Genomic DNA, 110,621 nt, shown 5'->3' with positions numbered 1-110,621 from the left:
ATCGGCGACCTGTTCGTCTCCCGGGTGGGCACCGGCACCTGGCAGATCGTGCTGCTGGTGCTGGTCGCCATGTCCACGGCCGTCTTCCTCGACGGCGGACCGGTCATCACCATGCAGGCGGCCAGCTCCGCGGTGCTGGTGGCCACGCTGTATCCGCCCGGCCAGGGTGGCGCGTCCCTGCGCATGATCGACGCCCTGGTCGGCGGTCTGGTCGGCATCGTGGTGGTGGCGGCGATCCCGCTGCATCCGGTCCGGCGCGCCCGCGAGCAGGCGGCCGGAATCCTGGAGGTGATGGGCAAGGCCCTCACCGAATGCGCCGACGGACTGCTCGAGCACGATGCCGCGAAGATCAAGGAGGCGCTCGAGGCCGCTCGCGGCACCCAGGGCGCGATCGATTCCCTGCGCAACACCCTCGAGGGCAGCAAGGAGATCATTCGAATCTCCCCGCTGTACTGGAACTCTCGCAACCGCCTGCAACGCCTGCGCGAGGCCGCCGACCCGCTCGACAACGCCATCCGCAATACCCGTGTCCTGCTGCGCCGCGCCCTCACGTCGGTGCGCGACGACGAGGTGATCGATCCCCGGCTGATCGCCGAGGTCGAGAAGCTGGGTCAGGCCGTGGACGTGGTGCGGCGCATGATGCTCGCCGACCCGGACGAGAAACCCGATCCCGCCGAGGCCACCCGGGTGCTGCGTTCGGTCGGCAAGGGCGCCACCAAGGATCTGGTGAAGGGCGCGGGACTGTCCACACACGTGGTGTTCGCCCAATTGCGTTCCATAGTCGTCGATCTCATGCAGGTGTGCGGCATGCGCCGCCTCTCGGCCATGGCCCTGCTCCCGCCCACCGTGGCGAATCCCTATGTGACGCCGATCGATTGACGACTACCTGCGGGGCTCTCTGGCCCTGCTGCGGGTACCTGCTCTTGATCTTCGGGTAGTGCGCTACTCGCGTTCTGGTGCCCGCGCCGCTCTACCGTTCATTACAGGCCGGATTGACGAGGGGTAATCCGGTACCGGCTCGCAGCGACGGGTGGCAACGGTTTCAGGCGGGGAGGACCTGAACGCCCACGCCTGACCGCTGTCGCTGCGAATGGGGCCGCCCGATAACCGGGTCGTTCGGGCGGCCCACCCACCGGATCAGCGCCAGAAGCGGGTCAGGGTGCTGCCCGCCGACCACCACCAGCCGGGCAGTCCGGAGAGCTCGAACAGCGCGTTGATCCCGTCGAAGAACAGGCGGTTGAGCTCCGGGGTGAACAGCAGCGCGAACAGGATCAGGATGCCGAACGGCTTGATCTGATCCAGCGCCCGCCGGGTCTGATAGCTCAGCGACGGCTCCAGAATCCCGTAGCCGTCGGTGCCCGGGATCGGGATCAGGTTCAGCACGGTCGCCGTAATCTGCAGGAACGCAAGGTAACTGAGCCCGAACCAGAACGCCGGATGCGAGGTCGTGCTGCCCCACAGCCGCACGATCACCAGCAGCACCACCGCGCACAGCGCGTTCACCGCCGGACCCGCGCCGCTCAGCAGCCGCTGCGTGCGCGGACTGAAGTTGTGCGAGTGCACGTACACCGCGCCACCCGGCAGCGCGAACCCGCCGATCGCGATGAACAGCACTGGCAACCCGATCGACAGCAGTGGATGGCTGTACTTGAGCGGATTCAGCGTCAGATACCCGCGCATCTCCACTTCCCGGTCCCCGGCCCGCCACGCCACGAACGCGTGCGCGAACTCGTGCAGGCAGACCGTCACGATCCAGCCCGCGACCACCAGGATGAACACCCCGAACTGGGCCTGGCGCGAGAAGCGATCCGCGTCCCAGGCCAGTGCGCCGCCCACCGCCGTGATCACCACGACCAGCAGGAACACCGGACTGGGCCGGATCGCTCCGCCGGATGCCCGGCCTACCGCGCGCGGGTAATTCACCTGTTCACTCCCAACTGGTCGGCTCGAAGGTGCTGCCGATTCCCATTCTGGGGGTGAATCAGCGAACCAGCAGCCAAGGCTCGTGGTGTCGATAGAACGTGGAGCGCTTCACCAGCCGATCGGTGGTGATCCCGTCGCGGGTGACGATCGCGCCGTGCGTGCCCAACTGCATGGCGCGCCCCTCGACCCAGCGCTTCTTGCGCAGCCCGCGCTGCACGGTGGCGTGCAGGCCCGGCATCTCCAGCATGGGCGAAACATGCAGTGCGGCGACCTTTCCCGTGAACAGCCGGGTGTCGTCGACATAGGCCTCGCCCTCGAGCTTCGCGCCCGCCTCGCCGACGATGGTGGCGCGGCCGATGAGCACCTTGCCGGTGTCGTCGCGGATCAGCGGGGTCTCGGTGGCCTTGCCCTCGAGCGCGCGCTTGGCGGCGGCCGAGCCGGTGCCGGTCTCGTAGGCGCGGGAGCCGTAGGTGCGGTCGATGGGCACGTAGCCGATCTCGACGCCCAGGCGTTCGGTGCGCATCAGATGGGTGAGCACCGCGGCCAGTCCCGCGTCCTCACCGAGCACGATGAGCCGGGGCAGGCTGTCGGCGGCCATCACCGGGAGCAACTCGTCCAGTTGGCTGGTGTCCGGTATGGCCGAGGTCTGGGTGAGGGGTAGGGATGCCAGCGCGATGGGTACCGGCGCGCCGTCGCAGCGGAGAACATGGGTACTCAACTGCCGAACACCCTCCTCTGGCCTGCCAACACCTTGCCGCCTCGCTGCGTTCCGATGGACCCCCTGCCGGTCCCTCTCCCCGTGCCACCATAACCCTGTCTCATTTGCCGCGCTGTCCTCGCTGCGCATCCGTTATGGGCGGTTTCTCTGGACCCGGGCCTTGCACCAGGAGGTATAGGGCCGTCCAGTAAAGTGTGCCTACGGCCACCGCCTTCTGACGGCGGGTAGCTGCAGTACCCAGGTGCTGCGCGTCGAACCCGTAGGAGACACTCACATGCCGGCAATCGTGCTGATCGGCGCCCAGTGGGGCGACGAGGGCAAGGGCAAAGCGACTGATCTGCTCGGCGATCGGGTCCAGTGGGTAGTTCGATACCAGGGCGGCAACAACGCGGGACACACCGTGGTGCTGCCGAACGGTGAGAGCTTCGCCCTGCATCTGATCCCCTCCGGCATCCTCACACCCGATGTGACCAACGTCATCGGCAATGGCGTGGTGGTCGATCCGGGCGTGCTGCTCGCCGAACTCGCCGGTCTGGAAGAGCGCGGTGTGGACACCTCCCGCCTGCTGCTCTCGGCCGACGCGCACCTGATCATGCCGTACCACGTGGCCATCGATAAGGTCACCGAGCGCTTCCTCGGCAACAAGAAGATCGGCACCACCGGCCGCGGCATCGGCCCCTGCTACCAGGACAAGGTCGCCCGCGTCGGCGTCCGCGTGGCCGACGTGCTGGACGAGAAGATCCTCACCCAGAAGGTCGAGGCCGCACTGGAATTCAAGAACCAGGTGCTGGTGAAGATCTACAACCGCCGCGCGCTGGATCCGCAGCAGGTGGTGGACGAGGTGCTGGAGAAGGCCGAGGGCTTCAAGCACCGCATCGCCGATTCGCGGCTGCTGCTCAACCAGGCGCTGGAGCGCGACGAGATCGTGCTGCTGGAGGGTTCGCAGGGCACCCTGCTGGACGTCGACCACGGCACCTACCCGTACGTGACCTCCTCCAACCCGACCGCCGGTGGCGCGGCCGTGGGCGCGGGCGTCGGCCCGAACAAGATCACCACGGTGCTCGGCATCCTGAAGGCGTACACCACCCGCGTCGGCTCCGGCCCGTTCCCGACCGAACTCTTCGACGAGTCCGGCACCTACCTGGCCAAGACCGGCGGCGAGGTCGGCGTGACCACCGGCCGCGCGCGGCGTACCGGCTGGTTCGACGCCGTGATCGCCCGCTACGCCACCCGCGTCAACGGCATCACCGACTACTTCCTCACCAAGCTGGACGTCCTCTCCAGCCTGGACACCGTCCCGATCTGCGTGGCCTACGAGATCGACGGCGAGCGCGTCGAGCAGATGCCCACCACCCAGACCGAATTCCACCACGCCAAGCCGATCTACGAAGAGATGCCCGGCTGGTGGGAGGACATCTCGGGTGCCCGCACCTTCGAAGACCTCCCGGCCAACGCGCAGGCGTACGTCAAGCGCCTGGAAGAGCTGTCGGGCGCGCGGGTTTCGTGCATCGGCGTCGGCCCCGGCCGCGACCAGACCATCGTCCGCCACGACATCCTGGCGTGAAGTCTTAGGGCATAAGCCATTTCGCCCCCGTCGCATCCAAATGCGGCGGGGGCGAAGTCGTTGTCGGCTCAGTAGGTGATGAGCGGGGAGAGCGGGTCGGCGGCGTGCGGGGTCAGGGCCGTGTAGGCCGCCGCGAGCGACTTCACCGCGATGCGGATGTCATGCTCCTCGTGGGTGAAGGGGAGGCGGATGAAGCGTTCGAAGGCGCCCTGGACGCCGAAACGCGGTCCGGCGGCGAGGAGTACGCCGTGGTTGGGGGCCGTCGCGGCGAGGGCGGTGGAGACCGGGGTGGGGAGCTGGGCCCACAGGGACATGCCACCGGCGTTGGGGGTGACCTGCCAATCGGGGAGTTCCTCGGCGAGGGACTCCAGCAGGACGGCTCGGCGGGAGCGGAGCTGAGCCCTTCTGGCGGTGAGGATTTCGTCGGCATTGCGGAGCAGGTGGACGGTGGCCAGCTGATCCATGACGGGGGTGCCGAGGTCGACCGTCGAGCGGATCCCGAGCAGCTTGGTGATGAGGGCCTGATTGGCGCGCACCCAGCCGACCCGCAGGCCGCCCCAGAAGGACTTGGAGGCGGAACCGATGGTGACGATCTCCGAATTGCGGGCGAAAGCCGCCACGGGAGGCGGGGATTCGAGATCGGAGAGGTTCAGGTCGACCATGGATTCGTCGACGATGATCGTCATGCGGGTCTCGCGGGCGATGGCCGCCAGTTCGGCGCGTCCCTCGACGTCGAGCAGGTGGCCGGTGGGGTTGTTGAAGTCGGGGATCAGGTAGGCGGCACTGGCGGCGGTTTGCCGTGCGGCGCTGCGGATTCCGTCGAGGTCCCAGCCGTCCGGGCGCATGGGCACCGGCACCGGGCGGGCGCCGACGTCGCGGATGGCCTCGATGGCGTTCGGGTAGGTGGGGTGCTCGATGAGGACGCGTTCGGCGGGGGTGGTGAGCACATTGAGCAGCAGGCGCAGGCCGTGCTGCGCGCCGAGGGTGATCAGGATCTGGTCCGGTTCGGTGGGCAGGCCACGTTCGGTGTAGCGGCGGGCCAGTGCCTCGCGCAGCATGAGCACCCCGACGGGATCCATGCCGTGCGTGCCCAGGTAGGTCGGCAGTCCTTGCAGGGCAAAGGAATACGCGTCGGTCATCTGCGGCGGGGCGGACATGGCGGCGAAGGTCATATCGATGGTCGGCACGTCCGGCTGCGCCATGGTGGCGAGCAGGCTGCGGGCCGGCTTCGCGCCGTCGTGCACCACGGTCGGCGGCAGCGCCACGGTACTGCGGGAACCCTGGCGGCTGATCAGGTAGCCGTGCTCGCGCAGCAGCGTGTACGCCGAGGTGACGGTGGTGCGGCTGACCTCGAGGCTGGTGGCCAGATCCCGTTCGCTGGGCAATGCCACGCCCAGCGGCGCGCGGCCGTCGTGAATGAGCAGCCGAATGCTCTCGGCCAGTGCCACATACGCGGGCCGGGCCGAACGCTTGCCGTTCTCGGTGGCCCCCGATTCCTCGTTCCGCCACCGCCCAAGATCGCGCGTCAGGCTGGCCGCGCCGATAACTCGTGTCGCCATACAGTCCAGTATCGGGGCACTGGATATTTTCTACAAGTCCAGGGGAGGGCCAGTATTGGTTCATGGTCGCCCTGCTCGCCTCCCTCCTGATCGTCGCCGCCTTCGCCGTACTGATCTACCGGTACGCCCCCAAGTCCGACGAACGCTGGGGCGCGCTCCTGGAGCGCTACCGCCCCCACGCCCCCATGTCGGACTGGTCGGTCGCCGAATACGAAGCGTCCCGCCAATATTCGGACCTGACCGCCATCGCCTCCCTGCGCCCCGACGCCCACCCGCCGACCCCGCTCCGCCGCCTCCGTCGCACCACCCCCGCGGTAGCGGCCCTCTCCAACATTCCCTGCCGAGGAGAGTCGGTCCAGTTCTAATCAACTGGCCTGAATTCGGCTGTCTGTCGGTGCCACAGTGCACACTGGCCCTATGTCCGCCCCGGCTCGTCCCACGGCGTCGGCGGCGCTCTTCGACACCGCGATAGGCACCTGCGCCATCGCCTGGAGCGCCGTCGGCGTCCTACGCTTCGCCCTCCCCGACCGCACCCCGGCCACCACCCGCACCCACATCCTGCGCCGGCACCGCCTGGTCGATATCCACGAAGCGGAACCCACCCCCGAAATCGCCCAGGCCGTCAAATCGATCCAGGCCCATCTCACCGGTGACCTGAACGACCTCCGCTGGATCCCCGTAGACCTCAGCCCCCTCAACGATTTCGACCGAGCCGTCTACGAGGTAACCCGAGCCATCGACCCGGGCCACACCCTCAACTACGGTGCGGTGGCCAACCGCATCGGTGCCCCGGGCGGAGCCCAAGCAGTGGGACAGTCCTTGGGCCGCAACCCAATCCCCCTGATCATCCCCTGCCACCGCGTGCTCGCCGCCGACCACGCCCTCCACGGCTTCTCCGCCCCCGGTGGCCTGACCACCAAACAACACCTACTCGAAATCGAACGCACGCCCGGCTTCGGCGAACCAACCCTCTTCTGAAGGACTCGCGTTCCGGGCACCGTCAGCGCACGACCGAGTAACGCACGCAGGCGAATTCGCCGTTGTGGGCGACTTCCTCGGTCTTCAGTTCGAGGCGGCGCGGGAGCAGTGGTGCGCCCGCGCCCAGCGTGACCGGGGCGATGGAAACGATGATTTCGTCCAGCAATCCCTGATCCGCGAATTGCCCGACCAGCTCGCCGCCACCCATCAGCCAGAGGTCCTTGCCGTCGGCGGCCGCGGCCATCTCCTTGTGTACGACCGCCACCGAGTCCGAGGTCAATCGGACATCGCGGCCGTCGTCGAAGGCGGGAAACTCACGGTGGGTGAACACCCAGGTCGGTATGGCGTAGGGCCAGGGCTCGGTGGAATTCTCATTGACCCATTGATAAGTGCTGGCGCCCATGGCGATTGCGCCCGTACCGGCCGCGAACAGGTTCAATCCCAGCGGGCCGTCCCAGTCGACCTGCCGGGACAGCAACCAATCCAGCTTGTGGTCGGGCGTCGCCAGGAAGCCGTCCAGACTCATGGCGGTGTGGTAAACAGTCTTGAATGTCACGTCAGCCTCTCCGATGTAGCCATTCGATGAGATCGCCACCCCCGATTTCGGTTCCGGCGCTGGATAATTCGGTGCGCAGCCAATGCCGCACGAGATGTCTGCGATGAGTGGAGTAACTCAGGATGTGAGCGATCACGCTGCCGATGACAAAGCTCTGCGGCGGCTCGCACAACGCATCGATCAGCGTGTCATCCCACCCACCACGCCGAGTGATATCGCGAACCGTGTCCAGCCACCGAACCGCCACGCGCTCATGCCGTTCCACCAATTCCGGGAGGGCATCGTCCCCCGCCGTCGGAATGTCCTCCCCGTCGATGGCGGCCAGCCACACCTCCTTCGACTCGATGAGATGCGCGAGCACCGCGGCAATGGATTCCTCGGGCCCCCGAAACGACTCCACCACCAGCCCCGGCGACCGCACCTGCCGATATCGCGATTCGTCGAGTTCCGCTGCCATGTCGAGCAGTTCGCGGGTGTCATCGACATCGTGATGAACCATCAGCGTGGTGGGATCCAGCCCACCCGATCCTTTCGGCCCACCCGTCACCCACAGCGACATGGGCGGATGAAAGTGGATGCCATTGCTCGCGGGCAACCACGCCCGGCGCTCGCCGTCCGGAACCAGGCTCGGCGGATACCCGAAGGCACCGCTGAATGCCCGGCTGAACCCCTCCACCGACTCGTATCCGGCCCCGAACGCCACATCCGTCACCGACTTACCCGTCGACAACTCCCACGCCGCCCGCTCCAACAGCACCCGCCGCTTCAACGCCACCGGTGGCTCCCCGGTCCCGCGCGAGAACTGCCGAGCAAAATGAAACGACGAAACAAACGCATCCGCCGCCATCTCCCCAAGCGTGCTGTTGCCCTCGTCGAGCACCGCATCCAGCAGTTCGCGTAATCGATCCCGTCCGCTCTTGGCCACCCGACGAGTCTGCCAACCCACCCCCAAACCCCGCTTGACCGATCTTGCTCAGTTCCTTGGCCTTGGTGTTGAACGCGGGTGGCAGCGAAAACGCCCGCACCAAAGGAATTGGTGCGGGCGCCTTTTACGTCGGAATGGATACCGCTACGAGCCGGCTTTGACGATCGGGCCGTAGTAGATGAAGGGGGCCGCGGTGCCCTCGCAGAAGACCCAGGCATCGGCGCCCGGGGTCATGTGCAGGTAGAGGGGGCGGTCGGAGGCCAGCCCGGCGAGGGGGTCCGAGGTGACGAAGGGGGCCTGCAGGCTCCATGCGCCGCAGTTCCACCATTCGCCCGGGGCGAGATCCATCCGGATCACGCCGCCGGGCTCCGGAGTGGCGACGGGCACAGTCGCCGAGGCGGCCTGGGCGCCCAGCACACCGCACGCGGCGGTGGCTCCGGCGATCGCAGTAATGCGTAGTGCAGTCCTCATGAGATTCCTTGTCTTCGTGGTTCGTTGAGCTACAGAGCGCCGCCGAGGAAGCCGCCGATCGCGCCTCCGGTGACACCGCCGACAACGCCACCCGCGGCTGCGGCGGGGATGCCGATCGCGGCCGCCCCGGCGGCTGCACCGACGCCCGCACCGATGAGTGCGCCACCGGCGGCGCCGCCCGCGACGTCGATCGGGGCGAGCCAAGGCGCGACGGCGATGCCGCCGACCGCGCCGATCGCCGCGCCCGCGAGCGCACCGACTCCGGCGCCGACCACCGCGCCACCCGCGGCTCCAACAAGTGCGGCTGGAACACCCGCGCCGACCGCGCCGATGCCCGCGCCGATGGCGGCGCCGCCGAGCGTGCCTGCCGCGATCTTGTCGGAGCGGCTGGGGTTGACGCCGATGGCGTTGAGGCCGGTGGCGAGGCCTGCTTCGGTGTTGGCGGCCAAGGTGTTTGCGCCGTCGAGGAGGTCGTTGGGGACCTCGTCGGGGGCGGGGGTGGAGAAGTCGCCGATGCGGAGGGTGCGCGGGGGCGGGGCGATGGGGAGGACCGGGGTCACCGTGGTTGGGGCGTGGAGGGTTTGGAAGTCGAGGGCGGGGGCCGCCTCGTGGTTGGGGATGGGGCGGAAGTTGGCCGGGATGGGGTAGTCGGCCTGGGGCTGCGACTGAGGCTGGGGCTGAGGGCGATTCGGGACGGTGACGCCGGGCTGGGCCAGGGTCGGGCGGGGGGCGGGGCGGTCCTGGTCGCCGGCGGGGAGGGCCACGCCCGGCTGGGCGGTGCTGGGGCGCGGGGTGGGCAGGGCGTCGCCGGGGGTGGAGTCGGCCAGGCCGGGCTGCGGGTTGGACTGGGGCGCAGTGGGGTTGGCCGGGGACGGGGTGCCGTCGGGGTGCTTCACGGTGGACTGGGTCGAGGTGCCGTCGGCGACCTTGGCGGGGTGGTCGCTCGTATTCGAGCAGGCCACCGCCAGGACCAAGGGGATGGTGCCTACGACGATCGCACGTCGAGCCACGTTGCTCTTGAATTCACGATTCCGACGAGGCACGTCGAAACACCCACCTTCCGAACATATTTCGTTGCGCCGGTCCGGGGACCGAGCGTTGCTACCGGTAATTCGCATGGGCCTCCGGCCGGGCTTGCTCGCATCCCGAGTGCGTCTGCGTAGTAGCAGGTCAGCGCCTCGAAGAGGGGGTGCGAAGTTTGCCCGGCCGGAGGAAATCGATTGGGGGAGCGGTTAGAACGCGCCGCCGATGGCCGCGCCCGCGATGCCGCCGCCGACACCGCCGAGGACCGCCATCGGGATGCCGACGGCCGCCGCGCCCAGGGCCGCGCCGCCGACCGCGCCGACCGCGGCGCCCACGCCGAGGCCGATGAGCGCACCGCCGCCGATGACCGGGATGGCCTCGGGCGCGGCGATGGCGGCGCCGATGCCGCCGGAGGCGGCGCCCGCGGCGGCCGCGGTGGCCGCCACGATGCCGACGCCGATTCCGGCGCCGATGGCCGCGCCCACACCGGCGCCGATGATGCCGCCACCGATGCCGCCGCCCAGCGCGCCGGCCGCGGCGCCCGGAATGCCCAGCAGCGCGGCGCCGCCGACGGCCCCGGCGGCGGTCATGCCCGCGATCTTGTCGGAGCGCGACGGGTCGATGCCGACCGAATTCAGCGCGGTGGACAGGCCGGCCTCGGCGTCGGCGGAGAAGTTGTTGACCGGGTTCAGGATTTCGTCCGGCACCTCATCCGGGGCCGGGGTGTAGAAGTCGCCGACGCGCACGGTGCGTGGCGGGGGAGCGATGGGCGCGACCGGCTCGACCGGCTCGGGCGCGTGCAGCGACTGCCAGTCGATGGCGGGCGCGGGCGCGGTCTCGGCCGGAATCGGCCGGTGATTTTCCGGCACCACGTAGTCGACCTGCGGGGACGACTGCGGCGGAGCCGGTTTGACGGTGGTTCCGGGCTGGGCCGGGGACGAGCTGGTGCCCGGCTGCGCGGGGCCGGTCGTCACCCCCGGCTGCGGAACGGCCTGCGCGGCCGCGGCGCAGGCGATGGCCAGGGCCAGCGGCAGCACGCCGACGGCGGGACGGATGGCGTGCAGCAGCACGCCGGTATTCATTTCACGATGCCGACGAGCCACGCCGAAAACACCACCCTCATCAGATTTTCCCGACTTCCCCCCGTGTGACCCCCGATGGGCTCACACTTCGCCGGATGTTAACTGATTGAGAGCTTGTTGCTCTAGTCCCTGATTGCTGTTCCTATGCCTTGACGGTGAGTAGCGAGACATATCGCACAATTTGCAGGTAAAAGGGTTTTTACCTCTACCCGCAACGTCAATTCTCTGATTTGCCGGACGTTGTCCCGCCTCGCATGAGTTCGGCCAGCGCCTCACGATCGGTGACATCGAGCTTGATGCACGCCCGGTACAGATGCCCCTCCACGGTCCGCACCGACACGGTCAGCCGATCCGCGATCTGCCGGTTGGACAGCCCGGCCGCCACCAGATTCGCGATCTCGCGTTCGCGGGCGGTCAGTGGCAACGGCTGCGCGGACTGCCTCAGCGCGGGGGTCGAGGCCCCGCCGCACGCGGCTGCCAGCCGGTTCGCGGTGGCCGCAGATTCCAGCAGTCGCCGCCGATCCCCGGCGCGCTCGTGTGCGGAGGCCGCCTGCGCGGCCGCGTCGGCAGCCGAGAGCAAGGCCCCGATGCTCTCGAATTCCGCTGCGGCCTTGTCCAATCCGGGCCCGTCGTGGGCGGCGACCGCCACCGCGTGCCGGGCCTGAACCTGCACCAGCCGCCCGTCGATGCGGGCCGCCAGATCCGCGAGCCGCCCTGCCACGCTGTGATCGCCGAAGCGTGCGGCGGTATGCAGCGCCATGGCCTCGGTGGCGTGCTGATGGGTGCGCGCGGCCAGATCGGCGGCCGCGAGCGCGAGTCGGATTGCCGGTGTGGCGGTGCCCTCGGCGCCGGCCTGCAAGGCGCGCGCCAGTTCGAGCAGGGGTTGGTAGACGGCGCTGTGCCGTCCGCCCCGGAAGGACGCCGCCGCAATGGCTTCCGCCGCCTCGGTAGGACGTCCGAGCGCCGAATAAGCCTCTGCCAGGCGTAGTTGTGCGGGGAACATCCAAGCCGCCGCTCCCTCGGTGGTGAGGGCGGCCAGCGCCTGTTCGAGATTGTCGATGCCCTGCGGGAATTGCCCCTGGGCGACGTCGACGGTCCCCTGCAGAATCTTCGTCATGCCCCAGGCCAGATACTGGCCGGGCGAGGAGTAGCTGAAATTGCTTCCGGCGCAACGCCGTGCGGCCTCCAACTCGCCGGTGAAGGTGAGCGCCAGCACCTCCGCGTGCGTCAGCGTGAACCGGTTGAGCGCGTCGACGTGCTCCTCCACCTTGTGCCCGCGATCGGCGTACCGGAGCGCGGCCTCCCCGCGTCCCATCATCGCCAGGGCGAGCCCACCGCCGAAGGCCGCCCACCACACCGCCCACGGCGGGGCGTCGGAGTTCGCCATCACGGGTTCGGCGAGGGCGAAGGCGTCGTCCATCCGATTCTCGTTGACGGCCACCGCCGAGGCCAGGCCGTCGAGTGTCGCAATGACTTTCGGATTCTTCGCCCGCTGCCGCACGGTCTCGAGGACCTGGTCGGCCCGGTCGGCGTCACCCATGGACCACAGCAGGTTGGACACCCGGGTGCAGCCCCAGCGGGTAAGTTCCGCCTCGTTCAACTGGTCGGGATCGAAACCCGCCAGTGTGCGTTCGGCTTCTATCCGATGCCCCTGCCACAGCAGTGCCCGGGCCAGCAGGTCCGCGGCCTCGACGCCGCCGCGGCGTTCCACCGCCGCCCGCGCGAACCGTTCTCCCAGTTGGAGATTCGCCAGCGAGATGGCATCCGCCGCAGCGGCCAGGAACAGCTCCAGATCCGCCGATTTGTCACTGTCCAAGGCCAATTCGGCCAGGCGGATGCGCTCGGACGCGGAGTTGATGGGCCGGTCCTTGAGCGCCGAGTACAGCCGCCCGCGCAGCCGCCGCGCCGACGCGATGCCCAGCCGCCGCCGGATCACCTCACCGAACAGCGGATGGTTGTATCGCACCAGCAGCTGATGGCTGTTCTCGACAATCCTTATGAGCCCGCGGGTTTCGGCCGATTCCACAGCCTCCTCACCCGCGATCTCCGACAGCACATCCAGGTCGATGGGCTCGCAGAACGTCAGCAGTTCCAGCACCCGCAGCACGGACTCCGGCATCTGCTCGACCCGATCCTCCAGCAGCGCAGCCAATTCCGAGGTGACCGCCGCGCGCCCGCGCAACTGCCACACCCCGTTGACCTGCCGCAGTGTCCCCGCTTCGAGCGCGCCCTCGACCAGGTGCCGTAGGAAAAGCGCGTTGCCCCCGGATGATTCCCACATGAGGTTGGCGGTGAAGCCCTCGAGCTGCCCGCCCAGCATCGATTCCACCAATTCCACGCTCTGCCTTTGCGTGAACGGCTTCAGGTCGATGCGCAGCAGGTGCCCGTCCTTCCACAGCGAGGTCACCGCGTCGGGCACCTGCACCCCGCTGCGCACGGTGCACACGATGTGCGCGGCACGATCGATGGCCAGCTGCAGCAGCAGTGTCGCCGAGAGCTGGTCGAGCAGGTGCGCGTCGTCGACGCCGATGATGGTGTGCCCGTCGGCGAGCAGCGCCTCGCGCGCCGCGGCCATGAAGGTCACCGGATCGTGGGCGGTGTACACCCCCACCATGTGCGCGAAGACCCCGAGCGGAATGCTCCGGGCGGATTCGGTCCCCGCGACCCAGCGAATGTTTCCGCCGACGGCGGCGGTGGCCAGCCGCGCCAGCGTGGTTTTGCCGACCCCCGCGTCGCCGGTGAGCACCGCCCCGACGAAGTCGTCGCCGGTGAGCGCCGACCTGATCGATTCGAGTTCGCTCTCCCGTTCGACCATCGGCCAATTCCGAGCCATGGCTCAACTGTAGTGCGCCGCGGCTCCCGTAGCAGGGTTAACGAAAGGCCTGGAACCTGCGGCTTTTATTCGTTGACCAGCCGCAATCCGGGTTGGCGGGCCTGACGGCGGTCGACCAGCCAGACCATGACGGTCTGGTCGGCGGCCGGATCCAGGGTCTCGATCTCGACCTCGACCGTGCCGCGCAGCGGGTGCTGGATATTCAGCACGACGGTTCGGAAATCGGTGAGCCGGTGTTCGCGCCAGCGTTGCTCGAACTCCGGATAGTGGCCCAGCCGAATGATGACGGCCTGCACATTCGGATCGTCCGGGAAGCGCGTGACGGCCGCGCGCAGCGACGACGCGACCATATCGGCGGCCGCGTCCCAGTTCAGGAAGGCCTTCCGGGCACCCGGGTGGGCGAAGACGTAGAGCGCGAAGTTGTTGTGCGTCTCCTCGTCGAACAGGCCGAGGGGTTCGGCGAAGTCGCGGAAGGAGGGGTTGCCGGCCAGCAGGTTCTGCCAGCGGCCGAGCACGAAGGCAGGTGTCGGCTGCAGAGCGTCGATGACCGCCCTGATGGTCTCGGAGACCTGCTCTCGGGCCTGTCCGGAGGACGGGCAGGGCGCCTTCTGTTCCAGGCTCAGCGCCAGCTTGCCGAAGTGGTGCCGCTCGATCTCATTGAGCCGCAAGGCATCCGCGAGGGCGGCCAGCACGGCCATGGAGGGGTTGGTGTCGCGTCCCTGTTCGAGCCGGGCAAGATAGTCCGCGCTGACCCCGGCGAGCGCGGCGACTTCTTCGCGCCGCAGTCCGGGCGTGCGGCGCCGTCGGCCGGCGGGCAGGCCGACGTCTTCGGGCTGCAGCTGCGCGCGGCGCGCGATCAGGAACTCGGCGAACTCGGATCGTGACACCTCTCCATAGTGCCTGGTCCTGGTTTCGTTATCCGCGCCCTGCCAGTCCCCGGATAACCACGGCCTGGTTAAGCGGACCGCAGTCCACTTAATCTTCTGGCATGACGACTTCCGAGCAGACCCTCGCCCCCGGCGCCTGGACCCTCGACGCCAACCACTCCTCGGTCAGCTTCACCGTGAAGCACCTGGGGATCTCCAAGGTCCGCGGCCGCTTCAACCGCTTCGAGACCGGCTTCGTCGTGAACGACGCCGGCGAGGCGGCCATCGAGGCCACCATCTACTTCGACTCCTTCGACACCGGCAACGAGATGCGCGACGGTCACGTCCGCACCGCCGACATCCTCGATGTCGCCAACCGCCCGCACCTGACCTTCCGCGTCCCCGAGCCGGTCAAGCTGGCCGAGGAGTTCGAGGTCACCGGCGAGGCCACCATCGGCGGCATCACCAAGCCCGTCACCCTCGACGTCGAGTGGGGCGGCGTGCAGGTCTTCCCGCAGGACAACAAGGCGCACGCCGGCTTCTACGCCACCGGCACCATCAAGCGCAGCGACTTCGGTGTGGCCCCGGGCATGCCGAACGCCATGCTCAGCGACAAGATCGCCATCGAGCTGGACATCCAGCTCGTCGCCCCCGACGCCTGATAGCCGCCGGGGCGGTCCCGCCCTACGCATCGGAAAAGTCAACGCCCCCTGTGGAATCCACAGGGGGCGTTCGGCCGTTCAACGAAAAATCAGTCGGCCCAAACCGATTCGATCGGAGTGCCCTCGTTCGGGGGCGGGGTCGGCACACCCGACGGGGTGCGCGAGAAGCGCGGCGCGGGCGCGTGCTGCACGACGCCGTCGATCTCGATGAGCCCGGTGCGCGCCTGGATGTGCGGATTCTGTTCCGCCTCGGTGAAAGTCAGCACCGGCGTGGTGCAGGCGTCGGTGTGCTCGAACACCGCCCACCACTCGTCGCGCGTCTTGGTCTTGAACTTCTCGGTGAACAGCTTGCGCAGCTGGTCCTGGCCCGCCGGGTCGAGCTGGTGGGGCAGCCCCTCGGGCGAGATCTCCAGTCCGGCAAGCAGTTCCGCGTAGAACTGCGGCTCGATGCAGCCGACCGCCATGTACTTGCCGTCGGAGGTCTCGTAGGTGTCGTAGAAGGCCATGCCGGTGTCGAGCAGGTTGGTGCCGCGCTCGTCGGACCACAGGCCCATGCCCTTCATGCCCCAGATCATGTGCGAGAGGGCAAGCGCGCCATCGATCATGGCCGAGTCGATGACCTGGCCCTTGCCGGAGTTCTGGCGCTCAACCAGGGCGGCGAGAATGCCGAAGACCAGGAACATGGAGCCGCCGCCGAAGTCGCCCACCATGTTCAGCGGCGGGACCGGGCGCTCGCCCTTGCGGCCGATGGCGTTCAGCACGCCGGTCAGCGAGATGTAGTTGATGTCGTGCCCGGCGCGGTCGGCCAGCGGACCGTACTGGCCCCAGCCGGTCATGCGGCCGTAGACCAGGCGCGGATTGCGCTCCAGCGCGGCGTCCGGGCCCAGGCCCATGCGCTCGGTGACGCCCGGCCGGAAGCCCTCGATGAGCACATCGGCCTTTTCGATGAGCCCGAGCACCTTCTCGATATCGGCCGGATCCTTCAGATTGGCCTCGACGATGGTGCGGCCACGCCACTGCGGGCGCTCCATGAAGCCCGGGAACCCGCCCGGCCGCTGCACCCGCACCACGTCGGCGCCGAGATCGGCGAGCAGCAGTGCCGCGTGCGGACCGGGGCCGATGCCGGCCAGTTCGACTACTCGGATGCCCGCGAGCGGGCCCTGCTTGGCGGTGGATGGAGTGCTCACGCCCTACCTCGGTTCATCGTCGAATCCTGCGCACCGGCTCACAGAACCGGTGTTGACGCTATGACAATAACGCGGATTCAGCGATCGACGATCGGGAGGGGCAGGGTATCCGGAGGAGGCAGTTTCGGCAGTTCCGAGCGTGGGAGGCGCAGGGTGGGGAGCTCGCCCGAGGCCATGCGCGCGGTTTCGGGATCCTCCAGGGTGCGTTCCTTGGCGGGCAGCCCGTAGAAGGCGCGGGCATTGTCTTCCAGCACCTTGTGCAGATCGGAGCCGACCGAGTCGGCGATCAGCGAGATATCGGTGTCCCGGAACGGCCGCCCGGCCCGGGTGCCCGGCAGATCGGTGCCGAACATCAGGGCCTCGGGGTTCACGGTGTGGATCTTGCGCAGTGCCGCACCGACATTCATCGACACCCGCCCGAAGCCGGACGCCTTCACCTTGGCTCCCCGGTCGACCAGGTTGAGCAGGTAGGGCAGGCATTCGTCGGACATGCCCATGTGGTCGATGGACAGCTTGGGCAGCTTGGTGATGACCGGCTCCAGCGAGCCCAGCATGGACCCGTCGATATAGAGCTCCACATGCCATCCGGCCAGTTCGTAGGCCCGCAGCGCCAGCATGGTGAGCCCGACGATGTCCCCGCCCGCGCGCTTGAGGTTGAACCGGATGGCCCGCACCCCGGCGCGATTCAGATCGATGATCTGCGCGTCCGGGGCGTCCACGGGCAGCATGGTGACGCCCACCCAGCCCTCGCCCAGCGCGTCGAGGGCCGCCAGCAGGTAGCTCTGATCGGTGCCCTGGAAGGACCCGCTGACCACGGCACCACCGTCGATATCGAAGCGGGACATGCGCTCGCGATAGTCGGCGATGGTGTACGGGTCGGGCAGGTGGCCCTCGTTCTCGACCAGCGGGAACCGCGGATCGAAGATGTGGAGATGGGCATCGAACACGTGATCAGCATGCCTCAGAACGGTGACATGTGCGGACAACCTTGTCCGCCAGGCGGATTCGCGCTGGTCAGCGCACCTTGCCGAGCCTAGAGCACCTTGTCCGGCTCGGAGGCGGCCAGCATGTCCTCGCGCTCGACGACCTTGACCCGCTCGCGGCCCTGCGGCTCGCCGAGGGCGCGCTCGTGCGCGTCGAGGCGGTACCAGCCGGCCCAGGTGGTGAACGGGATGCCCTTGCCCTCGAGGAACTCGGTCACGGCCTCGGGCTCCGGCTTGGCGGCCGGGACGAAGTCCGCGGCGTCGTCGAGCAGGCAGGCGATGGTCTCGTTGGCGTCGCCCTTGGTGTGGCCGATGAGGCCGACCGGGCCGCGCTTGATCCAGCCGGTGACGTAGGTGGCGGGCTCGTAGCGGTCCTTGCCGTCGGCGTCCTCGTTCACCAGCACGCGACCGGCCTCGTTGGGCACGGTGCCGGCCTGGTCGTCGAAGGGCAGCGAGGGGATGTTCTGCGACAGGTAGCCGACCGCGCGGTACACGGTCTGGATGTCCCAGTCCTTGAATTCGCCGGTGCCCTTGCAGTTTCCGGTGCCGTCGAGCTGGGTGCGCTCGGTGCGCAGGCCCACGACCTTGCCGTTCTCGCCGAGGATCTCCGAGGGGTTCTCGAAGAAGTGCAGGAACAGCTTGTGCGGGCGGTCGCCGACATCGCGAATGGCCCACTGCTCCAACGTATTGCAGATCATGTCGACCTGCTTGGAGTGCCGGCGCGCGGCCTCGGAGCCCTCGTCGTAGTCGATGTCCTCGGGATCGACGATGACCTCGATGGTCGGCGAGTGGTCGAGTTCGCGCAGCTCGAGCGGCGTGAACTTGGCCTGCGCGGGACCGCGGCGGCCGAACACGTGCACCTCGAGGGCCTTGTTGGCCTTGAGACCGTCGTAGACGTTCGGCGGGATCTCGGTCGGCAGCAGTTCGTCACCGGTCTTGGCCAGCACGCGCGCCACGTCCAGGGCGACATTGCCGACGCCGAGGACGGCGACCTTCTCCGCGTCCAGCGGCCAGGTGCGCGGCACGTCCGGATGCCCGTCGTACCAGGACACGAAGTCGGCGGCGCCGTAGGAGCCGTCCAGGTCGATGCCCGGAACCTCCAGTGCGCGGTCGGCATTGGCTCCGGTGGAGAAGATGACCGCGTCGTAGAACTGGCGCAGGTCCTCGAGGGTGATGTCGGTGCCGTAGTCGATATTGCCGAGCAGGCGGACCGCGTCCTTGTCGAGGACCTTGTGCAGCGCGGTGATGATGCCCTTGATGCGCGGGTGGTCGGGCGCGACGCCGTAGCGGATGAGGCCGAAGGGCGCGGGCATGCGCTCGTACAGGTCGATGCTCACCCCGGTGAAACCGGCCGGGGTGTCGGACTTCATCAAGGCGTCGGCGGCGTAAATACCGGCCGGTCCTGCGCCCACGATCGCAATGCGTAGCGGGCGGGTCGCTGCACTCTGTTCGGTCATTCTTCCGCGCACCCTTTGGGTCGAAACTAACTTGCCGTCTGAACTTAGCCGTCGTTCTTAGCTTAGGCTAAGTTGACGCCCTGGCTTCGGCGACCTCCATTGGCCCCCGACGCTGCAGCGTTGCTGCGTTGTCCTGCTATTCCCGCACCGGGGCGGAAATTCTGCTGATTCTATCGATGGCGCACGGGACCCTCTGCGCGCGGGCGGTGAAACTGCCCGAATGCCAGGCATGATCTACCCATGAGCGACGCCGAGGAGACAGTGGAGCAGCAGACCCCGATCCCGATCGATCAGAACGAAACCCGGAGCATGTGGCCGTTCCTGGTCGCCGCCGGTGTCATCGCGGTGGTGATCCTGGGCATCGTGATAGCCACGCTGGTCTCCCCGGTTGAGAAGAATGTCACAGATCGCGATCGCCTGGCGTCCGCGGCGGTCGCCTTCGTGCAGTCCCGCAGCGATACCGGCAAATACGAACCGGCCTTGGCCTGCAAGGGATTCGACGAGAACAACTCGCCCTTGAAGATCGCGGCGGCGACCGGCGGGACCATCAGCTTCGACAAGCTGACCGACTCGGCCGTCGACGGCGACAACGCCACCGCGCAGGTCACCGTGAGCACTGGCGGCGCCCAGTCCACCTCGACCTGGCACTTCACCCGGGAGAATTCCCGCTGGTTGGTCTGCAATTCGTGACAAGGTCCGAAGTCGTGGCCGGGGTTTGACACGGCGGCTGTTTTTTCGGCACTCTCATCCCAGGTCATGAGTACCAGCGCCAAGCCCCGGCTGGCTGGTCGGCAACCCTCCTCCGCGGTGGGGTGCTCCGGGTGACGACCTGGCCACGCATCGAGCACGCGATGCGGCAAGTGCGGATTCACAGGAGGTACAGGTGAGCTACGCGGGTGACATCACGCCGAAGCAGGCGTGGGAACTGTTGCGCGACAATCCGGATGCGGTGCTGGTGGATGTCCGCACCGACGCGGAATGGCGATTCGTCGGGGTGCCCGACACCAGCGGCATCGGCCGGCCGACCGCATTGATCGAATGGGTCGACGCCACCGGCACGCCCAATGCCCGCTTCGTGGACCAGTTGAAGCAGGCCCTCGCGGATCGTCCGCAGGATTCGGACGCGCCGGTGCTGTTCATCTGCCGCTCCGGGCAGCGCTCGATCGGTGCGGCCACCGCCGCCACCACGGTCGGCATCACCCCGTCCTTCAACGTGGTCGACGGCTTCGAGGGTGCGCTGGACGGCCAAGGTCATCGCGGCAGCACCGGCTGGCGCGCCGACGGACTTCCGTGGAGGCAGTCATGATCACCGGTGGCTCTTTCGACAAGCCGCTGCCCGAGGGCGTCGGCCCGGCCACGCAGGCCGTGCGCGGCGGCACCCGCCGTTCCGGTTTCGACGAGACCTCCGAGGCGCTGTTCCTCAATTCGGGTTTCGTCTACGAGAGCGCCGAGGCCGCCGAGGCCTCGTTCACCGGCGATATCGAGCACTTCGTCTACTCCCGCTACGGCAACCCGACGGTCGCCATGTTCGAGGAGCGGCTGCGCCTGATCGACGGTGCGGAAGCCTGTTTCGCGACCGCGTCGGGCATGTCGGCGGTATTCACCGCGCTGGGCGCGCTGCTGTCCGCCGGTGACCGGCTGGTCGCGGCGCGCAGCCTGTTCGGCTCCTGCTTCGTGGTGGCCAACGAGATCCTGCCGCGCTGGGGCGTGGAGACCGTCTTCGTCGACGGCGAGGACCTGGACCAGTGGGAGCAGGCGCTGTCCGTCCCCACCCAGGCCGTCTTCTTCGAGACCCCCTCGAACCCCATGCAGACCCTCACCGATGTGCGCGCGGTCTCCGATCTGGCGCACGCGGCGGGCGCGAAGGTGGTGCTGGACAACGTCTTCGCCACCCCGCTGCTACAGCGCGGCTTCGATCTGGGCGCAGACATCACCGTCTACTCGGGCACCAAGCACATCGACGGCCAGGGCCGGGTGCTCGGCGGCGCGATCCTGGGACCGCAGGACTACATCGACGGCCCGGTGAAAAACCTCATGCGCCACACCGGTCCGGCCCTGAGCCCCTTCAATGCCTGGACCCTGCTCAAGGGCCTGGAGACCATGCCGCTGCGCCTGCGCCAGTCGGTCGACTCCGCCCTGAAGATCGCCCAGTTCCTGGAGACCCACCCGGCGGTGGCCTGGGTCAAGTACCCCTTCCTGTCCTCGCATCCGCAGTACGAGCTGGCCAAGCGCCAGATGTCCGGCGGCGGCACGGTGATCACCTTCGAACTGAAGGCCCCCGAGCACGAGGCCAAGAAGCGCGCCTTCGAGGTCCTGAACCGCCTGCGCATCATCGACATCTCCAACAACCTCGGTGACGCGAAGACGCTGATCACCCATCCGGCGACCACCACCCACCGGGCCATGGGGCCGGAAGGCCGTGCGGCCGTGGGTATTACGGACGGGGTCGTCCGAATCTCGATCGGTCTGGAAGACGTCGAGGATCTGCTCAACGACCTGGATCACGCGCTTAGCTAGACTAACGGTCATTGACAGTATGCTGTCATCTTTGACAGCATACTGTCATGTTGAAAACCGTTCATATGGCCGTGTACGACACCTTCTCCGATTGGGAGGTGGGTCATGCGACCGCACACATCAACCGTGAACTCTGGCATCGGGAACCCGGTGCCTGGCAGGTGAAAACGGTTGGCATCACCGCCGATCCGGTTACCTCGATGGGCGGCATGCGGGTCCTGCCCGATCTCGTGATCGACGATTTGAAGCCCGCTGACAGCGCCATGCTGATCCTCCCCGGACTCGGGACCGAGTTCGATCCGGAGTCTCCGATCGGCGTCTTCGCGCGCAAGGCTCGGGAGTTCCTGGCCGCCGGGGTCCCGGTCGCCGCCATCTGCGGTGCGACCTTCGGGCTGGCGAAGGAAGGGCTGCTCGACGATCGGCCGCACACCAGCAATGACCCGGGATACCTTGCCTACTCCGGCTATTCGGGCGCCGAGCACTATGTTGCGAAGACCGCGGTCACCGACGGTGATCTGATCACCGCCACCGGCACCCGCCCGGTCGACCTCGCCCGCGAGATCTTCGCCAGGCTGGAGATCTTCGAGCCGCACGTGCTGGAGTCCTGGTACAAGCTCTACGGAAACAACGATCCGGCGGGCTTCTACGAGCTGTACGAGTACGAGCAGCAGCAGGCGGCCGCCCGATGAGCCGGACCGGGCAGCAGCTCTTCGCCACCGCGGCGGTCACCTCGTTCAAGTTGAACGGCCAATTCCTCGCCATCGCCGAGGAATTGGCCAAGCCCGCCGGAATCACGGTCGCGTGGTGGCAGGTGCTGGGCGCGGTGCTGCACGAGCCGCTGCCGGTGGCGGGCATCGCGCGCGAGATGGGCATCACCCGGCAGAGCGTGCAGCGCGTCGCGGATCTGCTGGTGGACAAGGGATTCGCGGAGTACCGCCCGAATCCGGCGCATCGGCGGGCCAAGCTGGTCGCCATCACCGAGGCCGGTCACGACGCGGTCCGGCGCATCGATCCGCAGCACGCGGCCTACGCGAAACGCCTTACGGCACAACTGGGTAAGCAGCGGCTGGCCGAGATCGTGGACGCGCTGACCGACCTGTCGGCCGCCCTCGAAGCGCTCGAGGACCACGCGACGGACGCGGCCTGATCGAATCCCCGACCTACGGCGCGAACGGATCCTTGGTCTTGCCGACCAGTGCCGCGACCGACGGCAGGATGGTGGTCGGGCGGTACGGGAACTGCTCGACCAGGGCCGGGGTGGAGATGCCGGTGGTGACGAGGATGGTGCGCATGCCCGCCTCCAGGCCCGCGATGACGTCGGTGTCCATCCGGTCGCCGATCATGACGGTGGACTGCGAGTGCGCGCCGATGCGGCGCAGCGCCGAGCGCATCATCAGCGGATTGGGCTTGCCGACGTAGTAGGGCTCCTTGCCGGTGGCCCGGGTGATGAGGGCCGCGACCGAGCCGGTGGCCGGGAGGATGCCCTCGCGCGACGGGCCGGTGGCGTCCGGATTGGTGGCGATGAAGCGCGCCCCCGCCGCGACCAGGCGGATGGCGGTGGTGATGGCTTCGAAGGAGTACGTGCGGGTTTCGCCCAGGACCACGTAGTCCGGATCGGAATCGGTGAGGATGTAACCGATTTCGTGCAGTGCGGTGGTGAGACCGGACTCGCCGACCACGTACGCGGTGCCGCCCGGGCGCTGATCGTTGAGGAAGGTCGCGGTGGCCAGCGCCGAGGTCCAGATGGAATCGACCGGGATGTCGAGGCCGGTGTGCTTGAGCCGGGCCTGCAGATCGCGCGCGGTGTAGATCGAGTTGTTGGTGAGCACCAGGAACGGGATGTCGTTGTCGCGCAGTTCGGCGAGGAACTGGTCGGCCCCGGGCACCAGGTGGTTCTCGTGCACCAGGACGCCGTCCATGTCAGTCAGGTAGGAAAGGATCGGATCTGCGCTCGAGTTGGTCACGCGCACATTCTCCGCTATCCCGGACCCGAACGCTCATATATTCCTGCTCTTACCGACCACCCGACCAGTCCGATCCCTGGAATACCGTTCCCCGACCCGGGGTTCGACGTCTTGGGTGTGACCCCTGCCGCACCGCCTCCCGCCGCTGACTATGGTGCGAGGTAAGTCCGTTTGCGGCGCCCGGCGCCGCGGACGACCGGCGGGAGGTTGGCCCGCACAACCCAAGCGCAGCAAGGCGACAGGAGTGCCCAGGTGAAGGACCTCAAGCTCGGTTACAAGGCGTCCGCGGAACAGTTCGGCCCGCGCGAACTGGTGGAGCTCGCGGTGGAGGTGGAGGCGCACGGCCTCGACTCCGCCACCGTCTCCGACCATTTCCAGCCCTGGCGGCACAATGGCGGGCACGCCCCGTTCTCGCTGGCCTGGATGGCCGCGGTGGGCGAGCGCACCAAGCGCATCCAGCTCGGCACCTCGGTGCTGACCCCGACCTTCCGCTACAACCCGGCGGTCATCGCGCAGGCCTTCGCCACCATGGGCTGCCTGTACCCGGACCGGATCATGCTCGGCGTCGGCTCGGGCGAGGCGCTCAACGAGATCGCCACCGGCTACACCGGCGAATGGCCGGAGTTCAAGGAGCGTTTCGCGCGCCTGCGCGAATCCGTGGATCTCATGCGCGCGCTGTGGACCGGTGAGCGCGTCGACTTCGACGGCCAGTACTACAAGACCGTCGGGGCCTCGATCTACGACGTGCCCAAGGACGGCATCCCGGTCTACATCGCCGCGGGCGGCCCACTGGTGGCCCGCTACGCCGGTCGTGCCGGTGACGGCTTCATCTGTACCTCGGGCAAGGGCATGGACCTCTACACCGAGAAGCTGATGCCGGCCGTCGCGGAGGGCGCTGCCAAGGTCGGCCGCACCGTCGACGATATCGACCGGATGATCGAGATCAAGATCTCCTACGACACCGATCCCGTTCTGGCGCTGGAGAACACGCGCTTCTGGGCCCCGCTGTCGCTGACCGCCGAGCAGAAGCACTCCATCACCGACCCGATCGAGATGGAGGCCGCGGCCGACGCGCTGCCGATCGAGCAGATCGCCAAGCGCTGGATCGTGGCCAGCGATCCGGACCAGGCCGTCGAGCAGATCAAGCCGTACCTGGACGCGGGCCTCAACCACCTCGTGTTCCATGCACCGGGTCACGATCAGCGCCGCTTCCTGGACCTGTTCCAGCGCGATCTGGCGCCCCGGCTGCGCGCCCTCTGAAGGGTGTGACGCGCCTCGGAATGACGGGGTAAAACCGGCCCCGGAGCGGGACATATGTCATGTGATTGCAGTCTCCCGCGCCGGGGTCGAGGTGTCGAGGCGGCGGGAAACGGCCGGTCGAACGGGTCTTGACGGATTCATATCAAATGTGCATAACCAAACGCGCTTGACGTGTTGCCGGCCAGACGCGGAAATCGGCCAAAAACGGTCGGTAGTCTTCTGCTCATGGCTGCCTCACCGGTTTCCAGCGTCTACATCGCCTCCCCCGAGGGCGACACCGGCAAGTCGACGGTGGCACTCGGTGTCCTTCAAGCACTTGCCGCGACGACGCCCCGCGTCGGCGTGTTCCGCCCCATCACCCGGTCGGCGACCGGACGCGACTACATCCTCGAACTCCTGCTCGAGCACTCCACCTCCGATGTGGACTACGACCAGGCCATCGGTGTCACCTACGAACAGGTGCACGAGGACCCGGACGCCGCGATCAGCGAGATCGTGATGCGCTATCACGCCGTCGCCAAGCAGTGCGACGCCGTGCTCATCGTCGGCTCCGACTACACCGATGTCGCCAGCCCCAGCGAGCTGCGCTACAACGCCCGCATCGCGGTCAACCTCGGCGCGCCCGTGCTGCTGGTGGTGCGCGGAATCGGCCGCACCTCCGACGAATTGGGCCAGCTGGTCGAGCTGTGCCGCGGCGAGCTGGTGGCCGAGCACGCCAAGCTGGTCGCCGTCGTCGCCAACCGCTGCGAGCCCGATCAGATCGAGGCCGACGCCGAGGTGCTGAAAAAGGTTGCGGCCGTGCCGTCCTGGGCGCTGCCGGAGGTGCCGCTGCTGCAGGCCCCGACCATGGAGGAACTGCGCGACGCCATCGGCGGCGAAATGTACAGCGGCGACCCGGAACTCATGCAGCGCGAGGCCCTGGAGGTCATCGTCGGCGGCATGACCGCCGAGCACATTCTGGAGCGCCTGACCGACGGCGTCGCCGTCATCACCCCCGGCGACCGCTCCGATGTGCTGCTCGCCCTGGTGAACGCCCATGAGGCGGAAGGCTTCCCGTCGCTGGCGGGCATCATCATGAACGGCGGCATGCTGCCCGAGCCGTCCATCGCCCGGCTGATGGCGGGTCTCAAGCCCAAGCTGCCCATCCTGTCCACTGATCTGGGCACCTTCGAGACCGCCAAGGCCACCGCGCTCACTCGCGGCCGGGTCTCGCTGTCCAGCATCCGCAAGGTGGACACCGCGCTGGCTGTCATGGAGGAGCGGGTCGATCCGCGAGAGTTGCTGGCGCAGATCGAGGTTCCGATTCCGGACGTGGTCACCCCGCAGATGTTCGAGTACCAGCTCATCGAGCGGGCCCGCAACGACCGCAAGCGCATCGTGCTGCCCGAGGGCGACGACGACCGCATCCTGCGCGCCGCCGGCCGCGTCCTGCAGCGCAAGATCGCCGATCTCACCATCCTCGGCGAGGAGGCGGCCGTGCGCGGCCGCGCCGCCGAGCTGGGCGTGGACATCGACGCCGCCGAGGTGCTCGACCCCAAGACCTGTCCGCTGCGTGACGAATTCGCCGAGGAGTACGCCCGCCTGCGCGCCCACAAGGGCATGACGGTGGACCGCGCCCGCGAATTCATGAGCGACATCTCGTATTTCGGCACCATGATGGTGCATATGGGGGTCGCCGACGGCATGGTCTCCGGTGCGGCGCACACCACCGCGCACACCATCCGGCCGTCCTTCGAGATCATCAAGACCACGCCGGGCGTCTCCACGGTGTCCAGCGTCTTCCTCATGTGCCTCGCGGATCGTGTTCTCGTCTACGGCGACTGCGCCGTGGTCCCGGACCCGACCTCGGACCAGCTGGCCGATATCGCGGTCTCCTCCGCGCGCACCGCCGCCCAGTTCGGCATCGATCCGCGCGTGGCCATGCTCTCGTACTCCACCGGTGAATCCGGTTCCGGCGCGGATGTCGACAAGGTCCGCGCCGCGACCAAGCTGGTCCACGACCGTTCCCCGGAACTGTTGGTGGAGGGCCCGATTCAGTACGACGCCGCGATCGAACCCGCGGTGGCAAAGACCAAACTGCCGAACTCCGCCGTGGCGGGTCAGGCGACGGTCTTCATCTTCCCGGATCTCAATACGGGTAACAACACCTACAAAGCGGTGCAGCGCAGCGCCGGAGCGGTCGCCATCGGCCCCGTGCTCCAGGGTCTGCGCAAGCCGGTCAACGACCTCTCGCGCGGCGCGCTCGTCGCGGACATCGTCAACACCGTCGCCATCACCGCCATTCAAGCCCAACAGGAGGCGCAATGAAGGTACTGGTGATCAACTCCGGTTCCTCGTCCATCAAATATCAACTGCTGGAACCGGAATCGGCCGAGGTCGTCGCCTCCGGGGTGGTGCAGCGCATCGGTGAGGACGTCGCCTCCGACGTCGTGACCGTCGAGCACAAGTGCGGTGGCGAGACCTTCGAGTACAAGGGGCCGCTGGCCGATCACGCGGCGGGTCTGCACGTGGTGTTCGACCTGTTCAGCGCGTCGGGCCAGGATCTGGCGCACGCCGATCTGGGCGCGGTCGGGCACCGGGTGGTGCACGGCGGCGAGGTCTTCTACCAGCCCACGCTCATCGACGACGATGTGGTGAAGGCGATCATCGACCTGTCTTCGCTTGCGCCGCTGCACAATCCGCCGAACGTCATCGGCATCGAATCCGCGCGGGCGCTGCTGCCGGACGTGCCGCAGGTCGCGGTGTTCGACACCGCCTTCTTCCACAACCTGCCCGCCGCCGCCAAGACCTACGCCATCGACGCGGAAACCGCTGCTGCGCACGGTATTCGCAAGTACGGCTTCCACGGCACCTCGCACGACTATGTGTCGGGCCAGGTGGCGGAGTTCCTCGGCAAGGATCGCGCCGCGCTGAATCAGATCGTGCTGCACCTGGGCAACGGCGCGTCGGCTTCGGCCGTGCGGGCCGGGCAGGCGGTGGACACCACCATGGGCCTGACCCCGCTGGAGGGCCTGGTCATGGGCACCCGCTCCGGTGATCTGGATCCGGGCATCATCTTCCATCTCATCCGCACCGCGGGCATGAGCGTGGACGATGTCGACAATCTGCTCAACCGGCATTCCGGCATCAAGGGCATCTCCGGGGTCAACGACTTCCGCGAGCTGGGTCAGCTCATCGAAACCGGCCACCCCACCGCCAAATTGGCGTTCGACGTCTACATCCACCGGCTGCGCCGCTACATCGGCGCGTACCTGATCGACCTGGGCAAGGTGGACGCCATCACCTTCACCGCCGGTGTGGGCGAGAACGACGCCCACGTGCGCGCCGAGGCGCTGGCCGGGCTGGAGAACTACGGCATCCGCATCGACGAGGCGCGAAATGCCGAGCGGTCCCGAGTGGCCCGGCGCATTTCGACCGACGACTCGGCGATCTCGGTTCTGGTCGTGCCGACCAACGAAGAACTCGCGATTGCCCGTGCTGCCGCCAACCTGGTCGGATAAGGCAACTCTCGGGCTCTCAGGGGCTTCCCCTGAAACCCCTTCTTCACGAAATAATCACGATGTCTTTGGCATTGTGATCGATGGACCGAGGTTCCTCCCAGGTCCACCGGAACCCGTGTCGCACCACGCACAACTGCGGTAGGGATCGACCCTTCCCTCGCCGTTCCCGTGATCTCAGGCTGCCCCCGAGATCGCCGCAGGCGGCACGGGCCCTTTCCGGTCTCAGAACCAAGATTTCGCGCGTACGGCATTGGCCAGATCGATCAGCGCGTAGCGATGCGTGCGCGCGGGCGCCGAACGGGCCAGCCCGCGCAGACCCGTCTCGATGCCGCGCCGCAGATCCCGTTCGGTGAACGGTGACCCGAAGAGCTTGGCGCTGGCCGACTTCGGCCGCTTCCCGGCCTGCACCCAGCCCAGCGCGATGCCCAGGGTCAGAATCCGCAGCTGTGCCGCACGACCCTCACCGGGCGGCAGATTCTGCACCCGTGCCGCCGCCACCTGCAGCGTCGCTTCATCCAGATCCGCTGCGGGAGCACAGGTCAGCAGCATGAGAATGGCCGTCATGCGCGCCTCGGCGTAGTGCCGCGACGCGGGCGGCACCTGATCCAGCGCATGCACCGCCGCGGTGATGTTCCCGGCCGCCGCCAGCTGGCGCGCCAGCCCGAACGCGGCGCTCACTACGCCCCGATCGGTGCGCCACACGGTCGCGTAGTAGTTCTCGGCGTAGGCCCGCCACTCCTCCGGATCCGGCGAATCCCAATGCTGCAGAATCAGTTCCGCGGTGGCCGCCAGCGCCAGCTTGGGTGCGATCTCACCGGGCAGCGCCTCGAGCACCGCGTTGAAACGGGCGAACGCGAGCTCGTACTCCAGCTCCAGCAGCTCGGTCAGGCCCAGATACCAGTCGATGCGCCAGTCGGGCGCGGGCGGCTGCGGCTCGTCGCTGAGACGGTTCAACAGCATGCGCGCGGCGGCGGGCTCATCGAGATCCAGGTGCGCGCGGGCCTCGGCGAGGGTCACCTCGAGCTCGAAAGTCTCGGGCGCACCGCCCGGTTCGGCGGCGGCCCGCTGCCGCGCGTGGCGTAGCTCGTCGAGGGCGTGGCGCGGTTCGGGATGCGCCGCACCGGCCAGCAGCGGGGCCGACGGGTCACCGGGATCGATGATCGGCACCGGCAGCGCGGCCACCACATCGCCGGGCTGGAGCAGGGTGTCGCGGGCGATGCCGTCGATGATGCCGTCGGTCTGCGCGATCAGTTCGCCGGTGCCGAAACTGGTGCGCGGCGGGCTGAAAAGCGTTGACAGCTGCGGATGTTCATTGCCCGTCTCCACCGCCAGGATCTCGCGCAGCACGCCGGTGAGCTGGGTGCCCAGCAGTCGGGCCGAGGGGAAGCGCTGATCCGGATCGGGATGGGTGGCGCGCAGCAGCAGCCGGTACAGGAACTGGTGCCGGGCCAGGATCGGCTCGTCCTTGGGATCCGGGATGCCGTCCACATAGGCGCCCCGCTCCATCGGCAGGTGCAGGGTGAGCACGGCCAGAGTGCGGCCCGCGGTGTAGATGTCCGAGGCCACCGTGGGCCCGGTGTGCGCGATCTCCGGGGCCTGGAATCCCCTGGTGCCGTACAGGTTTCCGTACGCCTCGAACTGGCTGACCGCGCCCAGGTCGATGAGCTCCACCCGATCGGTGGTGATCATGATGTTGTCGGGCTTGAGGTCGTTGTAGGCCAGCCCGACCGAATGCAGATAGTCCAGTGCCGGAAGGATTTCCAGCAGATACGCGATGGCCACCGTGACCGGCATGCGGTCGGGCGCGTAATGGTCGAGCAGATCGCGCAGCGAATGCCCGCCCACGTACTCCATCACGATGTAGCCGATGGGCTCCCCGTCCGCACCGGCGTGCTCCACGAAGTTGTGGATCTTCACGATGCTCGGGTGCACCACCTCGGCCAGGAACTGCCGCTCGGCCACCGCGACCGCCTGCGCCTCGGCGTCACCGGCGTGCAACAGGCCCTTGAGCACCACCCAGCGGTCGCTCACATTCCGGTCGATGGCCAGGTAGATCCAGCCCAGTCCGCCGTGCGCGATACAACCCTGGATCTCGTACTGCCCCGCCACCCGATCGCCCGGATGCAGCGACGGCCGGAAATCATAAGGCGCACCGCAGGTTTGGCAGGTGCCCGTGGTCGTCGCCGGCGCGGTCGGCGTGGCCCGCCCCACCGGCTTGCCGCACCGCCAGCAGAAGCGCCGCCCCTCGGCGACCACCGGATCCTCCAGCACGGCCTTCTCCGGATCCACCGGCTCCACCGTGGGAATCGGCACCAGCCCGGCCCCGAGCCGCCGCACCGCCGGCCGCGGCCGCGTCATCCGCGCCGTGCGCTGCGACGGCCGCGTGGGCGTCCGCGTCTCCCCGTCCGAATTATCCGGTGCCTCGTCCTTCGGGCGTGGCGTCGCCTCGGTGCGCGGTGTGAGCTCGGTCCGCGGCGTCAGCTCGGTCCGGCGCGTGGCCTCCGTTGCCTCGAGTTCCGTACTGGCACCGTCGGGTTCGGGCCGCGCCGTGACCTCGGTTCGCGCCGGCCAGTGCGGTCCCATGCCCGGCTCGGGCCGCTCGACGGCCCGGGTGCCATCGTCGTCCGCCCCGCCGGTCTCGCGGGGCTCGGGATGGTTCGGATCGGACGGTGTGGTCATCGTCAGTCCTGATACCTCGGGGGCGGTGGCACGGCCGCGTCACCCAATTCGGTGGACAGCCAGCGCCGGTAGAGCCGGTTCCAGGTGCCGTCGGCGCGAATGCGTTCCAGCGTGCCGTTCACGAAGCGGACCAGATCGTCGGAGCCCTTGGAGATGCCGATGCCGTACTGCTCGGTGCTCAGGTTGGGCCCGACCACCTCGGTGGCCGGATCCTGTTCGGCGAGCCCGGCCAGCACGGTGTCGTCGGTGCTGACCGCGTCCACCTGCCGCTGCTGCAGCACCACCAGGCAGTCGGCCCAGCCGGGCACGGTGAGGATGGAGGCGGCGGGCTGCTGGCGGCGGATCAGGTCGAGCGAGGTGGTGCCGCTGGCCACGCACACCCGGCGCCCGGCCAGATCGGCGAGCCCGGCGATCCCGGAGTCGCGCACGGTCAGCACCCGCTGATGCGCCTGCAGATAAGACGTCGAGAAGGTGACCGTCTGCCGCCGTTGGCAATTGATGGTCATGGTCTTCACCACGACATCCACGGTGTGCTCGACCAGGGCCTTCTCGCGGTCGGCCGAACTCAGGATCCGGTACTCGATCGCACCCGGATCACCCAGCAGATCCCGCGCCAGCTCCTTGGCGATGTCCACGTCGAAGCCCGCCAGCGTGCCGCTGGTCGGATCCCGGAAACTGAACAGATTGCTGCCCGGATCCAGTCCGACCAAGAGTCGGCCGCGTGCCCGGATGGCATCGATATCGGGCCCGCTGTTCGTCCCGTTCGGCCGCAGGCTCGCGGTCGCGTCCCCGCACTCCGGGGGCGGGGGCGGCAGGGTCGACTGGGTCTGCGCCGCAACGGCTCCCGAGGGCAGCGGCGGTTCGATATAGCTCGGCACCCGGGTCGAGGGCGCGGGCGGCGGCGGGCTGTCGTCGCCGCAGGCGGCGGTGAACAACACGGCCCCGGACAGCGCGGCCGCGGTGAGCAATCGGATCCGTCTTCGCGTCATCGGTACTCCCGCAGTCGCGGCCAGAGTCCGGCGGCGATGAGCACGGCGGCCGCGGTGCTCAGCACCAGCGCGCCCGGCCCGAGCAGGTCGAGGGTGCGCGCGGCGTGAGAGGTGTCGGCGCGCAACATGTTCCGGGTGTCGCCGATGCCGTCGCCGAGGGCGCGGTCCAGCGCGTCGGTCTGGGCGGTGGCCTCGTTCGCCCCCGGACCGGTGGCGACGGCGGCCGCTCCCAGGAAGTCGCCCTTGGACAGCGCGTCGTTCATGCGCTGGTGCGCGGCCCGCCAGCGGTCCAGGGCGGCCGCGGCGGTCTTCACATCGTTGGCGCCGGGCTTGTCGGATCCGTAGCCGGACAGGATATTCCGCAATTTCCCGATGGCCTGGTCGTAGGTGCGGTCGTAGTCGGCGCTGGTGTCGCGGCGCACCAGCTTGAGGGTCTCGGCGGTGCGGGCCTGCTGGGCCAGGATGCGGCTCTCGGTGAGCGCGGCGGTCGGGATGCTGCCGTCGTCGCGGGCGTGGGTGGTGTCGACCGCGGAGATGATGCCCGCGACCACCGTCCAGGACAACAGCACCACCATGGTCCCGCTGGCCAGCAGCAGGCCGAGATTGAGCACCCGGTGCCAGCGCCGGAACAGGAACAGCTGTGCCGCGATCAGCGCGGCCACCGCGATCAGCGGCAGATAGATGGCGGGCCACGGCGGCCGCACGTGATTGCGCTGGGTGGCGGTGATGGCCGCGGACCGATGCTCCTGCAGTTCCTGCGCCATCGGCAGCAGCGTCTTCTGCATGAGGTTGGAGCCCTCGCTCAGATAGGCCGCGCCGACCGGCTCCCCGCCGCGATTGTTGGCCCGCGCGGTCTCCACGATGCCCGCGTACACCGGCAGTCCGGTGGCGATGCCGCTGCGCAGATGCGTATCCGAGTCCCCGTCACTGCGATTGGACTGGGTCACCAGTTCGGCGGCCGCCTCGCCGACCGCCTGGTTGTAGCGGTCGCGCACCGGCTTGGGCTCCAGCCCACCGGAAATGAAGGCGGTGCCCGCCGAGGCGTCGGCCACCGACAGCGAGGTGTAGAGCCGCTGCGCCGAATACGCGTCCGGCTCGGACTCGGTGAGCAGCACGTCCAGGGCGTGTTGCCGGTTGGTCACCGCGGTCGCGGTGACAATGCCGGCGGTCACGCACAGGCACAGCAGGACCAGCCCGACGGCGATCAGCTTGGCGGGGGAGGAGTGCGCGAAGGAGCGCAGTTCCGTGGTCGCGAGGCGTTCCCGCCAGACCGGACCGGCCGCGCGCGGGGACGGCTCCGCCACCATCGACTCCTCGGTACGAGCCATCCTCACCTCCCAATGACCGAAAACGAACGACCAACTTGCTACGTCCGGATGAGCTTATTGTGGACGTACCTCCGTCGTGACGCGGGAATCCCCGCGGTGTGCCCCGCGGGGCGGGAAGTGTGCACAGCGACTGGGTCGGATGATGGGATTGCGAAGATGCGTGGTGACGGTGACGGTTGGGCGGAAAGCCCGGATGGCTCCCGTCAATGGGGTCGCTTCGGGGCTGCCGGACTGTTGCTGCGCGCCCCGCTGATCGGCGGCGGCGCCGCGGTCCTGCTGCACCACCGGGCCGCCTGGACCCATCAGGGCGGCACCTGGGCCCTGCCCGGCGGCGCCCGCGATTCCCACGAGACCACCGTGCACGCCGCGGTCCGCGAGGCCGAGGAGGAGGCGGGCATCGCACCCGGTTCGATCCGCGTGCGCGGCTCCCGGGTGACCGCGACCGCACTCAGCGGCTGGACCTACACCACGGTCATCGCCGATGCCCCGGACCGGCTCGAGACCCGGGGCAATATGGAGAGCCAAGATCTGGTGTGGGTGCCCGAGGACGAGGTCGAGGACCGGCCGCTGCATCCCGGTTTCGCCGCCGCCTGGCCGTTGCTGCGGGCCACGCCCGCCCGCGTCAGCCTGGCCGGAATCCCGGCTCGCCGCGCGGTGGCGGCCGCGTTGCCGCGCACCCTGGATCTGGCCGAGCACGGATTCGTCTGGCTGCACTCCAATGGCGACGGCAACGGCCGCACGGCCCGCATCTGCCCGGGCGCCGCGGCCGAATCCGGCTCGAAACAGACCGAATTGGCCGGAAATGTGTTGTTCCTCACTCCCGGTCAGGTGTTCTCTTGATGGGGTGAGCACGCGCGAGCTTCCCACGTACTGCCGGATCTGCGAGCCGCTCTGCGGACTGATCGCCACCGTCGAGGACGGCAGGCTGATCCAGCTGCGCGCCGACAAGGAGCATCCGCTCTCCCGCGGCAATGCCTGCCCCAAGGGCATCGCCTTCACCGAGATCCAGAACGATCCGGACCGCGTGCTGTATCCGCTGCGGCGCACGGCCGCGGGCGAGTTCGAACGGGTCTCCTGGGACACCGCGCTGGACGAGATCGGCGAGCGGCTGCGCGGGCTCATCGACGAGCACGGAATGCACAGTCTCGGCTGGTATTTCGGCAATCCGTCCTCCTTCTCCTATTCACACACCCTGTGGATGCTGGGCTTCCAGATGGCCGCGGGGCTGAAGCACGTGTATTCGGCGGGCTCCCAGGACATCAACAACCGGTTCGTCGCCAGCCAGCTGCTCTACGGCTCCTCCACCTCGGTGCCGGTGCCCGATCTGGACCGCACGGACTTCCTGCTCATGCTGGGCGCCAATCCGCTTGTCTCACACGGCAGTGCGATGAGCGTGCCGCGTGTGCGCGACAAGCTCACCGCCATCACCAAGCGCGGTGGCCGCGTGGTCGTGATCGACCCGCGAAACACCGAGACGGCCAAGCTGTTCGAGCATGTCGGAGTGCGCGCGGACGGCGACGCCTGGCTGCTGGCGACGTTGCTGCAGGTCATCTTCGAGGAGGGCCTCGAAGACACCGAGGCGCTGCGCCGCCAGGCCACCGGGGCGCGCGAATTGCGGGACGCTGTCGCGCGATTCACGCCCGAGGCCACCGCCGAGGTGACCGGTCTCGAGCCCGATCGGGTGCGCGCGCTCGCCCGGGATCTGGCCCGCGCCGAGTCCGCCGCCGTCTACGGCCGCACCGGTACCTGCCTGGGCCGCCACGCCACCCTGGTCGCCTTCCTCATCGACGCGCTCGGCCTGGTCACCGGAAACCTCGACCAGCCGGGCGGTTCCGTCTTCGGCAAGGAACTGGTGGCCGTCTCCAAACTGAACGCGCGCCTGGGCCTGATCGGCTACGGCAAGAACCGTTCCCGCATCGGCGGATTCCCGGATGTGCTGGGCACCTTCCCGGCCGCCATCATGGCCAAGGAGATCACCACTCCGGGTCCGGGCCGCCTGCGCGCGCTGTTCACCTCGGCGGGCAATCCGGTCTCCTCGGTCCCGAACGGCCGCGAATTGGCTTCCGCCATGGAACAACTGGACCTTTTCGTTTCCATCGACATATATGTCAACGACACCAACCGGATGGCCGACTACATCCTCCCGGCGACCACTTTCCTGGAGCGCGACGACATTCCGCTGCCCTTCACCGCGCTCTCCCCGACCCCGTACACGCAGTACACCGAGCGCGTGCTCGAACCGTACGGCGAGGCCCGCGAGGAATGGCGCATCGTCGACGACATCGCGACCCGGATCGGCGTGCAGCCCTTCGCACTCGGCGCGGCCCGCCCGGTCGGCCGCCTGCTGAGCGGCCTACGCCGCCGCATGCCCCGGTTGCCCGCCCGCCCGACTCCGCAACTGCTGGTGGATCTGGCCGTGCGCACCGGCCCCTACGGCGACCTGTTCGGCCTGCGCCGCGGCGGTCTCAGCCTGCGCATGCTGCGCCGCCACCCGCACGGCCTGGTCCTGGCCGACGGCATCACCACCGGCGTGCTGCGAGAAGTCGTGATGCACAAGGGCGGCCGCGTGCAACTGGACCCCGACGAGATCATCATCGAACTGCGCGGTCTTGCCGACCGCCCGGCCGATCCCACCTACCCGCTGCGCGTCATCGGCCTGCGCGAGCTCAAGTCCCACAACTCGTGGATGCACAATGTCGAGCCGCTCATGCGCGGCGACCGCGAGCACGCCGCGCGCATCAACCCGAAGGACGCCGCGGTCGCGGGTATCCAGGACGGCGACCGCTGCCGCGTCACCTCACCGCACGGCTCCATCGAGGTGACCGCCCGCCTCACCGAGGACATGACCGAGGGCACCGTCGCCATCCCGCACGGCTGGGGTCACCGCGGCGGCTGGCAGCGCGCCAATGCCGCGGGCGGTGCGAACGTGAACGATTTGATGTCAACGGATCTGGCCGACGTGGAACGCCTCGCGGGCATGTCCAACCTGAACGGCATCCCGATCCGCCTGGACCCCGTCGCCTGACCGAGCCCTGTCATACGCCCCGTCATTCCGGCATGCTTTTGGCCGGAATCCACCCCAGCCAGTGTGGATCCCGGCCAAAAGCGCGCCGGGATGACGAGGGGAGTCTCGCGATGGGATGACGGGAGTCCTGTGCCTAGTTGGCGTTCTCCAGGATCCGCTGCTTGATCCTGCGGGCCGCGGCGGTCGGATCATCAGCTTCGGTAATGGCCCGCACCACGACGATTCGGGTCGCGCCGGCGGCCAGCACCTCGGGCAGGCGCTCGTCGTCGATGCCGCCGATGGCGAACCACGGCCGCTGCGTGTGCGAATCGGCGGTGGAGCGAACCAGTTCCAGGCCCGCGGGCGTGCGGCCCGGTTTGGTCGGGGTCGAGTAGACCGGGCCGGTGCAGAAGTAGTCGATGTGCTCGTCCACGGCGGCCAGTCCGGCCTGCGCGCGATTGTTGGTGGAACGGCCCAGCACCACCTCGCCGCCCAGGATCTGGCGCGCGTACCAGGGCGGCAGGTCGCCCTGGCCCAGGTGCAGCACGTCGACCCCGGCGGCGAGCGCGATATCGGCGCGGTCGTTGCAGGCGACCAGTGCGCCGTGGCGGCGGGCAGCCGCCTTCAGCTCGGCCAGCGCACCCAGCTCGGCCTTGGCCTCGAGCGGACCGAACTGCTTCTCCCCGCGCGAACCCTTGTCGCGCAGCTGGATGATGTCGACGCCACCCGCCAGCGCGGCCTCGGCGAACTGCGCGAGGTCGCCGGTGTCGCGGCGGGCGTCGGTGCACAGATAGAGCCGTGCGGTCGCGAGACGTTCCCGAGGGGATACCGGTCGGTTCGGGTGGGAGGGTTGCACAGCCTCGACGGTAGTCGCGCTACGGTGGTTGAGTCGAAACGACCCGTGGGAGCGCCTCGAGCTCGACGCCGCGCGACGCCCCCGGTGAATTTCCCGTTTCGAGACGTATATATGCAGGTCCCGGACGTCCCGGGTCGGGTTAGGTGGAGTCAATGCGGAGTGTGGCCGTCGTCGGCGGCGGAGTGATCGGACTGTCGGCGGCCTGGAAGGCGGCCGGAGCTGGCTTTACCGTCACCCTCTTCGACCCGGCCGTAGGCTCCGGATCCTCCTGGGTGGCGGGCGGCATGCTCGCGCCGCTGTCCGAGGGCTGGCCCGGCGAGGACGAGGCCCTCGCCTTCGGCGCCGCCTCCCTCACCCGCTGGCCCGGCTTCGCCGCCGAGCTGAAGGCGATCACCGGCACCGACGTCTTCGTCGCCGACGAGACCCTCACCGTCGCCCTCGACGCCGCCGATGCCGCGGACCTGCGCACCATCGCCGACTGGGTGAACGCCCGCGGTCACGAGCTGCGCGTGCTGGACCGCGCCGGGGTGCGCGAAGCCGAACCGGGTCTGGGCCGTGGTGTCCGCGCCGGACTGCTGGCCGCCACCGAACCGGCCGTGGACAATCGCGCCCTGGTCGGCGCGCTCCGAACCGCCTGCGCCGCAGCCGGAGTCGAATTCCGCGCCGAACGGGTCGAAGCCCTGACCGATCTGCCGCACGACCGCATCGTCCTCGCGACCGGCGCCGCCGCGGCCGATTTATGGCCGGGCCTGCCGGTCCGCCCGGTGAAGGGTGAGATCCTGCGCCTGCGCCGCCGCCCCAGCGCTCCGACCCCGCCGCGCCGGGTGATTCGTGCCCGCGTGCACGGCCGTCCCGTCTACCTCGTTCCGCGCGGCGATGGAATCGTGCTGGGCGCAACGCAATACGAGGTCGGCTTCGATACCGCCGTCACCGCGACGGGCGTCCGCGACCTGCTCACCGATGCCGAATCGGTGCTGCCCGGAATCGGCGAGTACGAATTCGCCGAGGCCATCGCGGGTTTCCGCCCCGGCTCCCCCGACAATCTGCCGCTCATCGGCTACCTCGACGACCGCGTGATCGTGGCAGCCGGTCACGGCCGCAACGGCATTCTCGACACCCCCGTCACCGCCGACGCCGTCCTCGCCCTGCTCGCCGATACCGAGCTGCCCGAGGCGAAGGCCGCGAACCCCAGCCGGTTCACGGCGGTCCCCGAGCGGCAATCTTCTACCGCCGCACCGCTTTACCCAGGAGGAGTTCGATGACAGCGATTCCGGTCGGCGTGACCGTGAACGGCCAGGAGCACATGTTCCCCGAGCCGCTCACCGTCCGCGAAATGATGGAACGCCTGAACCTGCCGTGTCAGGGCGTGGCCCTGGCCATCGACGGCGCGGTCTTCCCCAAGTCCCGCTGGGACGAACCGGTCGGCCGCGGCTGGGAGATCGAGGTGCTGACGGCGGTGCAGGGTGGCTAGCCCGGCTACGCCGCCTGCCAGCTCCGTGACGCCGCTGGTCATCGCCGGCCGCGAATTCGGTTCCCGGCTCATCATGGGCACCGGTGGCGCGGAGAACCTGGCCGTGCTGGAGGAGGCCCTGGTCGCCTCGGGCACCGAGCTGACCACGGTCGCGATGCGCCGGGTGGACGCCGCGGGCGGTACCGGCGTGCTCGACCTGCTCAAGCGCCTCGAGATCGCCCCGCTGCCCAATACCGCCGGCTGCCGCACCGCCGCCGAGGCCGTGCTCACCGCGCAGCTCGGCCGCGAGGCCCTCGAAACCGATTGGGTCAAGCTGGAAGTCATCGCCGACGAGCGCACGCTGCTGCCCGACGCCATCGAATTGGTCGCCGCCGCCGAGCAATTGGTGGACGACGGCTTCACCGTGCTGCCCTACACGACCGACGACCCGACCCTGGCCAAGCGCCTGGAGGACATCGGCTGCGCCGCGGTCATGCCGCTGGGTTCGCCCATCGGCACCGGCCTGGGCATCGGCAATCCGCACAATATCGAGATGATCGTGGCCGCCGCGGGCGTCCCGGTGATCCTCGACGCCGGCATCGGCACCGCCAGCGATGCCGCCCTGGCCATGGAACTCGGCTGCTCGGCCGTGCTTTTGGCGACCGCGGTCACCCGCGCCCGGCAGCCCGCGCTCATGGCCGCCGCCATGGCCCGTGCCGTCGAGAGTGGTTGGCTGGCCCGCGAGGCCGGTCGCATCCCGAAGCGTTTCTGGGCGCAGGCCTCTTCGCCGGGATTCTGAACCCCGGATTCTGAACCCGGGGTCCGCTCCGGGCCGTAGTCATCCCTGAGGATGAGCGACGCGCTACCAATTAGCGATAGTGCGAGCCGCCGATGTGGGGAAGACTGGTCGTCATGATCGAACTGAGAGGTCTGACCAAGCACTACGGCCAGACGGTTGCGGTGTCGGATCTGTCCTTCACGGTTCAACCGGGGCAGGTGACCGGCTTCCTCGGCCCGAACGGGGCGGGCAAGTCGACCACCATGCGCATGATCCTGGGGCTGGACACACCGACTTCCGGGACCGCGCTCATCAATGGCAAGCCGTACCAGGAGCTGAAGAAGCCCCTCGAAACGGTCGGCGCGCTGCTGGACGCGAAATGGGTGCACCCCAATCGTTCCGCGCGCTCGCATCTGCGGTGGATGGCCGCCTCCAACGACATTCCGCAATCCCGGGTCGAGGAGGTGCTGCGCCTGGTCGGCCTCACCGAGGTGGCCGGCAAGAGCGCGGGCGGCTTCTCCCTGGGCATGTCGCAGCGGCTCGGCCTGGCCGGGGCCCTGCTCGGCGACCCGCAGGTGCTGCTGTTCGACGAACCCGTGAACGGCCTGGACCCCGAGGGCATCCTGTGGATCCGCCGCTTCATGCAGCGCCTGGCCGCCGAGGGCCGCACCGTGCTGGTGTCGAGCCACCTGCTCAGCGAAATGGCGCAGACCGCCGAACATCTCGTGGTGATCGGCCGGGGCCGGCTCATCGCCGACACCACCACAAAGGATTTCATCGAGAAGGCGTCGGAACAGTCTGTGCGCGTGCGCAGTCCGCAGCTGGATCAGCTGCGCAGCCTGCTCACCTCCAACGGCATGACCGTGCGCGAGGATGGCGCGGAATCCGACGGCCCGGCCCTGGTCGTGGCCGGTGTGACCAGTGACGCGGTCGGAAAACTGGCCGGCGCCAACGACATCACGCTCTACGAGCTCTCCCCGCAGCGCGCCTCGCTGGAGGAGGCGTTCATGCGCATGACCGGAGGCGCGGTGCAGTACCACGGCGAAGGCTTCGATCAGGTTATGGGAGGTGCGCTCTGATGGGAGTGCTGACCGCGGAACGTATCAAGCTCACCTCGACCCGTTCGCCGTGGTGGTGCTCGGCCATCGTGGTGGTCCTGGGTCTGGGGCTGGCGGTGCTGGCGGCGGCGGTGGCGCGCTCGGCCAAGGGCGACCACACCCACGTCTACACCGTTTCCGACGCGGTGTCGGGCGTGAGCGGTTTCGGCGTGCTGGTCCTGATGATCATGGCGACGCTGTCGGTGACCAGCGAATACCGCTTCGGCGTCATCCGCACGTCCTTCCTGGCCACGCCGAATCGCACCCGGGTCATCACAGCGAAGTCGATCCTGCTGGCGGTGTACGCGACCGTGCTGACCGCGGTGCTGAGCGTGCTCGCCTTCGTGCTCTTCCGTGCCATTTACGGCTCGGGTCCCGGCCTGGAACTCTCGACCTCCGAGGAGTGGCGAGCGCTGATCGGGGTCCCGATCTATGCCCTGCTGTGCGCCGTTCTTGCGATAGCTGTAGGTGTGCTGGTGCGGCAGTCCGCGGCCGCCATCTCCATCCTGCTGCTGTGGCCGCTCATCATCGAGACCCTGCTCAGCTCGTTCGGCAGTTTCGGTCGCAATGTGGGCCCGCTGTTGCCCTTCCACAACGTGCAGCGATTCTTCACCATGGGAGATGTGTCGGGGAACTGGCACTGGGGCCCGTGGGGCAGCCTGATCTACTTCACGATCTTCGTCGGATTGATCTTCGGAGCCGCCGTATTCGTGGTAAATAAGCGCGACGCGTAACGCGACGCCAGAGACCCTGCCCGGGGAGCCGCCGGCCACTGCCCGGCCCGGCGGCACGCATCGGCCCGATACGGAATTCCGTATCGGGCCGATGTAATTCTCGAGCAGGGGGTTAAGGCTTTGTGAGAACTTTCCCGTCCGGCCGGAATCTTCTGGTCACTGGACCGGATCGTCTGTAGCATCGCCTCAGCAACCAAAACACTCAATGAATCGGCGGGTCCAACGAAGTGGCCGCTAGCACCGATCGGGAGGTGTCAGGTGGCAATCATTAATCCATCCCATGACGGAGCGCTGGGATACGCTCTGGGCGTGAGCGAACGACCCTCCGACGGCGGTGAACGCGCCAACGACGCGAACCGCACGGACGGACTGGGAACCGATCGCAACCGGTCGCGCGACGCGGCCGGCAGCCGGGCGCGGGAACCCCGCATCGACCCGGATGTGGTCATCCCCCTGATCCCCGCGGATCTCTCCGAAGACATCGACGAATCCGACGCACAGCCGCGTCGGCGCGGCCGCTTCCCCGGACAGATCTCCGCCCTCATGAATGCCGCCAACCAGCGCGGCGACATCATCGGCCTGGTCCGCAAGGCTCGGGAGAACCTGCCCGGCGATCCGGCCTTCGGTGATCCGCTGTCCGTATCGGGTCCCGGAGGCGTGCGCGCGGTGGCCCGCGCGGCGGACAAGCTGGTCGGCGATTCCCCCAGTGCCGCACGCGAATTGGGACTGGGCGCACTGCAGGTCTGGCAGGCGATGCTGGAGCGGGTCGGCAAGGGGCGCGGCACCCAGGAGATCACCATCATGTTCACCGATCTGGTGGCGTTCTCGAGCTGGTCGCTGGCGGCCGGCGACGAGGTGACGCTGGATCTGCTGCGCCGGGTGGCCAAGGCCATCGAGCCGCCCATCAATGACCGCGGCGGTCAGGTGGTCAAGCGCATGGGTGACGGCGTGATGGCCGTCTTCCCGTCCGCGGACCGGGCCGTGCGAGCGGCCGTGGCCGCCAAGGAGAATCTGTCGGCGGTGTCCGTGGATGGCTATCGCCCGCAGATGCGGCTCGGTCTGCACACGGGCAGCCCGCGCGAGATCGGCGGCGACTGGCTCGGCATCGACGTGAATATCGCCGCCCGGGTTATGGAGGCGGGCGGCAATGGCAACACCATGCTCTCGGGCGCGACGCTGGACGCGCTGAAGCCGGAGACCCTCGAGGAACTCGGCCTGGGCATCAAGCCCTACCGCCGCAGCTTCTTCGCGGCACCACTGAGCGGTGTGCCGGAGGATTTGCGCATTTTCCGCCTCGAAGCCGAATAGGGCTCTCGGGGAAGCCCCCGAGAACTAGCTCGTCATGTAGAGAATCGCGCCCACTGCCGCGAGGACGCCGCAGGCACCCAGGCCGATGGCCACCGGTCGCGAGTTCTTGAACAGCGAGTACGCCCCGCCGAGCAGGAATCCGGCGAGGGCGAGCAGGACGATCGCGGTGACGTCTGTGGACACGCGATCAGTCTGCCTGACGGTTGCCGCAACGCCGGACACTGGTCCTCACCTGGGTATTCGCTGAATAACAAGCACGCGGGCTTGCTTTTTTCGGGGGTGGATGTGACCCTGTAACCGACCGCAGCGCCGAAGCTGCGCCGGACTCAGGTGTGCACAGGAGGCCCTTCATGAGTCAGCTCGCCGACACTCCGGATGTCATTCGGATCGGCAACTGTTCCGGGTTCTACGGCGATCGATTGAGCGCCATGCGGGAGATGCTCGAGGGCGGGCAGCTCGACGTCTTGACCGGGGACTATCTGGCCGAGCTCACCATGCTGATCCTGGGACGGGATCGCATGAAGGATCCGAATCTCGGATACGCCAAGACTTTTGTGAAGCAGCTGGAGAGCAGTCTCGGGCTGGCTCTCGACAAGGGCGTGAAGATCGTCGTGAACGCGGGCGGGCTGAATCCCGCCGGGCTGGCGCGGCGCATTTCCGAGGTGTCCGAAAAGCTGGGCCTGGCACCGGAAGTCGCGTATGTGACCGGTGACGATCTGCTGTCGCGGGCCGCCGAACTCGGGCTGGGCACGCCGCTCACGGCCAATGCCTACCTGGGTGCGTGGGGTATCGCCGAGGGGCTGAACGCGGGCGCGGACATCGTGGTGACCGGACGCGTCACCGACGCCTCGCTGGTGGTGGGGCCGGCCGCCGCCCACTTCGGCTGGGGCCGAACCGATTACGACGCGCTGGCCGGCGCGGTGGTGGCGGGGCACGTGATCGAGTGCAGCACGCAGGCCACCGGCGGCAATTACGCCTTCTTCACCGAGATCGCCGATATGGGGCGGCCGGGCTTCCCGATCGCCGAGGTGCGGCGCGACGGCAGCAGCGTGATCACCAAGCACGCGGGCACCGGCGGCGCGGTCACCGTGGACACGGTGAAAGCGCAGCTCATGTACGAGATTCAGGGCGCGCGCTACGCGGGCCCGGATGTGACCACGCGCCTGGACACCATCGAGGTGAGCCAGGAGGGCCCGGATCGGGTGCTGATCAGCGGGGTCACCGGTGAGGCGCCGCCGCCGCGGACCAAGGTGTCGATCAATACCATCGGCGGCTTCCGCAACGAGATGGAGTTCATCCTCACCGGGCTCGATATCGAGGCCAAAGCCGCACTGGCGCAACGACAGCTGGAGTCCTGGCTGCCGCAGCGGCCCGCCGAACTGGACTGGACCCTGGCCCGGTTGGACCGCCCGGACGCCGAGACCGAGGAGCAGGCCAGCGCGCTGTTGCGTTGTGTCGTGCGCGATCCCGATCCGAACAAGGTGGGACGCGCCTTCTCCAGCGTCGCGGTGGAATTGGCGCTGGCCAGCTACGCGGGCTTCTCGATGACCTCACCGCCCGGAAACGGCGGCCCGTACGGCGTTTTCACGCCGGGTTACGTGGATTCGGCGCTGGTCCCGCACAAGGTGGTCCTGCCGAACGGCAGCGAGACCGAGATCGCGCCCGCCGCCGAGACGCTCGAATTGGCCGAGGTCTCGGAACCGCTACTGCCGCAACAGCTTCCGGCGGGCGAGACCAAGCGGGTGCCGCTGGGCGCCATCGCGCTGGCCCGCAGCGGCGACAAGGGCGGCAATGCCAATATCGGCGTCTGGGTGCGCACCGACGAGCAGTGGCGCTGGCTGGTGCACGCGCTGACCGTCGACGAGCTGCGCCTGCTGCTGCCCGAGACCGCCAAACTGCCCGTCACCCGGCACGTGCTGCCGAAGCTGCGGGCGCTGAACTTCATTGTCGAAGGTCTGCTCGGGGAGGGCGTGGCCTATCAGGCGCGCTTCGATCCGCAGGCCAAGGGGCTCGGGGAATGGCTGCGGGCCCGGCACATCGAGATTCCTGTGGAGCTGCTGCCATGAGCGAATACGTGAATCCCTGGACGACGCCCGAGCGGCGCGAATTACGCGCCACCGTACGCGGTTTCGCGGAGCGGGAGGTGCTGCCGTACCTGGACGAGTGGGAGCGGGAGGGACTGCTGCCGCGCGAGCTGCACAAGAAAGCGGGCGCGCTGGGGCTGCTGGGCATCCAGTTCCCCGAGGCCGCGGGCGGTTCCGGCGGTGACGGGATCGACGCGGCCATCGTGGCCGAGGAGATGCACTACGCGGGCTGCTCGGGCGGTCTGTTCGCATCCCTGTTCACCTGCGGTATCGCGGTGCCGCACATCATCGCCTCCGGGAATCCCGAGCACATCGAGCGCTGGGTGAAGCCGACTCTGGCGGGCGAGAAGATCGGGTCGCTGGCCATTACCGAGCCGGGCGGCGGTTCGGATGTCGGGCATCTGCGGACCACCGCGGTGCGCGACGGCGACGAGTTCATCGTGAACGGGTCCAAGACCTTCATCACCTCCGGTGTGCGCGCCGATTACGTGGTGACCGCCGTGCGTACGGGTGGTCCTGGCGCGGCGGGTGTTTCGCTGCTGGTGGTGGAGAAGGGCACGCCCGGTTTCACGGTCAGCCGCAAGCTGGAGAAGATGGGCTGGCTGTGCTCGGATACCGCCGAGCTGTCGTATGTCGATGTGCGGGTGCCGGTTTCGAACCTGGTCGGCCCGGAGAACAGCGGATTCGCCCAGATCGCACAGGCTTTCGTGAGCGAGCGGGTGGGTCTGGCCGTGCAGGCGTACGGGCATGCGCAGCGCTGCCTGGACCTGACGCTGCGATGGACGCGTGATCGCGAGACCTTCGGCCGCCCGCTGATCAGCCGCCAGGCCGTGCAGAACACGCTCTCGGAGATGGCGCGCCGCATCGATATCGCCCGCGTCTACACGCACGTGCTGGCCGAGCGCGCCGCCCGCGGCGAGACCGATCTGATCGCCGAGGTGTGCTTCGCCAAGAACACCGCCGTGGAGACGGCCGAATGGGTCGCGCACCAGGCGGTGCAGCTCTTCGGCGGCCTCGGCTACATGCGTGAGTCCGAAGTCGAACGCCACTACCGGGATGTCCGCATCCTCGGTATCGGCGGCGGCACCAACGAGATCCTGACCAGCCTCGCGGCCAAGCGATTGGGGTTCCAGTCTTGACCATCCTGCGCACTTCCGTAGACCCGAATTCGGCGGAGTACCAGGCCGCCGCCGAGGCCATGACCACCAAGTTGGCCGAGGTGGAGGCCGAGTACGCCAAGAACATCGCGGGCGGCGGCCCGGAGAAGCTGGCGCGGCATCGCAAGCGCGGCAAGCTGACCGCGCGGGAGCGCATCGAACTGCTCATCGACGAGGATTCGCCGTTCCTGGAGCTGGCCCCGCTGGCCGCCTGGGGCAGCGACTTCCATGTGGGCGCGAGCGTGATCGCGGGCATCGGCATCGTCGAGGGCGTCGAATGCCTGATCACCGCGCCCGATCCGACTGTCCGCGGCGGCACGTCGAACCCGTGGACGCTGCGCAAGACGCTGCGGATGAACGACATCGCGCTGGAGAACCGGCTGCCGGTGATCGGGCTGGTGGAGTCCGGCGGCGCGGATCTGCCGACGCAGAAGGAAGTCTTCGTGCCCGGCGGCCGCATGTTCCGGGATCTGACCCGGCTGTCGGCGGCCGGAATTCCCACCATCGCACTGGTTTTCGGCAACTCCACCGCCGGTGGCGCGTACATCCCGGGCATGTCCGACTACACGGTCATGATCAAGGAGCGCTCCAAGGTATTCCTCGGCGGCCCGCCGCTGGTGAAGATGGCCACCGGTGAGGAGTCCGACGACGAATCGCTGGGCGGTGCGGAAATGCACGCCCGCACTTCGGGCCTGGCCGATTATCTGGCCGTGGACGAACAGGACGCGATCCGGCTGGGCCGGTCCATCGTCAAGCGCCTGAACTGGCAGAAGCAGGGTCCGGCGGCGCGTCCGGTCGATCAGATCATCGAGCCGCTCTACGACCAGGAGGAGCTGCTCGGCATCGTGCCGGGTGACCTCAAGATCCCGTTCGATCCGCGCGAGGTCATCGCCCGCGTGGTCGACGGCTCCGATTTCGACGAGTTCAAGCCGCTCTACGGTTCCAGCCTGGTCACCGGTTGGGCGGAGCTGCACGGCTACCCGGTCGGGATCCTGGCCAACGCGCGTGGCGTGCTGTTCTCCGAGGAAGCCCAGAAGGCTACTCAGTTCATCCAGCTGGCGAACCAGTCGAACACGCCATTGTTGTTCCTGCACAACACCACCGGCTACATGGTCGGCAAGGAGTACGAGCAGAAGGGCATCATCAAGCACGGCGCGCAGATGATCAACGCGGTCTCGAACTCGAAGGTCCCGCACATCTCGCTGCTCATGGGCGCGTCCTACGGCGCGGGGCACTACGGCATGTGCGGCCGTGCCTACGATCCGCGCTTCGTCTTCGCCTGGCCCAGTGCGAAATCCGCCGTCATGGGAGGTGCGCAGCTGGCGGGCGTCATCTCCATCGTGGGCCGGGCCGCCAACGAGGCGCGCGGCATCCCGTTCAACGAGGAGCAGGACGCCGGGCTGCGCGCCATGATCGAGGCGCAGATCGAGGCCGAATCGCTGCCCATGTTCATGTCGGGCCGCCTCTACGACGACGGCGTCATCGATCCCCGCGACACCCGCACGGTATTGGGAATGGCGTTGTCGGCCATTCACAATGCCCCGATCAAGGGCGCCGAGGGCTTCGGCGTCTTCCGGATGTGAGGCCAGAGATGGAGATTACGAACGTTCTGGTCGCCAATCGCGGTGAGATCGCGCGACGGGTATTCGCGACCTGCCGCCGCATGGGAATCGCGACCACCGCTGTCTATTCGGACGCCGACGCGAACGCCCCGCACGTGGCCGAGGCGGATGCGGCAATTCGCCTGCCGGGCAACACCCCCGGCGAGACCTACCTGCGTGCCGAGCTGATCATCGAGGCCGCCTTGGCCGCCGGCGCCGACGCCGTCCACCCCGGCTACGGATTCCTTTCCGAGAATGCCGAATTCGCCAAGGCCGTGCAGGCCGCCGGACTCACCTGGATCGGCCCGCCGGTCGCGGCCATCGAGCAGATGGGCTCCAAGGTCGAGTCCAAGAAGATGATGGACGCCGCGGGGGTCCCGGTGCTGAAGCAGCTGGACCCGGCCGAGGTCACCGCGGACATGCTGCCGGTGCTGATCAAGGCGTCCGCCGGTGGTGGTGGTCGCGGCATGCGCGTGGTGCGCGATGTCGCGGATCTGAACGATCAGATCGAGGCGGCGCAGCGGGAAGCCCAGTCCGCCTTCGGCGATTCGACCGTGTTCTGCGAGCGCTACCTGGAGACCGGCCGCCACATCGAGGTGCAGGTCATGGCCGACACCCACGGCACCGTGTGGGCGGTCGGCGAGCGTGAGTGCTCGATTCAGCGCCGCCATCAGAAGGTGGTCGAGGAGGCTCCCTCGCCGCTGGTCGAAAAGATCGACGGCATGCGGGCGCGGCTGTTCGAGGCGGCTCGGCTGGCGTCGGAGGCTATCGGCTACGAGGGTGCGGGCACCGTCGAATTCCTGGCCGACGAGAAGGGCGACTTCTTCTTCCTGGAGATGAATACCCGTCTGCAGGTGGAACATCCGGTCACCGAGCAGGTCACCGGCCTGGACCTGGTGCGCCTGCAGCTGCAGGTCGCGGCCGGTCGCCCGCTGCCCGCGCGGCAGCCTGAAATGCGCGGCCACTCGATCGAGGTGCGCCTCTACGCCGAGGATCCCGCGCATGACTGGCAGCCGCAGTCCGGCCCGGTCCACAAGCTCGACATCCCCGGCACCGTGGGCGAATTCACCGTGCTGACCGAGCCGGGCGTGCGCCTGGACACCGGTGTGGTGGACGGTTCGGTGGTCGGTGTGCACTACGACCCGATGCTTTCGAAGGTCATCTCCTTCGCCGACACCCGCGACGAGGCCGCGCACCTATTGGCAAGTGCGTTGCAGCGGGCCAAGATTCACGGCCTGGTCACCAATCGCGATCTGCTGGTGCGGGTGCTGCGGCATCCGGCCTTCTTGGCGGGCGACACCGATACCGCGTTCTTCGCGACGCACGATCTCGAAAAGCTTTCCGCGCCGCTGGTTTCCGAGGCGGATGAGAAGCTGTCGATCATCGCGGCCGCGCTGTCCGACGCCGCAGCCAATCGGCAGTCGGCCCGGGTCGGCCGCGGCCTGCCCAGCGGCTGGCGCAACCTGCCGTCGCAGCCGCAGTCCAAGTCGTATGAATCCCGCCTGACCGGCAAGCACGAGGTGCGCTACCGCCTCACCCGTGCCGGGCTAGAGGTAGAGGGGCATGACGGGCTCGAATTGGTCGAGGCCACAGCGGATCTCGTGATCCTCCAGGTCCCCGGCGAGCGCGGCCCGGTGCGCCGCCGTTTCGAGATCGCCCGCTACGGCGATCTGGTGGCGGTCGACTCCCCGCTCGGCCCGGTGGCGGTGCGCCGCCTGCCGCGCTTCGAGGATCCGGCCGACCAGGTGGCCGAGGGCTCGCTGCTGGCCCCCATGCCGGGCGCGGTGATCCGCCTCGGCGCGGCGGTCGGCGATCGGCTCGAGAAGGGCCAGCCGATCCTGTGGCTGGAGGCGATGAAGATGGAGCACACCATTGCCGCACCCGCCGCGGGCGTGCTCACCGAATTGAACGTTTCCGCCGGCCAGCAGGTCGAGGTCGGCGCCGTACTGGCCGTCGTCCATCCCGAAGAGACCACCGCGCACAGCGAAGAGCAGGAGTAGGCAATGAGTTTCATCGAAACCGACGAGCAGAAGGCGCTGCGCGCGGCGGTGGCCAAGCTGGCCGCCAAGTACAACTTCCGCGACTACGCCGGACCCAAGGCACGCCGCAACGAGCCCTTCGACGAACTCTGGGACGAGGCCGGCAAGCTCGGCTTCCTGGGCGTGAACCTGCCCGAGGAGTACGGCGGCGGTGGCGCGGGCATCTACGAACTCGCGCTCGTACAAGAGGAATTGGCGGCGCAGGGCTGCGGCCTGCTGCTCATGGTGGTCTCGCCGGCCATCTGCGGCACCATCATCACCAAGTACGGCACCGAGGCGCAGAAGCAGGAGTGGCTGACCAAGCTGGCCGACGGCAGCGGCAAGATGGTCTTCGGCATCACCGAGCCGGACGCGGGCTCCAACTCGCACAAGATCACCACCACCGCCCGGCGCGACGGCGAGGACTGGATTCTCAACGGCCGCAAGATCTTCATCTCCGGTGTGGACCAGGCCGAGGCCGTGCTCATCGTGGCGCGCTCCGAGAACGCCAAGACCGGCAACCTGCAGCCCGCCCTGTTCATCGTCCCCGTCGACACCCCCGGCTTCGTGAAGACGAAGCAGGAGATGGACATCATCGAGCCGGACAACCAGTTCACGCTGTTCCTCGACGAGGTCCGGCTGCCCGCCACCGCCCTGGTCGGCCAGGAGGACGCGGCCATCGCGCAGCTGTTCGCGGGGCTGAACCCGGAGCGCATCATGGGCGCGGCCATGGCGGTCGGCATGGGCCGCTACGCCATCGACGCGGCGGTCAAGTACGCCAAGGAGCGCGCGGTGTGGAAGGGCGCGCCGATCGGCTCGCACCAGGGCATCTCGCATCCGCTCGCGCAGGTGAAGATCGAGCTGGAACTGGCCAAGGTCATGATGCAGAAGGCCGCGTTCCTCTACGATTCCGGCGACGACTTCGGTGCCGCCGAGGCCGCCAATATGGCGAAATACGCTGCGGCCGAAGCCAGTATCAAGGCCCTCGATCAGGCGATCCAGACCCACGGCGGCTCCGGCCTGACCTCCGATGTCGGCCTGGCGGGCATGCTGGCCGCTTCGCGCATCGCCCGGGTCGCCCCGGTCAGCCGCGAGATGATCCTGAACTTCGTCGCGCAGCATTCGCTGGGACTGCCGAGGTCCTACTGATGAGTGACGCGCCCGCGGGCCCGTTCGTCCGCTACGAGGTGGCGGACGGATTCGCCACGCTCACACTGGATTCCCCGCACAACCGCAACGCGTTGTCGTCGCGGCTGGTGACGGAGCTGCTGGAGGGGCTGGGGCGGGCCGCCGCCGACGACGCCGTGCGCGGCGTGGTGCTCACCCACACCGGCAACACCTTCTGCGCGGGCGCGGACCTGAAGGAGGCGGTGGACGCCGACCCGGCGGCCGCCGCCGATATCCGCACCCGCTGGATGATCTCGGTGCTGCGCGACATCCTCGCCATGCCGAAACCCGTTCTGGCGCAGGTGAACGGGAATGTGCGGGCGGGCGGCATGGGCATCATCGCCGCCTGCGATCTGGTGGTCGCCGGACCGGAGAGCAGCTTCGGCCTGACCGAGGTGCGGATCGGCCTGGCCCCGTTCATGATCTCGCTGACCCTGCTGCCCCGCATGTCCCCGCGGGCTGCGGCGCGCTACTTCTCGACCGGCGAGACCTTCGACGCCGCCGAGGCCGAGCGGGTCGGCCTGGTCACCGTGGTGGCTGCCGACCCGGCCGCCGAGACGGCCCGCCTGCGCGGTGAGTTGCGCAAGGGCGCGCCGCAGGGTCTGGCCGAGGCCAAGGCGCTCGTCAATGCCGAGCTGCTGGCCGCCTTCGACCGTTCCGCCGAGGACCTGGCCAAGCGTTCGGCGAGCTTCTTCGGCACCCCGGAGGTGATCGAGGGCATCACCGCGTTCATGCAGCGCCGCCCGGCGAGTTGGGCGGAATAGACAACTCGGCAGAATAGGCAACCATGGCGACACCCCACGAACCCAAGCAGGACCGCAGCCGGGCCACCCGGCAGCGGCTGCTGGAAGCGACCATCGACTGCCTGGCCCAGACGGGCTGGGCGGCCGCCACGGTCGCCGTGGTCGCCGAACGCGCCGGGGTGTCGCGCGGTGCGGCCCAGCATCATTTCCCAACCCGGGAAGACCTGATCACGGCCGCCCTCGAGTACATGTTCGAAACCCGCATGGATCAGGCCAAGGCCGACGCCCTCGCGGTCGCCGAGGTGGCCGAGGGCGTCGCCCGCACCGAGGCCGTGGTCTCCGGCCTGGTCGAGTCCTACACCAGCCCGCTGTTCAAAGCGGCCCTACAGGTCTGGACCCACGCCGCCGCCGACCCGGCCCTGCGCGAGCGAATCGTCCCCATGGAAGCCCGTTTCGGCCGCATCTCGCACCGCATGGCCGTCGAGGCGCTCGGCGTCGACGACTCCGACCCGGTGGCCCACCACCTGGTCCAGGCCACCCTGGACCTGGCCCGCGGCCTCGGCCTGGCCGACGTCCTCACCGACGACTCCTTGCGTCGCAAGGAGATCGTCGCCCAGTGGTCGGCCACCCTCCACACCGCCCTGACCAACGCCCGCTGACCGAACCACCCACCGACTCTCAGTAGTGGATTCCGTGGTCGGCACGGATGTGACCGGTGCTCGTCGCGAATAGCGTTATGAGCATGGAAATCAACGCGATCACCAGCACCGATATCAACGTCCAGCTCGAGGTGGCCGATCCCGAGGCTGCCGCCGCGATCTACGAGGACGCCTTCGGCCTCGGCGACCGCCTCGGCTTCCGAGCCTCCGACACCCCGACCACCGGATTCCGCGGATTCCTGCTGTCCCTGGTGGTTTCGCAGCCCTCCACCGTCGACAGCCTGGTCGGCACCGCGGTCGACGCGGGCTTCACCGTGCTGAAGCCCGCGAAGAAGAGCTTCTGGGGCTACGGCGCGGTGGTGCAGGCTCCGGAGGGCACCATCTGGAAGATCGCCACCTCCAAGAAGAAGGACGAGGGCCCCTTCACCCGCGAGGTCGACGAGGTGGTGTTGCTCATGGGCGTGTCGGATGTGAAGGCCAGCAAGCAGTTCTACGTCGACCGCGGCCTGACGACCTCACGGAGCTTCGGTGGCAAGTACGCCGAGTTCGCGACCCCGACCTCCCCGATCACTCTCGCCCTGTACCCGCGCAAGGCCGCCGCCAAGGAGGCGGGGGTACCCCTGGAGGGCACCGGCTCCCATCGCATCGTCATGGACAGCGGCATCGGTTCCTTCACCGATCCGGACGGCTTCGTCTGGGAGGCGACGGCCTGACCCCGGCCGAAGCCGGTGCCGGGTGGCGCTCAGAAGCCGAATATCTCTGCCAGGTCGATGGATTCGTCGTCCCAGCGACGCTCGATGGCCTCGCGTTCCGCGGTCGGCAGGTCCGGATCCCAACCGGACCTGCGCCAGAAGGCTTCTCGGTGCTCATCGCTGAGGGGGTACGTGCTCATGGCGGAATCCCTGGATCGTGACGGGCGTCACATTCAGCTTATCGAGCAGTGAGATCACTTGCGGCGGACTGGGATCACCGCCCCCGGTTAGGTGGTTTTCGGGGAGGTCAGGTCGTAGAGGGTGATGCCGTCCACCTCTTGGGAATTGAAGTGCTCCTTGACCCAGGCGGTGATCTGGGAACTCTGGCTCTGGCTGTTGTCGCGGCCGCCGCGGTCGCCGCCCATCTGGCTGCCGGCGATGAAGTAGTGGATGCGGCCGACCTGGACGTACTCCTGGAATTGGGCCAGGGTCGGGGATGGGTCGCTGCCGTTGAAACCGCCGACCGGCATGACCGGCAGCTGGGTCGCCAGCTGGAAACCGGCCGCCGAGTTCGAGCTGACGGTGGCCGCCACCCAGGTGTAGTCGGAGCCGTCGGCCTTCAGCAGTGCGGTGACCTTGTCGCTCGGTTTGCTCGCCATCATCATGTTGCCCGCGCCGCCGCCGAATTCGCCGGGGCCACCGGCATTCTCGGCATTGAGGCCGCCTGGCTGTCCGCCCGGGGTGCGAGTGCCAGGAGCCCCATTGCCCGGTCGACCGTTCGGCATGCCGTGGTCGCCGCGCGGCCCGCCCGGGCCGAATCCGCCGCGCACGGCAGGCCCCGCCGAGGGCATCGGCCCTTGGTGTGCGGTGGCGATGCCGTCCAGCGCGTAGGCCGTCGGCGCGGCCAGCCCGACCACCACCGCGGCGGCCGCGGCGGTCAGCCCGGCTTTGCGGGGCAGGCGAATCAGCAGAAGCAGGGTGACGACGATGCCGCCGACCAGCACCACCCATCGCAGCCATGGCAGGAAGGAAGTGCTGCGGGACAGGATGATCCACGCGGTCGCGGTGGTCAGGCCGAGCGCCAGGGCGGTGGCCAGACGCACCCACAGCCGGTCGCGGTGCCGCCAGGCGAGTACCGAGCCCGCGCCGATCAACGCCGCCACGCCGGGGGCCAGGGCCACCGTGTAGTACGGGTGGAAGATGCCCTTCATGAAGCTGAACACCAGCCCGGTGCCGAGCAGCCAGCCGCCGAACAGGATCAGCGTCGCCCGTTGCGGATCGGTGCGGGTCAGCTTGCCGCGCAACGCGATACCCACGACCAGCAGCACGAGTGCCGCAGGGATGAGCCAGGCGATCTGACCGGCCTGCTGCGGCTGGAAGAGCCGGTCGATGCCGGGTGTGCCCCACATGCCGCCACCGCCGGTCGGCAGCTGTTCGCCACCGCCGAAGCCGCCGACACTGCCGGTCTCGTCGCCGTTGAGGCGGCCCAGGCCGTTGTAGCCCAGGGTCAGCTCGATGATCGAATTATGCTGCGATCCACCGAAGTACGGTCGATCCGAGGCGGGCCACAACTCGGCCAGCAGCACCCACCAGCCCGCACCGGCGATCAGACCCGCGAGCGCCCCGAACAGCTGCGCGATGCGCTTGCCCAGCGCGGGCGGACCCGCGATCAGGTAGGTCAGCGCCAGCGCGGGCACCACCAGCAGCACCTGCAACTGCTTGGCCAGGAAGCCGAGTCCGATGAACGCCCCGGTCAGGAACAGCCAGCGCCAGCGTCCATCGGCCACCCCCCGGGTCATGGCCCAGGCCGCCGCGAGCATGAGGAACACCAGCATGGCGTCCGGATTGTTGAACCGGAACATCACGGCCGCAATGGGAGTCAACGCCAGCACCAGGCCCGCGAGCAGCCCCGCACTCGCCCCGAAATTGTGCCGCACGATCGCCCACAGCAGCGCCACCGACGCCACACCCAACAGCGCCTGCGGCAACAACATGCTCCAGCTGTGCAATCCGAAGATCCGCACACTGATCTCCATGGGCCACAACGACAATGGCGTCTTGTCCACGGTGATGGAGTTGGCAGCGTCGGACGAGCCGAAGAAAAACGCCTTCCACGACACCGAACCCGCCTGCACCGCGGCGGCATAGAAGGAGTTCGCCCAGCCGTTGGCCGACAGGTTCCACAGGTATGCGATACCGGTGCCGATGAGCAGGGCCGCCAGCGCGAGGTACTCACGGCGTCCGCCGCGCGCGGCCGGTGGCTCGGCCGGGGGCGGGGTGAGCCGGGGCTCGGTCAGTGTCGCGGTCATCGGACCTCCTCCGAAACGGGCCGGCCGGCATTACGGAAGACCCAGCGCAGGCCGACGAAGCGCAGCAGGGTGGCGACCAGGTTGGCGACCACCAGCACCAGCAGTTCCAGGTGCACCGCCGCGCCCGGGGCCCACTGGTGCAGGGCGAACAGTGATCCACTGGTCAGCGCCAGGCCGACGCCGAAGATGACCAGGCCCTGGAAGTGGTGCGAGACAGCCTGATTGGAGCCGCGGATCCCGAAGGTGAAGGCGCGGTTGGCGGCGGTATTGCCGATCGCGGTGATCAACAGCGCCAGGAAGTTGGCCACCTGCCCGCCCGTGAAACCTTGCAGCAGAACGTAGAGCAGTAGGTAGGCGAGCGTCGAGGTGATGCCGACTATGCCGAAGCGCACCAGCTGCCCGACCATGCCCAGCGGCACGCCCTCGACCAGCGGTTCACGTCCGATCGCGGCGCGCAGCTCGTTGATCGGCAGTCGCCCGCTGGTCAGCGCGCGCCCGACCCGCCAGATGCCCCGCAGATCCTTGCGGGCGGTGTCCACGATGTCCACCCGCGAATCCGGATCGTCGATCCAGTCCACCGGCACCTCGTGAATGCGCAGTCCGATGCGTTCGGCCAGCACCAGCAGTTCGGTGTCGAAGAACCATTCGCCGTCCTCGACCAGCGGCAGCACCAGCTTGGCCACCTGGGTGCGCATGGCCTTGAAGCCGCATTGCGCGTCGGAGAACTTGGCCTGCAACGAGGTTCGCAGGATGAGGTTGTAGCAGCGGGAGATGATCTCGCGCTTGGGTCCGCGCACCACCCGCGCGGAGGAGGCCAGCCGGGTGCCGATGGCCACGTCCGAATGCCCGGACACCAGCGGCGCGACCAGCGGCAGCAGCGCGTTCAGATCGGTGGACAGGTCCACGTCCATGTAGGCGACGACCTGTGCGTCCGAGGACTGCCACACCTCCCGCAGCGCCCGCCCGCGGCCCTTGCGGTCCAGGTGCACCACGCGCACGCCGTCGAGCTGATCGGCCAGCTGCTTCGCCACCGCCATCGTGCCGTCGGTGGAGGCGTTGTCGGCGATGGTGATTCGCGCCGTGAACGGGAAGTTCAGGGTGAGGAAGGCGTGCAGTCTGCGCACGCACGGCCCGAGGTCGACCTCTTCGTTGTAGACCGGAACGACCACATCCACGACGGGCGCGGTCACTGCTGCTGCGGGTTCCGCCGCCCGCGCGGCGGTCACGGTGTCGTTCATGGTGACCAATCTCGATCACCAGACTCACATCAATCTGCGCTCCGCCTGGGAGGTTCCTGGGAGCGCTGCGCCGGCCGGAGGAGCCGAGCGCTGGTCAGCGCGGGCCGAGGTGCAGCCGCCACAGCGGGGAGACCGGACCGTGCCCCGCGCCCAGGTCGTAGGACGCCTCCAGGCTGCGGAAGGTCCACTCCTTGGCGAAGGCGACCGCGTCCGGGACCGAATAGCCGTGTGCCAGTGCGCAGCAGATGGCCGCAGCCAGGGTGTCGCCGCCGCCGTGATCGTTGCCGGTGTTGAGCCGCTTGGCCGGGAGTTCGTGGAAGGTGTCGCCGTCGAAGAGCAGATCGGTGGACTGCTCGGAGGTGCGCAGGTGACCGCCCTTGACGATGGCCCACTTCGGGCCCAGCGCGATCAGCGATTCGGCGGCCTTGCGCGCGGAGCCGTCGTCCACCACGTCGATGCCGGTGATGAGCCGGACCTCGTCGAGATTGGGGGTGACCACGGTGGCCAGCGGAATCAGGGTGTTGCGCACCGCGTCCAGGGCCTCGGCGTGCAGCAGGGCGTCGCCGTGCATGGAGGCCGCGACCGGGTCCACGACCAGCGGGATCTCGCCGTCGCGCCCGATACCGACCTCGCGGCACACGCCCGCGACCGCCTCGATGATGGCGGTGGAGGCCAGCATGCCGGTTTTGGCCGCGCCGATTCCGATGTCGCCCACCACGGTTCGCACCTGGTCGGCCACGACCTGCGGCGGGATCTCGTGGAAGCCGCTGACGCCGAGGGTGTTCTGCACGGTCACCGCGGCCACCGCCACGCACGCGTGCACACCGCACATGGCCATGGTGCGCGAGTCGGCCTGGATGCCCGCGCCGCCGCCGGAGTCGGTGCCCGCGATGGTGAGGGCGCGAACCGGGGTGGTGCCGTTCGGAGCAAGCGGTAGGAGTTCCACGTCACAGACCCTAGTGGGGACGAATCGGGCCCCGATAGCCACCCTAAATGAAAACCGTTATCATTAACCGTATGACTCCGGAGCCCATTCAGAACCCGCTGCCCGTGACCGTGTTATCCGGCTTCCTCGGCGCCGGGAAGACCACCCTGCTCAACCACATCCTGGCCAACCGGGACGGCCGCCGGGTGGCGGTCATCGTGAACGACATGAGCGAGGTGAACATCGACGCCGCCCTGGTCGCGGGTCAGGGACACCTGGACCGGACCGAGGAGAAGCTGGTCGAGCTCACCAACGGCTGCATCTGCTGCACGCTGCGCGAGGACCTCATCGAATCGGTGGGGAAGCTGGCGCGCGAGGGCCGATTCGATTCGCTGGTCATCGAATCCACCGGCATCTCCGAACCCATGCCGGTGGCGGCCACCTTCGAGTGGGAGTTCGAGGACGGCTTCCGGCTGGGCGAGCTGGCGCGGCTGGACACCATGGTGACGGTGGTCGACTGCTCGACCTTCCTCGCCGAGGTGGTGAAGGGACAAGCCTTGGCGGAACGGAATCTGCAAGCGGGAGAAGGGGATGCGCGCACCATCGCCGATCTGCTGGTCGATCAGGTGGAGTTCGCGAATGTCCTGGTGCTCAACAAGACCGACCTGGTCAGCGCGAATGCCCTCGGGACAGTGGAGGCCACGATTCGGCGGCTGAATCCGACTGCCCGAATCGTGCATTCGGCCCACGGCGTCGTGGGCCTGGCCGACGTCCTCGACACCGGCCTCTACAACCCGGACCTCGCGGCCCAATTCGACGGCTGGGACGAGGAATTGGCGGGCGGCCACACCCCCGAAACCGAGGAATACGGCATCAGCAGCCTCACCTTCACCGCCGATCGCCCCTTCCATCCCGAGCGCCTCGAATCCGCCCTGGCGCAACTCCAAAGGCTCTTGCGCAGCAAGGGTTTCTTCTGGCTCGCGAGCCGCCCCGGCCTGGCCGCCATCTGGTCCCAGGCCGGCCCGAATCTCACCTTCGAGGCGGGCGCGTACTGGGACGCCCTGGACATGCGGCCCGGCCAGGAGATCGTCTTCATCGGCATCAAACTGGATCGGCCGCACGTCCGCGATCTGCTGAACTCCGCGCTGCTCACCGACGCCGAGGTGGAAGCCGGGCCGCAGGCGTGGCTGCGGTACCCGGATCCCTTCCCGGCCTGGGGCGGTATGCACGAACACGCGTAGTCCGGCTCAATTGGAGATGCCGGGCGTGCGGCGCAGGTAGGTGTCGTCGGTGAGCTGCTCCACCAGGAAGTCGGCGATGTCGGCGCGCGAGATCTTCAGGGACAGACCGGGTTCCGTGGCGGGGAAGCCGCGCCGGTAGGTCCCGGTGGCGGGTCCGTCGGTGAAGGCGCTGGGGCGCACGATGGTCCAGTCCAGATCGCTGGCCCGGACGTACTGCTCCTGCACCACGTGGTCGGCGTAGGCCTGGCGCAGCAGCATGCCGAACATGATGTATTTCCAGACGAAGTTGAGATTGCCGCGGCTGTCGCCGACACCGAGCGAGGACTGGCAGATCAGGCGCTTGACGCCGGTCCGCTCCATGGCCTCGATGATCCGGCGGGTGCCCTCGGCGCGGACGATGCCCTTGCGGCCCGCGCCGAGCGTGATGATGACCGCGTCTTGGCCGATGACTGCGCGCTCCACCGCGGCGGGATCGAGAACGTCCCCGACCACGACGTGCAGCCGCTTGTCGGTGACGGTCAGATGGGCGGCGTCGCGGGTCAGTGCGGTGACCTCGTGCCCGGCCGCGAGGGCCCGTGCGACGACCTGGCGACCGACGGTCCCGGTGGCTCCGAAAATTGCGACCTTCATGTGTCTCACCTCGTGTTTTTCGTTGTTGCGAAGGTGAATTCAGTACATCAACGGAGGCGCTCGCGGAACATCGCCCGGCGTCTCGCGAACATGCGGGAGGGTCCAGGCATGCGTGTGGCCCGCATCCGGGCGGGATGCGGGCCACAGGCGGTGAATCAGCGCAGCGGGGCGAAGAATTCGCGGATATCGTTCACCAGCACCTCGGGCGCCTCGTACGCGGCGTAGTGCCCGGCGGCGTCATTGGCGCTCTCGGAGTGCATCGACCGCACGTCGTAGGCGTGCCAGCTCACGATGTTCTTGTGATCCCGATCGGCGAACCGGCGGATCGACTGGAAGTCACCCTTGAACATGGCCAGCCCCAGCGGCACGGTGGTCGGGCCCGGGGTGCGCTCGGTGTCGTGGGCGTCCTCCCAGTAGAAGCGGATCGACGAGGCGGCGGTGCCGGTCAGCCAGTAGATCGCGGTATTGCCGACGATGAACTCGGCGTCCAGGCTCTCGCCCATGAGCTGAGAGTTCCAGCCCAGCAGGCCGATCGGCGAATCCGAGATCGCGAAGGCCAGGGTCTGCGGCTGCTGGCTGTGCAGGGTGTTGAAGGCGAACTTGTTGTCCATGAACCACTGCAGGTGGCCCAGCGCCGCCATGTCCTCCTCGGACAGGTCCGCCATCTCGGCCGGATCGCCCGACGGGAACGAGAACAGCTGCGTCACATGGGCTCCCAGCAGCCGATCCGGGGCGATGCGGGCCATCTCCGGCACCACCATCGAGCCGGCGTCATTGCCGATCGCGGCGTAGCGCGCGTAGCCGAGCCGGTCCATCAGTTCCACCCAGGCGCGAGCGGTGCGGCGGGTGCCCCAGCCGGTCGAGCGGGTCGGGCCGGAGAAGCCGAAGCCGGGCAGCGACGGGATGACCAGGTGGAAGGCCGGGGCCGAGGCGTCCTCGGGGTTGGTGAGCGGCTCGATGACCTTCAGGTACTCCAGGATCGAGCCCGGCCAGCCGTGGGTCAGGATGGCCGGGACGGCATCCTCGCGCGGCGAGCGCACGTGCAGGAAGTGGATGTCCTCACCCTCGATCTCGGTGGTGAACTGCGGGTAGGCGTTGAGCTCGGATTCCAGTGCCCGCCAATCGAACTCCTCCAGCCAGTACTGCGCGAGCGCCTGGACGCGGTCCTTGGTGACGCCGTACGCGTCGCCCACGACCGGCAGCTCGTTCGGCCACAGCGCCTTGCGCAGCCGCTCGTTCAGATCATCGAGCTGGGCCTGGGGGACATCGATGCGGAAGGGACGGATGGCTGCGGTGGTGGGCTGGGCGTTCATCATTCTCTCCTTGTTGGAACGGAATGCTTCGTTCCGTTTCAAGAATAGCGGAACGGACCATTCCGTTCAAGTGGTATTCTGAACTCATGCCGAAGACAGTCGAACCCGCAGCTCAGCGCGCCCTGCCCGGTCGCAAGGCGCAGGCCGCCCGCAACGACGAGGTCATCCTCGCAGCCGCCCGCGAGGTCTTCCTCGCCGATCCCAAGGCCCCGATCTCCGCGGTCGCCGAGCGCGCCGGCGTCGGCATCAGCGCCCTCTACCGCCGCTACCCGAGCAAGGAGGAGCTGCTGCGCACCCTCTGCTACGACGGCCTGCACCGCTACAACGTGGAAGCCGAAGCGGCCCTGGCGAATTCCGACGGCTGGACCGCACTCGTCGACTTCCTGCGCCGAGTGGTCGACGCGGACGTCCACTCCCTGGTCGTCCATCTCGCGGGCACCTTCACGCCGGATGAATCGATCCTCCCCGAGGTCCACCGCTCATCCGACCTGAACAACGAAATCCTCCGCCGCGCACAGGAATCCGGTCGTCTCCGCCTCGGCGTCACCGTCGCCGACTTCGGCCTCATCCTCGAATCCTGCGCCGCCGTCTCCCTCCCTGACCTCATCCGCACCACCCAACTCCGCCGCCGCGTCCTGGCGCTACTCATCGACGGTCTGGCCGCCGACGGAGAACTCCCGGGCCCGCCCCCGGAGCCGGGCGAGTTCGCGGGCCGCTGGCAGCCCCGGGCCAAGTGACCGGATCGTTGCACCCTGATTCGCGGGACGATTGTCCTGCGGCGATAGCGTATCGGCATGGAGATCCTCGTCTATGGCGTGCAGGCCGATGAGAAACCGCTGCTCCGGGCCGCGTTCGAGGGGCGGCATGAGATTCGGTTGATGGAGGAGTTCCTGAATCGGAACACCGCGCCATTGGCGGCTGGGCACGAGATCGTGAGCACCAGTGTCAATGCTCAGCTGGATGGGGAGGTGCTGCGGATCCTGGCCGCGGGTGGGACGCGCATGATCGCGCAGCGCTCAACGGGTTTCAACAATATCGATCTCGAGGTGGCGGCCGAACTGGGGCTGACGGTTGCGCGAGTGTCCTATTACTCGCCGTACGCGGTCGCGGAATTCGCTTGGACGCTGGCGCTGGCGGTGAATCGGCGGATCATCCGGGCCGCGCATCGCACTCGTGAATTCGATTTCCGCCTGGACGGTTTGATGGGCCGGGATATCCATGGCATGACCATCGGTGTGATCGGCACCGGCAAGATCGGGGAGTGTTTCTCCCGCATCGCGCACGGTTTCGGGACCCGGCTGCTGGGCTGGGACGTGGCCGAGAATGCTTGCTGCCGTGATGAATTGGGGATGAAGTACGTCGACCTGGAGACCCTGCTCGCGGAATCCGATGTCGTCTCGCTGCACGTACCGCTACTGCCCGCCACCCATCATCTGATCGATGCGGAAGCGCTCGAGCGCATGAAACCCGGTGCGCTGCTGATCAATAGCAGTCGCGGTGGGCTGGTGGACGCCAACGCTCTGGTGGAGACGCTGCGGACCGGCAAGCTCGGCGGAGTCGGGCTGGACGTCTACGAAGAGGAGACGGGCCTGTTCTTCTTCGACCGTTCGGTGACCGGCGTCGCCGACGACACCCTGGCCCGGTTGATGACCATCCCCAACGTGGTGGTCACCTCGCACCAGGCCTACTTCACCTCCACCGCGGTCGGCCAGATCATCGACACCACCGTCGGCAATGTGGAGGACTACCTCGCTGGAAGGCGCTCGGAGAACACTTTGGTTCCCGCACCCTGAACCATGATGAATTCCGCCGCCCCGCTCCGACTTCCGGAGGAACACCCCTAATCGGAAGGATTCCGTCATGAACTGGACTCTCGAAGTGGTCATCGTCCCCGTGACCGACGTCGACCGCGCCAAGGACTTCTACAGCAACAAGCTCGGCTTCCACGTCGATCACGACACCAGCCCCGCCGACGGCATCCGAATCTGCCAGCTCACCCCGCCGGGCTCCGGCTGCTCGATCGTCATCGGCGAGGGCGCGGTCCCGAAAATGGAGCCCGGCTACCTCAAGGGCCTGCAGCTGGTCGTCAACGATCTGAAGCGCGCCCACGCCGAACTGGTCGAGCGCGGTGTCGCCGTCAGCGACATCCAGATTCTGCCCGGCCCGGTCACCGAGGGCGACCCGCTGAACAACGCGGGCTTCATCTTCTTCGACGACCCGGATGGCAACAGCTGGGCGGTCCAGCAGATCTCGAACCGCCCCTGATCCTCAGGTCAATGCCGCCAGGACCTCGCGCGCCTTCTTTCGGCTGCGGGCATCGGTGGTGATCAGGGCCGCGATCAACGCGACCACCGCGAACGCCGTCAGCGTCACCCAGCTGACCACGGCCGGGGTATGGAATCCCGTCGCCGTGGTCAGCGCTCCGGCGGGCACGGCGAGAATCGTGCCGATCACCGCCACCCCGAGCGACTGCCCGATCTGCCGCGAGGTGGAGGCGATGGCCGAGGCGACCCCGGATTCCTTGCGCGGCAATCCGGAGACCGCGATATCGGTGACCGCCGGATTCGACGCGCCGACACCCGCCCCGACCAGCGCGTACCCGAGGTACAGGGTGGCGTCGCCACCGCTGTCGAAGGTGAAGGCGAGCAGCACGCAGCCCGCGATGGCCAGGCCCGCGCCGCTCGCGAGCGCGGGCCGGACCCCGAAACGCGCCACGGCCCGCCCGCCCAGCAGCCCGGCCACCATCATGGCCGCGGCCATGGGCAGCAGTTCGAAACCCGCGACGGCGGGCCGGGCGCCGCGCACCGCCTGTAGATAGAAGGTGTTGAGGAACAGGAATCCGCCCAGCACCGCGTAGGAACAGATGGCGATGATGACCGCGCCGGAGAACGGCGGCGACCGGAACGCGCGCACATCGATCAGCGGCTCCGGATGCCGGAGTTCATAGCGCGGCAAGAGGATCAGGCACGCGGCCGCGCCCAGGAAGCAGCCGATCGGCAGTGGTGAGAGCCAACCCCGGTGCGGCCCTTCGATGATCGCGAAGACCAGCATGCCGAGCAGCCCGATCATCAGTAGCTGCCCGACCAGATCGACCCGCCGCGGCGTCTCCGATTTCGATTCCGGGACGAACAACGCGGTCAGCGCGACGGCCGCAACCGCGATCGGCAGATTGATCCAGAACACGCCCCGCCACCCCACCGAATCCACCAGCAGACCCCCGACCACCGGCCCGATGGCCATACTGATCCCGGTGGTAGCGGACCAAACCCCCAGTGCCCGAGCCTTTTCCGCCGGTTTCGGAAAGACGTTCTGCAGGATCGACAGGGCCAGCGGCACCAGCAGCGCCCCGCCGACGGCCTGCAAGACCCGGAAGCCGACGAGCCACCCCAGCGACGGCGCGAGACTGCACGCCAGCGACCCCAACGCGAAAACGACCAGCCCCACCTGGAACAGCCGGCGTCGCCCGACCCGATCCCCCAGCGATCCCGCGGCCATCAGCAGACAGGCGATGGTCACGGTGTAGGCGTCGATCGTCCACTGCGTCCCCGACACCGTGGCCCGCAGCTCCCGCCCGATCGACGGCAACGCCACATTCAGCGCGGTGCTGTCCAGGTTCCCCATCAGCGTTGCGGCGCAACAGGTCCCCAGAACGACCGCCCGCCGCCGCTCGGACAGCGCGGTGACCTGCTGTGATGCCATACCGGCATCATGTCAGCAGGTCACCGGCCACCGATTACGACACGACGGGCAGGTACACCTTGTTGCCCGCCTCGGCGAACTCGGCGGACTTCTCCGCCATGCCCGCCTCGATGGCGTTCACATCGGTGAGGCCGTGCTTCTCGGCGTACTCGCGCACGTCCTGCGAGATGCGCATGGAGCAGAACTTCGGACCGCACATGGAGCAGAAGTGCGCGGTCTTGGCGGGCTCGGCCGGGAGGGTCTCGTCGTGGTACTCCCGCGCGGTGTCGGGGTCCAGCGAGAGGTTGAACTGGTCGGTCCAGCGGAACTCGAAGCGCGCCTTGGACAGTGCGTTGTCGCGATCCTGCGCGCGCGGGTGCTGCTTGGCCAGGTCGGCGGAGTGGGCGGCGATCTTGTAGGTGATCACGCCGACCTTCACGTCGTCGCGGTTGGGCAGGCCCAGGTGCTCCTTGGGCGTCACGTAGCAGAGCATCGCGGTACCGGCCTGGGCGATGATGGCCGCGCCGATGGCCGAGGTGATGTGGTCGTAGGCGGGCGCGATATCGGTGGCCAGCGGGCCGAGGGTGTAGAACGGAGCCTCCTCGCAGAGCTCCTCCTCCAGCCGCACGTTCTCCACGATCTTGTGCATCGGCACGTGGCCGGGGCCCTCGATCATCACCTGCACGCCATAGGATTTCGCGATCTTGGTGAGCTCGCCCAGGGTGCGCAGCTCGGCGAACTGGGCCTCGTCATTGGCGTCCGCGATAGAGCCGGGACGCAGGCCGTCACCGAGGGAGAAGGTGATGTCGTACTTGGCGAGAATCTCGCACAGCTCGGCGAAGTTGGTGTACAGGAACGATTCCTGGTGATGCGCGAGACACCACGCGGCCATGATGGAACCGCCGCGGGAGACGATGCCGGTGACGCGCTTGGCGGCCAGCGGCACGTAGCGCAGCAGCACGCCCGCGTGCACGGTCATGTAGTCGACGCCCTGCTCGGCCTGCTCGATCACGGTGTCGCGGTAGATCTCCCAGGTCACCTTGGTGGGATCGCCGTTCACCTTCTCCAGCGCCTGGTAGATCGGCACGGTGCCGACCGGGACCGGGGAGTTGCGCAGGATCCACTCGCGGGTCTCGTGAATGTTCTTGCCGGTGGAGAGATCCATGATGGTGTCGGCGCCCCAGCGGGTGGCCCACACCATCTTCTCGACCTCCTCGGCGATGGAGGAGCTCACGGCCGAGTTGCCGATGTTCGCATTGATCTTCACGGCGAACTTCTTGCCGATGATCATCGGCTCGGACTCGGGGTGCATGTGGTTGGCGGGGATGACCGCGCGACCGGCGGCCACCTCGTCGCGCACCAGCTCGGGCGAAACGCCCTCGCGCGCGGCGATGTACGCCATCTCCTTGGTGACGATGCCCTGGCGCGCCCAGTTCAGCTGCGTCGGCGGGCCGTCGACCTGCGGCTTGTCCCAGCCGTCGCGCAGCTTGGGCAGACCCGCCTCGAGATCGATGGTGGCGGTGGCGTCGGTGTACGGACCCGAGGTGTCGTACACGTCGAAGTGCTCGCCATTGGTGAGGTTGATGCGCCGCACCGGGACGTTCAGGATCGTGCCATCGGCCTCGACCTGCTCGTAGTGCTTGACGCTGCCCTCGATGGGACCGGTTGTCACGGTGTCGACAGGCGCAGAACTGCTGGAGACACGACTCGATGACATTTGAATCCTCCCTACGCCGGCATTACCCGGTCAGGTTCATACGGTCGACGGCCCACTAGCCGTCCTCTCAGCCCGCTGGTGCGAGCCCCCGTTGGCAATACGTACTTTTCCGAGCCGACCATACCCGGCGATGGCAAGGGTATGGACCGGCCACGGAAAAATATACGAGTCGGCTCTTACCGCTCCTGCGGGCCGATGGGCCAGCCGAGCGCGCCGAAGGCGGCGTTGAGCTCGATTTCCACCTGGGTCGCCAGTGCATCGACGCTGCCGAGCATGGTGATCACGTCGTCGGTCTTGCAGCCGACCGGATCGCCCGCGCCCGGTGCGAGCCGGGACTTGATCCAGTTGAAGGCGTCGGCCATGCCGAGCGTCGTCAGCGTCAGGTGCTCGCTGAGGTGATCGCGCTTGTAATAGACCGACGTTCCGCCGTCACACCAGCGCTGCACCATGCGATCGTTGGTGAACCACGGCACCGCCTCGTCGAGCACGCCCTGATAGACCATGGTCGGCGCGGTCGGCGGATTGCCGCCCAGCACAGTCGAATCGAAGACCTCGCGAATCTCCGGCAGCGCCAGATAGTCCGCGATCGGGATGGTCATCATGCGCTGGTAGTCGGTGAACATCAGGTTCAGCACATTGCGCACCAGGCACTGGTTGGCGGTGCGATCCATGATCGCGCGGCCCTCGGGGGTCAGGTACTTCTCGGTGGTCTCCGCGAACTTCGGGTAGGCGTTGCGCAGCGAGGCGATGCCCACGCCGATCAGGCTCGCGAACATGGAACCGTTGACGTGCAGCAGGGATTCGACATCCGAGACGGGCGCGCCCATGGCGATGCCCTTGATGTTCAGCTCCGGCGCGTAGCTCGGCTGCATCTCCGCGGCCCAGCCGCTGCCCATGCCGCCGCCGGAGTAACCCCACAGTGCGACAGGCGTATTCGTGCCGTCGAGGCCCAGCGGCTGGAAGCTCTCGGCCGCGCGGACGCTGTCGAGAATCATGTAGCCGGGTTCCTTGGCGACCGCGAGGTGCCCGTTCAGGCCCTCGTAGTCGGGAACGTTGATGGCGTAACCCTGGCTGATCGAGGCCGCGAGCTCCAGGTACTCGACTGTCGAGTGGATGCCCTCCAGCGCGGGCAGTCCGCCGCCCTGCTGCAGCACGTACGAGGGTGCGCAGGCGGGCGCAGTGCTGTCGTAGAAGAACTGGTGTGACACCAGCGGGCGACCGTGAGAAGTGTTGGCCCCCTCCGGAATCGCCACCGTGGTGGCCGCGACCGTCGGCTGCCCGAACAGGTCGGTGGTGCGGTAGAGCAACTGCCAGGACCGGATGTGCACCGGCAGCACGGTGAGCACGGCCAGCTGCACTTCGCGGGAGCGCAGGATCGTGCCCGGATCGGCGGATTCGAACCCGTCCGGCGCTTGATAGAACGGATCCACATTCAGCGGGAGTGGTTGCGCGGCAGCGGTTCCCGCGGTGGCACCCCCCAACAGTACGGCCGAAGCGGCCGTCAGTGCCGTAGCCAGCGCGGCCGCGAGCAGCCGCCTTCGCTTCCGGCGATCCCCATTGATTGCCACGTCTCTGTTCCCTTCCTCATCGACGTGACAGCGATTACAACACGGTATCCAGTTACCAACAAGATGTCTTTCTGAAACGAGCTTGGCTATCGTCTAGGCATGTCCCGCAGCAAATCTGCCGCGCCGACCGACCGGACCCCCGTACGGCGTCGCATCCGCGGCCTCGACGCCGACGAGCGCAGCGCCCAGCGCCGCCGTCAGCTGCTCGCCGCCGCCACCGAACTCTTTGCCCGGCAAAGCTATTCGCTGACCTCCATCGAACAGATCTGCCAGGCCGCCTACGTCGGCACCAAGGGCTTCTACGACCACTTCGACAGCAAGGAAGCCTGCTACACCGCCCTCCTCGAACAGATCAGCACCGGCATCCAGCAACGCGTCACCGAGGTGGCCCTCGAAACCGCCGAAGCCGACTGGCCCACCCGCCGCGCTGCCGTCGTAGCCGCCTTCGTCCACTCCATCGCCGACGACCCCCGCCTCGCCAAGGTCACCTTCGGCGAAGCCGGCGGCATCTCCCCCGCCGTAGAAGCCCAACGCCGCCTCAACCGCCGCTGGTCCGCCGAATTCCTGAAACACCAATGGCTCCAGGACAATCCGACCGAACACCCCGGCATGCTCCCCCTGGCCCTGGCCACCATCGGCGGCATGTTCGAACTCGTCGCCGACTGGCTCCACCACCACGACGACGGCGGCGCACCGGAATCCGTCGACACCTTGGTCGCCGACCTGAATCATTTCGTAGTTGTAGTCGACGCGGGCCGCGCCGCCACCCGCTAGCGCGCCCGAGGTTATCGCTCGACTGTCGGATGAATCATCCGACTTCGAGTAGGATCGCTATATGGCCAAGACCAAGCTATCGATCACGATCGACGATTCGGTGGCCGCTGACGCGGATGCTGCGGCCCAGGCCGCAGGACTCAACCGTTCCGAATATATGGAGCGGGCGGTCCGTGAAGCGAACCTTCGAGCGGCGCTGCAGCACTACAAGACCGTTACTGTTCCCGGGCTCGGGATCGACGAGTATGCCCAACGCATCTACGACCTCAACCGAAAAGCGGGCCTGTGATCCGACCTGGCGTGATTTGTCCCCGTCGCGATACCGACACCGAGATCTACGTCGCCGTGCTGTCCAGCGCCGCTCATATCGAGGCCGAGACCGGCCGGGTATTTGTCTGCCCCTTTATTCCGGGCGAATTGCCCGAGGGTGCAATGGCTTTCGATGTCGCCGTGCCCACTCCGACCGGTTTGTTGTTGCCCGAACTCACACAGTGGCTTCCGGTTTCGGCTCTTGACGAACCGATTGGGAACACCGGCCCACAAGCGCTGACTCGCGCGACGTCGTTGGTTGTCTCACTACTGGGCTGGCCGTAGGGAATTCGGCTGCCGGTTCATCCGGCCTGAGCGCTTGCCAGCATGATTTCGCGGAGGGTGTTGCGGAGCCAGAGGTGCGCGGGGTCGGCGTCGTGGCGGGGGTGCCAGGCCATGGCGTAGGGGAGGGGTGGGGTTTCGATGGGGAGGTCGAAGGTGGTCAGGCCCAGTTGGTGAGCGAGGGGGCGGGCGCAGGAGGGGATGTTGCCGAGTAGGTCGCTGTTGCGGAGGAAGAAGAGGGAGCCGGTGATGCCTGCTACCGAGGCGGTTACGTCTCGGCGGAGGCCCTTTGTGGCGAGGGCGTCATCGATGGGGCCGGTCCTGCGGCCGCGGCGGGAGGCGGCGAGGTGGCGGGCTCGGACGTAGTCGGCGAGGCGAATCTTGTTGTCGCGCAGGAGGGGATGGCCCGGACGAGCCGCGCCGATCATGTGGTCCTCGTAGACCGGGGTGATGTGGATTTCGGGGGCGCGGTCGCCGATGATGCCGACCTCGAGGTCGGCGTGGCCGTCGCGGAGCATGGGGGTGTCGGTGTGGCCCTCGTTGAGGAAGCGGAGGGTGATGCCGGGGGCCTCGGCGGCGGCGCGTTCGACGAGGGCGGGGCCGAAGACGGCGGCCATGGCGTAGTGGGCCAGGACGGTGAGGTCGCGGGTGACCGTGCGGATGTCGGTGGCGTGGGTGGCGGAGAAGAGGCGTTGCAGGCGGTCCACCAGGTCGCGGACCTCGGGTTCGATGGCGAGGGCGTGCGGGGTGGGGACCATGACGCGGCCCGCGCGGACCAGGATCGGATCGCCGACGGCGCGGCGGATGCGGCCGAGGGCACGGCTGACGGCGGGTTCGGAGAGTCGCAGGCGGTCGGCCGCGCCGGTCACGCTGTGCTCGGTGAGCAGGGCATCCAGGGTGACCAGCAGGTTCAGGTCCAGGCCCCGGAGGTCGGTGGATTGCGTGCGGTGCATGTATTTGATGATAAAGATGCATTTGAGTAATGCCGCGAGCGGCTTTACCGTGGAATTCGTTCCGTCCGGAAGGTGACGGAATTCCAATTCCTCATTGCCGTTTGGAGTACACCCATGTCCACAGTCGTGTCCGGAATCCCGGTCGCCGAAAGCCGTTCCGCCGGGCCGCCGCGTGCGGTGCTGCTCGCCATGTGCGCCTGCATCATGGTGGCGCAGTCCATGGTGGCGGCCATCAATCTGGCCATTCCGCTACTGGCCGCGTCGTCGCTGGATCCGAGTGCGGCGGAGTTGTTGTGGGCGGTCGACGCCTACGTCATCGCGTTCGCCGCCCTGCTCATCCCGGCCGGTGCCATCGGGGATCGGTACGGGCGCAAGGGTGCGCTGCTGGCGGGTCTCGGGCTGTTCGCGGCGGGCGCGCTGACCAGTGCCTTGGCCGCGCATCCGGCCGAATTGATCGTGGGCCGCGCGGTTTCGGGTGCGGGCGCCGCGCTCATCATGCCCGCCACCATGTCGATCCTCGTGCAGCTGTCCCCGGATGTCCGTACCCGCGCGAGCGCGCTGGCGGCGTGGACGCTGTCGCTGGGTCTGGGTGGGGCGCTGGGCAATATCGGCGGCGGACTGTTGCAGCAGTACCTGCCGTGGCAGGCGCTGTTCTGGGTGATGGTCCCGGCGGGGCTGGGCCTGCTGGTGCTGGTGGCGGCGGTGACGCCGAAAACCCCACGGCGCGAGGCGAATCAGGATCCGCTCGGGGCGGTGTTGCTCACCGCCGGATCGACCGCGGTCCTGTACGGCATCATCGAGGGCCCGTCGCACGGCTGGGGTTCGGTGGAGGTGCTGGCCGGATTCGCGCTCGGCGCGGTGCTGCTCGCGGCGCTCATCTGGCATTCGCTGCGTTCCCCGCATCCGCTCATCGATCCGCGGGTGTTCCGGTCGCGGCGGTTGAGTGTGGCCGTCCTGGGAACGGGCACAACGTTTTTCGGCCTGTTCGCGCTGTTCTTCGTGAACTCGCAGTACCTGCAGTACGTGAAGGGCTTCTCCGCCGCGGCCGCGGGTCTGGCCATCGTGCCGCTCACCATCGGCATGATCATCGTGCCCCGTTTCGCGGTACGACTGGAAGCCAGGCTGGGGCCGCTGATTCCGGCCGCCGGCGGTCTGGTCCTGATCGGCGCGGGCCTGCTCGCGGTCGCCACCGCGGACGCGAGCACCCCGTATCCGCTCTACGCGGTCTACCTGGTGCTGCTGTCCTTCGGCATGGGCTTTGCCGCGCCCGTGCTGACGCACGGCGTCATGGCGAACCTGCCCGCCGATCGATCCGGCATGGGCGCCGGATTGAATTCCGCCGCACGGGAGTTCGGCGCGGCCGCCGGTGTCGCGGTGATCGGCACCATCATGGCCTCACACGCGGGGGACGGTGCCCACCATCCGGCCGCCTTCGCCGACAGCATGGGCGTCGGCCTCGGAATCATCGGCGTCCTGGTGCTGCTCGCCGCCGGTGTGGTCGCCCTCGGTTACCGGCGCTGACTCCTCCAACCCGATCCGCTTGTGCAGCGCCGCAAGCGGTTTCGGGGCCCACCAGTTGGCGGTGGACATCAGGCGCATGAGCGCCGGGGCGAGCAGGCCGCGAATGACGGTGGCGTCGGCGATCACCGCGAGCGCCAATCCGATGCCGAACAGCTTCATCGGGGCGACCTCGGAGGTGGCGACGGCCAGCAGGACCACCGCCATCAAACCCGCTGCGGCGGTGAAGATCCGGCCGGTGCGAGCCACACCCAGCGCGACCGAGCGGGTATTCGCGGCCGCGCTGCGGTCCGAGGCCAGCCACTCCTCGCGAATGCGGGACAGCAGGAACACCTCGTAGTCCATCGACATGCCGAAGGCCAGGCAGAACATGAGGATCGGCATGAACAGATCCAGGCTGCCGGTGGAGGTGAAGCCGAGGAACCCGGACAGATGGCCCTGCTCGAAGATCCAGATCATCGCGCCGAAGGTGGCGGTCAGCGACAGCATGTTCAGCAGCAGCGCCTTGACCGGAAGCACCACGCTGCCGGTGAAGAGGAACAGCAGGATCAGGGTGATGATCGCGATCAGCGCGCCCGCCAACGGAATCCGGCTGATCACCGAATCCATGGTGTCCTCGTTCAATGCGGCCGCACCGCCGAACAGCACCTCGCCCGGCGCGGGCACCGCACGCAACTCCGCCAACTGCTGTTTGCCCTCGGCGGAGTACGGTGCGGTCTTCGTGCCGACCGAGAGATAGGCCCCGTTCGGTCCCGCCATCTGCGGGATACCGGCCGCCATCTTCGCGCCGTTCACGTAGACACCGTCGCTCGACAGCACCGCCGGAATGCCCGGCACCTGCGAGAGCCGGGACGCGTACGCGCCGATCTCCCTACTGTCCCCGTGGAATCCGGGCAGCACGACCACGGCGCTGGACGCCATATCGGCGCTGAAATCCTGCCGCAGCGCATCACCCACCTGGCGGCTGGACGCGAACGTCCCGATCACCCGATCGTCCGGCGTCCCGAAATGCGCCTTCAGGAACGGGGATCCGAGCGCCAGCAGCGCGGCCGTGGTGACCACCGCGACCGGCAGTGCCCGCCGCATCACCCAGGTGACCAGGCGGTACCAGAAGGTCTCCTCGGCCCGCTTCGGCGCGGGCTCACCGCGACCGAGCAGGCGGCGCAATGGTTTCCGCAGATCCCAGGCATTCACGCGATCGCCGAGCAGGAGCAGCGCGGCAGGAAGTAGCAGCACCGACGCGCCGACGGCCGCCGCCACCACCGCCACACCGGCGTAGGCGAAGGACTTGAAGAACGGCTGCGGGAACACCGCCAGCGCGGCCAGCGCCAGCGCGACCGTCAATCCGGAGAAGACCACCGTTCGCCCCGCCGTCCGCACCGAACGCAGGATGGCCGAACGGGTATCGCGGCCGCCCGCCAGCTCCTCGCGGTACCGGCTGACAATGAACAGGCTGTAGTCGATGGCCAGGGCCAGACCCAGCGCGCTGGTCATGTTCAGCGCGAAGATCGACACCTCCATGACCGTGGTCAGCCCGCGCAGAATGCCCATGGTGGCCGCGATCGCGAACAGCCCCACGCCGATCGGCAGCGCCGCCGCGACCACACTGCCGAACACCAGCACCAGCAGCAGCCCGGACACCGGCACCGCGATGGCCTCGGCCAGCAGCAGATCCTTCTCGACCTGATGATTGATGTCGGCGAAGGTCCCGGCCATGCCGCCGACGCGCACCTGCACGCCGTCCCGGTCGCCATCGATCCGGTTCGAGATCTCGGCCGCCCGGTTCTGCACATCGGTGTCGGTGCCGGTGACCGTGGCCATGATGAGCCCGCGCTGACCGTCCTTGCTCTTCAGCGCGGCGGCCAGATCGGGCCGGGCGGTGACGCTGGTCCAATAGGACTGCACGCCGGTCACATTCGGATCGTGGCCGAGATCATCGGCGATGCGCTGCGCCTCCGCGCGCACCTCGGGACTGTTGACGCCGCCGTCCCCGCTGACCATGACGATCAAATTGGGATTGCCGCCCGGGAAGTTCTTCGTGATGAAGTCGTTGGCGCGCACCGATTCCAGCGAGTCGGTCAGGTACCCGCCGCCGACCATGTGCGACTTCACGGTCGCGCCGAAGCCACCGCAGACGAGCATCAGCAACAAGGCGGCCACCAGCACCGCACGCGGGCGTGCCATGGCGAACCGCGCAGAACTGGTCAACATTGACGCAACCTCCGGGAGTCTTCCGACGCCCGGAACGGTAACGTTCCTGGTCTACCGCTCGGTAGGGACAGTGACCATGCTCATGGCGATACGATCCGGCTATCAAACAGCTTTCACGATTCGCCCGCGTACCTCGCCCAGTTGCAGGCGGCCACCCCCGACGGCGGCCGCGGTGGCGGTGATCGTCACCTCGTCGCTGTCGTTCAGGAAGGTCCGCTGCACCCCGTTCAACTCGATGGGTTCGGTACCGCCCCAGCTCATTTCCATCAGCGAGCCGCGCTCGGCGCGGTCGGCCCCGGAAATGGTGCCGGAGGCGAACAGATCACCGGTGCGGGTCGAGGCGCCGTTCACCGTCATGTGCGCGAGCATCTGCGCGGGCGACCAGTACATGCGCCGGTACGGGGGAGTGGAGACGACCTGGCCGTTCCATTCCACCGACAGATCGATGTCCAAACCCCAGGCCGCGTCGTCCCGCAGATACGGCAGCGGCTCGGGATGCTGCGGCGGCAGCGGAATTCGCGCCTCGGTGAGCGCGTCGAGCGGAGTCACCCACGCCGACAATGTGGTTGCGAAGGACTTGCCCAGGAACGGGCCCAGTGGTTGCCCCTCCCAGGCCTGGATATCGCGCGCCGACCAGTCGTTCACCAGCGCCACCCCGAACACGTGCTCGGCGAATTCGCCGGTCTCGATCGGTACGCCGAGTTCGGAGCCCGCGCCCACCAGGAAGCCCAGCTCGGCCTCGATGTCCACGCGGCGGCTCGGCCCGAAATCCGGTGTGCCGGAATCGGTCTTGCGCTGCCCGTGCGGCCGTACGATATCGGTGCCCGACACCACCACCGTGCCCGCGCGCCCGTGATACCCCACCGGCAGATGCCGCCAATTCGGCAGCAGCGGTTCGGCATTGGGCCGCAGCATGCGCCCCATGGCGGTGGCGTGGTCGAGGCTGGCGTAGAAGTCGACGTAATCGCCGATCGACACCGGCAGGTCCAGCCGCACCGCCCGCACCGCGTGCACCGCCGCCGCGGGCAGCTCGGATTCGGCCGCGACCCGCACCCGCTCGCGCACCTCCCGCCAGCACTGCGGCCCCTGGGTCATGAAGGCGTTCAGGGTGGGCTGATGGAACATCGGATCATCCAGCGCCACCGCCAGATCGATGATCGAATCACCCAGTCGCGCACCCACCCGCGGCTCCTCGCCCAGCGGGCGGAACACGCAGTACGGCAGGTGCGTCGGGCCGAATCCGGAACCCTCGGGAACCTCGATACGCACCCGGCTGCTCATATCCCCATTCACCTTCCCCGTCACCTGCCCCATGCCCTCGGGCGCACTCAAATCCATTGATTCGGCCCACGACCCGACCACGTCCAGGCGTAGCCCGGATCCTCACACGCCAACCCGCCCTCACCCAGCTGCAGCGGATGGAACGTATCCACCATGACCGCCAGTTCGTCGAAGAACTCGATGCCGATGCTGCGCTCGTAGGCGCCCGGCTGCGGCCCGTGCGCGTACCCGCCCGGATGCACCGACACCGACCCCTGCCCGATCCCGGATCCCTTGCGCGCCTCGTAGTTTCCGCCGCAGTAGAAGAGGATCTCGTCGGAGTCCACATTCGAGTGGTAGTACGGCACCGGAATCGAGAGCGGGTGGTAATCCACCTTGCGCGGCACGAAATTGCAGATCACGAAGTTCTGGCCCTCGAACGCCTGATGCACCGGCGGCGGCTGATGCACCCGTCCGGTAATGGGTTCGAAGTCGGCGATATCGAAGGTGAACGGGTATAGGCAGCCGTCCCAACCCACCACATCGAAGGGGTGGGTGGCGTAAACCATGCTGGTGCCGACGATCTCGCCGCCCGGACGATGCTTGACCAGCACCTCCACATTCTCGCCCTCGGCGCGGGTGAGCTCGGTCGGCCCGTGCAGATCCCGCTCGCAGTAGGGCGAATTCTCCAGGAACTGACCGTATTTCGAGAGATACCGTTTGGGCGGGGTGATGTGGCCGGTGCCCTCGATGATGTAGGCGCGCAACGGCTCGGGGCCGTCCGGAATCCAGCGGTGGGTGGTGGCGCGGGGTAGCAGCACCTGAAGTCCCTGCCGCACCGGCAATGTCCCGAAGACGGTTTCCACCCGCCCCGAACCGGATTCGATATAGACCAGCTCGTCACCGACCGCATTGCGATACAGCGGCGACTCCCGCAGGGCCGCCACATAGGAGATGCGCACATCGGCATTGCCGAGCAGCAGCCGCCGCCCGTTCACCACATCGCTGTCACCCGGCTTGTCGCCCAGGAACAGTTCGTGCAGCTTCAAATGCCGGTGCCGCAGCGGATGATTCGGGTAGAGCCGCTGCTCGGGCAGCACCCACACCGACGAATCCACAATGGCCGGAGGCAATCCCCGGTGGTAGAGCAGCGAGGAATCGCCGGAGAAGCCCTCTTCTCCCATCAGCTCTTCGTAATAGAGCCGACCCTGCTCATCCCGATGCTGGGTGTGCCGCTTGGGCGGCACCGAACCGACCTGCCGATAGAACGTCATTGCCGTCTCCCGCATTGACCGATGGTCCGTTTTCCATCGTAGCCATCGAATTGCGGGTGCGGCCCGGGTTCGGGCAGGTGTGCTGGGGTGTGGCTCGGGTTCGATTCAGGCGTGCCGCAGGGCGCGGTAGACGGCCGCGCCGATGAACTCGCCCAGGGTGTCCGGAGTCCATTCCCCCGGGTCGGTCAGCAAGGTGCGGACCGCGCCCTCACCGGCCGAGACCCACAGTTCGACCAGTGCCGAAAGTTTGCGCTCGGCATCCTCGGTGCCCCAGGCCTTCAGGGTCGGCCGCAGGCGGCGGGTGCAGCGCTCCACGGCCAGCAGCCGGCCCTTGCCGAACGAATCCGCCACGGCCGGATCGGGATTGCCGTACAGCAGGCGCCAGCTGTCGGGCCGCTGGGACACGGTGTGCAGCAGTGCGCGGAAACCCTCCACGAACACCGCCTCGTCGGCCTCCACGCGGCGGCGCGGCAGCACGTCGAGAATGCCCGCGACCAGGTATTCCTCTTCGCGGTGGATCAGCGCCTGGAGCAGTTCGACGCGATCGGCGAAGCAGGCGTAGACGACGGGCCGGGTCACCTTCATGCGGTCGGCCACGGCGGCGATGGTGACCGCGGCGATGCCGTCGGCGACGGCGATCTCCAGCGCGGTGTCGAGGACCTGCGGGCGACGGCGTTCGGGACCCAGATGCCGCGCGCGCTGGCGTGGTCGTATCGCCGAATCGGTGCCCATGCGCACCGACGATAGCAGTGTTCGCGGGGTGAGGAACGGCAGGTCGGGTGGCCTAGCAAGATCATTTCCTACATCGATGGATAATAATGCTACATTCACGCAGGAAACCAGCCGCGGAGGAGACGAATCGCGATGAGTCAGACCCTGTTCAACCCGAAGATCTGCGAATTCTCCGAATTCGACGCGGAGACCCGGCGACTGCTGCGCGCTACCGTCGACTACTTCGAGGCCTTCGGCAAGGTCCGCCTGCTGGTCGAGAGCCGGGACCGGGTCTGGTACGCGGATTTCCTGGACTTCATCAAGCGCGAACGGGTCTTCGCGACCTTCCTGACCCCGGCCGAACAGGCCGCCGGCGACCCGAACAAGCGCTGGGACACCGCGCGCATCGCCATGATGAGCAAGATCCTCGGCTTTTATGGAATGCAATTTTGGTACGTGTGGCAGGTGTCGATTTTGGGCCTGGGGCCGATCTGGCAGAGCTCGAACGCCGAGGCCAAGGCGCGGGCGGCGGGACTGTTGGAATCGGGTGAGATCTTCGCCTTCGGCCTGTCCGAGAAGGACCACGGCGCGGACATCTACTCCACCGACATGGTGCTCGAGCCGAAGTCCAACGGCGGTTACACCGCCACCGGCGGCAAGCACTACATCGGCAACGGCAATCTCGCGGGCATGGTGTCGGTCTTCGGCCGCCGTGCCGACAAGCCGATCATCGACTCCTCGGACTTCCTGCGGAAGATGACCGACGAGGAGTACTCCGGCTACCTGTTCTTCGCCGCCGACTCCCGGCACAAGAACTACAAGCTGCGCAAGAACGTCGTCGACTCCCAGATGTATGTCGCCGCCTTCGATCTGGAGAACTACCCGGTCGCCGAATCCGACATCCTGCACACCGGCCGAGCCGCCTTCGACGCCGCCATGAACACGGTCAACGTCGGCAAGTTCAATCTCGGCTTCGGCGCGGTCGGCTCCTGTGAGCACGCCATGTTCGAGGCCGTCACGCACGCGCACAACCGAATCCTGTTCGGGCACCGCGTGACCGAGTTCCCGCAGGTGAAATCGCTGCTCGCGGACAGCTACGCGCGCCTGATCGGCATGAAGCTCTACAGCGAGCGGGCCATCGACTACATGCGCTCGGCGAACGAGAACGACCGGCGCTACCTGCTTTTCAACGCCATCGAGAAGATGTCGGTCACCCGCCACGGCCAGAAGCTCTACGAGGACCTCGCCGACGTCATCGCCGCGCGCGGCTTCGAGAACGACATGTACTTCCCCATGGCCATGGTCGGCATGTTCGGCCTGCCGCGGCTCGAGGGCACGGTGCACGTGAACATGGCGCTGTCGCTGAAGTTCATGCCCAACTTCATGTTCCATCCCGCCGACGCCGGACTGGCCGCGCTGCGCTATCTGCCCGGCGCGGGCGTCGCACCCAAGGGCGCGGTGCGCGCGGTGTCCGGCGCGCTGAGCTGGACCAGCCGTCGCGCCGCCGGCCCCGCCGCCAAGGCCGTGCCCGCGCTGAAGAGCGAATTCGCCCGCGCCGCACACGCTCCCGTGCCCACCCGCCGGGATGCCGCCGACGACGAATTCCTCTTCCGTCAGGGTCCGAGCAGCGGCCTCGGCAAGATCCGCTTCGCCGACTGGCGTCCGGTCTTCGAGAAGTTCGCGCACATCCCGAATGTCGCCGTCTTCCTGGAGCAGGCTCTGGCGCTGCAGACCCTGCTGGCCGCCGCCACCCCGACCGCCGAGCAGCAGCAGGACGTCGACTTCCTCTTCGCCCTCGGCGAGCTGTTCACCACCCTCCCGTACGCCCAGCTCATCCTCGAGCAGGCCGACATCGCGGGCGCGGACGAGGCGGTCCTGGATCAGCTCTTCGACCTGTTCGTCCGCGAGTTCTCCAAGCACGCGCTGACGCTGCACACCAAGCCGACGGCCACCAAGGCCCAGCAGGTCCGGGCGCTCGACCTGGTCAGGCGTCCGGCGTCCGATCCGGCTCGCTTCGAGAAGGTGTTGTCGCAGGTCACGGCCCTCGCTGGGCAATATGAAATGAACCCCTGATTTTGCTACAGTCGTGAATGAAAAGGCTTCCATGCCTAACCATCGACACTGCAAAGGAGCAGAAACGATGACGAAGTCGACGGCGACGACCGCGCGCCCCCAGTTCGACGCGCCCGCCCGCACCATCCGCGAAGTCGACTACGGCTTCTTCGGACCCGGCTCGCCGACCTGGAAGGTCTGGACCGCGCCCACCGCGCTGATCGGCTTCCAGCGCGCGGTGACCCTCGAGCACTTCGACCCGGACCTGACCGCGGCCGTCGCCGATGTCGGCGGCATCTACTCCGATCCGCGCGGCCGGCTCGACCACACCTTCGCCTACTTCCTCATCGCCGCGGTGGCCGACAGCCGCATGGCCATCGAGGCGTCCGAGCACCTCATGCAGGTGCACGCCAAGGCCACCGGCATCGAGCCGATCAGCGGAAAGCGCTACAGCGCCAACAATCCCGACTCGCAGCTGTGGATCCACGTCACCGGCTGGCACTCGGTGCTCAAGTGCTACGAGATGTACGGCCCGGGGCCGCTGAGCCCGGAGGAAGAGGCGCAGTACTGGCGGGAATGCGTCATCGCCGCCGAACTGCAGACCTGCAAGCCCGAGGACGTGCCGACCTCGCGTGAAGAGGTCCGCGAGTACTTCGAGCGGGTGCGTCCGCGCCTGTGCAGCTCCGAACGGGCCCGCCGCGGCATGCACTACCTGCTGTTCACGCCGTCCGAGAAGGGCGTGAAGCTATGGGCCGGAAGCCGTTTGGTGGCCCCCGCCGCCATCGCCACCCTGCCCAAGTGGATGCGTGAGACCGGCGGATTCGACCAGCCCGGCGTCCTCGACGCGGCCTACCCGCCGGCCGTACGCGCCGCCATGGCCGCCCTGAAGAACGACCGGCTCGAACTGAAGGTCGCCAAGAACTTCATCGGCAAGATGACCGGACGTCTGCTGGAGGAACATATGCGAGCCGGGGTTCCGGTGAATCCGGTCACCGTCACTCCGCAGCAGGCCAAGGAGCTGTACGGCCGTCAGGCCCGCTCCAGCGCATAACGGCACGGTTAACTTTTCGGCATCGGACCCGGTCGTCCGGGACATTCCGGATGAAGAGACGTACCTACGCTTGCGTAACGGTACGGACGTACGGCAACCTGCGCTTGATCTCCAACATCGCTTGATCTGTCGATTACCTATGCCCGAGGAGGCCCTTCCGTGTCCCACTACAAGGCGAACCTACGAGACATCGAGTTCAACTTGTTCGAGGTACTGGGAATCGGCGAGCTGCTGGACAAGGGCGCCTACGGTGACCTGGACGGCGACACCGCGCGCGAGATGCTCGCCGAGGCGAAGCGCCTGGCCGAGGGCCCGATCGCGGAATCGTTCGTCGACGGCGACCGCAACCCGGTCGAGTTCGTCCCGGATCAGCACACCATCATCGTTCCCGAGCCGCTGAAGAAGACCGTGGCCGCGGTCAACGAGGCGGGCTACTCGGGCCTGGGCATGTCCGAGGACATGGGCGGCGTGCCCGCGCCGAACGCGCTGATCTGGGGCATCCAGGAAATGATCGTGGCCGCCAACAACTCGGCCTCCTTCTTCAACATGGGCCCGCTCATGCACAAGGTGCTCTTCGACGAGGGCACCGAGGAGCAGCAGCGCTGGGCCACCCACGCCTGGGAAAACCGTTGGGGCGGAACCATGGTGCTCACCGAGCCGGACGCGGGTTCGGATGTCGGCATGGGCCGCACCAAGGCCATCGAGCAGGCCGACGGCACCTGGCACATCGAGGGCGTCAAGCGCTTCATCTCCGGCGGCGACGTGGGCGACACCGCCGCCAATATCTTCCACCTGGTGCTGGCCCGCCCCGAGGGCGCCGGCCCGGGCACCAAGGGTCTGTCGCTGTTCGTGGTGCCCCGCTTCCTGTTCGATTCCGAGACAATGGAACTCGGCGCGAAGAACGGCGCGCTGGTCACCGGCGTCGAGCACAAGATGGGCATCAAGTCCTCGCCGACCTGTGAGATCACCTTCGGCGGCGACATTCCCGCCGTCGGCTACCTGGTCGGCGGCGTGCACAACGGCATCGCCCAGATGTTCAAGGTCATCGAGAACGCGCGAATGATGGTGGGCACCAAGGCCACCGGCGCGCTGTCCACCGGATACCTGAACGCCCTCGAGTACGCCAAGCAGCGCGTGCAGGGCGCGGATCTGACCCAGATGACCGATAAGGCCGCCCCGCGCGTCACCATCACCCACCACCCGGACGTGCGCCGCTCGCTGGCCACCCAGAAGGCGTACGCCGAGGGCCTGCGCGCGCTGTACATGTACTGCGCCTCGTACCAGAACGCCGATGTGGCACAGGCCAATTACGGTGTGGACGCCGAGCTGGCCGAGCGGGTCAACGACCTGCTGCTGCCGATCGTCAAGGGCTGCGGCTCGGACCGCGCCTACGAGAGCCTGACCGAATCGCTGCAGACCCTGGGCGGTTCGGGCTACCTGCAGGACTACCCGATCGAGCAGTACATCCGCGACTGCAAGATCGACTCGCTGTACGAGGGCACCACCGCCATCCAGGCGCAGGACTTCTTCTTCCGCAAGATCATTCGCGACAAGGGTGTGGCGCTCGGCCACGTCGCGGGCCTGATCCAGAAGTTCATCGACGGCGGGCCGGACCAGTTCAAGGTGGAGCGCGGGCTGCTCGGCGCGGCGCTGGCCGACGTGCAGGCCATGGCCGCCACCCTGACCGGCTACCTGATGGCCTCGCAGCAGCAGGTCGACGAGATCTACAAGGTCGGCCTGGGCTCGGTCCGATTCCTGTACGCCGTGGGCGATCTCGTCATCGCGTGGCGGCTGCTGGAGCAGGCCGCCATCGCGCAGGCCGCGCTGGACGGCGGCGCGGACGCCAAGGACAAGAACTTCTACACCGGCAAGGTCGGCGTCGCGTCCTGGTTCGCGAAGAACAAGCTCCCGCTGATCAGCGGTGTGCGCGCGGTCGTCGAGAACATCGACAACGACATCATGAAGCTGGACGAAGCGGCTTTCTGAGTCTCTTTTTGAGCGTGTCCCCCCGGCGAGCCGCGGCTCGCCGGGGGGACACGCTCATTTCATTTTGTGACCTGCGGTGATGTGTCGCCCCCAGGGGGTACAACTACCGCATGGTCTTCCCGGTTTCCTTCGGCTGGATCCAGATTCTGCTGCTGGTGCTCGCCATCGGCGCACTGGCCCTGCTGGTCACGGCTGTCATCAAGGCACGCAAGGTGGGCTGGCGCGTGCTGGCCGGGCGCGGCGCGGGTGCGGTCGGGCTGGTGCTCGTCGCGGTCGTGATCCTCTGGATCACCACGCTGCTGCAGACCTTCCTCGGGCTCACCGGGGAGGTGAAGGCCGCGCACATCGAGGCCAAACCCATTGCGGGGCAAGAGCACATGATGACCGTGGACCTGACGCTCTACGGCGACAAGGACCACGGGGACAAGCACGAGACCTATCAGGTCGAGGGCGATATGTGGGTGCTGCAGGCCAATATCGTGGAGCTCGAGGCCTGGGTGAACGCGATGGGCTTCCACTCCGGCTACAAGGTGACCCGGCTCTACGGGCAGCGCCTGGACGGCATCGCCACCAAACAGAACCAGATCTTCCTCAACGGCAGCGACCAGGACTTCTTCCAGGACATGAAGAATCAGACCTGGTACACCAAGCCCTTCGTGCGCTCGGCCTACGGCAATGCCGTGATCGCGACCCCGGGCACCTATGACGTCTTCATCTCCCGAGACGCCATAAAAACCCGACCGGTCTAGCTGTAGCGGCCTCGCTCAGTCGGCGAGGTCGGCCACCACGGGGGCGTGATCGCTGGCGCCCTTGCCCTTTCGCTCCTCGCGGTCCACGTTCGCCTCGGTGACGCGGGCCGCCAGGGCCGGGGAACCCAGGATGAAGTCGATGCGCATGCCCTCCTTGCGGGGGAAGCGCAACTGCGTGTAGTCCCAGTACGTGTAGACGCCCGGCCCGGGATGGAACGGCCGCATCACATCGGAGAAGCCCGCCTCGCCGAAGGCGTCGAACGCGTCGCGTTCCGGCTCGGAGACGTGCGTCTTGCCCTCGAAGAACTCCGGCGACCACACATCCAGATCGGTCGGCGCGATATTCCAGTCGCCCACCAGCGCGACCTGCGCGTCCGGATCCTCCGACAGCCACTTCGCGCCCGCATTGCGCAGCGCGGCAAGCCATTCCAGCTTGTAGGCGTAGTGCGGATCGTCCAGCGCGCGCCCGTTGGGCACGTACAGGCTCCAGACCCGGACCCCGCCGCAGGTCGCGCCGATCGCGCGGGCCTCCACCACCGGCGCGCTCAGCAGCGACTCACCGGCGTCCTTGTCGAAGCCCGGCTGATCCGGGAACCCGATCTCGACATCCTCCAGGCCCACCCGGGAGGCGATGGCCACGCCGTTCCACTGGCTCAGACCGATGTGCGCGACCTCGTACCCGGCGGCCTCGAAGGCCTCGAACGGGAACTGCTCGTCCTTGCACTTGGTCTCCTGCATGGCGAGCACGTCGATATCGGCGCGGTCCAGCCAGGCCAGCACCCGATCCTGCCGGGTGCGAATCGAATTCACGTTCCAGGTGGCGATGCGCACGGGACTGTAAACCTCTCAGCAATAGGGTCTATCGAAGGCCGATAGCGTGTTTCGAAAGCGAAGCGAAATCAGGGCGCGGCGTACCGATAACCGTGGTGCTCCACGAAGCCCATCTCCTCATACAACGCCAGCGCGGCGTCATTGTCATCCGACACCTGCACGTACGCGTGCGTGGCTCCGCGTGCCTGCCCCCACCGGATCATCTCCGCGCAGACCAGCGAGCCGAGTCCGTGGCGGCGATGCCCGGCCGCCACCGCGATGCAGGTCAGGCCCACCCAGCGACGGCCGTCGGGCGCGGTGGTGAGCGCGGCCCGGCCGATGGCCAGCGGCGTCGGCAAACCCAGTGTGGCGAAGACGACTTCGCCGTCGCGCACCGCGGTGAGCACGTCCACCACCGGGGTGGACCCGACATCGGTGTCCCCGCCGCGATGCCGGTGCATGGACAGCCACGCACCGTCCGGGTCCGGGGTGAACCGCACCATGGGCGGCCCCTGCGGCAGCATGATGTTCGCGATATCGGCGGCCAGCACCCGGGTTTCGTTCCAGGTGCGCCAACCGGCGGGCGCGGCGGCCAGCCGATCCGGCAGCTGCAGCACCAGCGGCAGGCCGTGCGCGGTGTACCACTCGCCGATCCGGCGCAGGGTCTCGTCGTCCATCAGCGCCGGTCCGTCCGAACCGCCCAGCGGCACCGCGGAATTCGCGCGATTGGTGTAGCCGTCCCCGGCGCGCAGCAGCCAGCCGTCGACCCAGGACCGCATCAGGCCCGGCCAGCCGTCGGCGGCGGCCGCCTCCAGGGCGCGGATCTCACTGGTCCGAATGGGCCTGGGCCCGACCGACTTCCACGCCACCACCTGATCCCACGCGATGGAGACCACCTGGCCGTCGGCGGTGCGCACGGTCAGCGGGTCGGTCGCGGTGAGTTCGCCGATCACATCCGTCAGCGGTTGCGGGTAGCCGGCGGGCAGGCGATAGCGCACCACCACCCGCTTGCCGAGCGGCGGGAGCGCGCCGGCGCCGCCGGGGCCGGGCTCGGAATCGGTCATGGAGGGTCAGTCGTCGTCTTCGTCGACGTCGTCGTGCCCGAACGGGTCCGGCACGGTGCCCGGGACCCAGCTCAAACCCGGCTTGCCCCAGCCGTTTCGCTTGATGGACTTCTTGGCGGCGCGGGCATTGCGGCCCACCAGCACGTCCACGTAGAGGTAGCCGTCGAGGTGGCCGGTCTCGTGCTGCAGCATGCGCGCGAAGAAGCCGCGGCCCTCGATCTCGACCGGCTCACCCTTCTCGTCGGTGCCGGTCACCTTGGCCCAGTCGGCGCGGCCGGTGGGGAACTGCTCGCCGGGCACCGAGAGGCAGCCCTCTTCGTCATCGTCGGGATCCGGCATGGTTTCCGGGATCTCGGAGGTCACCAGCACCGGATTGACCACGCAGCCGCGGCGGCGGACCATCTTGCCGCCCTCGACCTCGTCGGGGCAGTCGTAGACGAAGATGCGCGGCGCGAGCTCGTCTTCGCTCTTGATGATCACCTGGTTGCCCGCCAGGCCCACACCGTGGGCGGCGTCCATGGTCTCGTACATATCCGCGATCAGCTCGGCCAGCTCTTCCGGGGACTGCGTGACCGGAGTGGTCGCGCGGTGCAGAACCGGATCACCGACAATGCGAATCGGGAGAATAGCCATGCTGAGCAGCCTACTGGGTGGTTGCCGGGGTCCTCGCGCTACCTGCTGTCGGAGTCTTCGGGCAGACTATCCGCGCAAACCGGACGGATGGATCCGCGGCCGACACGCCGGGGGTTCATCACAGAAACACGCCGAGCGGTACGCATCGGGAAGGTCCTCATGCGTGGTTGAATGATCGGCGACGCACAAATTCGTCTGGTGACCACTCGGCGAGGGAGCAGTATGGACAGCGCAGCGGCACGAGACATCTCCGCAAGCGAGGACGCAATCCCCGCGGGCGCCCCCGGTATCACGGAGAACGTGACCGACGAGGATGGCGCACACGGACTTTCCCGCCGTGAACTCGACATTCTCGACTTCGAGCGCAAATGGTGGAAGTACGCCGGAGCCAAGGAAGAGGCCATCCGGGAGCTGTTCGATCTCTCGGCCACCCGCTACTACCAGGTCCTCAACACCGTCGTCGACAAGCCCGAGGCCCTGGCCGCGGATCCCATGCTGGTCAAGCGCCTGCGCCGATTGCGCGCCAGCCGCCAGAAGACCAGGGCCGCACGTCGTCTCGGTTTCCAGGTATAGCCAGTAGGCTCGACGCCGTGAGCAACCCGAATTCGCCGTCCGGCGGTCCGCCGCTGCGCGCCCTGGCGATGGTCCTGATCGCGCTGGCCATCGTGTTCGCGGGCATCGGCGCGATGTCGCTGTCGAGTTCGGATTCCTCCGACGCGAGCGCGACCTCCAGCGGAGCGTCGTCCACAACCACTGCCGCACAGCAGAATTCGACCCAGGCCACGACCGCGCCCGTGGTGCCGACCACCACCGCGGCCCAGCCCACGACCACCACGGCGGCCCCCACGACCACCACGGTCGCGCCCACCACCACGGCCGCTTCCGGCGTCGACAAGAGCCTGCCCGTACGGGTTTACAACAACGGCACCGTCGCGGGCCTGGCCAAGAAGACCGGGGACCAGCTCACCGCCGACGGTTTCAATGTGACCGAGGTGGGCAACTACCCGAACGGTGTCATTCCGAAAACCACCGTGTACTACGGCAGTTCGGCCAAGGAACAGGCGCTGGCCCAGGCCATCGCCGCCGAGCTGGGCTGCTCGGCCGAACCGCGCTTCCCGGGGATCTCGGATTCGCCCTCCGGCGTCATCGTCATCGTCACCGGCGGCTGAGCCGACTTTCCCGCGGCTGAATCGCCGCTGCGACAACCGGATGGCCCCTGCATGGGGTGCGCACTCGCCTCTGGCATCATCTTGTCCGGTACGAACTATGTCCATGCAGCTTTACCCGTAAACTCGGTACTCGTAAAGGAGTTCCCCGATGGCCTCGTCCTCAACTCGTCGCCCGTCCTGGTGGACTGTTGCTCCGGTGCTCGCGGTCGCGGCCCTCGGCCTCACCGCCTGCTCCAACAGCCAGGAATCGAGTGACGTCAAGGGGACCAACCCGTCGGTCTTCACCTCCGCGCCCGCGCCGGGCGGCGCCACCAAGGCCGAGGGCGGCGAGAACACCCGAAGGACTCCTCCAGCGTGACGCTGAAGGACCCGAGCGGCGCCAGCGTCGGCACCGCCACCATCGCCAAGGCGGGCAACCACCTCGAGATCACCGTCGACGCCCACGGCCTCAAGCCCGGCTTCCACGGTCTGCACTTCCACTCGGTCGGCAAGTGCGAGGCCAACTCCACCCCGCCCGCCGGCGGCGCGCCCGGCGACTTCCTCTCCGCCGGCGGCCACCTGCAGGTCGGCGAGGCCAACGCGCACCCCTCCAGCGGCGACCTGACCTCGCTCCAGGTGCTCAAGGACGGCACCGCCAAGCTGGTCACCACCACCGATTCGGTCACCCTGGACGAGCTCAAGGGCAAGGCCCTGATCATCCACAACGGCGCCGACAACTTCGGCAACATCCCCTCCCGGTACGTACCCGCACCGGATCAGGAAACCCTCTCGACCGGCGACGCGGGCGCTCGAATCGCCTGCGGCGTCGTGTCCTGAAACCCATTGAGGTGAGCCATGGCCGGGGCAGGCATCAAGAAGGTCCCCTTCAACTCATCGCCCCGGCCCACGCTCGGCGTGGAATGGGAAGTCGCGCTGGTCGACAAGCACACGCGCGACCTGTCCAACACGGCCGCAGCCGTTTTCGAGGCCTGCGGTGATCTGCGCGCCTGGGACGGCACCCCGCAGATCACCAAGGAACTGCTGAAGAACACCGTCGAACTCGTCTCCGGCAAGCACGACACCGTGAGCGAGGTGGTCGACGAGCTGCGCGCCACCCAGGACGCCGTGCGCCGCGTCGCCGACCCGATGGGCGTCGACCTGTTCTGCGCCGGAACCCATCCGTTCGCGCAGTGGTCTACCCAACAGCTCACGCGCAGCGCGCATTACGACGAGCTCATCGAGCGCACCCAGTGGTGGGGCCGCCAGATGCTGATCTGGGGCGTGCACGTGCACGTCGGAGTCTCGCACCCGGACAAGGTCTTTCCGATCCTCAACGCGCTGCTGCCGTCCTACCCGCACCTGCTGGCGCTGTCCGCCTCCTCGCCCATGTGGGCGGGCGTGGACACCGGCTACGCCAGCAACCGGGCGCTCATGTTCCAGCAGCTGCCCACCGCCGGACTGCCCTTCCAGTTCGAGAACTGGGGCCAGTTCGAGGGATTCGTGCACGACCAGACGAAAACCGGTGTGTTCGAACAACTCGGCGGCATGCACTGGGACATCCGGCCCGCGCCCAAGTGGGGCACCATCGAGGTCCGCGTCTGCGACGGCACCCCCACCAAGGCCGAACTGGCCGCCATCGTGGCGCTGATCCACTGCCTCATCGTGGATCTCGACCGCCGGGTGGAATCCGGGGAGCCCATGCCCGACATCCTGCCGCCCTGGCATGTGCAGGAAAACAAATGGCGCGCAGCGCGATACGGGCTCGACGCCATCATCATCACCGACGCCGACAGCAATGAGCGACTCGTCACCGACGACCTCATGGACCTGCTCAACCGGCTGGAGCCGACCGCCAAGAGCCTCGGGTGCGAGAACGAGCTCGCACTCGTCGCCGATATCCCCAAGCGGGGCGCGTCCTATCAACGCCAGCGCCGGGTGGCCGCGGCCGCCCAGGGCGATCTGGTCGCCGTCGTCGACTCCCTGGTGCACGAGCTCGAGCAGTAACGGGCGCACGGTCCCGACCAGTAAAGACCGTCTTCCACGGGTGTGATTTCGATTACGGCGGACTGCGGACGGTGTACGCCTTGGCCAGGGGCTATACCGCACTGACCGGGGGCTGTTCATCCGGGGTAGCCGGTGGCGTTCAACCGACCGTGGGGCTCGCGTTCACACGGCGTTTACTATGGCTGGATGCTGCTCGACGACCCGCGCTCCCGATCCGGCGACAGTGCGCGCCGATCCGGGATCCGGATGCCGTCGCCGAGGGCCCGCCTCACGATCGCGCTGAGCGCCGGGGCGGTGGCGTTGATCGCCCTGCAGATCGTCGCCTCGATGCACCACTTCGTCGGACCCATCGAGAGCATCTGGGACGACTTCGCGGGCAATGCCAAATCCTTCACCGTGCCGTGGGCCGGACTCGGGCTCGCCCTCATCGGGCTGTCCTGGCGGCGGCGCGGCATCGCGGTCGGCGCGGCGCTCGCCATCGACGTTGTGTACCAGTCGATTCGGACGCTGAACGGCGGACCGCTGGCCATGGGCAACGGCCCGGTCATCGTGCTCGTCGCGATTCTCGCGCTCGCACTGTGGAAGTGGCAGGGCACGGACCGGACCAACGCGCTGCACGCCGGCGCGCTGGGCCTGCTGCTGGTGCTGTCCAGCAAGGTCGCCGACGTCTGGCTGGGCATCACCGTGCTGGCCGGGCCGCGAGTGCTCGACGAGCACGTGGTGCTGGTCGACCACGCCCTCGGCGATCCCTCCTGGATGATGGGGCAGCTGCTGGACTGGCTCTCGCCCATCGCCTCGTCGGTGCTGCACTGGGTCTACATCGAACTGCCGCTCGGCGCGATGATCGTGACCGTCTGGCAGTTGCGCAATGTGGTGAAGACGGGGGAGTGGCCCCGGCACTACCTGGTGCGCACCTTCCTGGTGCTGGGTCTGATCGGACCGCTCTTCTACGTCCTGTTCCCGGTGGTCGGGCCGATCTTCGCGTACGGCGCGGACGGGCACGCCTTCTCCCTCGGCCAGTTCTGGCCGAATGTGGTGCCGCCGGTGGACCTCTCGCCCGGCTCGATCCCCTTCGACCACTACACCCCGCGCAACTGCATGCCCTCGCTGCACACCGCGTGGGCGCTGTCGATCTTCATCCACTCCCGTCGCGACCCGTTCACCGGCGCGCTCGCGCCCACCTGGCTGCGCTGGGGCGGCGCCTTCTGGCTGATCGCCACGCTGTCGGCCACCCTCGGCTTCGGCTACCACTACGGCGCGGACCTGGTCGCGGGCGCGGTGCTGTGCCTGACCATCGAATCCGCGCTGCGCGCACCGGAACGCGGCTGGGATGCCACCCGGATCCGGCTCGTCGCCGCCGGGACCGCGCTCTTCACGGCGCTGCTGCTGTCCTACCGGTACCTGTCGGCCGGATTCGCCGAGCATCCGATGCCCGCGGGCATCCTCGTGCTCGGCCTGTTCGCCGCCTACGTGACGGCCTTCTACCGCACCTGGTTCGCGCAGCTCCCGACCGTCGCCGCACCGCTCGAAAACGCCGTGCGCGCCTGATCGTTCAGTCGGCGTCCGACTCCGGGGTCTCGGCGGTCCCCTCGGTCCGGGCCGGCAGCGGGCGGGCGCGCCGCAGGGCCAGCAGTCCGCCCAGACAGCCCGCCGCGATCAGCACCGCCGTCCACGCCGGTGTCGCGCTGCTACCGCCGGAGGTCACCGTGCACACCATCGCGTTCTCGCCGGACTGCAGCGCGTAATGGCCGCGCGCCACATAGTCGCGCATGCCCAGCACCGCCGAGGGCACGAAGATCACCATGGTGCCCAGCACCCGGCTCGGCACATAGCGCGGCCGGGCCGAGGTGAGGCCGAAACCGATGAGCCAGGAGATGATTCCCGCGCCGCCCACGATCAGCCAGGCCTGATCGGTATCGGAGGCCAGCACCGTGGACAGGCCGAGCAGGATCGCCCCCGCCAGACAGCCCAGTGTCGTGCCGTATCGGCTGCCCGTCCACATGCCGAACGCGGTCACCGCCACCAGCAGCGGAATCGACCAGGCGGGCAGTTCGGCCGCCACCGTCGCCGCCCCGACCGCGCCGAGTCCCACCGCCAGCAGCACGATCTCGCCGTCGCGGCCCGGCAGCAGCATGGCCGCGACGACGGCCGTCGCCACCGCCGTCACCACGGCCAGGCCGATGCCCGCCAGGCTGTCCCCGTGCCGTGCCAGCCATTCGGCGCTGGCCAGCGTCACCAGCACCAGCACCACGCCCGCCAGGATCGGGGCCAGCGGCAGCTCGATCGACAGTCGTTGGGCGACCGGGTGATTGCGATTGGCCAGGAAGCCGAGCACGCACAGGGCCAACGCGAGCACCATCATCCACATCGGCGGCATGTCCGAGGCGTGCCAGTGGTCGGTCGTCGCCTGGTCGATGCTGCCGCCCATTCGCGGGACCGGATTCACCGAGCCCAGCAGCAGGCTGATCAGCACGCCCAGCGTCCACGCGAAGGCCGACAGCCGGTGGTGCAGGACCGCCGCGCCCAGCGCGCCCAGTACCAGTCCGCCGGCCAGGGAATCGATGAAATTCATGGTGGACAGTGAGGAGTGCGGATCGGTGGCGTGCCCGAAGCTGTGATTGGCGAGCAGCACCAGCAGCCCGCCGACCGTCGTCCCCCACGCCACCCTGGTGCTGCCCAGGGTGGTGATGAGCACCGCCGCGATCATGGCCACCAGCACGCCCGCCGCGATGGCCCGCGGCAGGCTGTAGGCCAGCAGGTCCAGCTGCAGTGCGGAAGTCTGTGCGGTCCAGCCGAAGTCGATGGGCAGGGCCAGCGCCAGCCCGGCAACCGTTGCTGTCACCAGCGCCGTGATCGTTTCGGCGGCGACCTGATACGACCTCACCTGCGCAAAGCTACCGGCGATAGGCGGACCGGTTGGTTCGACTCGCCTACTTTGCGAATTTTCGGCGATCTTCGAAACCGCAGATAAAACCGACTAATCGGTATGTCATACGTAGCCGGACGGGTCTCCGGCCGGTCCGGACGCATCCCGCTTGGCCGCGTACAGCCGAAGCGACTCCACCTGAACCGGATCCAGCGACGGCCGCACCGCCTTCCGCGCCGCCGCCACATCCTCCGCCGTGACCTCCCCGGCCTCCACATCGCGGCGCATGGCGGCGAGGGCGGCCTCGCGCAGCAGCGCCGCGCAGTCGGCGGCCGAATACCCGTCGAGCTCCCGGGCCAGCTTGCGCAGGCTCACGTCCCGGGCGAGCGGCACGGATTTGGCGGCGGCGCGCAGGATTTCGGCGCGCGCGTCGGCATCCGGCGGCGGCACGAAGACCAGGCGGTCGAGGCGGCCGGGCCGGGTCAGGGCCGGATCGATCAATTCCGGCCGGTTGGTCGCGCCGACCACCACCACATCGCGCAGCGGCTCCACCCCGTCCAACTCGGTGAGCAGCGCGGCGACCACGCGATCCCCGACACCCGAGTCGCTGGACTGGCCCCGGCGCGGGGCCAGCGCGTCCACCTCGTCCAGGAAGATGAGCGAGGGCGCGGAATCCCGTGCGCGCTGGAACAACTCGCGCACCGCCCGCTCCGAGGAGCCCACCCACTTGTCCATCAGCTCCGCGCCCTTCACCGCGTGCACGCTCAGCCGCCCCGATCCGGCCAGCGCGCGTACCAGGAAGGTCTTGCCGCAACCCGGCGGGCCGTACAGCAGCACCCCGCGCGGCGGCTCGATGCCCAGGCGCTGGAACGAATCCGGATGTTCGAGCGGCCACAGCACCGTCTCGGTGAGAGCCTGCTTGGTCTCGACCATGTCCCCGACGTCGTCGAGGCTCAGGTTGCCGATGGCCAGTTCCTCCGAGCCCGACCGCGACAGGGGACGGATCACCTCCAGCGCCCCGGCCAGATCCTCCTGCAGCAGCACCGGTTCCGTATGGTCCCGGCTGGCCCGCGTCGCCGCCCGCAGCGCCGCCTCGCGCACCAGTGCCGCCAGGTCCGACACCACATAGCCGGGTGTCCGCGCCGCGATCTCCTCCAATTTGAGGTCCTGGGTGGGAACCTTGCGCAGCAACCGTTCCAGCAGGGCCGCCCGGACGGCCGCCTTGGGCAGCGACAGCGACACCTCCCGGTCGAACAGTTCGGGGGCGCGCAGCCGGGCGTCGAGGCCCACCGCGTTCGAGGTGGTCGCGATCACCGCGACCGCCGGACGCGCTACGGCGCACCGCAATTGGTCCAGGATCAGGGTGGCCACCGGTTCGGCGTCGACCGGAAGCAGCGCGTCGATATCGCTGATCAGCAGCACTCCGCCCGCGCCGGAACAGATTTCGGTCACCTTGTCCGCGACCTCGCGCAACCGGCTGCCGCCCTCGAGCGCGCCGACCGCGGGCCCGTCCAGCTCCACCAGCCGCCGGGTACCCGTCACCGCTCGCGCCAGCGTCGCCTTCCCGACCCCGGCCGGTCCGGTGATCAGCACACCCAGATGCGATGTGGCGCCGAGGGCCTTGAGCAATTCCGGTTCGTCCAGCGCCAGCTTCAGCCACTCCTTCAGCTTGGCTGCTTGCGGTTGCACCCCCGCGAGATCCGCCACCGCGACCACGGTCGCGGGCGCCGCCGAGGTCGGCCGCTGCGGTGGCGGCGCGAGGACCGCGGACTGCGGACTGCCGTCCTCGATCAGGTGGTGCGGAGTCTCGGTGACGCGCACGGTCCGGCCCAGCGAAACCGCGGTGCTCGGCAGGATGGTGACCGGCCCGGGCTGCGGATCCGTGGCGGTGACCTTCAAGACCTCCGAGGTCCATGCGATGCCCAGATTCTTCAGCGCCTGCCGGGCGGCGGCCGGATTGTCGGTGGGCAGCAGATCGCGCGGCAGCAGGGTGACGGTGTCGCCGACGGTCACGATCTTGCCCAAAAGAGCCTGCCGCAGCGTCGATTCCGAGATGGCCGACATGGCCAGGCTCGATCCGGTCAGCTCCACCCGGCGGGCGTCGTAGACGGCCGCCGGCGCGATCACCACGTCGCCGTCCTCGGGGACCTTCGCGTTGGCCAGCGTCACCTCGTCGAGCAGTGCGACACCGGTGGTGAAGTCGTGCGACGGCTTGAACGGACCGACCACCGCGGTGGTGCGCCGCCCGCCGGTGAGGGTGACGCCGTCGCCCGGCTGCAGGCCGAGCACCATCATGACTTCGGGGTGTAATCGCACCAACCCCCAGCGGGCGTCGCCGCCCGAGGAGTTCCGGCGAGCGGTCAGCTTCATTTCCGGCACGCCGTCAATTCTGCCCGTTCAGCGCTTGGTGCGATCCGGGATCTGCTCGCGGGTACCCGGGCGGCGCAGGCGCAGCCGGGCGGTGGAGACGCGCGGCACCCGACCGGCCAGCGGGCGCTGACGCCGCTGGGCCCGGCGCTGGGCGCGGCGGTCGGCCGGCTTGTGGTGCCAGGTCTCCGGGCGCGCGGCCACCCAGCGGGCGGAGTGCACGGCGAAGGGGATGTGGCCCAGGTACAGCACGACCAGCGCCATCATCAGGATGAGCGGGTAGGTGACCAGCAGTGCGGCGGCCAGGGCCACCAGCACCAGCAGGATCGGCGCGGTGCGCGGGGCCACCGACACCGACTTCATGGCCAGCGTCGGCAGGGTGCTCACGCACAGCAGACCGGTCAGCACGGTCCACACCGCGACCGCGGGGAAGCTCACCCACCAGCCGTCGTGGAACTGCTCCGACAGCGCGATGGGCAGCAGCACGATGAGCGCACCCGCGGGCGCGGGCACACCGGTGAAGTACTCCCGCTGCCAGTCCGGCCGGTTGTCGTCGTCCATCAGCGTGTTGAACCTGGCCAGGCGCAACACCATGCAGACCGCGAACATCAGCGCGATGATCCAGCCGATGCTGTCGGCGTGCAGGAAGGTCACGTACAGCACCAGTGCGGGCGCGACGCCGAAGGCGATGGCGTCGGACAGCGAATCCAGTTCCGCGCCCATCTTGGTGGTGGCATCCAGCATCCGGGCGATGCGACCGTCCAGCATGTCGAACACCGCGGCCGCGCCGACCAGTGCCAGCGCGATGCCCAGCTGGTTCTCCATGGCGAACTTCACCGCGGACAGTCCCGAGCACAGGCCCAGGATGGTCACCATGCTCGGCAGCAGGCGGACGGTGCGGTTGCGGCGGGGCGCCAGGGGCGCCGGCGCGAGTTGCTCCATCATGAATCCAGTTCGGCCAGCACCGTTTCCGCGCCGATGGTCCGCTGCCCCGGCGTCACCAGCAGAGCGGTACCGGCCGGGAAATAGGTGTCCACGCGCGAACCGAACCGGATCAGGCCGTAGGTGTCACCGATGTTCAGCTTGTCGCCGGCCTTGGCCTCGCAGACGATGCGGCGCGCCAGCAGCCCGGCGATCTGCACCACGACCACGCGCTGTCCGGAGGCGGTCTCGATGACCACGCTGTTGCGCTCGTTGCGATCGCTGGCCTCGGGCAGATCGGCGGAGAGGAACTGGCCCTTCTGGTACGCGACCTGCTCCACCAGCCCGCTCACGGGCACGCGCTGCACGTGCACGTCCAGCACGGACAGGAAGATGCTCACCCGCGGCAGCGGCGCGTCACCGAGCCCGAGCTCGGCGGGCGGCACCGCGGTGTCGACCAGCGCGACCTCACCGTCGGCGGGGGCGACGACCACGCCCGCCCGGTTCGGCGGTACCCGGTGCGGGTGGCGGAAGAAGGTGGCGCAGGCGGCGGCCGCGAGCAAACCCGTGCGGCGCAGCCACTTTCGCCGGTAACCCAGGGTGGCCACCGCGAGCGGCGCGGCGACGAAGGGCAGACCCGCGGGGTGCAGCGGCGGAACGGCTTTACGTACCAGGTCGGCGACGTGACCGAGGCCGGTCTGTTCCGGAGTGCCGGGCGGGGTGGGTCGGCGGGCCACAGGCTCCTCTTTCATGCGCGGATAAGTCTGGTCATTGACCGCGTCACACGATACGGGAAGCGCGTTCGACACTCGCGTTCTCGGTGACCGAACGCCCGTCGGCGCGGGTATGGCCCGGATGTGAACAGTCGGTGAGCCACCTGGCAGTACCCCGTGATTGTGAGCATCCGCACACATATGAGAGGCTGACCCGATTAAGATGAGGGAGCCTCATGTCTGCGGCGTCCGCTATGTCCGCTCTGGGGTGGGGAACCCGATGAAGGTCACGTTCGACGCGCAGTACATAGGAGAAAACCATGGCTGCTCGAATTGCCTCGATCAACGGGGTAGAGCACACGGCAATGCTCGGGCTCGGCGTGTACCGCCCGGAGCGAGTCGTCACCAACGATGAGGTCGCCGGACCCATCGATTCCAGCGACGAGTGGATCCGGACCCGCTCCGGCATTCGCACCCGCCGCTTCGCCTCCCCCGAGGAGACGATCATCGCGATGAGCGCCGCCGCCGCCCGCGACGCCATCGAGGCCGCCGAGATCGATCCGGACCTGATCGACTGCGTCATCGTCGCCACGTCCACCTGGCTGCTGCTCACACCCGCCGCGGCCCCGCAGATCGCCACCGAACTCGGCCTGAAAAACGTTGCCGCCTTCGACATCTCGGCTGGCTGCGCGGGCTTCTGCCACGCCGTCGCCATGGCCTCGGACCTGGTCAAGGGCGGGACCTCCCGCCATGTCCTGGTCATCGGCGTGGAACGGCTGACCGACGCGATCAACCCGAAGGATCGCGGCACCGCCTTCCTCTTCGCCGACGGCGCGGGCGCCGTGGTCATCGGCCCGTCCGACGAACCCGGCATCGGGCCCACGGTCTGGGGCTCGGACGGCACCCAGCACCACGCCATCCGCCAGGACAAGGACTGGATGGACTTCTTCCGCGAGATCGACGAGCAGGGACTCGACGCCGTCCGTCCCTATCTGGCCATGGAGGGCACGGCCGTCTTCCGTTGGGCCGCACACTCTTTGGAGAAGGTCTGCCGCGATGCCATCGAACGCGCGGGCCTGACCCCGGAGGAACTGGACGCCATGGTCCCGCACCAGGCCAACGGCCGCATCATCGAGATCATGGCCCGGGTGCTGAAACTCCCGGACAGCTGCGCCCTGGCCAATGACATCGAGGAGACCGGCAATACCTCCGCCGCCTCGATCCCCCTGGCCATGGAGGCGATGATGCGGCAGGGCGACGCCAAACCCGGCGGCACCGCCCTGCTCATCGCCTTCGGCGCGGGCCTGTCCTACGCGGCCCAGGTGGTCCAGCTCCCGAACTGGAAATAGGAATACTTCCAACCCTCTAGCCTCCGCGCGCCGCCTCTCGGCGGCGCGCGGGATCAAGAGTTATCCCCTAGCCCATATCCCAGACGACGGTCACGGTGAAGGTGACCGTCTGCTGGCCTGGCTCGAGGCTGATGTCCGGCGCTGCCCCCGGTGCGTTCTGCTTGTACATGGGCACGGGGGTAGGCGTTGTGCCGCCGCCGTTTTCGCTGATGGTCTTGACCGTCTTCAACTTCAGCCCCGACAGATCCGCGTATTGCTGGGCGCGGGACTTGGCGTCGTCGAAGGCGCGGGCGCGGGCATCGGCGAGCAGCTTGGTGTTGTCCTCCAACCCGAATGCCACCGAACTGATCCGGGTGTCATTGCCTCCGGCCTGCACTGCCGCCGACAGGACGCCCGACGCCTTGGGGAGATCGCGAACCTTCACGTGCATGGAGTTGGTGGCCCGGTACCCGCTGATGTTCCGCCCGTCCGGTCCGTAGGTGGGCTGTAAGGACAGGTCGCTGGTGCTGATGTCCTCGCGCTTGGCCCCGGCCGTGACCATGGCGTCGGTGATGGCCTTGGCCTTGGCATTGGCCTGATCCACCGCGGCGGAGACATCGCCCGCGCTCACCTCGGTGCCCAGATCGGCATTGAGCACATCCGGTGTGCCCTGGACCTTTCCATTGCCGGTCACGGTCACCGTGCGGTCGCCCGAATCCGAGCTCCCGCATCCGGTGAGCAGGAGCGCGACACCGGCGGTCGCCGCGCAGATCGCTGTCAGTCGTCGCATAGGCCGAACCTACGCTCAGCGCTCCAGGGTTCGCTTGATCTTCCCCAGGGTTTCGTTCATGCCGTCCACGAGCGCGCCCTCGAAGGGCTGCTCCCCGCCGAAGGCCTTGTCGATGGTGAACTGCAGCCAGCCGGGCAGCTTGCCCTTGGGCACATCGCGGCGCTGCAGCAGCCGGGTGCCGCCGTCGGCGGTCGGCTCGAGGGTGTAGCTCCAGACCGTCCCGTTCTCGTTCATCCGGAAGGCGATCGCGTGATTCGGCTCGAACCGGACCACCTTGGACGTGGTCGGGTAGACGTACCCCTTGGCCTTGTTGAGGTTCACCGTCCAGGTCCCGGTGTGGACCGACCGGCCCAGCGGCTGCATGCGCAGCGTCTGCGGGCTGAATTCGGGAATGCGCTTGAGATCGGAGACGACACTCCACACCTGCTCGGGGGCCGCGGCGATATCAATGCTGGCTTCGAGTTTGTTCGGCAACGCTGCCTCCGGGGACGTAACGATCGGTTACGGGCATCGTAATGCGGGTGGCGTGGGTCACCCGGCGTCCGTGGCGTGGATCACCACACCTCACCAGCACGTATAGCCGAAGCGCCCGGTTCATTCCCCAGCTGAAAATCAACTAGATCACATTCCGGGGGTGTCGATGTCCGAAATGTAATGAGCGGCGCACAATGTGGGATAGACGAAGCATCAGACACCGCCACCAGCTTCCGATTGGGAAACGTGAGGTGATCGGCCGTGAACCTGCGCTCGCTCCTGCATCGCAGGACCAAGATGGTCCCGCTCCTCCCCGCCGACGAATCCGGCGCCGATGCGGAGTCCCCCAAGACGCCCAAGCCGCCCGGACGCAAGAAGGCCAACGGGGCCTTGGAAGAACGGCTGGAGCGATTGCTCACGCCGACCGAACTGGATCTCGTTCAGCATCATCGGATTTGATCCGGGTGCCCTGGATGCCCGACTTGCGCCGCCTCGCCATACTCGATAGGTGACTTCACCAGCTGCCGCGAAGCCGGCCATCCTCAGCGTCGACGACGACCCGGGCGTCTCGCGCGCGGTCGTGCGGGACCTGCGCCGCCGCTACGGGGCGGACTATCGGATTCTGCGGGCGGAGTCCGGCGCCGACGCCCTCGAGGCGCTTCGCGAGATGAAACTGCGCGGCCAGCCGGTCGCGGTCCTGATCGCCGACTACCGGATGCCCGGCATGAACGGCGTCGAATTCCTCGAGCAGGCCATGGACCTGCACCCGTACGCGCGCCGCGTGCTGCTCACCGCCTACGCCGACACCAATGCCGCCATCGAGGCCATCAATGTGGTCGATCTCGACCATTACCTGCTCAAGCCGTGGGATCCGCCGGAGGAGAAGCTGTATCCGGTCGTCGACGCCCTGCTCGAGGCGTGGCGCGGGGACGACCACAAGCCGGTGACCGAGACCAAGGTGATCGGCCACCGCTGGTCGGCCCGATGTTCCGAGGTGCGAGAGTTCCTGGCGCGCAACCAGTTGCCGTATCGCTGGTACCAGGTCGACGAGCCGGAGGGCGCGCGGCTGCTGACCGCCGCCAATGCCACCGAGGAGCAGTGCCCGGTCATCATCAACCCGGGCGGCGACGTGCTGATCATGCCGACCGACGCGCAGCTGGCCGAGGGCGTGGGCCTCAATACCGATGCCTCCAGCGACTTCTACGACCTGATCGTGGTCGGCGGCGGACCGGCCGGTCTGGGCGCGGCGGTGTACGGCGCGTCCGAGGGCCTGCGCACGGTCCTGGTGGAACGCACCGCGACCGGCGGGCAGGCCGGGCAGAGCTCGCGCATCGAGAACTACCTGGGCTTCCCGGACGGGCTCTCCGGCGCGCAGCTGGCCGACCGGGCGCGGCGGCAGGCGGTGAAATTCGGGGCCGAGCTGATCACCGCGCGCGAGGTGGTGGCGCTCGAGGCGTGCGGTTCGGCCCGGGTGGTGAAATTCGCCGACGGCGGCAGCGTCGCGGCGCATTCGGTGCTCATCGCGACCGGCGTCAACTACCGGCACCACCCGGCCCCGGGCGTGGACGAATTCACCGGGCGCGGCGTCTACTACGGCTCGGCCATGACCGAGGCCAGCGACTGCGCCGACAAGGACGTCTACATCGTGGGCGGCGCGAACTCGGCGGGCCAGGCCGCGGTATTCCTGTCGCGGCGGGCCCGGACCGTGCACATCCTGGTGCGCGGCGAATCGCTCGAGGCGTCCATGTCGCACTATCTGATCCAGCAGATCGAGCAGATCCCCAATATCAAGGTGCACACCCGCACCGAGGTGGTCTCCGCCGACGGCGACGACCACCTGGAACGCATCGTGCTGCGCGACAACGCGAACGGCACGGAAGAAAAGGTGGACGCGGAACGTTTGTTTCTGTTCATCGGCGCCGCACCGGAAACCGATTGGCTCGACGGCGTCGTCCGGCGCGACGAGAACGGCTATGTGCTGGCCGGACCGGACCTCATGGTGGACGGCGAACGACCCGCGGGCTGGGAACTGCCGCGTCCCCCGCAGCATTTGGAGACCAGCGTGCCCGGCGTTTTCGTGGCCGGTGACGTGCGGTCGGAGTCGGCGAAGCGGGTGGCCTCGGCGGTCGGCGAGGGCGCCATGGCCGTCATGCTGGTGCACCGCTGGCTGGCGAAACAGTAGGAGTGGGTGAATGGGCAACCTCGGATTGATCTGCGACCCGAACGAACTGCGTCAGCTGTTCCTGTTCGAGAAGCTGAACGACGAACAACTGGCCTGGCTGTGCAAGGACGGCCGGGTCGAGATGTTCGAACCCGGACTGGTCTTCCGCGAGGGCGATCCGGCCACCTGCTTCTACGTCCTGATGGACGGCGAGGTGGTGCTGACCAAGATGTCGGGCGGCGAGGAGATCGAACTCGTGCGCACCGGGCACATCGGCTCGTACTCCGGCGCGTGGACCGCGTACATGGGCGACAAGGTCGAGCAGACCTACACCGCCTCCTTCTACGTGACGCGGCCGTCGAAGTTCTTCGTGCTCGACGCCGGCACCTTCGCGAAGATGATGCAGGAATGGTTCCCGATGGCGCTGCACCTGCTGGAGGGCGTCTTCTTCGGCAACCGCAATGCCAATGAGCGCATCGGGCAGCGGGAACGGCTGCTGGCGCTGGGCTCGCTGTCGGCGGGCCTGACCCACGAGCTGAACAATCCCGCCGCGGCCGCCGTGCGCGCCACCTCCTCGCTGCGCGAGCGGGTGGCCGGGATGCGGCACAAGCTGAAGATGATGGCGCACGGCAAGTTCGACTCCAAGACGCTCGAGGCGCTGGTGCAGCTGCAGGAGGAGGCCGCCGCGCAGGTCGCCAAGGCCCCAAAGCTCACCTCCATGGAGGCCGCCGACCGCGAGGACGAACTGGGCGACTGGCTGGAGAACCACGACATCGCCAACGGCTGGGATCTGGCCCCGAACTTCGTGCAGGCCGGCTTCGACATCGACTGGCTGGAGAAGGTGCACGGCACCCTGTCCGGTTGCGGCCCCGACGTTTTCGAGGGCGCCATCCGCTGGCTCAACTACACGGTCGAGACCGAACTGCTGATGAACGAGATCGGCGACTCCACCACCCGCATCTCCTCGCTGGTGAACGCGGCCAAGCAGTACTCGCAGATGGACCGGGCCCCGTTCCAGGTGGTGGACATCCACGAACTGCTGGATTCCACGCTGGTCATGCTGGCCCGCAAGATCGGCGACGACATCACGGTGGTCAAGGAATACGATCCGGCGCTGCCGCCGGTGCCCTGCTACGCCGCGGAGATGAATCAGGTGTGGACCAACCTGATCGACAACGCGGTCGCGGCCATGGGCGGGCGCGGTACGCTCACCATTCGCACGTATCGTGAAAACGAGTGCGCCGCAGTGGAAATCGGTGACACCGGCCCGGGTGTGCCGGAGGAGATCCGGACCCGCATCTTCGAGCCGTTCTTCACCACCAAGCCGGTCGGCGAGGGCACCGGGCTGGGGTTGGACATCTCGTTCCGGATCGTGGTCAACAAGCACCACGGCGATATCCGGGTCGAAACCGAGCCCGGCAACACCAGATTCATCGTCCGGCTGCCGCTCGAGGCGGTCAATCCCGCGGAAACCGAAGTGGCGCAATCGACTACCGGAGGCAACTGATGACCGAACAGATCGAAGGCATCGACACCGCCGTCCCGCCCAGCGGTTCGGGCTGCGTGGAGTGCGACGCCGCGGGCGGCTGGTGGGTGCACCTGCGCCGGTGCGCGCAGTGCGGGCACGTCGGCTGTTGCGACATGTCGCCGAATCAGCACGGCACCAAGCATTTCGAGAGCACCGGGCACCCGTTTATCCAGAGCTTCGAGCCGGGTGAGGACTGGTACTACAACTTCACCAACAAGGAGATGTACGAGGGCGGCCCGGAACTCGCGCCGCCGCACGCGCATCCGGCGAATCAGCCGGTGCCGGGCCCGGCGGGGCGGGTGCCCGCGGACTGGCAGCAGCACCTGCACTGACGTCCGAGCTTTCCCTTCCGGGAGTCGCCGGGGCCGGGTACGCTGCTGCGAGCGTCGGGCCGGTCCCGGTGCCAGGCACTCTCGGGAAGTTCGGAAAGCAGGGTATGAAGCGACTTTCGATCGTCGCCCTCGCAGCCGGTGCGATGGCGTTGACTCTCGCCGGTTGCGGCGGTTCGGACAAATCCGCCGATTCGAGCGGCCTGAAGCAGGCCGGCACCACCACGGCGGCCAGAACCACCAACCCGGCCGCCGCTTCCACCTCCGTCGGAGCCCTGGTGCAGCCGCCCGCGGACGCCCCGACCAGTGCCACCGCGGCCAAGAAGACCACCGCGCCCGCCGGGGCCCAGACCACCTGCGGCGACTTCCGTGACCTGTCGGAGGACACCGAGAAGCAGGTGATCGACCAGATTCTGGCCGCCCACCCCGGCTCCTTCCTGGACGGCAGCCCGAATGTGGCACTCGGTACCGCCAAGCTGGCCTGCCTGGCCTCGACCTACGCCAACACCCCGGTCGCCGTCGCAATCCGGGTGGCGCCCAAGTAGTTTCGTTCCCGATCTCCATTAGGGAACCATTGGCGCTCCATGAGCGCAGGGGCGCACGGTGGCGGCGTGTGGATAGTCACCACCGGCACCCGCCTTCGCAGGCGTATCGTCCTCAAACGATTGCGCACAACGAAGACGGGTGGCTTGATGGATGCCGACGGGCTGGTCGAATTCGAACGGCACCGGCCGCGATTGTTCGCGCTGGCCTACCGCATGCTGGGTTCGGCCGCGGAGGCGGAGGACGCCGTGCAGGAGACCTATCTGCGCTGGGACGCCTCCGATCGCACCGAAATCCGTTCCGCCGAAGCCTGGTTGACCACGTTGCTGGTGAATCAGTGTCGTACCTGGCTGGATTCGGCGCGCTCGCGGCGCGAGACCTACGTCGGCCCGTGGCTGCCGGAGCCGGTCCCGACCGGACGCGGTGAGCTCGGGCCGCTGGAGTCGGCCGAGCAGCGGGAACTGGTCTCGATGGCCTTCCTGGCCCTGGCCGAACGCCTCAGCCCCACCGAACGCGCCGTCTTCGTCCTGCGCGAGGCATTCGGGTACGCGCATCGCGAGATCGCCGACATGCTCGGGCTCACCGAGGCCAATTCGCAGCAGGTGTACCGCCGCGCCGCCCATCGCGTGCAGGAGGAGCGGCCACGCTTCGAGACCGCCCCGGCGCACGCGCGCGAACTGGTCGAAAAATTCCTCAGCGCAGCGCAATCCGGTGATATCGCGGCGCTCGAGTCCATGTTCACCGCCGATATCGTGGCGCTGGCCGACGGCGGCGCGAAGGTCAACGCGGCCAAGCGGCCGATCCTGGGCGCCGAGAAGGTGGCCCGGTACCTGGTGGGCCTGTTCGCCAAGTCCGCCGCGATGCCGGACGTCACCTTCGCGATCCAAGAGGTCAATGCCGCACCGGCCTTCGTGGTCCGGATGGGCGAGACCGTGATCGGCACGGTGTCGGCCGCGTGGTCCGGGGAGTCGATCAGCTCGGTCCAGGTCGCCGTGAACCCGGACAAGCTGGCCTACTTCGCCCGCCACGATCGCGAGTTCGCCGGCGAAACCGCTGTTTAGCGGCGGTTTTCGCGCCGCGAATCGCTATGTGACTCAGGGCACAACCGAAATCTGTCAGGGATCGCGGTGCTGTCCGGTCTAGAGGGTGTCGGCCACCGAGCGGGGGCCGGGTAAGGAGCACTCTCATGACCGGGCAGCATCGAATCGTGGTTCTGGGCGCGGGTTACGCGGGACTTGCCGCCGCACAGCGGGCGGGCAAGGCCAAGGGCGTGCGCGTCACGGTCATCGACTTCCACACCGAATTCGTCGACCGGGTGCGGCTGCACCAGGTCACGGCCGGTCAGGACGTGCGGCGCTGGGAGCTGCGGGAGAACCTGGCGGCCAAGGGCATCGAGTTCGTGAACGGCCGCGCCGAGCGCATCGACACCGCCGCCCGCCGCGTCGAACTGGCCACCGGCGACACCGTCGAATACGACTCGCTGATCTACGCCCTCGGCAGCCGCGCCGACCTCTCGATGGTGCCCGGCGCCGCCGAATTCGCCCACACCGTCGCGACTTCCGAGGACGTGCGTCGGATTCCGGAGCTGAAGGGCCGGGTGGCCGTGGTCGGCGGCGGCGCGACCGGCCTCGAAACCGCCACGGAGCTGGCCGAATCGCGCCCCGACCTCGAGGTCGCGCTGGTGAGCTCGGACGAGCCGGGCGGCTGGCTGATCCCCAAGTCGGTCGCGCACATTCGCACCGTGCTGGACCGGCTCGGCGTCGCGGTGCACGTGGCCAAGGTCGCGGCGGTGACCGCGACCGGCCTCGAACTGGTGGACGGCGACCGCATCGACGCCGACATCGTGCTCTGGACAACGGGTTTCACCGTGCCCGAGGTGGCGGCCCGCTCGGGCTTCCCGGTGGACGGACGCAATCGGATCCTGACCGACGAGACCCTGCGGGTGCTCGACCTCGAGAACGTCTACGCGGTCGGCGACGCGGCGGTCATGGTGGGGCACAACGGCCGCGAGGCGCGGATGTCGTGCCAGGCGGCGCAGCCCGCGGGCAAGTACCTCGGCGGCGCGGTGGTGGCGCGGGTGCACGGCAAGCAGCCCAAGGCTTTCCGGCCCCGCTTCGTCCTGACCTGCATCAGCCTCGGTCGTCGGGATGCCGTCGTCCAGTTCATGAAGGCCGACGATTCGAACGGCAACACGGTGCTGACCGGTCGCCCGGGGGCCTGGATCAAGGAGCAGATCGTGGCGGCCGTGGGCCGGGCGGCCAAGGGGTGATCCACACCGCGCCGATCGTCAACTCATGGTTGACTAACCTTCGGTGGTCAACCTAGAGTTGACGCATGACGAACTCCATCCGCCTCGACGATCTGATCGACGGCATCAAGAAGGCCCGCCCCGACGACGTCCTCGAGCAACTCTCCGATGCCGTGGTGCTGGGCAACCACATCGGTGAGGTGGCCGACCATCTGATCGGCCACTTCGTGGACCAGGCCCGCCGCTCCGGCGCCTCCTGGACCGATATCGGCCAGAGCATGGGCGTCACCAAGCAGGCCGCGCAGAAGCGCTTCGTGCCCAAGGCCCCCGCCGATCCGGGTCAGGCCGCCGCCCTCGACCCCAGCGCCGGCTTCGCCCGCTTCACTCCGCGCGCCCGCCACGTGGTGATGGCCGCCCAGGAGGAAGCCCGGTCGGTCGGCAATCTCGAAACCCGTTCCGAACACCTGATTCTCGGGCTGCTCGCCGAGCCGGAATCCCTCGCGGTGAAAGTCATCGAGGCCAAGGGAGTCTCCGTCGACGCCGTCCGCCGGGTGGCCACGGCCGCGCTCCCCGCCGCCACCGGCGACCCCGTCCCCGCCCTCATCCCGTTCGACGCGCAGGCCCGCAAGGCCCTCGAGTTGACGTTCCGCGAGGCCCTGCGGCTGGGCCACAACTACATCGGCACCGAGCATCTGCTGCTTGCCCTGCTGGATCAGGAGAACGGCTCGGGCATCCTGTCCGGCCTGGGCCTGGACAAGGACGCCGTGCAGGCCGACATCGTGGCGCTGCTGGGTTCCCTGCCCGTGCCCGGTGTGACCGCGCCCGCCGCTGACGAGTAGTCGGCGTGTCGTTGCACCATGCCATCGACCTGGTGATGTAGGGCCCGCACCCGCTCCCGCGCCACCGGGTCCCATGGTGTGCATGATGCGCCAGATACGATTGTGGAATGGCGGGCGACGAGGGTTCCGACCTAGTTGCGGGGGAAATGCGCGCTGACCTGCTGCGCGCGCTCAGTTATGTCTCCACCGAGGACACGCCGGACGGCGGCTACATCGTGAACGGAGACCTCCCGCCGGAGGTCGCCCCACCGTTCATCCGGGCCATCATGCGCATCGAAGCCGAACTCCTCCTCCAAGATGCCGAACTCGTCACTGTCGAACACGGCGAGCCCCGCACCCCGGAGGAGCGACGGACGGACGCTTTGATCGCGCTCCTGCTCCGTGTAGACGACCGTTCTCACTTCTCGTAGTCCTGGTGAGGCATCGGCCGCCGAGATCGCTCGTGCGGCCATTCGCCGGTTCTCCGTAACCTTGCACTCGCCCGGGGCGAGTGCTAGAAAGGGGTTTGGCACTCCGTACCCGTGAGTGCTAGGTCGGAACGGTGAGGCCGGTACCTCCGGTCGTCCGTCGCGGGCACCGAAGCTGACCAGATCATGCCCATCCCTGATCTGGAGGATCTCAACGCAATGGCCAAGACAATTGCGTACGACGAAGAGGCTCGCCGCGGACTCGAGCGTGGCCTGAACAGCCTCGCCGACGCTGTCAAGGTGACCCTGGGCCCCAAGGGCCGCAATGTCGTGCTGGAGAAGAAGTGGGGCGCCCCCACCATCACCAACGATGGTGTCTCCATCGCGAAGGAAATCGAGCTCGAGGACCCGTACGAGAAGATCGGCGCGGAGCTCGTCAAGGAAGTTGCGAAGAAGACCGACGACGTCGCGGGTGACGGCACCACCACCGCCACCGTGCTGGCCCAGGCGCTGGTCCGTGAGGGCCTGCGCAACGTGGCCGCCGGCGCCAACCCGCTCGGCCTGAAGCGCGGCATCGAGAAGGCCGTCGAGGCCGTCACCGCCTCGCTGCTCTCGACCGCCAAGGAGGTCGAGACCAAGGAGCAGATCGCCGCCACCGCCGGTATCTCCGCGGGCGACTCGTCCATCGGTGAGCTCATCGCCGAGGCCATGGACAAGGTCGGCAAGGAAGGCGTCATCACCGTCGAGGAGAGCAACACCTTCGGTCTCCAGCTGGAGCTCACCGAGGGCATGCGCTTCGACAAGGGCTACATCTCCGGTTACTTCGTGACCGACCCGGAGCGTCAGGAAGCGGTCCTCGAGGATCCGTACATCCTGCTCGTCGGCTCGAAGATCTCGACCGTCAAGGACCTGCTGCCGCTGCTGGAGAAGGTCATCCAGGCCGGCAAGCCGCTGCTGATCATCGCGGAAGACGTTGAGGGCGAAGCGCTCTCGACCCTGGTCGTGAACAAGATCCGCGGCACCTTCAAGTCCATCGCCGTCAAGGCCCCGGGCTTCGGCGACCGCCGCAAGGCCATGCTGGCCGACATCGCCATCCTGACCGGTGGCGAGGTCATCAGCGAAGAGGTCGGCCTCTCCCTGGAGACCGCCGGTCTGGAGCTGCTGGGCACCGCCCGCAAGGTCGTCATCACCAAGGACGAGACCACCATCGTCGAGGGCGCGGGCGACCCGGAGGCCATCAAGGGCCGGGTGCAGCAGATCCGCACCGAGATCGAGAACTCGGACTCGGACTACGACCGTGAGAAGCTGCAGGAGCGCCTGGCCAAGCTGGCCGGCGGTGTCGCGGTGATCAAGGCGGGCGCGGCCACCGAGGTCGAGCTCAAGGAGCGCAAGCACCGCATCGAGGACGCCGTCCGCAACGCGAAGGCCGCCGTCGAGGAGGGCATCGTCGCCGGTGGTGGCGTGGCCCTGCTGCAGTCGGCTCCGGCGCTGGACGCGCTGACCCTGACCGGTGACGAGGCCACCGGCGCGAACATCGTTCGCGTCGCGCTGTCCGCGCCGCTGAAGCAGATCGCCTTCAACGCGGGCCTGGAGCCCGGCGTCGTCGCCGAGAAGGTCTCGAACCTCCCGGCCGGCCACGGCCTGAACGCCGACTCGGGCGAGTACGTCGACCTGCTGGCCGCCGGCGTTGCCGACCCGGTCAAGGTCACCCGCTCGGCGCTGCAGAACGCCGCCTCCATCGCGGCGCTGTTCCTCACCACCGAGGCCGTCGTCGCCGACAAGCCGGAGAAGGCCGCCCCCGCGGGCGACCCGACCGGCGGCATGGGCGGCATGGACTTCTAGTCCGCGCCTCCGGCAACGGAATTGAATGAACCGGGCCCGGTCACCTGACGGTGACCGGGCCCGGTGCTGTGAAGAGGTGAACGAGGGCCCGGCCACCTTGCGGTGGCCGGGCCCTCGGCTTTGTGGGGGTGGGGGAGGTCGCCGGACCCGGTTTCGTTGTGGGGGTTCACATTCCGCTGGTGAAGCGGGCGTTGCGGATGGCGTCGGCACGTTCGGGGAGGACGGTGTCCACGAGGGCTGCGATACGGCCCATGACCGGGGTGAGACGGCGGGGGCGGTCGGTGATGGCGTCGCAGATTATTTGGCCGCCTTCTTCAGCGGTGAGGGCATTGGCGGTGGTCTCGGTGTAGATGGGGTTCGCCGTGATCATGTCCGTGCGGACCAAGGGGAGGTAGATCGAGGTGAATCTCAGGTTCTCGGTGTGGGTTTCGGCTTGGAGGTTGGTGCTCAGGGAGTCGAGGGCGGCCTTGGAGGCGACGTAGGCGGCGTAGCCGGGGCCGCCGTAGAGGTTGGCGAGGGAGAGGATGTTGATGATCTGGCCCTCGCCGGAGGCGCGCATGGCGGGTGCGAACGCCAGGATGAGGCGGACCGGTGCGAAGTAGTTGAGGCGCATGGTGCGCTCGTAGTCGTGGAAGCGGTCGTAGGACTCGTCCAGGCGGCGGCGGATGGAGCGGCCCGCATTGTTGACCAGGATGTCGACGCGGCCGTGGTCGGCGAGCACCTTCGCGGTCATGGCGTCGAGGGCGTCGAAATCGTTGAGATCGCACGGGTAGGCGGCGGCGCGGCCGCCGCGGCCCTCGATTTCGGCTACGGCGCTGGCGAGTTCGTCGGCGCGGCGGGCGACCAGCAGGACGGTGGCTCCGGCGGCGCCCAATTCGAGGGCGGCGACGCGGCCGATGCCGGAGGAGGCCCCGGTGATCAGGACCGTGCGGCCGGTGACCGCGTCGGCGAGGGTGCGGTTGCGGCGCAGCCGCGAGAGGCTCACCTGGGTGTCGAGGCCGTGTCTGATCTTGTGGAGCAACCCGCTGATGTCCTGCATAGTTAGGGATGCTAAGTGCCGCACCGCGATTCGGTCGGTGAGTCGCGAATTTGGTTCTTACTGGTGGCGAGCGCAGCTGTAGGCCTGGATCGACGGGCCGTCACCCTGGCCCCGCAACTCGCGGCAGTGCTGTCGAATCCATTCCAGACGGTCGTCCTTGGCCGGGGTGATGAAGACCAGCCCGACCTGGCCGGAATTGATCATCGCCGCCACCTGATCGGTCGTGGGGACCGGTGACTCGCCGGTGAAGCCACCGATGCTCGGCACCTGATCACCGCTGACCAGGATGAACGGGGCGGCCAGGACGGCGGTGTAGGTGAGCAGCGGATAGCGCGGGTGGCTCGGCATTTTCGCGAGTTCGTCGTCGAGTTCTCGTGCGCTGCCGATCGACGAGGCCATGAATCCCTGGGTGACCTGCCGGGCGGCTGCCGACTCGTAAGGGGTGTCGAGCGGGCCGTATCCGTCGGCGACCACCGATAGTGCGGCGGCGGAGGGTGCGGCCAGTGCCGCGACCAGAAGCAGTGCGGCCGACAGCGCTTCCCGAACTCGGACGGCGGCGACGACGAGCGCGACGGTGAAGACCACGAGCCCGATGCGCAGCCAGTTCGGCGCGGCAGCCGAGAGCCACCAGCCGTAGACGGCCGTCGCTCCGACCGCGACAGGTCCGAGCATGCGCACCCGCCGATCGGTGGATTCCCGGAAAGCGTTGGCCCCCATGCCGATCAGAGCCGCGATCGCCGGAGTGAGCACCGCCAGGTAGTACGGGTTCACGGTGCCGATCATCAGGAAGACCGCCAGATGGATGAGCAGCCAGCCGCCCCACAGCACCAGCGCCGCGGTCTCCCTATCCGTGCGCGGTCGCCGCCGTGCGGCCCAGGCCAGGACGACCAGGCAGACCAGCGCGAGCGGAATCAGCCACCCGGTTTCGCGCCCGCCACCCCCGCCGAAGAGATGATCGAACCGGTGGTCCGGGCCGATCACCAGTTCCGCGCGATAGCCACTCTGGCCCTCGCCGGCGGCGAAGTTGGCGGCCCCGATACCGAATCCGTCATTGGCCCGGCTGGCTCCGTTGTAGACGAAGACCTGCTCGAACAGTGAGTTGTCGTGACTGCCGTCGACATAGGGCCGGTGTTCCGCGGGCAGCAGGCTGACCAATGCCATCCAGCTCAGCGAAACCGCCAGCGCGACCGCCCCGAACCAGGCCAGACCCGTGATCCGTTGCCGCAGTTCACTTCTCGATGCGGCGATCAACGCCGCCGCCGCCACTGCCGGGACCACCAGCCAGGCCTGCAGCATCTTGGCTTGGAAGGCGAGACCGATGAACAGCCCGCAGTACAGCAGATCCCGTGTTCGTCCCGAGGCGATCGCGGCCGTAGCGCGATCCGCCGCCAGGACGAGCAACAGCACCAGCAGGGTGTCGGAGATATTGCCGCGGTTCAGCGCGACCGTCGCCGGCGCGACGGCCGCGACCACCGCGGCGACGATGGCCGCGTACGGACCGGACAGTCGCCGTACCGCTCGATAGAGCACGAGGACCGTGAGCACGCCCTCGATGACCTGCGGCAGTTGATACGCCCAGAGTTGTGGTCCGAAGATCCGCACGGACAGTGCCTGGATCCAGATCGCCCCCGGCAGCTTGTCGATGCTGATGGTGCCCGCCGGATCGAAGGCGGCGAAGAAGAAGTTGTGCCAACTCATGCTCATCGACCGCGCGGCGGCCGAGTAGTAGAGATGCGGCGTCCGCGACCCGATACCCCAGACATAGAGCGCTCCCGCCACCGCCGCCGTGGCGAGCAGGGCGGGCCGGGCCCAGCGCGGCTGGTCTGCCGGACCCCGCAACCATCGCGACCAGTCGGTGCCGAACCGTGCGGGAGCTGCGATTACGCCTGTCACAGACCTAATCTCGGACGCCGCCGGGTGGGTGTCAAAGGAAATCAACCCGTGGGCGGAGGGCATCCGAGGGGAATCGGCCCGCAGGCGTAGATGAGCCCATCGCGGGGTGGAGGGCGGGGTCGTCAGCGATGCGGATGACGCTCGGAGAGAGTGACCGCCACATCGATGGGCCGGATGCCGAGCTGCTCGGCGGCCGCCGCGACGGCGGCACGCACCTCGGCGTCGTCGGGGTAGGTCGGGTCGTAGAGGAGTTCGACCAATTCCATGGCCGCAATCGCCTGCTCCCGGGTGACCAATCGACCCGGCAACCAACTAACGCGCCAGTCGGTTTCTTTAAGTCCGGGCAGTCTTTCCGCGAACTCGTCCACGACAGCGCTCGTAATCGACCAGTCGCAGACGTACACATGAGCCAATTTAGTCCTCTGACCAGCCGATTTGACTCTGTTCGTAGCAACACGTAACTTATTCCAGGTCAGAGCGACACGGACACCGACCCAGAGCCCCAAGGGCCTGGGAAACGAGGTTGGACGAGGAGCGCCTGATGATCAAGATC

Annotated in this window: 100 protein-coding genes, 2 pseudogenes and 2 riboswitches; of the genes and pseudogenes, 57 read left to right on the top strand and 45 right to left on the bottom strand. The window is 68.1% G+C overall.

Features of this window, described 5'->3' with window-relative positions:
• A partial coding sequence (locus ON43_RS33425; RefSeq protein ID WP_040813944.1) for an FUSC family protein occupies positions 1–879 on the top strand: 879 nt, incomplete at its 5' end.
• Positions 880–1,137: 258 nt separating this feature from the next.
• Here ON43_RS33425 and ON43_RS33420 read toward each other — a convergent pair.
• Together ON43_RS33420 and ON43_RS33415 are read right to left on the bottom strand one after the other, a co-directional pair.
• On the bottom strand, positions 1,138–1,923 hold the full coding sequence (locus tag ON43_RS33420) for a site-2 protease family protein (RefSeq protein WP_040813942.1): 786 nt from the start codon (positions 1,921–1,923) through the stop codon (positions 1,138–1,140).
• 58 nt (positions 1,924–1,981) lie between these two features.
• Positions 1,982–2,641: a hypothetical protein gene (locus ON43_RS33415; RefSeq protein ID WP_040813940.1), complete on the bottom strand. Its 660-nt coding sequence runs from the start codon at positions 2,639–2,641 to the stop codon at positions 1,982–1,984.
• 274 nt (positions 2,642–2,915) lie between these two features.
• On the opposite strand from ON43_RS33415, the gene ON43_RS33410 reads away from it, so the two are divergent.
• A complete protein-coding gene (locus ON43_RS33410; RefSeq protein ID WP_040813938.1) occupies positions 2,916–4,205 on the top strand; it encodes an adenylosuccinate synthase in 1,290 nt (429 codons plus the stop codon).
• 68 nt (positions 4,206–4,273) lie between these two features.
• Here ON43_RS33410 and yczR read toward each other — a convergent pair whose 3' ends face one another.
• Entirely contained in the window at positions 4,274–5,764 is a 1,491-nt protein-coding gene (yczR, locus tag ON43_RS33405; protein WP_040813936.1) for a MocR-like transcription factor YczR, read from the bottom strand.
• 62 nt (positions 5,765–5,826) lie between these two features.
• Between yczR and ON43_RS33400 the strand changes: the two genes are divergently transcribed.
• Both ON43_RS33400 and ON43_RS33395 read left to right on the top strand, forming a co-directional pair.
• Complete coding sequence (locus ON43_RS33400) at positions 5,827–6,129, top strand: hypothetical protein (RefSeq protein WP_040813934.1); 303 nt, start codon at positions 5,827–5,829, stop codon at positions 6,127–6,129.
• A 52-nt stretch (positions 6,130–6,181) separates the two neighbouring features.
• The gene (locus ON43_RS33395) at positions 6,182–6,742 is read left to right on the top strand and encodes a methylated-DNA--[protein]-cysteine S-methyltransferase (protein WP_040813932.1); all 561 of its coding nucleotides are present in this window, start codon (positions 6,182–6,184) and stop codon (positions 6,740–6,742) included.
• A gap of 22 nt (positions 6,743–6,764) precedes the next feature.
• Here ON43_RS33395 and ON43_RS33390 read toward each other — a convergent pair whose 3' ends face one another.
• The 7 genes from ON43_RS33390 to ON43_RS33360 form a co-directional block, all read right to left on the bottom strand.
• Positions 6,765–7,298 carry a dihydrofolate reductase family protein gene (locus ON43_RS33390; protein ID WP_245568850.1) on the bottom strand — a complete coding sequence of 178 codons (534 nt, stop codon included), beginning with the start codon at positions 7,296–7,298 and terminating at the stop codon, positions 6,765–6,767.
• Between the two features lies 1 nt (position 7,299).
• Positions 7,300–8,223, bottom strand: a complete 924-nt coding sequence (locus tag ON43_RS33385) for a helix-turn-helix domain-containing protein (RefSeq protein WP_040813987.1) — start codon at positions 8,221–8,223, stop codon at positions 7,300–7,302.
• 144 nt (positions 8,224–8,367) lie between these two features.
• Entirely contained in the window at positions 8,368–8,694 is a 327-nt protein-coding gene (locus ON43_RS33380; RefSeq protein ID WP_157514274.1) for a hypothetical protein, read from the bottom strand.
• Between the two features lie 29 nt (positions 8,695–8,723).
• The gene (locus ON43_RS33375; RefSeq protein WP_157514273.1) at positions 8,724–9,704 is read right to left on the bottom strand and encodes a hypothetical protein; all 981 of its coding nucleotides are present in this window, start codon (positions 9,702–9,704) and stop codon (positions 8,724–8,726) included.
• Between the two features lie 222 nt (positions 9,705–9,926).
• Positions 9,927–10,799: a hypothetical protein gene (locus tag ON43_RS33370; protein WP_051179572.1), complete on the bottom strand. Its 873-nt coding sequence runs from the start codon at positions 10,797–10,799 to the stop codon at positions 9,927–9,929.
• Positions 10,800–11,016: 217 nt separating this feature from the next.
• On the bottom strand, positions 11,017–13,632 hold the full coding sequence (locus tag ON43_RS33365; protein WP_040813927.1) for a helix-turn-helix transcriptional regulator: 2,616 nt from the start codon (positions 13,630–13,632) through the stop codon (positions 11,017–11,019).
• Positions 13,633–13,697: 65 nt separating this feature from the next.
• Positions 13,698–14,519, bottom strand: coding sequence for an MmyB family transcriptional regulator (locus tag ON43_RS33360; RefSeq protein WP_040813925.1), 822 nt, complete (start codon positions 14,517–14,519; stop codon positions 13,698–13,700).
• A 101-nt stretch (positions 14,520–14,620) separates the two neighbouring features.
• Here ON43_RS33360 and ON43_RS33355 point away from each other — a divergent pair, with 101 nt between their 5' ends.
• Positions 14,621–15,160 (top strand): YceI family protein, encoded by a 540-nt coding sequence (locus ON43_RS33355; RefSeq protein ID WP_040813923.1) that lies wholly within the window; start codon positions 14,621–14,623, stop codon positions 15,158–15,160.
• Between the two features lie 89 nt (positions 15,161–15,249).
• Here the strand turns inward: ON43_RS33355 and ON43_RS33350 are convergent, their stop codons facing one another.
• From ON43_RS33350 to ON43_RS33340, 3 genes are all read right to left on the bottom strand, one after another.
• Positions 15,250–16,347 carry a CaiB/BaiF CoA transferase family protein gene (locus tag ON43_RS33350; protein WP_040813921.1) on the bottom strand — a complete coding sequence of 366 codons (1,098 nt, stop codon included), beginning with the start codon at positions 16,345–16,347 and terminating at the stop codon, positions 15,250–15,252.
• 77 nt (positions 16,348–16,424) lie between these two features.
• Positions 16,425–17,294 (bottom strand): amidohydrolase family protein, encoded by an 870-nt coding sequence (locus tag ON43_RS33345; RefSeq protein WP_040813919.1) that lies wholly within the window; start codon positions 17,292–17,294, stop codon positions 16,425–16,427.
• A gap of 86 nt (positions 17,295–17,380) precedes the next feature.
• Complete coding sequence (locus ON43_RS33340; RefSeq protein ID WP_040813917.1) at positions 17,381–18,787, bottom strand: FAD-dependent oxidoreductase; 1,407 nt, start codon at positions 18,785–18,787, stop codon at positions 17,381–17,383.
• Between the two features lie 240 nt (positions 18,788–19,027).
• Between ON43_RS33340 and ON43_RS33335 the strand changes: the two genes are divergently transcribed.
• From ON43_RS33335 to ON43_RS33315, 5 genes are all read left to right on the top strand, one after another.
• Positions 19,028–19,477, top strand: a complete 450-nt coding sequence (locus ON43_RS33335) for an Rv0361 family membrane protein (protein WP_040813915.1) — start codon at positions 19,028–19,030, stop codon at positions 19,475–19,477.
• 62 nt (positions 19,478–19,539) lie between these two features.
• A riboswitch (SAM riboswitch) is annotated at positions 19,540–19,656 on the top strand.
• Between the two features lie 14 nt (positions 19,657–19,670).
• Positions 19,671–20,093 (top strand): rhodanese-like domain-containing protein, encoded by a 423-nt coding sequence (locus ON43_RS33330; protein ID WP_040813913.1) that lies wholly within the window; start codon positions 19,671–19,673, stop codon positions 20,091–20,093.
• Positions 20,090–21,304, top strand: a complete 1,215-nt coding sequence (locus tag ON43_RS33325; protein ID WP_040813910.1) for an O-succinylhomoserine sulfhydrylase — start codon at positions 20,090–20,092, stop codon at positions 21,302–21,304. The genes ON43_RS33330 and ON43_RS33325 overlap by 4 nt, the downstream gene beginning before the upstream one ends.
• A 47-nt stretch (positions 21,305–21,351) precedes the next feature.
• Positions 21,352–21,993, top strand: coding sequence for a type 1 glutamine amidotransferase family protein (locus tag ON43_RS33320; RefSeq protein WP_040813908.1), 642 nt, complete (start codon positions 21,352–21,354; stop codon positions 21,991–21,993).
• A complete protein-coding gene (locus ON43_RS33315) occupies positions 21,990–22,451 on the top strand; it encodes a MarR family winged helix-turn-helix transcriptional regulator (protein WP_040813905.1) in 462 nt (153 codons plus the stop codon). The genes ON43_RS33320 and ON43_RS33315 overlap by 4 nt, the downstream gene beginning before the upstream one ends.
• Positions 22,452–22,464: 13 nt before the next feature.
• Here the strand turns inward: ON43_RS33315 and ON43_RS33310 are convergent, their stop codons facing one another.
• The gene (locus tag ON43_RS33310) at positions 22,465–23,223 is read right to left on the bottom strand and encodes an HAD-IIA family hydrolase (RefSeq protein WP_083913896.1); all 759 of its coding nucleotides are present in this window, start codon (positions 23,221–23,223) and stop codon (positions 22,465–22,467) included.
• A 297-nt stretch (positions 23,224–23,520) separates the two neighbouring features.
• Here ON43_RS33310 and fgd point away from each other — a divergent pair, with 297 nt between their 5' ends.
• The 3 genes from fgd to ON43_RS33295 all read left to right on the top strand — a co-directional run bounded on the left by fgd (position 23,521) and on the right by ON43_RS33295 (position 28,028).
• Positions 23,521–24,528 carry a glucose-6-phosphate dehydrogenase (coenzyme-F420) gene (fgd, locus tag ON43_RS33305; protein WP_040813901.1) on the top strand — a complete coding sequence of 336 codons (1,008 nt, stop codon included), beginning with the start codon at positions 23,521–23,523 and terminating at the stop codon, positions 24,526–24,528.
• Between the two features lie 225 nt (positions 24,529–24,753).
• Complete coding sequence (pta, locus tag ON43_RS33300; RefSeq protein ID WP_040813899.1) at positions 24,754–26,835, top strand: phosphate acetyltransferase; 2,082 nt, start codon at positions 24,754–24,756, stop codon at positions 26,833–26,835.
• Positions 26,832–28,028: an acetate kinase gene (locus ON43_RS33295; RefSeq protein ID WP_040813898.1), complete on the top strand. Its 1,197-nt coding sequence runs from the start codon at positions 26,832–26,834 to the stop codon at positions 28,026–28,028. The genes pta and ON43_RS33295 overlap by 4 nt, the downstream gene beginning before the upstream one ends.
• 222 nt (positions 28,029–28,250) lie before the next feature.
• Here ON43_RS33295 and ON43_RS33290 read toward each other — a convergent pair whose 3' ends face one another.
• From ON43_RS33290 to ON43_RS33280, 3 genes are all read right to left on the bottom strand, one after another.
• Entirely contained in the window at positions 28,251–30,611 is a 2,361-nt protein-coding gene (locus tag ON43_RS33290; RefSeq protein ID WP_373283516.1) for a serine/threonine-protein kinase, read from the bottom strand.
• Positions 30,612–30,709: 98 nt separating this feature from the next.
• Positions 30,710–31,696, bottom strand: coding sequence for a glutamate ABC transporter substrate-binding protein (locus ON43_RS33285; protein WP_040813896.1), 987 nt, complete (start codon positions 31,694–31,696; stop codon positions 30,710–30,712).
• Positions 31,693–33,024 carry a GlnX family signal transduction membrane protein gene (locus ON43_RS33280; protein WP_040813894.1) on the bottom strand — a complete coding sequence of 444 codons (1,332 nt, stop codon included), beginning with the start codon at positions 33,022–33,024 and terminating at the stop codon, positions 31,693–31,695. Before ON43_RS33280 ends, ON43_RS33285 begins: the two co-directional genes overlap by 4 nt.
• 156 nt (positions 33,025–33,180) lie before the next feature.
• On the opposite strand from ON43_RS33280, the gene ON43_RS33275 reads away from it, so the two are divergent.
• Positions 33,181–33,864 (top strand): NUDIX domain-containing protein, encoded by a 684-nt coding sequence (locus ON43_RS33275; RefSeq protein WP_040813892.1) that lies wholly within the window; start codon positions 33,181–33,183, stop codon positions 33,862–33,864.
• A 4-nt stretch (positions 33,865–33,868) separates the two neighbouring features.
• Positions 33,869–36,049 (top strand): molybdopterin-containing oxidoreductase family protein, encoded by a 2,181-nt coding sequence (locus tag ON43_RS33270; protein ID WP_040813890.1) that lies wholly within the window; start codon positions 33,869–33,871, stop codon positions 36,047–36,049.
• A 133-nt stretch (positions 36,050–36,182) separates the two neighbouring features.
• Here ON43_RS33270 and thiE read toward each other — a convergent pair whose 3' ends face one another.
• Positions 36,183–36,884 carry a thiamine phosphate synthase gene (gene thiE / locus ON43_RS33265; protein WP_040813888.1) on the bottom strand — a complete coding sequence of 234 codons (702 nt, stop codon included), beginning with the start codon at positions 36,882–36,884 and terminating at the stop codon, positions 36,183–36,185.
• A gap of 152 nt (positions 36,885–37,036) precedes the next feature.
• Between thiE and thiO the strand changes: the two genes are divergently transcribed.
• The 6 genes from thiO (at position 37,037) to ON43_RS33235 (ending at position 42,251) form a co-directional block, all read left to right on the top strand.
• Positions 37,037–38,146 carry a glycine oxidase ThiO gene (gene thiO, locus ON43_RS33260; RefSeq protein ID WP_040813886.1) on the top strand — a complete coding sequence of 370 codons (1,110 nt, stop codon included), beginning with the start codon at positions 37,037–37,039 and terminating at the stop codon, positions 38,144–38,146.
• Complete coding sequence (gene thiS / locus ON43_RS33255) at positions 38,143–38,355, top strand: sulfur carrier protein ThiS (RefSeq protein ID WP_040813884.1); 213 nt, start codon at positions 38,143–38,145, stop codon at positions 38,353–38,355. Before thiO ends, thiS begins: the two co-directional genes overlap by 4 nt.
• Positions 38,348–39,133 (top strand): thiazole synthase, encoded by a 786-nt coding sequence (locus tag ON43_RS33250; protein WP_040813882.1) that lies wholly within the window; start codon positions 38,348–38,350, stop codon positions 39,131–39,133. The genes thiS and ON43_RS33250 overlap by 8 nt, the downstream gene beginning before the upstream one ends.
• A 113-nt stretch (positions 39,134–39,246) precedes the next feature.
• Entirely contained in the window at positions 39,247–40,191 is a 945-nt protein-coding gene (locus tag ON43_RS33245; RefSeq protein WP_040813880.1) for an ABC transporter ATP-binding protein, read from the top strand.
• Positions 40,191–40,943 (top strand): DUF2705 family protein, encoded by a 753-nt coding sequence (locus tag ON43_RS33240; RefSeq protein WP_040813878.1) that lies wholly within the window; start codon positions 40,191–40,193, stop codon positions 40,941–40,943. The genes ON43_RS33245 and ON43_RS33240 overlap by 1 nt, the downstream gene beginning before the upstream one ends.
• A gap of 543 nt (positions 40,944–41,486) precedes the next feature.
• On the top strand, positions 41,487–42,251 hold the full coding sequence (locus tag ON43_RS33235; RefSeq protein ID WP_083913898.1) for an adenylate/guanylate cyclase domain-containing protein: 765 nt from the start codon (positions 41,487–41,489) through the stop codon (positions 42,249–42,251).
• A 24-nt stretch (positions 42,252–42,275) separates the two neighbouring features.
• On the opposite strand, the gene ON43_RS45645 is transcribed toward ON43_RS33235, so the two are convergent.
• Positions 42,276–42,434: a CG2302 family histidine operon protein gene (locus ON43_RS45645; protein ID WP_167333480.1), complete on the bottom strand. Its 159-nt coding sequence runs from the start codon at positions 42,432–42,434 to the stop codon at positions 42,276–42,278.
• Between the two features lie 167 nt (positions 42,435–42,601).
• Between ON43_RS45645 and ON43_RS33230 the strand changes: the two genes are divergently transcribed.
• The 8 genes from ON43_RS33230 (at position 42,602) to ON43_RS33195 (ending at position 52,393) form a co-directional block, all read left to right on the top strand.
• On the top strand, positions 42,602–44,317 hold the full coding sequence (locus ON43_RS33230; RefSeq protein WP_040813876.1) for an acyclic terpene utilization AtuA family protein: 1,716 nt from the start codon (positions 42,602–42,604) through the stop codon (positions 44,315–44,317).
• An 8-nt stretch (positions 44,318–44,325) separates the two neighbouring features.
• Entirely contained in the window at positions 44,326–45,474 is a 1,149-nt protein-coding gene (locus ON43_RS33225) for an acyl-CoA dehydrogenase family protein (RefSeq protein ID WP_040813981.1), read from the top strand.
• Positions 45,471–47,075, top strand: a complete 1,605-nt coding sequence (locus ON43_RS33220) for an acyl-CoA carboxylase subunit beta (RefSeq protein ID WP_040813874.1) — start codon at positions 45,471–45,473, stop codon at positions 47,073–47,075. Before ON43_RS33225 ends, ON43_RS33220 begins: the two co-directional genes overlap by 4 nt.
• A gap of 8 nt (positions 47,076–47,083) precedes the next feature.
• Positions 47,084–49,093 (top strand): acetyl/propionyl/methylcrotonyl-CoA carboxylase subunit alpha, encoded by a 2,010-nt coding sequence (locus ON43_RS33215; RefSeq protein ID WP_040813872.1) that lies wholly within the window; start codon positions 47,084–47,086, stop codon positions 49,091–49,093.
• A 3-nt stretch (positions 49,094–49,096) separates the two neighbouring features.
• Complete coding sequence (locus tag ON43_RS33210; RefSeq protein ID WP_040813870.1) at positions 49,097–50,260, top strand: acyl-CoA dehydrogenase family protein; 1,164 nt, start codon at positions 49,097–49,099, stop codon at positions 50,258–50,260.
• Complete coding sequence (locus tag ON43_RS33205) at positions 50,260–51,042, top strand: enoyl-CoA hydratase family protein (protein WP_040813868.1); 783 nt, start codon at positions 50,260–50,262, stop codon at positions 51,040–51,042. Before ON43_RS33210 ends, ON43_RS33205 begins: the two co-directional genes overlap by 1 nt.
• A gap of 23 nt (positions 51,043–51,065) precedes the next feature.
• Positions 51,066–51,680, top strand: a complete 615-nt coding sequence (locus ON43_RS33200; RefSeq protein WP_040813867.1) for a TetR/AcrR family transcriptional regulator — start codon at positions 51,066–51,068, stop codon at positions 51,678–51,680.
• Positions 51,681–51,763: 83 nt separating this feature from the next.
• Entirely contained in the window at positions 51,764–52,393 is a 630-nt protein-coding gene (locus ON43_RS33195; protein ID WP_040813979.1) for a VOC family protein, read from the top strand.
• A gap of 29 nt (positions 52,394–52,422) precedes the next feature.
• Here the strand turns inward: ON43_RS33195 and ON43_RS45640 are convergent, their stop codons facing one another.
• The 4 genes from ON43_RS45640 to thiD form a co-directional block, all read right to left on the bottom strand.
• Positions 52,423–52,572, bottom strand: a complete 150-nt coding sequence (locus ON43_RS45640; RefSeq protein WP_167333479.1) for a hypothetical protein — start codon at positions 52,570–52,572, stop codon at positions 52,423–52,425.
• 87 nt (positions 52,573–52,659) lie between these two features.
• Positions 52,660–54,681, bottom strand: a complete 2,022-nt coding sequence (locus tag ON43_RS33190; protein WP_040813865.1) for an ArnT family glycosyltransferase — start codon at positions 54,679–54,681, stop codon at positions 52,660–52,662.
• Positions 54,678–55,919 carry a bifunctional glycosyltransferase family 2/GtrA family protein gene (locus ON43_RS33185; protein WP_051179575.1) on the bottom strand — a complete coding sequence of 414 codons (1,242 nt, stop codon included), beginning with the start codon at positions 55,917–55,919 and terminating at the stop codon, positions 54,678–54,680. Before ON43_RS33185 ends, ON43_RS33190 begins: the two co-directional genes overlap by 4 nt.
• Positions 55,920–56,013: 94 nt before the next feature.
• A complete protein-coding gene (gene thiD / locus ON43_RS33180) occupies positions 56,014–56,865 on the bottom strand; it encodes a bifunctional hydroxymethylpyrimidine kinase/phosphomethylpyrimidine kinase (RefSeq protein ID WP_040813863.1) in 852 nt (283 codons plus the stop codon).
• A 71-nt stretch (positions 56,866–56,936) separates the two neighbouring features.
• Between thiD and ON43_RS33175 the strand changes: the two genes are divergently transcribed.
• On the top strand, positions 56,937–58,085 hold the full coding sequence (locus tag ON43_RS33175; RefSeq protein WP_086008080.1) for a GTP-binding protein: 1,149 nt from the start codon (positions 56,937–56,939) through the stop codon (positions 58,083–58,085).
• A gap of 6 nt (positions 58,086–58,091) precedes the next feature.
• On the opposite strand, the gene ON43_RS33170 is transcribed toward ON43_RS33175, so the two are convergent.
• Both ON43_RS33170 and ON43_RS33165 read right to left on the bottom strand, forming a co-directional pair.
• Complete coding sequence (locus ON43_RS33170) at positions 58,092–58,715, bottom strand: NAD(P)-dependent oxidoreductase (protein ID WP_040813861.1); 624 nt, start codon at positions 58,713–58,715, stop codon at positions 58,092–58,094.
• Positions 58,716–58,870: 155 nt separating this feature from the next.
• Positions 58,871–60,028 (bottom strand): epoxide hydrolase family protein, encoded by a 1,158-nt coding sequence (locus ON43_RS33165; RefSeq protein ID WP_218003434.1) that lies wholly within the window; start codon positions 60,026–60,028, stop codon positions 58,871–58,873.
• Positions 60,029–60,114: 86 nt separating this feature from the next.
• Between ON43_RS33165 and ON43_RS33160 the strand changes: the two genes are divergently transcribed.
• The 3 genes from ON43_RS33160 (at position 60,115) to ON43_RS33150 (ending at position 62,293) form a co-directional block, all read left to right on the top strand.
• Complete coding sequence (locus ON43_RS33160; protein ID WP_040813857.1) at positions 60,115–60,765, top strand: TetR/AcrR family transcriptional regulator; 651 nt, start codon at positions 60,115–60,117, stop codon at positions 60,763–60,765.
• A gap of 57 nt (positions 60,766–60,822) precedes the next feature.
• A complete protein-coding gene (locus ON43_RS33155; protein WP_040813855.1) occupies positions 60,823–61,821 on the top strand; it encodes a 2-hydroxyacid dehydrogenase in 999 nt (332 codons plus the stop codon).
• 67 nt (positions 61,822–61,888) lie between these two features.
• A complete protein-coding gene (locus ON43_RS33150; protein WP_040813853.1) occupies positions 61,889–62,293 on the top strand; it encodes a VOC family protein in 405 nt (134 codons plus the stop codon).
• Positions 62,294–62,296: 3 nt separating this feature from the next.
• Here ON43_RS33150 and ON43_RS33145 read toward each other — a convergent pair whose 3' ends face one another.
• The 3 genes from ON43_RS33145 to ON43_RS33135 form a co-directional block, all read right to left on the bottom strand.
• Complete coding sequence (locus ON43_RS33145) at positions 62,297–63,727, bottom strand: MFS transporter (protein ID WP_051179570.1); 1,431 nt, start codon at positions 63,725–63,727, stop codon at positions 62,297–62,299.
• Between the two features lie 34 nt (positions 63,728–63,761).
• Positions 63,762–65,423, bottom strand: coding sequence for a phosphomethylpyrimidine synthase ThiC (gene thiC, locus ON43_RS33140; protein WP_040813852.1), 1,662 nt, complete (start codon positions 65,421–65,423; stop codon positions 63,762–63,764).
• A riboswitch (TPP riboswitch) is annotated at positions 65,415–65,525 on the bottom strand. (Overlaps the previous gene by 9 nt.)
• Positions 65,526–65,599: 74 nt before the next feature.
• Positions 65,600–66,991 carry a lipase family protein gene (locus ON43_RS33135; protein ID WP_051179569.1) on the bottom strand — a complete coding sequence of 464 codons (1,392 nt, stop codon included), beginning with the start codon at positions 66,989–66,991 and terminating at the stop codon, positions 65,600–65,602.
• Between the two features lie 99 nt (positions 66,992–67,090).
• Between ON43_RS33135 and ON43_RS33130 the strand changes: the two genes are divergently transcribed.
• The 3 genes from ON43_RS33130 to ON43_RS33120 all read left to right on the top strand — a co-directional run bounded on the left by ON43_RS33130 (position 67,091) and on the right by ON43_RS33120 (position 68,359).
• Positions 67,091–67,765 (top strand): TetR/AcrR family transcriptional regulator, encoded by a 675-nt coding sequence (locus tag ON43_RS33130; protein ID WP_051179568.1) that lies wholly within the window; start codon positions 67,091–67,093, stop codon positions 67,763–67,765.
• Positions 67,766–67,826: 61 nt separating this feature from the next.
• Positions 67,827–68,054 carry a ribbon-helix-helix protein, CopG family gene (locus ON43_RS33125; RefSeq protein ID WP_040813850.1) on the top strand — a complete coding sequence of 76 codons (228 nt, stop codon included), beginning with the start codon at positions 67,827–67,829 and terminating at the stop codon, positions 68,052–68,054.
• Positions 68,051–68,359 carry a hypothetical protein gene (locus tag ON43_RS33120; RefSeq protein WP_040813848.1) on the top strand — a complete coding sequence of 103 codons (309 nt, stop codon included), beginning with the start codon at positions 68,051–68,053 and terminating at the stop codon, positions 68,357–68,359. The genes ON43_RS33125 and ON43_RS33120 overlap by 4 nt, the downstream gene beginning before the upstream one ends.
• Positions 68,360–68,376: 17 nt before the next feature.
• Here ON43_RS33120 and ON43_RS33115 read toward each other — a convergent pair whose 3' ends face one another.
• On the bottom strand, positions 68,377–69,309 hold the full coding sequence (locus ON43_RS33115; protein ID WP_040813846.1) for a LysR family transcriptional regulator: 933 nt from the start codon (positions 69,307–69,309) through the stop codon (positions 68,377–68,379).
• Positions 69,310–69,423: 114 nt separating this feature from the next.
• Between ON43_RS33115 and ON43_RS46490 the strand changes: the two are divergent.
• Positions 69,424–70,665, top strand: a pseudogene (locus ON43_RS46490) (MFS transporter); the annotation flags it as partial.
• Positions 70,666–70,704: 39 nt separating this feature from the next.
• Here ON43_RS46490 and ON43_RS33105 read toward each other — a convergent pair.
• From ON43_RS33105 to ON43_RS33090, 4 genes are all read right to left on the bottom strand, one after another.
• Entirely contained in the window at positions 70,705–73,038 is a 2,334-nt protein-coding gene (locus tag ON43_RS33105; protein WP_051179567.1) for an MMPL family transporter, read from the bottom strand.
• A gap of 102 nt (positions 73,039–73,140) precedes the next feature.
• The gene (fahA, locus tag ON43_RS33100; RefSeq protein ID WP_040813964.1) at positions 73,141–74,319 is read right to left on the bottom strand and encodes a fumarylacetoacetase; all 1,179 of its coding nucleotides are present in this window, start codon (positions 74,317–74,319) and stop codon (positions 73,141–73,143) included.
• Positions 74,320–74,366: 47 nt separating this feature from the next.
• Positions 74,367–75,572, bottom strand: coding sequence for a homogentisate 1,2-dioxygenase (locus tag ON43_RS33095; protein WP_040813845.1), 1,206 nt, complete (start codon positions 75,570–75,572; stop codon positions 74,367–74,369).
• Between the two features lie 105 nt (positions 75,573–75,677).
• Complete coding sequence (locus ON43_RS33090) at positions 75,678–76,304, bottom strand: TetR/AcrR family transcriptional regulator (RefSeq protein ID WP_040813844.1); 627 nt, start codon at positions 76,302–76,304, stop codon at positions 75,678–75,680.
• Between the two features lie 132 nt (positions 76,305–76,436).
• On the opposite strand from ON43_RS33090, the gene ON43_RS33085 reads away from it, so the two are divergent.
• The 4 genes from ON43_RS33085 (at position 76,437) to ON43_RS33070 (ending at position 82,121) form a co-directional block, all read left to right on the top strand.
• The gene (locus ON43_RS33085; protein WP_040813842.1) at positions 76,437–78,356 is read left to right on the top strand and encodes an acyl-CoA dehydrogenase family protein; all 1,920 of its coding nucleotides are present in this window, start codon (positions 76,437–76,439) and stop codon (positions 78,354–78,356) included.
• Positions 78,357–78,423: 67 nt separating this feature from the next.
• Positions 78,424–79,386: an oxygenase MpaB family protein gene (locus ON43_RS33080; protein ID WP_051179566.1), complete on the top strand. Its 963-nt coding sequence runs from the start codon at positions 78,424–78,426 to the stop codon at positions 79,384–79,386.
• 159 nt (positions 79,387–79,545) lie between these two features.
• Positions 79,546–81,372 carry an acyl-CoA dehydrogenase gene (locus tag ON43_RS33075; RefSeq protein ID WP_040813840.1) on the top strand — a complete coding sequence of 609 codons (1,827 nt, stop codon included), beginning with the start codon at positions 79,546–79,548 and terminating at the stop codon, positions 81,370–81,372.
• A 110-nt stretch (positions 81,373–81,482) separates the two neighbouring features.
• On the top strand, positions 81,483–82,121 hold the full coding sequence (locus tag ON43_RS33070; RefSeq protein WP_040813838.1) for a hypothetical protein: 639 nt from the start codon (positions 81,483–81,485) through the stop codon (positions 82,119–82,121).
• A 15-nt stretch (positions 82,122–82,136) separates the two neighbouring features.
• On the opposite strand, the gene ON43_RS33065 is transcribed toward ON43_RS33070, so the two are convergent.
• The 3 genes from ON43_RS33065 to ON43_RS33055 all read right to left on the bottom strand — a co-directional run bounded on the left by ON43_RS33065 (position 82,137) and on the right by ON43_RS33055 (position 84,628).
• The gene (locus ON43_RS33065) at positions 82,137–82,952 is read right to left on the bottom strand and encodes an exodeoxyribonuclease III (protein ID WP_040813836.1); all 816 of its coding nucleotides are present in this window, start codon (positions 82,950–82,952) and stop codon (positions 82,137–82,139) included.
• A 68-nt stretch (positions 82,953–83,020) separates the two neighbouring features.
• Positions 83,021–83,995, bottom strand: a complete 975-nt coding sequence (locus ON43_RS33060; protein WP_051179565.1) for an N-acetylglutamate synthase, CG3035 family — start codon at positions 83,993–83,995, stop codon at positions 83,021–83,023.
• A gap of 6 nt (positions 83,996–84,001) precedes the next feature.
• The gene (locus ON43_RS33055) at positions 84,002–84,628 is read right to left on the bottom strand and encodes a peptide deformylase (RefSeq protein WP_040813834.1); all 627 of its coding nucleotides are present in this window, start codon (positions 84,626–84,628) and stop codon (positions 84,002–84,004) included.
• 222 nt (positions 84,629–84,850) lie between these two features.
• Between ON43_RS33055 and napA the strand changes: the two genes are divergently transcribed.
• The 5 genes and pseudogenes from napA to ON43_RS33030 all read left to right on the top strand — a co-directional run bounded on the left by napA (position 84,851) and on the right by ON43_RS33030 (position 89,328).
• Positions 84,851–85,201 carry a nucleoid-associated protein NapA gene (napA, locus tag ON43_RS33050; protein ID WP_040813833.1) on the top strand — a complete coding sequence of 117 codons (351 nt, stop codon included), beginning with the start codon at positions 84,851–84,853 and terminating at the stop codon, positions 85,199–85,201.
• A gap of 17 nt (positions 85,202–85,218) precedes the next feature.
• A complete protein-coding gene (locus ON43_RS33045) occupies positions 85,219–85,797 on the top strand; it encodes a LytR C-terminal domain-containing protein (protein ID WP_040813831.1) in 579 nt (192 codons plus the stop codon).
• Positions 85,798–85,945: 148 nt separating this feature from the next.
• Positions 85,946–86,613: pseudogene (sodC, locus tag ON43_RS33040) on the top strand (superoxide dismutase[Cu-Zn]).
• A gap of 18 nt (positions 86,614–86,631) precedes the next feature.
• A complete protein-coding gene (locus ON43_RS33035; RefSeq protein WP_040813830.1) occupies positions 86,632–87,780 on the top strand; it encodes a glutamate--cysteine ligase in 1,149 nt (382 codons plus the stop codon).
• Between the two features lie 246 nt (positions 87,781–88,026).
• Positions 88,027–89,328 carry a phosphatase PAP2 family protein gene (locus tag ON43_RS33030; protein ID WP_040813959.1) on the top strand — a complete coding sequence of 434 codons (1,302 nt, stop codon included), beginning with the start codon at positions 88,027–88,029 and terminating at the stop codon, positions 89,326–89,328.
• A 4-nt stretch (positions 89,329–89,332) separates the two neighbouring features.
• Here ON43_RS33030 and ON43_RS33025 read toward each other — a convergent pair whose 3' ends face one another.
• The 4 genes from ON43_RS33025 to ON43_RS33010 form a co-directional block, all read right to left on the bottom strand.
• A complete protein-coding gene (locus ON43_RS33025) occupies positions 89,333–90,664 on the bottom strand; it encodes a hypothetical protein (protein ID WP_040813828.1) in 1,332 nt (443 codons plus the stop codon).
• A gap of 105 nt (positions 90,665–90,769) precedes the next feature.
• Complete coding sequence (locus ON43_RS33020; RefSeq protein WP_051179574.1) at positions 90,770–93,016, bottom strand: AAA family ATPase; 2,247 nt, start codon at positions 93,014–93,016, stop codon at positions 90,770–90,772.
• 27 nt (positions 93,017–93,043) lie between these two features.
• Complete coding sequence (gene pssA, locus ON43_RS33015; RefSeq protein WP_051179564.1) at positions 93,044–93,955, bottom strand: CDP-diacylglycerol--serine O-phosphatidyltransferase; 912 nt, start codon at positions 93,953–93,955, stop codon at positions 93,044–93,046.
• On the bottom strand, positions 93,955–94,671 hold the full coding sequence (locus ON43_RS33010; protein ID WP_040813954.1) for a phosphatidylserine decarboxylase: 717 nt from the start codon (positions 94,669–94,671) through the stop codon (positions 93,955–93,957). The genes pssA and ON43_RS33010 overlap by 1 nt, the downstream gene beginning before the upstream one ends.
• Before the next feature lie 296 nt (positions 94,672–94,967).
• Here ON43_RS33010 and ON43_RS33005 point away from each other — a divergent pair, with 296 nt between their 5' ends.
• Positions 94,968–95,996: a beta-ketoacyl-ACP synthase III gene (locus ON43_RS33005; protein ID WP_040813826.1), complete on the top strand. Its 1,029-nt coding sequence runs from the start codon at positions 94,968–94,970 to the stop codon at positions 95,994–95,996.
• A 67-nt stretch (positions 95,997–96,063) separates the two neighbouring features.
• Here ON43_RS33005 and ON43_RS33000 read toward each other — a convergent pair whose 3' ends face one another.
• Positions 96,064–96,765, bottom strand: a complete 702-nt coding sequence (locus tag ON43_RS33000; RefSeq protein WP_040813824.1) for an SIMPL domain-containing protein — start codon at positions 96,763–96,765, stop codon at positions 96,064–96,066.
• Between the two features lie 15 nt (positions 96,766–96,780).
• Positions 96,781–97,239 (bottom strand): SRPBCC family protein, encoded by a 459-nt coding sequence (locus tag ON43_RS32995; protein WP_040813822.1) that lies wholly within the window; start codon positions 97,237–97,239, stop codon positions 96,781–96,783.
• 261 nt (positions 97,240–97,500) lie between these two features.
• On the opposite strand from ON43_RS32995, the gene ON43_RS32990 reads away from it, so the two are divergent.
• The 10 genes from ON43_RS32990 (at position 97,501) to groL (ending at position 107,136) form a co-directional block, all read left to right on the top strand.
• Entirely contained in the window at positions 97,501–97,698 is a 198-nt protein-coding gene (locus tag ON43_RS32990) for a hypothetical protein (protein ID WP_040813820.1), read from the top strand.
• Between the two features lie 49 nt (positions 97,699–97,747).
• Positions 97,748–99,421 (top strand): NAD(P)/FAD-dependent oxidoreductase, encoded by a 1,674-nt coding sequence (locus tag ON43_RS32985; protein ID WP_040813819.1) that lies wholly within the window; start codon positions 97,748–97,750, stop codon positions 99,419–99,421.
• Between the two features lie 10 nt (positions 99,422–99,431).
• The gene (locus ON43_RS32980) at positions 99,432–100,907 is read left to right on the top strand and encodes an ATP-binding protein (RefSeq protein ID WP_040813817.1); all 1,476 of its coding nucleotides are present in this window, start codon (positions 99,432–99,434) and stop codon (positions 100,905–100,907) included.
• A complete protein-coding gene (locus tag ON43_RS32975) occupies positions 100,907–101,260 on the top strand; it encodes a UBP-type zinc finger domain-containing protein (RefSeq protein ID WP_040813814.1) in 354 nt (117 codons plus the stop codon). Before ON43_RS32980 ends, ON43_RS32975 begins: the two co-directional genes overlap by 1 nt.
• Positions 101,261–101,364: 104 nt before the next feature.
• Positions 101,365–101,802, top strand: a complete 438-nt coding sequence (locus tag ON43_RS32970) for a hypothetical protein (RefSeq protein ID WP_040813813.1) — start codon at positions 101,365–101,367, stop codon at positions 101,800–101,802.
• A 39-nt stretch (positions 101,803–101,841) separates the two neighbouring features.
• Positions 101,842–102,861 (top strand): RNA polymerase sigma-70 factor, encoded by a 1,020-nt coding sequence (locus tag ON43_RS32965; protein WP_306304992.1) that lies wholly within the window; start codon positions 101,842–101,844, stop codon positions 102,859–102,861.
• Positions 102,862–102,986: 125 nt separating this feature from the next.
• Positions 102,987–104,069 carry an NAD(P)/FAD-dependent oxidoreductase gene (locus ON43_RS32960; protein ID WP_051179562.1) on the top strand — a complete coding sequence of 361 codons (1,083 nt, stop codon included), beginning with the start codon at positions 102,987–102,989 and terminating at the stop codon, positions 104,067–104,069.
• Between the two features lie 65 nt (positions 104,070–104,134).
• The gene (locus ON43_RS32955) at positions 104,135–104,887 is read left to right on the top strand and encodes a Clp protease N-terminal domain-containing protein (protein WP_040813811.1); all 753 of its coding nucleotides are present in this window, start codon (positions 104,135–104,137) and stop codon (positions 104,885–104,887) included.
• Positions 104,888–104,994: 107 nt separating this feature from the next.
• Positions 104,995–105,297 (top strand): hypothetical protein, encoded by a 303-nt coding sequence (locus ON43_RS32950; RefSeq protein WP_040813809.1) that lies wholly within the window; start codon positions 104,995–104,997, stop codon positions 105,295–105,297.
• Between the two features lie 216 nt (positions 105,298–105,513).
• The gene (groL, locus tag ON43_RS32945; protein ID WP_040813948.1) at positions 105,514–107,136 is read left to right on the top strand and encodes a chaperonin GroEL; all 1,623 of its coding nucleotides are present in this window, start codon (positions 105,514–105,516) and stop codon (positions 107,134–107,136) included.
• A gap of 166 nt (positions 107,137–107,302) precedes the next feature.
• Here the strand turns inward: groL and ON43_RS32940 are convergent, their stop codons facing one another.
• The 3 genes from ON43_RS32940 to ON43_RS45150 form a co-directional block, all read right to left on the bottom strand.
• On the bottom strand, positions 107,303–108,175 hold the full coding sequence (locus ON43_RS32940) for an SDR family NAD(P)-dependent oxidoreductase (protein ID WP_040813807.1): 873 nt from the start codon (positions 108,173–108,175) through the stop codon (positions 107,303–107,305).
• A 57-nt stretch (positions 108,176–108,232) separates the two neighbouring features.
• Entirely contained in the window at positions 108,233–110,068 is a 1,836-nt protein-coding gene (locus ON43_RS32935; protein ID WP_157514272.1) for an ArnT family glycosyltransferase, read from the bottom strand.
• Positions 110,069–110,190: 122 nt separating this feature from the next.
• Entirely contained in the window at positions 110,191–110,376 is a 186-nt protein-coding gene (locus ON43_RS45150; RefSeq protein ID WP_157514271.1) for a hypothetical protein, read from the bottom strand.
• Positions 110,377–110,621 lie beyond the last annotated feature (245 nt).

The organism is Nocardia concava NBRC 100430 (genome assembly GCF_000308815.1).
Lineage (GTDB): Bacteria > Actinomycetota > Actinomycetes > Mycobacteriales > Mycobacteriaceae > Nocardia > Nocardia concava.
Note: the sequence above shows the minus strand (reverse complement) of the source record. Positions and strands in the feature narration are given on the sequence as shown.

Excerpts from the sequence above, each read along its gene's own strand:
- ON43_RS33410 (WP_040813938.1), top strand. The coding sequence starts at position 2,916 with ATGCCGGCAATCGTGCTGATCGGCGCCCAGTGGGGCGACGAGGGCAAG.
- yczR (WP_040813936.1), bottom strand. The coding sequence starts at position 5,764 with ATGGCGACACGAGTTATCGGCGCGGCCAGCCTGACGCGCGATCTTGGG.
- ON43_RS33400 (WP_040813934.1), top strand. The coding sequence starts at position 5,827 with ATGGTCGCCCTGCTCGCCTCCCTCCTGATCGTCGCCGCCTTCGCCGTA.
- ON43_RS33395 (WP_040813932.1), top strand. The coding sequence starts at position 6,182 with ATGTCCGCCCCGGCTCGTCCCACGGCGTCGGCGGCGCTCTTCGACACC.
- ON43_RS33380 (WP_157514274.1), bottom strand. The coding sequence starts at position 8,694 with ATGAGGACTGCACTACGCATTACTGCGATCGCCGGAGCCACCGCCGCG.
- ON43_RS33370 (WP_051179572.1), bottom strand. The coding sequence starts at position 10,799 with ATGAATACCGGCGTGCTGCTGCACGCCATCCGTCCCGCCGTCGGCGTG.
- ON43_RS33365 (WP_040813927.1), bottom strand. The coding sequence starts at position 13,632 with ATGGCTCGGAATTGGCCGATGGTCGAACGGGAGAGCGAACTCGAATCG.
- ON43_RS33355 (WP_040813923.1), top strand. The coding sequence starts at position 14,621 with ATGACGACTTCCGAGCAGACCCTCGCCCCCGGCGCCTGGACCCTCGAC.
- ON43_RS33340 (WP_040813917.1), bottom strand. The coding sequence starts at position 18,787 with ATGACCGAACAGAGTGCAGCGACCCGCCCGCTACGCATTGCGATCGTG.
- ON43_RS33335 (WP_040813915.1), top strand. The coding sequence starts at position 19,028 with ATGAGCGACGCCGAGGAGACAGTGGAGCAGCAGACCCCGATCCCGATC.
- ON43_RS33325 (WP_040813910.1), top strand. The coding sequence starts at position 20,090 with ATGATCACCGGTGGCTCTTTCGACAAGCCGCTGCCCGAGGGCGTCGGC.
- ON43_RS33320 (WP_040813908.1), top strand. The coding sequence starts at position 21,352 with ATGTTGAAAACCGTTCATATGGCCGTGTACGACACCTTCTCCGATTGG.
- ON43_RS33315 (WP_040813905.1), top strand. The coding sequence starts at position 21,990 with ATGAGCCGGACCGGGCAGCAGCTCTTCGCCACCGCGGCGGTCACCTCG.
- ON43_RS33310 (WP_083913896.1), bottom strand. The coding sequence starts at position 23,223 with ATGGACGGCGTCCTGGTGCACGAGAACCACCTGGTGCCCGGGGCCGAC.
- pta (WP_040813899.1), top strand. The coding sequence starts at position 24,754 with ATGGCTGCCTCACCGGTTTCCAGCGTCTACATCGCCTCCCCCGAGGGC.
- ON43_RS33295 (WP_040813898.1), top strand. The coding sequence starts at position 26,832 with ATGAAGGTACTGGTGATCAACTCCGGTTCCTCGTCCATCAAATATCAA.
- ON43_RS33290 (WP_373283516.1), bottom strand. The coding sequence starts at position 30,611 with ATGGGACCGCACTGGCCGGCGCGAACCGAGGTCACGGCGCGGCCCGAA.
- ON43_RS33285 (WP_040813896.1), bottom strand. The coding sequence starts at position 31,696 with ATGACGCGAAGACGGATCCGATTGCTCACCGCGGCCGCGCTGTCCGGG.
- ON43_RS33280 (WP_040813894.1), bottom strand. The coding sequence starts at position 33,024 with ATGGCTCGTACCGAGGAGTCGATGGTGGCGGAGCCGTCCCCGCGCGCG.
- ON43_RS33275 (WP_040813892.1), top strand. The coding sequence starts at position 33,181 with ATGCGTGGTGACGGTGACGGTTGGGCGGAAAGCCCGGATGGCTCCCGT.
- thiO (WP_040813886.1), top strand. The coding sequence starts at position 37,037 with ATGCGGAGTGTGGCCGTCGTCGGCGGCGGAGTGATCGGACTGTCGGCG.
- thiS (WP_040813884.1), top strand. The coding sequence starts at position 38,143 with ATGACAGCGATTCCGGTCGGCGTGACCGTGAACGGCCAGGAGCACATG.
- ON43_RS33245 (WP_040813880.1), top strand. The coding sequence starts at position 39,247 with ATGATCGAACTGAGAGGTCTGACCAAGCACTACGGCCAGACGGTTGCG.
- ON43_RS33240 (WP_040813878.1), top strand. The coding sequence starts at position 40,191 with ATGGGAGTGCTGACCGCGGAACGTATCAAGCTCACCTCGACCCGTTCG.
- ON43_RS33235 (WP_083913898.1), top strand. The coding sequence starts at position 41,487 with ATGAATGCCGCCAACCAGCGCGGCGACATCATCGGCCTGGTCCGCAAG.
- ON43_RS33230 (WP_040813876.1), top strand. The coding sequence starts at position 42,602 with ATGAGTCAGCTCGCCGACACTCCGGATGTCATTCGGATCGGCAACTGT.
- ON43_RS33215 (WP_040813872.1), top strand. The coding sequence starts at position 47,084 with ATGGAGATTACGAACGTTCTGGTCGCCAATCGCGGTGAGATCGCGCGA.
- ON43_RS33210 (WP_040813870.1), top strand. The coding sequence starts at position 49,097 with ATGAGTTTCATCGAAACCGACGAGCAGAAGGCGCTGCGCGCGGCGGTG.
- ON43_RS33205 (WP_040813868.1), top strand. The coding sequence starts at position 50,260 with ATGAGTGACGCGCCCGCGGGCCCGTTCGTCCGCTACGAGGTGGCGGAC.
- ON43_RS33200 (WP_040813867.1), top strand. The coding sequence starts at position 51,066 with ATGGCGACACCCCACGAACCCAAGCAGGACCGCAGCCGGGCCACCCGG.
- ON43_RS33195 (WP_040813979.1), top strand. The coding sequence starts at position 51,764 with ATGGAAATCAACGCGATCACCAGCACCGATATCAACGTCCAGCTCGAG.
- ON43_RS45640 (WP_167333479.1), bottom strand. The coding sequence starts at position 52,572 with ATGAGCACGTACCCCCTCAGCGATGAGCACCGAGAAGCCTTCTGGCGC.
- ON43_RS33190 (WP_040813865.1), bottom strand. The coding sequence starts at position 54,681 with ATGACCGCGACACTGACCGAGCCCCGGCTCACCCCGCCCCCGGCCGAG.
- ON43_RS33185 (WP_051179575.1), bottom strand. The coding sequence starts at position 55,919 with ATGAACGACACCGTGACCGCCGCGCGGGCGGCGGAACCCGCAGCAGCA.
- ON43_RS33175 (WP_086008080.1), top strand. The coding sequence starts at position 56,937 with ATGACTCCGGAGCCCATTCAGAACCCGCTGCCCGTGACCGTGTTATCC.
- ON43_RS33170 (WP_040813861.1), bottom strand. The coding sequence starts at position 58,715 with ATGAAGGTCGCAATTTTCGGAGCCACCGGGACCGTCGGTCGCCAGGTC.
- ON43_RS33165 (WP_218003434.1), bottom strand. The coding sequence starts at position 60,028 with ATGAACGCCCAGCCCACCACCGCAGCCATCCGTCCCTTCCGCATCGAT.
- ON43_RS33160 (WP_040813857.1), top strand. The coding sequence starts at position 60,115 with ATGCCGAAGACAGTCGAACCCGCAGCTCAGCGCGCCCTGCCCGGTCGC.
- ON43_RS33155 (WP_040813855.1), top strand. The coding sequence starts at position 60,823 with ATGGAGATCCTCGTCTATGGCGTGCAGGCCGATGAGAAACCGCTGCTC.
- ON43_RS33150 (WP_040813853.1), top strand. The coding sequence starts at position 61,889 with ATGAACTGGACTCTCGAAGTGGTCATCGTCCCCGTGACCGACGTCGAC.
- ON43_RS33145 (WP_051179570.1), bottom strand. The coding sequence starts at position 63,727 with ATGGCATCACAGCAGGTCACCGCGCTGTCCGAGCGGCGGCGGGCGGTC.
- thiC (WP_040813852.1), bottom strand. The coding sequence starts at position 65,423 with ATGTCATCGAGTCGTGTCTCCAGCAGTTCTGCGCCTGTCGACACCGTG.
- ON43_RS33130 (WP_051179568.1), top strand. The coding sequence starts at position 67,091 with ATGTCCCGCAGCAAATCTGCCGCGCCGACCGACCGGACCCCCGTACGG.
- ON43_RS33125 (WP_040813850.1), top strand. The coding sequence starts at position 67,827 with ATGGCCAAGACCAAGCTATCGATCACGATCGACGATTCGGTGGCCGCT.
- ON43_RS33115 (WP_040813846.1), bottom strand. The coding sequence starts at position 69,309 with ATGCACCGCACGCAATCCACCGACCTCCGGGGCCTGGACCTGAACCTG.
- ON43_RS33105 (WP_051179567.1), bottom strand. The coding sequence starts at position 73,038 with ATGTTGACCAGTTCTGCGCGGTTCGCCATGGCACGCCCGCGTGCGGTG.
- fahA (WP_040813964.1), bottom strand. The coding sequence starts at position 74,319 with ATGAGCAGCCGGGTGCGTATCGAGGTTCCCGAGGGTTCCGGATTCGGC.
- ON43_RS33095 (WP_040813845.1), bottom strand. The coding sequence starts at position 75,572 with ATGACGTTCTATCGGCAGGTCGGTTCGGTGCCGCCCAAGCGGCACACC.
- ON43_RS33090 (WP_040813844.1), bottom strand. The coding sequence starts at position 76,304 with ATGGGCACCGATTCGGCGATACGACCACGCCAGCGCGCGCGGCATCTG.
- ON43_RS33085 (WP_040813842.1), top strand. The coding sequence starts at position 76,437 with ATGAGTCAGACCCTGTTCAACCCGAAGATCTGCGAATTCTCCGAATTC.
- ON43_RS33080 (WP_051179566.1), top strand. The coding sequence starts at position 78,424 with ATGACGAAGTCGACGGCGACGACCGCGCGCCCCCAGTTCGACGCGCCC.
- ON43_RS33070 (WP_040813838.1), top strand. The coding sequence starts at position 81,483 with ATGGTCTTCCCGGTTTCCTTCGGCTGGATCCAGATTCTGCTGCTGGTG.
- ON43_RS33060 (WP_051179565.1), bottom strand. The coding sequence starts at position 83,995 with ATGACCGATTCCGAGCCCGGCCCCGGCGGCGCCGGCGCGCTCCCGCCG.
- ON43_RS33055 (WP_040813834.1), bottom strand. The coding sequence starts at position 84,628 with ATGGCTATTCTCCCGATTCGCATTGTCGGTGATCCGGTTCTGCACCGC.
- napA (WP_040813833.1), top strand. The coding sequence starts at position 84,851 with ATGGACAGCGCAGCGGCACGAGACATCTCCGCAAGCGAGGACGCAATC.
- ON43_RS33035 (WP_040813830.1), top strand. The coding sequence starts at position 86,632 with ATGGCCGGGGCAGGCATCAAGAAGGTCCCCTTCAACTCATCGCCCCGG.
- ON43_RS33030 (WP_040813959.1), top strand. The coding sequence starts at position 88,027 with ATGCCGTCGCCGAGGGCCCGCCTCACGATCGCGCTGAGCGCCGGGGCG.
- ON43_RS33020 (WP_051179574.1), bottom strand. The coding sequence starts at position 93,016 with ATGAAGCTGACCGCTCGCCGGAACTCCTCGGGCGGCGACGCCCGCTGG.
- pssA (WP_051179564.1), bottom strand. The coding sequence starts at position 93,955 with ATGGAGCAACTCGCGCCGGCGCCCCTGGCGCCCCGCCGCAACCGCACC.
- ON43_RS33005 (WP_040813826.1), top strand. The coding sequence starts at position 94,968 with ATGGCTGCTCGAATTGCCTCGATCAACGGGGTAGAGCACACGGCAATG.
- ON43_RS33000 (WP_040813824.1), bottom strand. The coding sequence starts at position 96,765 with ATGCGACGACTGACAGCGATCTGCGCGGCGACCGCCGGTGTCGCGCTC.
- ON43_RS32980 (WP_040813817.1), top strand. The coding sequence starts at position 99,432 with ATGGGCAACCTCGGATTGATCTGCGACCCGAACGAACTGCGTCAGCTG.
- ON43_RS32975 (WP_040813814.1), top strand. The coding sequence starts at position 100,907 with ATGACCGAACAGATCGAAGGCATCGACACCGCCGTCCCGCCCAGCGGT.
- ON43_RS32970 (WP_040813813.1), top strand. The coding sequence starts at position 101,365 with ATGAAGCGACTTTCGATCGTCGCCCTCGCAGCCGGTGCGATGGCGTTG.
- ON43_RS32965 (WP_306304992.1), top strand. The coding sequence starts at position 101,842 with ATGAGCGCAGGGGCGCACGGTGGCGGCGTGTGGATAGTCACCACCGGC.
- ON43_RS32960 (WP_051179562.1), top strand. The coding sequence starts at position 102,987 with ATGACCGGGCAGCATCGAATCGTGGTTCTGGGCGCGGGTTACGCGGGA.
- ON43_RS32955 (WP_040813811.1), top strand. The coding sequence starts at position 104,135 with ATGACGAACTCCATCCGCCTCGACGATCTGATCGACGGCATCAAGAAG.
- ON43_RS32950 (WP_040813809.1), top strand. The coding sequence starts at position 104,995 with ATGGCGGGCGACGAGGGTTCCGACCTAGTTGCGGGGGAAATGCGCGCT.
- groL (WP_040813948.1), top strand. The coding sequence starts at position 105,514 with ATGGCCAAGACAATTGCGTACGACGAAGAGGCTCGCCGCGGACTCGAG.
- ON43_RS32940 (WP_040813807.1), bottom strand. The coding sequence starts at position 108,175 with ATGCAGGACATCAGCGGGTTGCTCCACAAGATCAGACACGGCCTCGAC.